The organism is Micromonospora sp. NPDC051141 (assembly GCF_044455765.1).
GTDB lineage: Bacteria > Actinomycetota > Actinomycetes > Mycobacteriales > Micromonosporaceae > Micromonospora.
In genome coordinates this window covers 193,124-305,265 of sequence record NZ_JBITFD010000009.1, presented here as the reverse complement: position 1 = coordinate 305,265, position 112,142 = coordinate 193,124, and the positions used below count along the sequence as shown (strand labels likewise).

The following is a 112,142-nucleotide window of genomic DNA, read 5'->3' as shown; positions in this document are numbered from 1 at the left end:
CCCCCCCCCCCCCCCCCCCCCCCCCCCCCCCCCCCCCCCCCCCCCCCCCCCCCCCCCCCCCCCCCCCCCCCCCCCCCCCCCCCCCCCCCCCCCCCGGCCGCGTCCATGCCCCAGCTCACGAGTGACCCGTGCGTTCCGCACGGTTTCCCGATGACGGACGCGCCTGTCCCGGTGCGTCCCGCGCGGGCAGGGTCGGGGCATGACGGAGATGACGGTGGGCGTACCCCGGCGGTGGGCCGGCTGGGCGCGGACCCGGCACCTGGCCGGGATGGTCGTGGCGATGGTGGCCGGCATGGTGGTGCTCGGCCCGCTGTGGCGGCTCGGCGGGGACCTGCTGGGCGGCGCGGGCGTGCTCGCCCGGCCGGACGTGGACGCGCTGCTGATGGCCACGAACATGACAGCGGGCATGGTCGCCTGGATGTGGTACCGGGGCGACGGGTGGCCCGCCGCCGGGGAGATGAGCGCGGCCATGTACGTGCCGTTCCTGCTCCTCCTCCCGGCCTGGTGGGCGGGGTGGGTCGGGGACGACGTGCTGCTGCTCGGCGGCCACCTGCTGATGCTGCCGGCGATGGCGCTGGTGGCGCTGCGGCACCGGCACCCGGCGGTCGCGCCGGCCCGCCGGCGCCCGGTGGCGACGGCGGTGGCGCGTCGCTGGCCGGTCGGCCTGGCGCTGCTGATGACCGTCGACATGTGGTTCGCCCCGGGCGTGGTGTCGCCGTGGTCGCTGCTCGTGCTGCCGGCCGGCTACCTGGCCGTCGGCGCGTGGCGACGGCAACTCGGCGACCGGTGGCAGCTCACGGTCCAACTCGTCGGGCTGGCCGTCTGGGGCGGCCTGGCGGCGGTGGCGCTGGCCGCCCCGGCCCACGTCGCCGGCACGCTTGTCGGCCTGGGCTGGCTCGGACACGCCGGCTGGGACCTGTGGCACCACCGCGCCGACCGGGTGGTGCCGCGCGGGTACGCACAGTGGTGCGGAGCGCTCGACGTGGTGGTGGGGGTGACCACCCTGCTGGCCGTCGCGTCGGGGTGAGCCGGCCGGCGCACCGGGCCGGTCGGGGTCGCGCGTGGCGCGGCGAACGTTTGCGCCGGTCGCCGCGACCCGCGCCCGGCGGTGATGAAAGGCTTGCCGGATGAGCGCCGCACCGACCCCGACCGAGCCCACCACCCCCGCCGTCGCCGAGGACACCGCCGCCTTCGCGGATCTCGGGCTGCGCGCCGAACTACTGGGCGCGCTGTCCGCCCTCGGCTACGAGGAGCCCACGCCGATCCAGAGTGAGGCCATCCCGCCGCTGTTGGCCGGCCGGGACCTGCTGGGGCAGGCGGCGACCGGCACCGGCAAGACCGCCGCGTTCGCGCTGCCGCTGCTCCAGCGGATGCCCACGCCGCGCCCGGACGGCGACCCGGTGTCGCTGGTGCTGGTGCCGACGCGGGAGCTGGCGGTGCAGGTCTCCGAGGCGTTCCACCGATACGGCAAGGACCTGGGCGCCCGGGTGCTGCCGATCTACGGCGGCCAGCCGATCGGCCGGCAGCTCCGCGCGCTCGACCACGGGGTGGACGTGGTGGTCGCCACGCCCGGACGCGCGCTCGACCACATCGCCCGGGGCACGCTGCGGCTCGGCTCGCTGGCCACCGTGGTGCTGGACGAGGCGGACGAGATGCTCGACATGGGCTTCGCCGAGGACATCGAGGCGATCCTGGAGCACGCCCCCGAGGGTCGGCAGACCGTGCTCTTCTCGGCCACCATGCCGGCCCGCATCGACGGGCTGGCCCGGCAGCACCTGACCGACCCGGTGCGGATCCGGATCGAACGCGAACGCCAGGTGGCCGGTGAGGCCCCGCGGGTGCGGCAGAGCGCCTACATCGTGGCGCGGGCGCACAAGCCGGCCGCGCTGGGCCGGGTGCTGGACGTCGAGTCGCCCACCGCGGCGATCGTGTTCTGCCGCAGCCGGGAGGAGGTGGACCGGCTCACCGAGACGATGAACGGCCGGGGGTACCGGGCCGAGGCGCTGCACGGCGGGATGAGCCAGGAGCAGCGGGACCGGGTGATGGGCCGGCTGCGCTCCGGCACCGCGGACCTGCTGGTCGCCACCGACGTGGCGGCCCGCGGGCTGGACGTCGAGCAGCTCACCCACGTGGTGAACTACGACGTCCCGTCCGCGCCGGAGTCGTACGTGCACCGGATCGGCCGGGTGGGCCGGGCCGGTCGGGAGGGCGTGGCGATCACGCTCGCCGAGCCGCGCGAGCACCGGATGCTGAAGACGATCGAGCGGGTCACCGGCCAGCGGATCACGGTGGACAAGATCCCGACGGTGGCCGACCTGCGGACCCGGCGGTTCGAGCTGACCCAGGCCGCGGTGCGCGAGGCGGTGCTCGAGGACGACCTGGAGCCGTTCCGGGCGGTCGTGGAGTCGCTGACCGACGAGTTCGACCTGATGGAGGTCGCGCTCGCCGCGGTGCGGTTGGCGCACGAGGCCACGCTGCCCGGCACCGCCGACGAGGAGGAGATCCCCCAGGTCGCGGTCCGCCCGAACCGGGAGGGCCGGCCCGGCTCCGAGGGTCGGGACCGGCGCGGTGGCGGCCGGTCCCGCGCCGCCGGCACGACCCAGGTCTTCATCGGGTTGGGCCGCCGGGCCGGGGTACGACCGCAGGACCTGGTCGGCGCGATCACCGGGGAGACCGGGGTGAGCGGGCGGGACATCGGCTCGATCGAGATCGCCGACCGGTTCTCCCTGGTGGAGGTGCCGCAGGGCATGGCCGACGAGGTGATCCACGGCCTGCGGGGCAGCACCATCAAGGGTCGCAAGGCCACCGTCCGGCGGGATCGGGACGGTGAGGGCGACGGCGGCGGTGAGCGTCGCTTCGATCCCCGGGACCGGCGCGACCGCCGGTAGCCGGCCGCGCCGGCTCGGCCCCGGTCGGTCCGGCACGGTGGCGTGCCCCGGAGCTCGCGTTCCGGGCCACGAACCCCCGTCGCCCGGCGGGCGACGGGGGTTCGACGGGACCGGTCAGGCCGCGGTGAGCGGCTGGCCGCCGAGGCTCTGGGCGTCCACCTCGGCCGGACGCAGCGCCAGCGCGAGCACGTCCGCCACGTCGGCGAGGGTGTGCACGGTCAGCGCCTCGCGCACCTCGGCCGGCAGGTCGTCCAGGTCCGGCTCGTTGCGCTTCGGGATGATCACCTCGGTGAGACCGGCCCGGTGCGCGGCGAGCAGCTTCTGCTTCACGCCGCCGATGGGCAGCACCCGACCGGAGAGCGTCACCTCGCCGGTCATCCCGAACTCGGGCCGCACCGGCCGACCGGTGACCAGGGACGCCAGCGCGGTGACCATGGTGATGCCGGCGCTGGGACCGTCCTTCGGCACCGCGCCCGCCGGGAAGTGCACGTGGATCCGCCGCCCGGCGAGGGCGTTCGGGTCGATGCCGAGGCGTCGTCCGTTCGAGCGCAGGTAGGACAGCGCGATGTGCGCCGACTCCTTCATCACGTCCCCGAGCTGACCGGTGAGGGTCAGGCCCGGCTCGCCCTCCATGCCGGTCGCCTCGATGAAGAGCACGTCCCCGCCGGCACCGGTGACCGCCAGGCCGGTGGCCACGCCGGGCACCGCCGTCCGTTCGGCGGACTCCGGGGTGAACTTGGGCCGACCCAGGTAGCGGGCCAGGTTGGCGGTGTCGACGCGGACCGGCGCCGGGTCGGACGCCAACGCCACGGTCACCTTGCGCAGGATCTTCGCCAGGGCCCGTTCGAGCTGCCGGACGCCGGCCTCCCGGGTGTACTCCCCGGCGATCAGCGCCAGCGCCTCGTCGGCGACGGTCACCTCGTCGGCGGTCAGCCCGGCCCGCTCCTGCTGCCGGGGCAGCAGGTGGTCCCGGGCGATGGCCATCTTCTCGTCCTCGGTGTAGCCGTCCAGCGTGACCAGCTCCATCCGGTCCAGCAGCGGGCCGGGGATGTTCTCCACCACGTTGGCGGTGGCCAGGAAGAGCACGTCGGACAGGTCGAGGTCGACCTCGAGGTAGTGGTCACGGAAGGTGTGGTTCTGCGCCGGGTCGAGCACCTCCAGCAGGGCCGCCGCCGGGTCGCCGGAGTAGCCGACGGCCAGCTTGTCGACCTCGTCGAGCAGCACGACCGGGTTCATCGAGCCGGCCTCACGCAGCGCCCGCACGATGCGGCCGGGCAGCGCGCCGACGTAGGTGCGCCGGTGGCCGCGGATCTCGGCCTCGTCCCGCACCCCGCCGAGCGAGACCCGGACGAAGGTGCGACCCAGCGCCCGGGCCACCGACTCGCCCAGGCTGGTCTTGCCGACGCCGGGCGGGCCGGCCAGCGCGAGCACCGCGCCGGAGCCGCGTCCGCCGACCACGCCGAGGTTGCGCTCCGCGCGGCGGTTGCGCACCGCGAGGTACTCCAGGATGCGGTCCTTCACGTCGGCCAGGCCGGCGTGGTCCGCGTCGAGCACCGCCCGGGCCGCGGCCAGGTCGGTGTTGTCCTCGGTACGCGTGCTCCACGGCATCTCCAGCACCGTGTCCAGCCAGGTACGGATCCAGCCCGCCTCGGGCGAGGCGTCGCTGGCCCGCTCCAGCTTGCCGACCTCGCGCAGGGCCGCCTCGCGGACCTTGTCCGGCAGGTCGGCGGACTCGACCCGGGTCCGGTAGTCGGCGGAGCCGTCCGGCTCGTCCTCGCCGAGTTCCTTGCGGATCGCGGCGAGCTGCTGCCGGAGCAGGAACTCCCGCTGGGACTTCTCCAGCCCCTCCCGGACGTCGGTGTTGATCTGCTCGGTGACCTCCTGCTCGGCCAGGTGCTCCTTCACCCAGCCGACCAGCAGCTCCAGCCGGGCGGTGACGTCCGGCGCGGCGAGCAGCTCGGTCTTCTGCGCCAGGCTGAGCCAGGGCGCGTAGCCGGCCGAGTCGGCCAGCTCGGAGAGGTCGGTCATCCGCTCCATGGCGTCGATGACCTGCCAGGCGCCGCGCTGCTGGAGCACCGAGGTCATCAGCGCGCGGTACTCGCGGGCCAGTTCCCGGGCCCGGCCGGCCGGCGCGGGTTCGTCGAGGGTCGTCGCCTCGACCCAGAGCGCCGCGCCCGGGCCGGGCACGCCGGAGCCGATGCGGGCGCGGGCGGTGCCGCGCACCACGGCCGCCGGTTCGCCGCTGGGCAGTCGGCCCACCTTCTCGAGGGTGGCGACCACACCGACCGAGCCGTACTCGCCGTCGATGCGGGGCACCGCCAGCAGCGTCTTGTCGCCGGTGGCGCGGGCCGCGTCGACAGCGGCCTGGGTGGTCGGGTCGAGGGTCACCGGGACGACCATCCCGGGCAGCAGGACGGCGTCGGTCAGGGGAAGTACCGGAAGAGTTGCCATCGAACACCTGCCATCAGTTGGTTGAGCGTGTCTGACTCAAGTAACAAACCGTGCACCTTGTTCCGGCTTGTGACCCAGGCCACGTCCACCCGCTCCGGCCCTATTGGCGGTCCATCGTTTACCACGACCCGCCGAATGGAAAGTGTCGGGTATTGTTGCGGAATTACCGCCAGGTAGGTCAAACTCTTAGCCACACCCCGCCCGACACAGGGAGTAATGGCGATGGCAAGGAAAGTAATCACCGTTCTGACGGACGACCTCGACGGCGGAAAGGCCGATCGCACCGTCGAGTTCAGCCTGGACGGCGTGGCCTACACGATCGACGTCTCCGACGAGAACGCGGGCGTCCTGCGTAAAGCGCTGGACCCGTACATCAACGCTGGCCGGCGCATCGGCCGCGGACCAGTCGACGCGGGCCGCGCGGCCCGGCGCGCCACCCGGCCGAGCACCTCGGGAATGGACCGCGAGCAGAACCGCGCCATCCGCGAATGGGCTGCCAAGAACGGCTACGAGATTTCCGAGCGCGGACGCATCCCGGTCTCCGTCGTGGAGGCGTACAAGAGCCGCTGAGGCTCCCGGTTCACGGTCGGGCGCCACGGGGTCACGCTGGGAATCAGCGGGGCCCCGACCGGCTTTTTTTGGTCGACAATTTTCATCCGGCTCGATCGACTCGGCAGCAACTTTCTCGGCGCGCGCACCGTGCGGCGCGTGACCTGCCGCACCCAGCCTTTCGCGCTGATCGCAGCGACGACGCGGCCGGCGCGTCGGCCGCACCCCGGGTCCCGTCACGGCGCCCGGGGCCGCCGGGCGGACAGCCCCGCCGCGTGCTTCCGCGACGGGCGGCGAGCCACCGCCCGCACACCGGAGCGACCGCACCGACGACTCGGCCCGGAAGACCCACCGGCGACTCCACCGCGACCGACCCACCTACGAAGCGGCCGGAGCCGCCCGGGCGTACCCGGGCAACTCCGGCCGTCGGCGTGCGGGTCAGTTGACCTGGATGCGCACCACGTCGATGGCGGGGGTCTGGTTCGCCCGCTCCATCATCGGGATCCGGTGCGAGCCGTCGCCGGCCCAGACCGAGCACTGGGCCAGGCCCGAATCCGGCAGACCCGGAATCTGGATCAGCACGTCGTCCGGCTGGGACCCGCCCCGGCCGTCCTCGGTGGCGACGAAGAAGGCCGGCACGTCCTGCGGGTTCGGGGGCTGGCGGGTGCTGCCGAGCATCCGGCACGCGGTGTGGAAGTGACCGCGGACCAGGCCCTGGTCGTTGAGCAGCGAGCTCTCCAGGTAGTAGCCACCCTGCCCGGCGGCGAGGAAGCGGTCCCGCACCAGGTTCCTCGTGGTGACCCGGAGCGTGAACGGCTGGTTGCGCTGCACCTGGTCGGGGAACTGCGTGATGAGCAGCGACGGGTTGTTCGCCGCGGCGCCGACCTCACCGAACGCGGTGCTCACGCAACGGTTGCCGTTCTGGAAGCCGTTGTGCGCCTCCAACTTGCTGTTGGCGCAGTCCTTGGCCAGCACGTTCAGCCCGTTGTTCTGGCCGCCGCCGTTGTTGTTCCCGCCGTTCTGGCCACCGTTGTTGCCGCCGTTCTGACCGCCGGTGTTGCCGCCGTTCTGGCCACCGTTGTTGGCCCCGCCGGTGTTGCCGCCGTTCTGCGCGTTGTCGGCCAGCGCGCACGGGGCCAGATTGTCCAGACCCTGCGGACGCTGGCCGCCCCGCCCGATGGCGGTGGCGATCCGGTTCAACGTCGCGGTCCGCTTGTCGGCGAGCGGCCGGAGGATCGCGTTGTTGATGAAGTCGCCGCCGTTGCGGCCGTCCGCCGCGAGGCGTCGGTTCGCCTCGGCGATCTGGCTGTCCAGCAGAGCCAGGTTGCGGTCCACCTCGGCGCGCGCCCGGGCGGGCACCTGCGGGAGCTTGCTCTTCACGTCCGGGCAGGTCACGGTCGGGGTGCCGGCGCCCGCACCACCCCCCTTGGTCTGCTGGCACTCGGCCGCCGACATCTGGCCGTCACCCCAGTGGTTCCGGACCCAGCGGCCGTTCTGCCAGGTCCGGGTGGTGCTGCCCTGGCCGCCCGGCGCGGTCGCGCCCGCACTCGGGGCCACGCAGGACGCCGAGGCCGCGCGGGTGGTCGTCCGCCGGTCCTGGGCGGACGAGATCTGGGTGACGGCGACCACGCCGCCGAAGACCGCGAGCGTGCCGACCACGGCCAGCATCCGCTTGCTCCGCGCGTTACCGGATGACCGGCGCGCCCGTGTGGACCTGCGCATCGAATTGTTCTCCTTCTCGATCCGGTAGTTGACTGGTGATCCCGGCGGAATTCTTCGGGGTGAGATCACCGCGACGTCGGAGTCGCGCGTCAATGGCCGACGGTGCCCTTTCCGCACCGTCTCCGCGCCAGCCGGGCGCGGCGGAAGATCTGCATCCATTCCCGCTTAGGTACGGAGCGCCCACGACGAAGGTTCAACCGGGGATCAGAAAAAAATCGGCGGGCCGGCCGGTGGCCGGAGCGAGCCGGTCAGTCGACGCAGAGATGGTCGAAGGCGAAGCCGCCGTCGAAGGACTCCCGCCGGTCGGCGAGGCGCCGCACCTGCTCGCGCAGTTCGGTCCGGTCCATCAGGGACGCCTCGTCGGCGGCCGGGTCACGCAGCTTCTCCCCCAACGCCGTGGCGGCCAGGTCCTCGGCGAGCCGGCCCGGATCCACCCCGCAGGAGAAGTCGCGGGACGTCAGTCGCACCCGCTCCACCCGGCAGCGGCCGGGCCGCACCTCGACCCAGCTCCAGCCCTCGGCCGGGCCACCGGTCCACCGCACGTGCAGGCCGCGCACGATCGGGTCGGCCAGCCGGCCCGCCACGTACGCCTCGACCGCGGCGGCGCGGGCCACCGCGCCGAGGTCGTTGACCGGGCCGCGTCGGCCGTCCGGCAACCGGCCCACGATGTCGCGGAACCCGACCGTCTCCCCGGCGTCCGGCCCGGTGCCGGCCGCGTAGGCGCGGGCGTCGAGCACGTACTCGACGAACCGGCGAACCTGTTCGCCGCCGAGCGTCGGTGACTCTACGCGCAGCAGCGGCAGGCCCACGGCGTCGCAGACCGCGTCGGTCAGCCGCTCGGCCCGGCGGGCCGGCGAACCGTCCGGCGCGGGCGCGGCGAACCGGACGGCGAACCGCGGCCGACCGGTGTCGGCGGCGCACACCACCAGGTCGAGGACGGCCCGGCCGGCGGTGCTCCACTGGCTGCCGGTCACGCCGGGCGGCCGGCCCTGGACAAGTTCACCGAGACGCCGGTCGGCGTACCCGACGTGGCCGGCGCGGGCCAGCCGCGCCGGCGTGGCGGTCGGGATCGGCCGCAGCCAGGAGGCGGCCACGCTGCCGGTGCTGGTCATCTCGCACAATCCGTCCGTCGCTCGGTCGACGCCCGAGTGTATGGCGTCGATCATGGCGCTCGCCTCGGCGGTGCGGCGGAATCCGGGTATCCGTCGGGCGGTGCGCCGTCGGGGCGAGCCCTCTAGGCTCGGCGGGTGCACAGCGGACGGACCCCGGAGCGATTCACCAAACGCAGCCTCGTCGCCGTATCCCACGCCATCGAACGAGCGGCGCTGGCCGAGGCGGAGGACGGCCCGCTCGTCGTGTTCGCGCTGTTCCAGCGGCTGCCGTACTTCGCCCGGGAACAGGAGATCTACCGGCGGATCGCCGACCGGGCCGCCGCGACGGTGGTGGCCATGGTCGGCGGCCCGCCGCCGGACCTGCCCGACCGGGTGTACGGGGTGGCGCTGGACGAGGCGGAGGAGCTGGCGCGGGAGTGGAGCGTGGTGGCGCTGACCCCACGCTTCGGCGGCACGCTGGTGGCGTACGACCGGGCCGAGGTCGCGCCCGCGCCGACGCTGGAGGCCGGCCGGCTCTTCGACGGTCGCTGGGGGTTCCGCCGCGACGCGGCGCTGCACGAGGTCATCCGGCTGCGCGGACAGCTCGCCGAGCGGCTGCCCGGCCCGGCCCGAACCGCGCTGGACGAGGCGGTCGCCCGGGTCCGGGACATCCCGGCCGGGCCGGGCGAGTCCCGGGCCGAGGCGGCGCTACGGCTGCTGGCCCGGCGCGGCGACCGCAACGCGCGACCGGTCGAGCCGACGGACGGGATGCTCGACGAGCCGGCCCTGCGCCGGTGGACCGGCGCGGACGGGGTGACCGCCGCCGGCACGCTGCCGGTGGCGCTGGTCGGCCTGCGGGTCGACGAGCCGGCCGGCGCACCGGAACGCTTCGGCCGACGCAGCACCGCCCGGGAGGGCCAGGCCGTGCTCGGCGCGGTCACCGGCGTGCTGCGGCCGGTGGACCGGGCGGTACGCGTCGCCGACAACGAGTTCCACCTCGTCCTGCCCGCGCTCTCCGAAGCGGAGGCGTTGGCCGTGGTGGGCCGGCTGCACGAGGCGATCTCGGCGCTGGCGCGGTCGTACCCGTTCGTCGCGTACACGATGCACGCCGCGGTCGCGGTGACCACCCGACGGCCGCTGCCGACGGACGACCTGCGGGCCGCCGTGGAGTGGGCGGTGCGGGAGGGGGTGCCGGTGGCGGGTCTGCCGCCGGAGCCCGCCCCGGCCGGCGCGCGCTGACCGGTCGTCCGCCCAGCACGGTCACGCCACGGGCGCCGGAACGAGGGGAGCACGTCGTGCGGGTGGTGTCGCTGGTGCCGTCGCTGACCGAGGCGGTCGCGGCGACCCGGCCGGAGGTGCTTGTCGGCGCCACGGACTGGTGCACGCACCCGGCCGGGCTGGACGTCCCCCGCGTCGGGGGGACGAAGTATCCCGACCTGGCTCGCGTCCTCGCCCTCACGCCCGATCTGGTGCTGCTGAACGAGGAGGAGAACCGGCTGGCCGACGCGGAGGCGCTGCGCGCGGCCGGGGTGCCGGTGCGGGTCACCTTCCCGCGTACCGTGCCGGAGGCGCTCGACCAGCTCGGCGCGCTGGTCGAGGCGCTCGGCGTGCCGGTGGAGCCGTCCTGGCTGCGGGCGGCCCGCCGGGCCTGGGCCGCGCCGCCCGTCCCCGAGCACGTCCGGACCGCGGTGGTGCCGGTGTGGCGCCGCCCGTGGGTGGTGCTGGGCCGGGACACGTTCGCCGGGGACGTGCTGCGCCGGCTCGGCGTCGCCAACGCCTGGGCCGACGACCCCGAACGCTATCCCCGCCCGGCGCTCGACGCGCTGCGTGCCCGGTCGCCGGAGCTGGTGGTGCTGCCGGACGAGCCGTACCGGTTCACCGCCGACGACGGGCCGGAGGCGTTCCCCGGGGCGCCGGCGGCGCTGGTGTCCGGCCGGCACCTCACCTGGTACGGCCCGTCGCTGGCCGAGGCGCCGGCACTGCTCGCCGCGCAGCTCGCCACGCCGGTCTGAGACGGCGGCCCGGTCAGGCGATCGGGGTGGCGTGCACCGGGTCCAGTTCCCTCAGCGTGGTGTCGTCCACGTCGTACCCGACGGCGTTGTGCACCGCGACCACACCGGCGACCTGACCGGCCAGCCGGCCGGCGAGTTCGACGGCGCTGCGCCGGTCCAGCCGTCCGTCGAGGGCGACCTCACCGCCGCGGACCTGGACCGTGACCAGGCCGTCCCGGACGGCGAGCACCCGACGCAGCACCTCCTGGACCACGTCCTCGCGGATCTCCGCGTCGGAGCGCAGGTGCACCCGGAGCAGGTCGCCGCGGGTCACGATGCCGGCCAGCCGGCCGAGGTCGTCGAGGACCGGCAGCCGCTTGACCGCCTCCCGGTCCATCAGCCGGGCCGTGGCCGGCAGGGACGCCCGCTCGTGGGTGGTGACCGCCGGCGCGGTCATCAGGTCCCGGGCCACCAGCGCGCCCGCCTTCTCCCGCGCGGCCCGCCGGCGCCGCCCCTCGAACACCCGGCGTTCCTCGACGCGGCCGGACCACTCCACCTTGTGCAGCAGATCCGCCTCGGAGATCACGCCGAGCACCCGGTGGAACGAGTCCACCACCGGCACCCCGCTGACCCGCTCCCGCACCAGCACGTCCACCACGTCCCGGTACGGCGTCTCCGCGTCCACCGTCGCGACGTCCCTGGTCATCACGTCGGCCACCTGCCATGTCCTCATCACGACCTCCTCGCACGCGTCCTCACCGGCGACGCTAGGCGGCCCACGGGCGGCGCGGCAGGGGCGGCGGACCGGTCACGGACGGGTCGACCGGACCGGGCCGGGACGGGACCAACGGCCCGGTCCCGAGGGCCCCGACGGCCCTGCTCCCGGGCACCGCGCGCCGGTGGAATGGAACTGCCACCTCCGAAGCGCGGTGCGAGGCACAGAAGGGACGTGGACACCATGACCGCGACAATCGAGCGGACCCCCGCTGACACCATCGCTCCGGCGGTCGAGACCCCCCGCCAGAAGGCCACCCGGTACGTCTGGGCCGGGCTGCGGATCGCCCTGGGCTGGATCTTCCTCTGGGCGTTCCTGGACAAGATGTTCGGCCTGGGCCACGAGACCCCGGCGAAGAACGCCTGGATCAACGGTGGCAGCCCGACCAAGGGCTTCCTCGGCTTCGGCGTGGCCGGCCCGTTCGAGGGCGTCTACCACGACATCGCCGGCGCGGCCTGGGCGGACTGGCTGTTCATGCTCGGCCTGCTCGGCATCGGCGTGGCCCTGCTGCTCGGCATCGGCATCCGGATCGCCGCCGTCGCCGGTGGGCTGCTCCTGGTGCTGATGTGGACGGCGGTGCTGCCCCCGGAGAACAACCCCGTCATGGACGACCACCTCATCTACGCGGGCCTGCTCGCCGGCCTGGCCCTGGTCGGCGCCGGCAACACCCTCGGCCTCGGCCGGGCCTGGGCGAAGCTCCCCCTGGTCCAGCGCCTTCCCTGGCTGAAGTGAGCGCAGGTCGCCCCCGGGGCGGGCGTCGCCGGCAGGCGGCGCCCGCCCCGTCGTGCGCCCGGCTCCGCCCCGCCGACGCGGCCCGGGTGGGGGACCGGCGCGTATCGGCCGGTCGCGATCCGGCAGGATCGACGGTGACCACACCGTCAGCACCGAGGAGACCCGCTCATGGAGAAGCCCGAGGTTGGCCCGATCGAGGGCGCGCCGCCCGCCGATCTCGTCGTCGAGGACATCACGGTCGGCGACGGCCCGGAGGCGCACGCCGGCCAGCTCGCCAGCGTGCACTACGTGGGCGTGGCCCACTCCACCGGCCGCGAGTTCGACGCGTCGTGGAACCGGGGCGAGACGTTCGAGTTCCCGCTCGGCGGTGGCCAGGTCATCGCCGGCTGGGACCAGGGCGTGATCGGCATGAAGGTGGGCGGCCGGCGGCGGCTCACCATCCCGCCGCACCTGGGCTACGGCGCCCGGGGCGCCGGCGGCGTCATCAAGCCGAACGAGACGCTGGTCTTCGTGGTGGACCTGCTCGGCGTGCGCTGAGCCCCTCCACCGGCTGCCGGGCCGTCGGCGCGATGCCGGCGGCCCGGTCCCGTGGTCAGGCCGCGGCGCAGGTCAGCAGCTCCCGTGCGGGGCCCGACTCGCGCACCGGCACGACCCGGTGCAGGCCGGTCACCCGCAGCACCCGGGCGACCACCGGCGCGGGATCGACGAGCACCAGCTCGCCACCGCGCGCCCGGACCCGTAGGTGCGCGGCGGCCAGCGTGCGCACCCCGGCGGCGGAGAGCAGCCGCACGCCGGACAGGTCGACCCGCACCACCGGGCGCGCCGGCGCGGCCCACAACGCGGCCCGGAACGCCGCCACGGTGGCGATGTCGATCTCGCCGACCGGACGCAGCTCGACCACGTGGTCGAGCACCTCCGTCGCCACCTCGAAACGGTCGTCTGCCATGCCCCAAACCTACCCCCGCCCACCGACAGTTTCCGCTGCTCGGCCCCGGGGTTCCGGGTCGCGCCCGGGTGCCGACCCCGAGCCGTCTCAGGGTCATCCCGCAGCCGCCCGCCGGCCCGGGTCTGGCCGCCCGCGGGCAGCGTCCCCGACCACCCGGGGGCGGACCGGCGAGGACACGCCGCGGCGGACTCCCCCACGCCGCGCCGGCCGGGTCACAATGAGCCGATGGCCGTTCCCCGCCCGCGCGTCCCCCTGCTGATCCGCCCGGTCCGTGAGCCGGCCACCGTGCCGCCCCCGCTGGCCGGGGCCTGGGCCGCCACCGACACCCGGCTGGACCGGGCCGACCTGCTGCCGCTGCCCGAGGGCGGGCACGGCCCGGAGGACGTGGTGATCGACGCCGAGGGGCGGGCGGTCAGCGGCGACGAGGACGGCCGGCTCTGGTGGTGGCCGGCGGACGCGCCGGCCGGCACCCGCCCGACGCTGCTCGCCGAGACCGGTGGCCGGCCGCTCGGCATCGAACTCGACCCGGTCGACGGCGGGCTGCTGGTCTGCGACGCGTACCGGGGGCTGCTGCGGGTCGACCCGGCCGGGGCGGTGCACGAGCTGACCGGCACCGCGCCGCCGGTGCACCTGGCCGACAACGCCGCGGTCGCCCGGGACGGCACCGTCTTCTTCACCGACTCGTCCGACCGCTTCCCGCTCTCGCACTGGAGGCGGGACCTGCTGGAGCACCGGCCCAACGGGCGGGTGCTGGCGTACGACAGGCGCACCGGGCGCACCGACGTGGTGGCCGCCGGGCTCTACTTCCCGAACGGGCTGGCGCTCACCCCGGACGAGTCGGCGCTGATGCTGGTCGAGACCGCCACCCACCGGTTGCTGCGGGTGGACCTGCCGACCGGGCGGGCCACCGTGCTGACCGACCTGCCGGCGTATCCGGACAACGTCTCCGCCGTCGGCGACGGGACGTACTGGATCGCGCTGCCCAGCCCCCGACTGCCGATCATGGAACGGTTGCTGCCCCACCCCCGGGTCCGGCAGTTCGTCGCGCTGCTGCCCGGGGCGGTGCAGCCGCAGCCGCGCCGCTACGGCCTGGTCGCGCTGGTCGACGGCGCCGGGCGGGTGCTGCGGACGCTGCACGGCCCCGGCGGCGCGTACCCGATGGTGACCGGCGTCCGGCAGCACGGCCGGCAGCTCTGGCTGGGGAGCCTGACCGCGACCGGCGTGGCCCGCGTCGACCTGGACTGAGGCCGGCGTGGGCCGGCCCGCGCGGACGCGGGCCGGCCCGTGGCCGTTCCTCCCCGGTTCAGCCGCCGCTGTTGCTCGCCGACGGGGTGGGCGCGGGCGACGACCCGCCGGCCACCGCGCCCGGGTGCGGCGTCGGGCTCCGCGTGGGCTTCAGCCCCGCCGGTACGGGCAGCGCGCTGCCCTTGGCGAACTCGTCCCAGCTCACGTTCCAGGCGGTGAAGCCGTTGCCCTGCTGGAGCTGCACCTCGGTGCCCTTGACGGTCACCAGGTCGCCGACCTGCGTGACGCCCATCAGCCAGTCCGCTCCGGCGGCGGACACGTTGGTGCAGCCGTGTGAGGTGTTGTTGGAGCCCTGCTCCCCCTCCGACCACGGCGCCGAGTGGATGAACTCGCCGCCCCAGGTCAGCCGCTGGGCGTCGTCCACGTCGACCACGTAGCCGCCGTCCGGCTCGCCGCGGGTGTCGAACGTGGTGTGCTCGTGCTTCTCCATGATCACCATGGTGCCGCTGGAACTCGGCGTGCTCGGCTTGCCGAGGCTGACCGGCAACTTCCTGAGCACCTTGCCGTCCTGGTAGACGGTCATCTGCTTGGTGGTGTTGTCGATGTCGAGCGACACCTGCCGGCCCACCCTGGCGGTGGCCACCCGGTCGGTGTCACCCACCGCGTCCGTCCCGATCGGCAACCCCTCCAGCGCGCTGCGCACGCTGATCCGGGTGCCGGGCTGCCAGCGGTCCGGCGCCCGGTACTCGGCCTGCTTGCCGTCCGCCATCCACGACCAGGTGCCCGGCTGCGGCGGGTCCGTCTTGACGAACAGCCGGCGCTGCACGTCCGCCCGTGCCTGTTCCGGAATGGGCGGATCAAAACCGAGCACCACCGGCATCGCCGTGCCGTACGTCTGCTTGTCCTGGAGATACAATTCGCTGGTGACGGCCGGTTTGGTGGATTTGGCCATCGTCGTGAACGTCGTCTTCCGCGTCGTGGTCTTCCCGGAATCGCCGCTCACGGTCACCTCGGCCGTGTACGTCCGGGAATTCGCCAGCGGGCGGTCCGGCACCCAACCGGATCCGTCCTCCCGGGCCTGGGCCGGCACCGGGCGGCCCTTGTCGTCGGTCAGCTTGACGCCGGTCACCTTGCCATTGCTGACCCTCGTGCCCACCTCCGCGCTGATCGGCACGTCGCGGGCCCGGTCGGCCGGTGTCACCGTGACCGACGGCGGGGCCGCCTCGGCCCGCTTCGCCACCGACTTCGGACCGGCGGTGCACGCGCCGACCGCGAGTGGCGCGACCGCGACGGTCATCGCGAAAAGCGTCAGTCGCCGCCTCACAAACATATTCCGTCCCCCATTTCGGCACCCCCTCGCCCACATTCTGTAGGCCCGTCGTCACGGTGTGGCGCCTTCGGCGGAATTGCTCGGAACCGGCTGCGTGAAATGGGTCGGTGGCGGCCGGATCGGGAGTCGGCGGGCCCCGGTGCCCGATATCGCCCGTCCCGGGTGTGGCGCTCCCCCGGTGGGCGGGCCGCAGCCCCGGACCGGGGCTGCGGCCGTCGGGGTCAGACGTTGGCGATCAGCAGGGCGGGGCGTTCGACACAGTCGGCCACGTGGCGCAGGAACCCGCCGGCCACGCCGCCGTCGCAGACCCGGTGGTCGAAGGTGAGGCTGAGCTGGGTCACCTTCCGGACCGCGAGCTGCCCGTCGACCACCCAGGGCTTGTCCACGATCCGGCCGACGCCGAGCAGCGCCGCCTCCGGGTGGTTGATGATCGGCGTCGAGCCGTCGACCCCGAACACGCCGTAGTTGTTCAGCGTGAACGTCCCGCCGGTGAGCCGGGCCGGGGGCAGCGTGCCGGCGCGCGCCGCCGCCGTGGTCTCGGCCAGCGCGGCGGCCAGCTCGCCGGTGGTCAGCCGCTGGGCGTCGCGCAGCACCGGCACGACCAGGCCCCGGTCGGTCTGCGCGGCGATGCCCAGGTGCACGCCGGCGGACTGCACGATCCGCTGCCCCTCGGTGTCGACACGCGCGTTGAGCTGCGGATACCTCCGCAGGCCGCTCAGGCAGACGCGGGCCAGCAGAGCCAGGATGCTCACCGGCGCGTCCGGGGTGGCGGCGTTGATCGCGGCCCGGGTCTCCAGCAGCCCGGTGGCGTCCACGTCGACCCAGATGGTCACCTCGGGGATCTCCCGGCGGCTGCGGGAGAGCTTGTCGGCGATCACCTTACGGATGCCGGTGAGCGGGACGACCACGTCGCCGTCGCCGGCCGGGACGAGCCCGACGTGCGCGTCCGGCGCGTCCGGCACGGCCGCCAGCCGGGCGGTCGGCGCGGCCAGCGCCGCCTCCACGTCCGCCCGACGGATCACGCCGCCCGGCCCGGTGCCGCGCACCGACGCCAGATCGATCCCCTGTTCCCTGGCCAGTCGCCGCACGATCGGCGAGATGACCAGCGGCGCCGGGGCCGGGTCACCGGCCCGCGCCGGATCGGGCGTCCGGTCCGCCGCCCCGGACGAGCCGGCCGGGACCGACGAGCCGGCCACCGTCCCCGGGTCGGTCCGGGCCGGCGAGCCGGCCGCGAGCGCGGGGCCGGGCTCCGCCGGGGCGGGTGCGCCGGGTTCGGGGGCGAGCGCCAGGCGGGGTCGACGACGCCGCCGACCCGCGCCGCCGTGCCCGGTGCCGTACCCGATCAGGACGTTGCCGGAACCGGCCCGCTCCTCCTCGCGGTAGGTGGCGTGCGGGTCGGGGGCGTCGCCGCCGTCGAGCGGCGCGATGGTGATCAGCGGCTGGCCGACCGGGCGGACCTCACCCGCCGCGCCGTGCAGCGCGACGACCCGGCCGGCGTACGGGCAGGGCACGTCGACGACGGCCTTTGCGGTCTCCACCTCGACCACGCTCTGGTCCACGGTGACCACGTCGCCGACCGCGACCCGCCACTCGACGATCTCCGCCTCGCTGAGCCCCTCCCCCAGGTCGGGCAGGAGGAAGTCCCGGGTCCGCACGGCGGCGCGTTCGCTCATGTGGCTCACGCGGCTGCCCACCGGGTGTCGGGCTGGTCGTCCCACTGAAGGCGGGCCACGGTGTCCAGCACCCGGTCCACCGAGGGCAGGTGGGTGTGCTCCAGCATCGGCGCCGGGTAGGGGATGTCCAGGCCGGACACCCGCAGCACCGGCGCGTGCAACGCGTGGAAGCAGCGCTCCTGCACCCGGGCGGCGATCTCGGCGCCGACCCCGGCGAAGCCCTGCGCCTCCTGGATGACCACGCAGCGGCCGGTGCGGCGCACCGACGCGGTCACCGTGGCGTCGTCGAACGGCACGATGCTGCGCACGTCGACCACCTCCAGGTCCCAGCCCTCCTCGCGGGCCGCCTCGGCGGCGGCCAGCGCCACCGGCACCGCCGGCCCGTACGCGACGAGCGTCGCGTCGGTGCCCGGCCGGCGCACCAGGGCGGTGCCGATCGGCGCGGTACGCGCCGGCAGCTCCGCCTCGCCGCTGGAGAAGTAGAGCTTCTTCGGCTCCAGGAACACCACCGGGTCCGGGTCGTCGATCGCGGCGCGCAACAGCGAGTACGCGTCGTCGACGGTGGCCGGGGTGACCACCTTCAGCCCGGGGGTGTGCGCGTAGTACGCCTCGGACGAGTCGCAGTGGTGTTCCACGCCGCCGATGCCGCCGGCGTACGGGACCCGGATGACGATCGGCACGCTGAGCGCGCCCCGGGTGCGGTTGCGCAGCTTCGCCACGTGCGAGGCGATCTGCTCGAACGCCGGGTACGCGAACGCGTCGAACTGCATCTCGACCACCGGCCGTAGCCCGGACATGGCCAGCCCGACCGCGAAGCCGACGATGCCGGCCTCGGCGAGCGGGGTGTCGAAGCAGCGCTTGTCGCCGAAGCGGGCCTGCAACCCGTCGGTGATCCGGAAGACGCCGCCGAGCTGGCCGACGTCCTCGCCGAAGACGAGCACCCGCTCGTCGTCGAGCAGCGCGTCGGCGAGCGCGGCGTTGAGCGCCTTCGCCATGGTCACGGTGGCCATCAGGCGTCCCCCTCCTCGTCGCGGGCCGCGGCCAGCTCGGCCCGGACCAGTTCCCGCTGCTCGACGAGCTGCGGCGTGGGCTCGGCGTAGACGTGCTCGAAGAGGCTGAGCGGGTCCACCGTCGGCTGCTCGTCCATCCGGCGGCGCAGCGTGGCGGCGTACGCCTCGGCCTCCTCGGCGACCGCCGCGACCGCGGCGTCGTCGAGCACGCCCCGGGCCCGCAGGTACGCCTCCAGCCGGGCGATCGGGTCGCGGTCGCGCCACGCCTCGATCTCGTCGGCGTCCCGGTAGCGGGTCTGGTCGTCGGCGTTGGTGTGCGGCTCCATCCGGTAGGTGTGCGCCTCGATCAGGTACGGGCCCTTGCCGGCGCGGGCGTGCGCGACGGCGCGGTTCAGCACCGCCAGCACGGCCACCGGGTCGTTGCCGTCGACCTGCTCGCTGGGCACGCCGTAGCCGACGCCCTTGTACGCCAGGCTCGGCGCGGCGGTCTGCCGGGACAACGGCACGCTGATCGCGTACTTGTTGTTCTGTACCAGGAACACGACCGGGGCCTTGAACACGGCGGCGAAGTTGATCCCCTCGTGGAAGTCGCCCTCGCTGGTGGCGCCGTCGCCGATGAACGTCAGCGCCACGGTGTCCCGGCCCTGGTACGACTCGCCGTAGGCGAGACCGGCGGCGTGCACGCACTGGGTGGCCAGCGGCGTGCACTGCGGGGCGGTGCGGGTGACCGCCGGGTCGTAGCCGCAGTGCCAGTCGCCGCGCAGCAGGGTGAGCACCTCGACCGGGTCGAGGCCGCGCGCGGTCAGCGCCATCGACTCCCGGTAGGTGGGGAAGACCCAGTCGGAGTCGCGCAGCGCGAGCACGCCGCCGACCTGGCAGGCCTCCTGGCCACGGGCGGACGGGTAGACGGCGAGCCGTCCCTGCTTGGTCAGCGCGGTGGCCTGGGTGTCGAAGCGGCGGCCGACGACCATCCGCCGGTACATCTCGCGCAGCGTCTCGACCGGCGGCTCCGGATAGTCGTCGCGGGCCGGCAGCGCGGTGCCGTCCGGGTTCAGCAGCCGAACCGGCTCGGGCTGCGGCAGCAGGCCGGCCGACGGGTCGGGGGCGGCCGGGGTGGCCGGCCGGCGGGTGCGCGGGGATGCCCTGCGGACCGCCTGGGGTGTGGTCGTCACGGCGGGGACCTCCTGGACGTGTGGTGGACCTATGCTCCTGCCCATGGATGATTGACTCAACATCCGCGCTGAACGCGGGACGAATGGCACGGGAGGATGAGCGAAGTGAGCCAGGAGACCGGCCCCACAGCGGGCGCGACGGGCGGAACAGGACGTTCGGCCGGCCCGCTCGACGAGGTCGACCGGCGGATCCTGCGCGAACTGGTCGCGGACGCCCGGCTCTCCATCCGGACGCTCGCCGACCGCGTGCACGTCTCGCGCACCAACGCGTACGCCCGGGTGGAGCGGCTGCTGCGCGACGGCGTGCTGGCCGGCTTCACCGCGCGGGTCGCGCCCGAGCCGGCCGGGCTGGGCACCTCGGCGTACATCGCGCTCACCATCGAGCAGAACACCTGGCGGGAGGTCTCCGCCGAGCTGGCCCAGGTGCGCTACATCGAGCACGCGGCGCTGCTCAGCGGCGAGCACGACGTGCTGGCGCTGGTCCGCGCGCCGGACAACGCCACGCTGCGCGACGTGGTGCTGGACCGGGTGCAGAGCATCGCCGGGGTGCTCTCCACCCGCACCTGGCTGGTCTTCGAGGAGTTCGACGGGACACTGAGCCCCTGGGCCTGACGGCTCACCGCTCCGGCGGCGACTCCAGGCCCTCGCGGTCGGCCAGCTCCAGCAGCGGCGCCAACGAGTGCCGCCGACCGTCCAGGCCGGCGTGCGGGTCCCCGCGGTCGGCGAAGCGGGCCGGCATGCTGAGCACGTCGAAGTCCTCCGGCCGGGCGTCGTCCAGCTCGGCCCAGTCCAGCGGCGCCGACACCAGCGCCCGGGGCGTGGGCCGGATGGAGTACGCCGACGTCATGGTGTGGTCGCGGGCCATCTGGTTGTAGTCGACGAAGACCGGCCGGTCACGTTGGTCCCGCCACCAGGTGGTGGTGACCAGGTCCGGTCGCCGGCGTTGCATCTCCCGGCCGAGCGCCAGCACCGCCCGCCGGCACTCGCCGAAGCTCCACCGCGGCTCGATCGACAGGTAGACGTGCAGGCCCCGGCCGCCGGTGGTCTTCGGGTACCCCTCCAGGCCCAGCTCGGCGAGGAACGCGCGCACCTCGTGGGCCACCGGCACCACCTGGGCGAACTCCACGCCCGGCATCGGATCCAGGTCGATGCGCAGTTGGTCGGGGTGCTCCACGTCGGCCGCCGACACCGGCCACGGGTGGAACCGCAGCGTGCCCAGGTTCGCCGCCCAGATCACCACCGCCAGTTCGCTGGGCGCCACCTCGTCGGCGGTCCGTCCGCTGGGGAACGTGATGTGCGCGGTACGCACCCAGTCGGGCGCCCCGGCCGGCAGCCGCTTCTGGTAGAACGCGTCGCCCCGGTTGGTCTGCCGGGTGGCGATCGTCGCGCCCTCGAACACGCCGCGCGGCCAGCGTTCCAGCATGGTGGGCCGGTCCCGCAGCGCACGCAGGACGCCGTCGCCGACGGAGAGGAAATAGCGCACCACGTCCAGCTTGGTCAGCCCGCGCTCGGGAAAGTAGGGCTTGTCCGGGCTGGAGACGCGGACCAGCCGCTCCCCCACCCGGATCTCCTCGGCCGCCGTGGTCGCCATCCCACCCACCGTAGGGCACCGACCGCCGGCGCGCGGGCATCCGTCAGGTGATCAGCAGGATTCCGACCACGATCAGCGGCACCGAGACGAACAGGAAGATGCCGACGCCGGTGAGCACCCGGCCGCCGCCGCCGTCCTCCCGCTCCGGCGCCAGCCCGAACGTGGACCGGGCCGGCAGCATGCCGATCCGGCTCAGCGTCAGGTCACCGGTCATCCCGATCACGGCCCCGACCAGCATGAACGCCACACCGACCCGGTGCACGAAGTCGCCGCCGCTGAGCGCCACCCAGACGCCGACCGCCACCGTGATCGCCACCACCGCGACCACGAAGAGCACAAGGGCCTCCCGCAGCCCCTGAACCACCGTCGACATGCGCACCTCCCCCGGCCGGGCCGCCCGACCCGGCGACATCTTGCCGGATCGACGCGCACCGCGCTGCCCCGTCCGGCCGGCGGCCGGCGGATGGCGGAGGGCGGATGGCGGATGGCGGCCGGCGGCCGGCGGATGGCGGCACAGGCCACCGCCGACTGGGCGGCCGACCAGGCACCGGGCGTCGTCCCGCACTTCTGCTCGGCAGAGCTGGCGCGGTTACCCGCGCCGGGCGTCGGGTACGGGGAGCCGCATGGCGGAGTTGGCAACGCTCTGGATCGTCCGGCACGGTGAGAGCACCGCGAATGTCGCGGCCACCGCGGCCGAGACGTCCGGCGTCGAACTGATCGACCTCACCCACCGGGACGCGGACGTGCCGCTGTCGCCCACCGGCGAGGAGCAGGCCCGGGCCACCGGCCGGTGGCTGGCCGGCCTGCCCGCGGAGCGCCGGCCCGAGGTGGCGGTGGTGTCGCCGTACCTGCGCGCGGTGCGCACCGCCGAGCTGGCGCTGGCCGGCACCGGGGTGCCGATGAGCCGCGACGAGCGCTTGCGCGACCGGGAGCTGGGCATCCTCGACGGGCTCACCGGCCACGGCGTGCGTCGACGCCACCCGGAGGAGGCACGGCGGCGGGACCGGCTCGGCAAGTTCTACTACCGTCCGCCCGGCGGCGAGTCCTGGACCGACGTGGCGTTGCGGTTGCGGGCCCTCCTCGGTGACCTGCGCCGCGACCACGAGGGCGGCCGGGTGCTGCTGTTCGGCCACGACGCGCTGGTCTTCCTGCTCCGCTACCTGGTGGAGGAGCTCACCGAGGCGGAACTGATGGCGCTCACCCGCGAACACGTGATCGCGAACTGCTCGGTGACCGGCTGGCGGGCCGACGACGCCGGCCGGCTCGCGCCGGAGATGTTCAACGACGTGACCCACCTGCACCGGCAGGGGGCACGGCCCACCCGGGAGGACGAGGTCCATGCCGAGCCGGTCTGACGTGATCACCCCCGCGCTGCTGCGGGACTGGGCGCTGCCGGTGCCCTCCGGCGGGAAGGAGGCGCGCGGCACGGTGCTGGTGGTCGGCGGTTCCCGGTTCACGCCCGGGGCGGTGCTGCTGGCCGGTGTCGCCGCGCTGCGCGCCGGCGCCGGCGTGCTCCAGCTCGCCGCCCCCGAGTCCACTGCCACGGCGCTGAGCATCCAGGTCCCGGAGGCGCTGGTGGTCGGCCTGCCGGAGACCGGCGAGGGCGCGGTCCGGGGCGACCCCGGCGACCTGCTGGGCGGCCTGGTCGCCGACGCGGACGTGGTGGCGGTCGGCCCCGGACTGACCGACATCGACGCCACCCGGGAACTGCTGCGCCTGGTGCTGGACACGGCCGACCGGGAGACCGCCCTGGTGCTCGACGCGTACGCGCTCGGCGCGCTCAGCCACGAGCCGGACCTGCTGGCCGGCTCCGGCCGCCGGGTGGTGCTCACGCCGAACCTCACCGAGGCCCGCCACCTGCTCGGCCGGGACCCCGGCGACGACCTCGACGCCGAGGCGGTGGAGCTGGCCGGCCGGTACGACGCGGTGGTCTCGCTGTACGGCCACATCGCCACCCCGGACGGCCGGGCGTGGCGGGAGGAGAGCGGCGACGCCGGGCTGGGCACCTCCGGCAGCGGCGACGTGCGGGCCGGGCTCCTCGCCGGGCTGCTCTCCCGCGGCGCCGATCCGGCGCAGGCGGCGTGCTGGGCGGCGTTCGCGCACGCGGTCAGCGGGCAGCGGCTGGTGCCCCGCTACGGCCGGATCGGCTTCCTGGCCCGTGAGCTGCTCGACGAGATCCCGTACACGATCGCGACGGTCTGACGGCCGACACGCGGCGACGAGGGTGTGTGTAACACCACACGACTCCCGCGCGCCGATCCGGTGAAGGGCGTGCAGTCTGCGCGTCCTCCACCGGATCGGCCCCCTGGGAGTACGTGTGAACAACCTTCGTCGCAAGACACTGGCCGCCGCGTCCGCCGTGACGCTCGGCGCCGGCCTCGCCGTCACCGGCGGCCTGGCCCCGGCGGCAGCCGCCGGACCGGAGACCTCGTACCTGGTCCTCGCCCCGCAGGGCGCCACCACCGGCAAGGCCGCCGCCCGGGTGGCCGCCGCCGACGGCACCGTGGTGGCCGCCTACGACCAGATCGGCGTGCTCGTCGCCCGCTCGACCAACCCGGACTTCGCCGCCCGGGTGGCCGGCGCGGGCGTCGAGTCGGTCGCCTCCACCGCCGGCCTGGGCACCGCCCTCGACGAGGGCGAGACCGTAGAGGTCTCGGCGGCGCAGGCCGCCGACGCCACCGGCGACCCCACCAAGGAGCCCCTCTACGGCCAGCAGTGGGACATGGACATGATCCACGTCCCGCAGGCCCACGCGGTGACCACCGGCCGCCCGGACGTCGTCGTCGGCGTCCTGGACAGCGGCATCTCCAGCACCCACCCGGACCTGGCGACCCAGATCGCCAAGGACAAGAGCACCTCCTGCGTCGGCGGCGTCACCGACACCACCGAGGCGGCCTGGAACCCGACCAACAGCGACCACGGCACCCACGTGGCCGGCACCATCGCCGCGGCGATCAACGGGGTCGGTGTCACCGGCGTCGCGCCGGGGGTCAAGGTCGCCGCCGTCAAGGTGGTCAACGACGACGGCTACATCTTCCCGGAGGCCGCGGTGTGCGGGTTCCTCTGGGCGGCCGACCACGGGATGCGGCTGACCAACAACAGCTACTACATCGACCCGTGGGAGCTGAACTGCCGTAACGACGCGCGGCAGCGCCCGGTGTGGCAGGCCGTGCAGCGGGCGATCCGCTACTCGCAGTCCAAGGGCGTGCTCAACGTGGCGTCCGCCGGCAACTCGAACTACGACCTCGCCCACAAGATCACCGACACCGGCAGCCCGAACAACGGGACGCCGGAGGACCGCGAGAACCTGACCAACGCCTGCCTCGACCTGCCGGCCGAGGCGCCCGGCGTGGTGACCGTGGCCGCGGTGGGCCCGACCGGCGCGAAGAGCTACTACTCCTCGTACGGGCAGGGCGTGATCGACGTGACGGCGCCGGGTGGCGACACCCGGTTCCGGACCCAGGGCGCGCGTTCCACGTCGACCGACGGCATCCTGTCGACCACCTTCAACACCGTCACCCGCACCAACGGGTGGGGCTACAAGCAGGGCACGTCGATGTCCGGCCCGCACGCGACCGGCGTCGCGGCGCTGGCCCTGTCGGCGCACCCGGGCATGACCCCGGGCCAGCTGTCGTCGTTCCTGGAGCGCACGGCCACCGCCCAGCCCTGCCTGGTGGGCGTCTACAACCCGGTCCCGCTGATCCCGACGGGCCCGAACGCGTACGACGCGACCTGCTCCGGTGGGGCGCGTAACGGGTTCTACGGCGCCGGCGTCGTGGACGCGTACACCGCGGTGAAGTAACCCGGCACACCTCGCGGACCGGGCCCGGCACGATTGCCGGGCCCGGTCTGTTTGTCCTGGTCGGACGCCGGGTAGGGGGCAGATCAGTCGACCTAGGAGGTAACCCCGTGTCCACCGACGCGATCGTCCTGCTCAAGGAGGACCACAAGGAGATCCGCCGTCTGTTCAAGGCGTTCCAGGACGCCGAGGACGGGCCGGCGAGCCGGCGCGGGAAGCTCGTCACGCAGATCCTCGAGGCGCTGACGGTGCACACCTACCTGGAGAACGAGGTGATGTACCCGGAGGTCCGCAAGCTGGTCCCGGACGTCGAGGACGACATCCTCGAGTCGTACGAGGAACACCACGTGGCGGACGTGCTCTGCCTCGAACTGCACGCCATGGACGCCGACGACGAGCGGTTCGTGGCCAAGACGACGGTGCTGATCGAGAACGTGCTGCACCACGTCGAGGAGGAGGAGCAGGAATGGTTCCCGAAGGTGCGCGAGGCGCTCGGCCGTAACCAACTCCAGGAGATCGGCCAGCGCATGCTGGACCTGCGGCCGACGGCGCCGAAGACGCCGACCGCCCCGAAGGCGCTGAAGAAGGCACGCGACGCCGTGGACGCCTGAGCCCTGGTGTGTGTCAGGCGGGGCCCCCTCTCAACGCGGATGTTAGGAGGGGGCCCCGCCTATGCAGAATGCGTTGACAAGGGGCCCCTCCTTACACCTCAGGTGCCGGAGCCGGGCTCGGCCATCTTGCGGTGCTGCTCGGCCTTCAGACGGTCCGGGACGATCTTGCCGGCGGCGGTCTGGATCTTGTTGATCAGCGAGCCGGCCGCGACCTTGTGCTCGCCCTTCATCAGCGCCTCGAACGCGTCCTCGGCCACCGTGCGGGGGTCGTCCTTCTTCCCCTGGCCGACCCGGGTGTCCTGCATGTCGGCCCGCTCGAAGAACTCGGTGTCGGTCGGGCCGGGCATCAGCGCGGTCACCGTGACGCCGCTGTCCTTCAACTCGTTGCGGATCCCCTCGGCGAAGGACTGCACGAACGACTTCGAGGCGTTGTAGACCGCCTGGAAGGCCCCCGGCATGGTGGCGGCGATCGACGAGGTGAACAACACCCGTCCCTCGCCCCGCCGGACCATCCCCGGCAGCAGCAGCTTCGCCAGGTGCACGGTCGACCGGACGTTCAGGTCGACGACGGTCAGCTCGTCGGCCAGATCGGTGCCGCCGACGAAGTCCCCGCCCGCGCCCCGGCCGGCGTTGAGCGCCAGCGCGTCGACCGGACGGCCCAACGCGGTCACCGTCCCGGCCAGCTTCTCCACGCCCTCCGGCGTGGCCAGGTCCACCCGCACCGGGTGCACCTCCGGGCCGCCGTCGCGGCGCAGGTCACGCGCCGAGGACTCGATCGCCGCGTCCTCGGCGGCGACCACCACGTCGTACCCGTGCTCGACGAACTGGACGGCCAACTCGTACCCGATGCCGCTGGACGCGCCGGTCACCACAGCGAGCGGCCGTCCGGTGGTCGGTGTGGTCATGGTGGTGCCTCCCTCTCGGTGTGGCCGGCGGACCGGCCCTCCCCACCGTGTGCCCCACGGGAGGCCGGCCAACCCCGCAGGTCCGGTCCGGCGCCGAGCGCTAGGATCTTCCACGGGCCGTGACTGGCGCGTGGAGATGGAGCACCATCGGGGAGCGGCCTCGTCATGAGGACGCATGCCGAGCGCCTGGGCCTTCCGCACGTCACCAGGAGGTCGCATGTCGCACAACGCCGAGTCCACCGCCTTCCGCAACGCGCTGGAGGTGATCCGCGCCGTCGAGCCGCGGGTGGCGGACGCCATCGGGGCGGAGTTGACCGACCAGCGCGAGTCGCTGAAGTTGATCGCCAGTGAGAACTACGCCTCCCCCGCGACGCTGCTGGCCATGGGCAACTGGTTCAGCGACAAGTACGCCGAGGGCACCGTCGGTCGTCGCTTCTACGCCGGCTGCCAGAACGTGGACACCGTCGAGGCGCTCGCCGCCGAGCACGCCCGGGAGTTGTTCGGGGCCGCCCACGCGTACGTGCAGCCGCACTCCGGCATCGACGCCAACCTGGTCGCGTTCTGGGCGATCCTGGCCGACCGGGTCGAGTCCCCCGCGCTGAAGAAGGCACAGAAGCGCCAGGTCAACGACCTGACCGAGGCGGAGTGGTTCGCGCTGCGCCGGGAGCTGGGCGACCAGCGGATGCTGGGCATGTCGCTCGATGCCGGGGGCCACCTCACCCACGGTTTCCGGCCGAACATCTCCGGCAAGATGTTCGACCAGCGCAGCTACGGCACCGATCCGGCGACCGGTCTGATCGACTACGACCGGGTGGCCGAGGCGGCCCGGGAGTTCAAGCCACTGATCCTGGTCGCCGGCTACTCCGCGTACCCCCGGAAGGTCAACTTCCGGATCATGCGGGAGATCGCCGACTCCGTCGGCGCGACGTTCATGGTCGACATGGCGCACTTCGCCGGCCTGGTCGCCGGCAAGGTCTTCACCGGCGACTTCGACCCGGTGCCGCACGCGCACATCGTCACCACCACCACGCACAAGTCGCTGCGCGGCCCGCGTGGCGGCATGGTGCTCTGCGGGCCGGAGCTGGCCGACCAGGTCGACCGGGGCTGCCCGATGGTGCTCGGCGGTCCGCTGCCGCACGTCATGGCCGCCAAGGCGGTGGCGCTGGCCGAGGCGCGGCGCCCCGACTTCGCCGACTACGCGCAGCGGATCGTGGACAACGCGCAGGCGCTCGCCGACGGGCTGCTGCGCCGGGGCGCGACGCTTGTCACCGGCGGCACCGACAACCACCTGGTGCTCATCGACGTGTCCGGCTACGGCCTGACCGGCCGGCAGGCCGAGCAGGCGCTGCTGGACTCCGGCATCGTGACGAACCGCAACGCGGTGCCGCAGGACCCGAACGGCGCGTGGTACACCTCCGGCATCCGGATCGGCACGCCGGCGCTGACCACCCGGGGGCTGGGCGCCGCTGAGATGGACGCGACCGCCGAGCTGATGCACACCGTGCTCGACCGCACCAGCCCCGGCACCGGCCCCGACGGCGCCCCGTCCAAGGCGAAGTACGTCCTGGACCCGGCGGTCGCCGAGCAGGTCGGCAAGCAGGCCGCCGACCTGCTCACCCCGTTCCCCCTCTACCCCGAGGTGACCCTGACCTGAGCCACCCGCCCACCCCCACCCGCCCGCCCGCCCGCAAAGTTGATCAAGGAGTTTGCGTCGGCCGGTACGCCGGAGCCGACGCAAACTCCTTGATCAACGAAGGGATGGGTGGGTGGATGGGTGGATGGGTGGGGTTAGCGGAGGGGGCGCTTGAGGTGGTAGCGGTGGACCTCGGTGCTGCCCTGCACGTTGTTCACGTCCTCGGCGGCGGTGACCAGCTCCCAGCCCTCCCGGCCGACGCGGTTGAGGTGCGCGACCGCGGTGTCCCCGTACGCGGTCACGTCGGTGCGGGACCCGTCCGGGCCGTACCAGACGAACGAGACGTGGAAATTCCGGCCCTGCCCCTGATAGCGGCGGACCAGCAACGCGTACTCCCAGGCAACCATCCGTCCATTATCAACGGACACCGGGTCGCCGGGGAACACGGGTGGTGCCGGAACCACGACCCTGCGGCGTCAGGCCGGCGCGCCCACCGCGGCCGTGGTGTCCGCGACCAGCGCCGCGAGCCGGTCCAGCCCCACGTCGATCTGCGCCGGGGTGACCGCGCTCACCGACAGTCGCAACGCGTTCACCGGCGTGCCGGCGTCGTAGAAGTGCGCCATCGGGGTCCAGAGCACGCCGTACTCCCGGGCCGAGCGGTGCAGCAACGCGTCGTCGACCGGGAACGGCACGGTGACCACCACGAAGAAACCGCCGGCCGGCACGGTCCAGCCCACCGGCCCGCCGGCCGGGAAGCGGCGGGCCAGGCCGTCGACCAGGTGGCGCAGGTTGCGGGCGTACGCGGCCCGCTCCCGGACGTTCGCGGCGACAAGTGAACAGTCGTGCGCCAGCAGCGCGCCGCCGATCACCGCCTGGCTGATCGGCGACGTGTTCACCGTGACCATGCTCTTGATCTTGGCGAGCTGGTCGGCGAGCGGGCCGACCGTGCCGTCCGGGCCGCCCACCCGCTGGTCGGCGACCACGTAGCCGACCCGCGCGCCGGGCAGCACGGTCTTGGCGAAGGAGCCGAGGTAGACCACCCGGCGCGCGGTGTCCAGCGCCTTGAGCGTGGGACGGCGGTCCACGCCGGCGGCCGGGAACAGGCCGTACGGGTTGTCCTCGATCAGCAGCAGCTCCTCCTCGGCGGCCAGGTCGAGCAGCCGGCGGCGCTGGGCGGTGTCCATGCTGACCCCGGACGGGTTCGCGAAGTCCGGCATCACGTAGCAGGCGCGTGGGCGCAACCCCTCGGCGCGGGCCCGGCGCACCCCGGCCCGCAGGTCGGCCAGGTCGACGCCGTCCGGGCCGCCGGCCACCGGACGCACCGGCAGGTCGACCAGGCGGGCCGCGCCGGTCAGCCCGACGTACGTGGGCGCCACCGCGAACAGCACGTCGGCCGGGTCGGCCCGCAGCGCGCGCAGCACCAGGAACATCGCCTCCTGGCAGCCGACCGTCACCACGATCGTCTCCGGGTCGACGGTGAGCCCCTCGTCGACGGCGAGGTGGCGGGCGATGAGGTGGTGCACGATGCCCTTGGTCCGGCCGTACTGCAACAGCGTCCGGTCCACCTGGGCCGGGCTCAGCCCCAGGTCGTCGGCGAGGTGCGCGCGGAACCGGTCCAGGTGGCCGGGCAGCAGCGCCGAGTCGAAGAACTCCTCGTACGGCCGACCGGCGGCCAGCGACACCGCGTCGGGATAGTGCTGTGCCACCTCGTTGAGGAAGTTCATCGAGTTCAACGCCGGGTCACCGACGCTGCCGTGCAGCGCCTCGACGGTCAGGTCCACCGGTTCCACGTCAGGCTCCGATCCGGGTGCGCAGCCGCCGGGCCGAGGCCGGGTCGGGGCAGCCGCTGAGGATGAGCGCGTCCCGCAGCTCGGCGGCGAGCAGCGCCAGCGCGGCATCGGCGCCGGCCCGGCCGCCGGCCGCGAGCGCCCAGAGCAGCGGCCGGCCGACAAGCACGCCGGCCGCGCCGAGCGCGAGCGCGCGCAGCACGTCGACGCCACCGCGGATGCCGCTGTCCAGCAGCACCGCGCACCGCTCCGCCACCGCGTCGACCACCTCCGGCAGCACGCTCACGCTGGCCGGGGCGGCGTCGAGCTGCCGGCCGCCGTGGTTGGAGACCACCACCGCGTCCACGCCGGCGTCCGCCGCGCGGACCGCGTCACGCGCGTCCAGGATGCCCTTGACCAGCAACGGCACCGGGGTACGCGCACGCAGCCAGGCCAGGTCCGCCCAGCTCACCGCCGGGGCGAAGACCGCGCCGGTGTGCACCGCCACCGCCGAGACGCCGGGTGTGCCCTGGTGGACCAGGTCGTCCCGGCCGCCGGGCAGGTTGGCGGCGGTGACGTGCGCCGGCAGCGTGAAGCCGTTGCGCACGTCGCGCAGGCGCCGGCCGAGCACCGGCACGTCCACGGTGAGCATCACCGCCGCGCAGCCCGCGCCCAGCGCCCGGTCCAGCAGCTCCGCCACCAGGCCCCGGTCGCGCAGCCAGTAGAGCTGGAACCACACCGTTGCGCCGGCCGCGGCGATCTCCTCGATCGGCGTGCTGGACAGCGTGCTGGCCACGTAGGGCACGCCCGCCGCGCCGGCCGCCGCCGCGAGCGCCGGCTCACCGTCGGCGTGCAGCAGCCGCTGGTACGCCATCGGCGCGACCGCCACCGGCAGCGCGGCCCGGCCCCCGGGCAGCGTCGCCTCGGTGCTCGGGACGTCCACGCCGGCCAGCATCCGGGGCAGCACGGCCACCCGGTCCAGCGCGGCCCGGTTGGCGGCCAGCGCGGTCTCCGTGCCGCTGCCGCCGTCGACGAAGTCCCACACGTCGGCCGGGAGCACCGCCCGGGCCAGCCCGGCGAAGTCGGCCAGGCTGGCCGGAGGCACGAAGCCCGGCCCGGCCGCCGGGGCCGGCGGGTCGGCGTCCCGCTCAGCCATGGCCGCCGGCGCCCGTCGCGCCCACGGCCGGATCAGCGCCGGCCGGTGTCGAACCCGCCGGCCCGCCGGCCGCCGACCCCGGACCGGCCGGCCCGCCGACCGCCGGGGCCCGACCGGTCGACTCCCCCGCCGCCGACGCCGGACCGGCCGGGTCGCCGACCGCCGAGGCCCGACCGGTCGACTCCCCCGCCGCCGACGCGGGACCGGCCGGGTCGAGGCCGAGGCGTCGGCGCAGGAACGCGGCCACCCGGTCCTGGGCGTCGCGGCCGGCGTCGAACACGCCGGGCATGGCGAAGAAGCCGTGGATCATGCCGGGGTAGTCGGCCGTCTCGGTCGGCACGCCGGCCCCGCCCAGCCGCTCGGCGTACCGCTCGCCCTCGGCGCGCAACGGATCGTGGCCGGCGGTGACGACGAGCGCCGGCGGCAGGCCGGACAGGTCCTCGGCGAGCAGCGGCGAGGCCAGCGGATGGGACGCGTCCGCCGGGTCGGCGAGGTAGTGGCCGCGGTACCAGTCCACCGAGTGCCGGTTGAACAGCAGCGGGTCCTCGTCGTCGGCCGGGCGACGGCCGGGGCGCTGGTCGGTGTTCGGGTAGACCAGCACCTGGGCGGCGAGCCGGGGCCCGCCGTCGGCACGGGCCAGCAGCGTCACCGCGGCGGCCAGGTTGCCGCCGGCGCTGTCCCCGCCGACCGCCAGCCGGCCCGCGTCGATCCGGAACTCGTCGGGGTGCGTGGCCAGGTGGCGCAGCGCGGCGTGGCAGTCTTGGACCGCGGCCGGGAACGGGTGCTCGGGGGCGAGCCGGTAGCCGACCGTCACGGTCTGACAGCCGGCGAGGTTGACCAGCCGGCGGCAGATCCCGTCGGCGGTGTCCACACTGCCGAGCGTCCAGCCACCGCCGAAGAACCAGACCAGCGTGGGCAGCGGACCGTCGCCGGCCGGCCGGTGCACCCGCACCGGCAGCGGCCCGGCCGGGCCGGGCACCTGGCTGTCGCGTACCTCGGCGACCGGCTCGACCGCGCCGCCGCCGGCGCGGATCGCGGCGAGGTCGGCGGCGCGGGCCTCGGCGAGGGTCTGGGTGTAGAGCGGTACGGCGCCCGCCGTCGCCCGGGCGGCCCGCCACGCGACCACCTGTGGATCGAGCGTCATCCGGCCTCCCCGGTGGTGACGAAGAGCTTGTCGATGCCGCGCAGGAAGAGGCTGCCGCTGTAGGTGTACGGCTGGGTGACCGCGAGCCGGGGGAAGCGGGCGAACAACCGGGGCAGCGCGATCCGGCCCTCCAGTTTCGACACCGCCGAGCCCAGGCAGAAGTGCAGTCCGACGCCGAAGGCCAGCGACGGTGGGCCGTCCCGGTGCGGGTCGAAGCGGTCCGGGTCGGGAAAGCGGGCCGGGTCCCGGTTCGCGGCGGCGATCAGCAACAGCACGTTGTCGTCGCGGGCCACCGGCACGCCGTCCAGGTCGGCGTCGGCCGGCGCGGAACGGGCCAGGAAGTGCACCGGGCTCTCCATCCGCAGCACCTCGTCCACACAGCCCCGGGCGAGCGCGTCGTCGCCGGGTAGCGCGGCGGTCACCTCCGGATGGTCGAGCAGCAGCGGCAGGCCGTTGCTGAACATGTAGACGGTGGTGACGAAGCTGGCGTTGAAGAGCACGATCAGGTTGCTGATCAGCTCGTCCTCGGTGAGGTCGACACCGCCCGCGTCGAGCACCTCGACCAGCCCGCTGATCAGGTCCTCGCCGGGGGCCCGGCGGCGGTGGCCGATCAGGTCCCGGTAGTAGGCCCGCAGCTCCTCGGCGGCCTGGTTGGCCCGGGTCAGCCGCTCCGGCGTCTTGCCGGCGACGTCCATGTACTCGTCGATCCAGTCGACCCGCTGCCGGTACCAGGCCAGGTCGGCGGCGGGCAGGCCGATGAACTCGGCCATCACCAGCGCCGGGACCGGGTACGCGAAGTCGGCGACGAAGTCCACCTCGGTGCCGTCCGCGCCGGCCTCGGCCATCGCGTCCAGGCGTTCGGTGACGATCCGCGCCACCACCGGCTCCAGCGCGCCCAGCCGGCGCGGGGTGAACGTCTTGGCGAACACCGCGCGCATCCGGGTGTGGTCCGGGGGGTTGACGAACATCATCGAGGTGAGGAACGTGCGCAGGATCTCCTGCTCCTCCCAGCCGGGCGGGAAGCCCTTGTACCACTCCGGATCGCGCAGGATCCGGTCCACCACGTCGTAGCCGCCGGCGACGGCGGTGACGGTGCTGTGCTCGGCGCGGGTGGGAATGGCGTTGATCGGCCCGTGCGCGTGCAGGGCCGCGTAGTAGGGATAGGGGTTCTGCCGGCCCTGCTCGCTGTACAGGCCGGTCAGGATCTCACTGACGTCCACGGCGTTCTTCCTCCCCAGGAAAAGGCGGCGGGGGCGGCCGCCGTGTCGACGCCGCCCCCGCCCGGTGTCACAGCCCGAGCAGCCGCAGTGGGACGGCGTTCGCCATCGCCTGCGCGCCCGCGTCGTTCGGGTGGATGTGGTCCCCGGCGTCGTACGCCGGCAGCAGCCGGCTGGGCTGCGCCGGGTCGCGCAGCACGGCGTCGAAGTCGAGCACGCCGTCGAACTCGGCCCGGCCGGCCCCGCGCAGCCAGGCGTTGACGGCGTTGCGGGTGGCGTCCTTCTCCTCGGTCCACACGCCCGGCCCGCCGTTGCCCTCGTACGGCGTGATGGTGCCGACCAGGCTGGTCAGCCCGCGCGCCTTGACCTGCTGGTTGAGCTGGCGCAGCGAGGCGATGATCGCCTCGGCGCTGTCGCCGTTCATCCAGATGTCGTTGATGCCCAGGTGGGTGATGACGGTCCGGACCCCGGTCTGCGGGAACACGTCCTCGTTCAGTCGGGCCAGCGCGTTCGGGCCCAGCTCGTAGTAGCCGGGGAAGCCGCCCGCGCCGGGCTCCGGGCCCTCGTGGTTGAGCCGGTTGCCGGCCAGGCTGAGGTTGAGCACGCCCGGCGTACGGACCTCCGGACGGGCCTCGATCAGCCGCGCGGCGAGCAGGTCCGGCCAGCGCTTGTCGGCGTTGACCGTGCTGCCGTTGCCGTCGCCGATGGAGTCGCCGAGCACCACCACCGAGCCCGGCGCGACCTTGCGCTCCACGTCGATGCCGGAGAGGAACATCCAGCAGCAGTTCGGCTTGATGGTGAAGCCGGCGCCGCCGGCCGCGGTGGTCAGGTCGGTGGCGCCGATGAAGTTGGTGACCCGGGACTGGCCGTGGAACGTGACCGGTCCGGTGAGCACCGGGAAGTACAGGGTGACCACCAGGTCCTCCTGCTCGGCCACCGGGTAGGCGAGCGGGTCGCTGAGCAGTTCGGCGCCCTTGTTGATGGTGGCCGACGTGCCGCCGGAGAACGTCAGTTCCCGGACGCTGGCCGGGTCGACGTCGGACAGGTCGTCGGCGGTGGCGGTGTTCGGCCGGGCGACCGTGGCGTGCCCGACCTTGACGGCCTGCTCGCCGTAGAGGTTGGTGAGGCGGACCCGCAGGCGCGGACCACCCACCGTGGTCTGCACCGTCATCCGGATGCTCTGGTCGTTGAGGCCGGTGTTGGTCAGCCCCACGGTGTTCCCGCGGGTCACCGCGGCGGCCCAGCTCCCCGCCCACTCGGCGCGCCCGTGCCCGGCGCGGTCGGTGTCGGTGGGGCCGGCGCTCGCGGTGACCGCCGGGGTGCCGGCGATCAGCAGCGTTGCGGCGGAAGCTATGACGTGCCATCTCTTCGGGGTCGGCATCGATCCTCCATGTTCGCCCAACCCCGGGCGCGGCGCGGTCGGCGCCATCTGCCCGGGCGATGGACCGGAAACTAGCCGCCGCTGGTGACGAGCGTCAATCAACCTGATCGACATGATCAAATGCCCGCGGGATGCCGGGCCCCGACGTTCGGCTCTGTCCGCCGTGGACCGCGGCTGCCTAGGCTCGGAACCGGCGGCGGTGCGGTCGCCGACCCGGCACCCGCCGTCCGAGTACCGGCCCTGACCTGGGCCGGGCGCCGCTCGCGGACAACGATGGGGGCTGCCCGATGACAGACCGGCCGAACTACGTGCACGAGGCGCTGGAGCTGTTCGCCGGGTTCGGCGACCGGGAGGCGCTGGTCGGCGGTGACCGCCGGCTCACCTACCGGCAGGTCGCCGCCGAGGTGCGCGGCCTGACCACCGCGCTGCGCCGGCACGGCGTACGACCCGGCGCGGCGGTGCTGGTGATGCTCGGCAACACGGTCGAGGGTCCCCTGCTGCACCTCGCGTTGCACCTGCTCGGCTGTCGCGCCATGTGGGTCGCCCCGGTCACCTCCCGCCGCGAGATCGACGAGTTCGTCGCGCTGGCCGCGCCGGAGGTGTTCGTGCACGATCCCCGCGATCCGGAGTCCGGGCAGGTCGCGGCCGGCCTGGTCGGCGTACCGGTGCTGTGTCTCGGCCCCGGTGGCGCCGGCCCGGACCTCACCGCGGGCGGCGCCGACGACCCGACCGACCTGCCGGCCTCCGGGCCGGCGCCGGAGTCGTTCCTCCAGACCAGCGGCACCACCGGCACGCCGAAGCTGGTGCACCACCGGGAGAGCTTCTACCGGCAGGTGCTGGTGCTCGCCGCCGGCATCCGGGACGCCGGGATCCCGCTGCTGCGGCACCTGTCGCACTCCCCGATGTGGCTGGCCAGCGGCCAGATCACCACGCTCGTCAACCTGTTCACCGGCGGGGTGCTGTTCCTGCGCGAGCGGTGGGACCCGGCGGCGTTCATCGCGACCGTGGACGCCGAGCGGCTGACCTCCACGTTCGTCACCCCGCCGATGCTCTACGAGGTGCTCGACCATCCCGACCTGCCGGGCGCCGACTTCTCCGCCATGTTCATGTTCAACGTGGGCGCCGGGCCGGCCGCGCCGGCCCGGCTGCGCCAGGCGATCGCCCGGTTCGGCCCGTGCCTGCGCATCGTCTACGGGCTCAGCGAGGCGGTGGTGATCTGCGCGCTGCCCGGGCTCACCGACGATCCGGAGCACCCGGAGCGGCTGCGCTCCTGCGGCCGGCCGTACGGGGACGTGACGGTCGAGATCCGCGACGCCGACGGGCGGGTGCTGCCGGCCGGCGTCGACGGCGAGGTGTGGGCCCGGACGAAGCTGAGCTTCGCCGGCTACCACGGCCAGCCGGAGCTGACCGCCGAGACGCTCGTCGACGGCTGGGTGCGCACCCGCGACATCGGGCACCTCGACGACGACGGTTTCCTCTACCTGGTCGACCGGTTGCAGGACCGGATCCTCACCCGGCAGCGGAGCTGGCCGATCTACTCCCGCCCGATCGAGGACGTGCTCGCCGGTCACCCCGAGGTGCGGGCCGCCGCGGTGATCGGGGTGCCGGACCCGGTGGCCGGGGAGCTGCCGCACGCGTACGTGGTGCCGGCGCCGGGCGCGGCGGTCACCGGCGACGACCTGATCGCGCTGGTCGTCCGGGAACTCAGCGAGACCTGGGCGCCCGGCGCGGTGGAGTTCGTCGACGCGCTGCCGCTGAACCGGTCCGCGAAGGTCGACAAACGGGCGCTGCGGGTCCGGTACGCACAGGAGCACCCGGCCGGCGCGGACCCGATCGGCAGTCCGGCGTGAACCCGCGCCGGGAGTTGTACACCCTGGTCGGCGCCGACCTGCTGTCCAACCTCGGCACCCGGATCTCGGTGGTGGCCATTCCCTGGCTGGTGCTGCAGACCACCGGCAGCCCGACCCGGATGGGCCTGGTGGCCGCCGCGGAGACGCTGCCGTACATGCTCTCCAGCGCGTTGGCCACGCCGTGGGCGGACCGGTTCGGCGTCCGCCGTACCTCGATCTTCGTGGATGCGGCCAGCGCGGTCGCGATGGCGGTGGTGGCGCTCGCGCCCTGGCTCGGCTTCGGCACGCTGCTGGTGCTGGTGGCGATCGCCGGCGGGCTGCGCGGCATCGGCGACCGGGTGAAGCACGTGCTGTTCAAGCCGGCCGCCGAGCGGGCCGGGGTGCCGCTGATCCGGCTCACCTCCGCCTACGACGGGCTGGCGCGGGGCATGACGCTGTTCGGCGCGGTGCTGGGTGGGCTGCTCATCGACTGGGTGGGGCTGACGCCGGCGATCTGGATCGACGCGGCCACGTTCGCGGTCTGCGCGCTGCTGATCGGGGTGCTGGTCCGGCCGCCCGCGCCGACGCAGCCGGCGCCCCGGGAGCCGTACCTGCGGGCGCTGCGCGGCGGCTTCGCCTACCTGCGTACCGACCGGACGCTGCTGGTCATGCTGATCGTGGTCTCGGCGTCCAACATGTTCGCCAACGCCAGCGTCGCGGTCTGGATCCCGCTCTGGGTCAGCCAGGTGCTCGGCGACCCGGCCGGGTTCGGGCTGCTGCTGGGCGTCTTCTCGGCCGGCGCGTTGCTGGGCAACCTGCTCTTCACGCTGGTCGGCACGCGGCTGCCCGGCCAGGCGGTGTTCGCGCTCGGGTTGGCGCTCAGCGGCGCGCCCCGGCTGCTGGCGCTGGCGCTCAGCGACGACCTGGTGGTGGTGCTGGTGGTGACGTTCCTGTCCGGGATCGGGATCGCGGCGGTGAACCCGCTGCTCGGCGCCGCGCTCTACCAACGGGTGCCTGCGGCGTTGCAGACCCGGGTGCTGGGCATCTCCGGCTCGGTGGCGTTCCTCGGCCTGCCGGTGGGCGCGCTGCTCGGCGGCTGGTCGGTGGCGCTGTTCGACCTGGGCCCGGCGTTGCTGGCGATGTCGGTGGCCTGCCTGGTGCTCACCGTGGCGCCGCTGCTGTTCCTGCGCTCCGGCGCCGGCCGGCCGGCGCCGGAGCCGGTCGCCCCCACCCCGGCCTGACCGCGGTGTCGGAGCGACCGCTGCGCCGCGGCGCGCACCGCCACTCTCCCGACGGGCCGGTGGTCACCAGCCAGTCCGTGGCGAACTTCGCCGCCGGCCAGATCGCACGCACCACGATGGTGATGGTCAGGGTGAACGACGCCGGCCCGCGCTACGCGACCAGGAACATCCGGCTCCTGAACGTCAGCGGCGGCACGACGCATGTCATCGTCACGCTGCACGGCTGGTTCAACCGGCCGCCGACCGCCTGAGCCCGGCCGCCGCCCGCCTGAGCCCGGCCGTCCGAGCGGTCGGGGCGGCGGACCGCTTCCCCCGTCCCGACCGCTCGGCTAGCCTCCCGGTCATGTCATCGACGTTGACCGAGGCCACGGATCCCTGGTGCCTGCGCCCCGGCGAGGCCGCCGACCTGCTGCGCGACCATCCGTGGCACCGGTTCGTGGTGCTCGGCGACAGCGTCGCGGAGGGCCTGTGCGAGCCGCTCGACGGCTACCCCGACGTGCAGTGGGCCGACCGGATCGCTGCCGAGCTGCGGGCGGCGCGGCCGGAGCTGGCGTACGTCAACCTGGGGCGGCGCGGTCTGCGGGCGCACGAGGTGCGGGCCACGCAACTGGCCGACGCGCTGGCGTTCCGGCCGGACCTGGCGCTTGTGGTGTGCGGTGGCAACGACGCGTTCCGGCCCGGGTACGATCCCGACGCGGTCGACGGGGAACTGGTCGCGATCATCACCGCGCTGCGTGACGCCGGGGCGGACGTGATCACGGTGGGCATGTTCGACGTCTCGCACAGCCCGGCGGTGCGGGACACGCTGCGGGCCGGGCTGGGCGCGCGGATACGTCGGCTGGCCCGGCACACCCGCGCGGTGGCCGAGCGCCTCGGCACGCTGCACGTGCACCTCACCGACCACCCGCTGGTCGCCGACCCCTCGCTCTACAGCGGCGACGGCCGCCACGGCAGCGCCCGCAGCGACGCCGTCGCCACCGCGGAAACGCTCCGGGTCCTCGCCGCCCACCGCACCCGTCGCCGGCCCGCCGCGACCCGGCCGGTCACCGGCGTCTGACCGGCCGGGCCGACCGGTCGACCACCCGGTGACGGCCGCCGCCCCTGACCGGTGCTGGCCGGTCCGGCGTCGGCCTTCGGGCGACCGGGCGGAGAGCGACGCTCACCAGGCCGCCCCCGAACGGGCGCCGATTCGGGCGGACGCGCGGACCGTGCCGGGAAAGGGGGCCGTCGCCGTCGGCGAGGGTACGGGTGCGAGTGCCTTTCGCGTTGATGGCGTAAACGACTCACCACCTCGCGACCCCGGCACCGCGGCGGCCTGGCCGGTGGCCACGCCACCACCCGCACGGACGTGCTCTCGCGACGTCGGGATCGGAAGCCGGGTCGGTGAGTCGTTTCTGCGCTCAGGTCGGAAGGCAGCCCGACCGACCTCGTCCCCGCCGCCACCACCGCACACCGCCAGTTGATCAAGGAGTTGGCGTCGGTCCGGCGATGCACCGGGGCGCGAACTCCTCGGTCACCTCATCGCCATGGGCTCGGCGGCGGATCGGAGGGATCGGGGGGAAGAACGGGCGGTCCGGGACGGTCGGGCGTCAGGAGGCCGGTGAGAAGGGCACGGAGGGTGCGGGCGAAGAGGTCGCCGTCGGGCGGGGGCGCGGCGTCGGCGAACGCGGCGGCCAGATGGGGGTACGCCGCCAGGTCGACGTGGTCGAACGTGACCGTGCCGGTGGCCGCCGCGCTGCGGGCGAAGAGCGTGACCACGCCGGTGACCATGGCGACCGCCTCGAACTTGGCGGCGACGCCGGCCGGCACCGGTTGCAGGATGCGCAGGCAGGCGTCGAAGTAGGCGAGCGTGTTCGGCCCGGGCGACGCGGGCCGGCCGAGCGCGTCGGCCAGCCACGGGTGCCGCCGGTGCAGCGCGAGCTGGCGGCGGGCCAGCCGCAGGAACTGCTCGACCCAATCGCCGTCGTCGTCCGGATAGGGCCGCAGCTCCCCCACACACCTGTCGACCATCAGGTCGAGCAGGTCGTCGCGGGACGACAGGTGCCGGTAGAGCGAGCCGGCGGCCATGTCCAGCGCGCCGGCCACCGCCCGCATCGACACGGCGTCCAGCCCGCCGGCGTCGGCGAGTGTGACCGCGGCGGCGGCGATCTCGTCCCGGCCGTGGGTCGGGGTCGGCCCGCGGCTGCCGCGTGGCGGCCGGCTCCAGATCGACGGGCCGGGAGTTCCGCCGCCGGCCGGATTCGTGGATGCGCCGCTCACCATCCCACTGTAAACTGCAAACGACGTTCGCAGTTTTATGGGGTCGGAGGGAGCGGTCATGCAACGGATCACGGCCACGGACGGCGCGGGCATCGTCCTGCACTCCACGGGCAGCGGGCCGGGGCTCGTGGTGGTGCACGGCGGCGGGGTGACGATCGCGGAGTACCGCCGGCTGGCCGCACGGCTCGCCGAGCGGTTCACCGTGCACCTCTACAACCGGCGGGGCCGGGCGGACGCCCCACCCCGCCGCGAGCCGTACACGGTGGAGCAGGAGATCGACGACCTCGGCGCGGTGCTCGCGCACACCGGCGCCCGGTGGGCGGTCGGGCACAGCTACGGCGCGTTCGTGGTGCTGCGGGCCGCGCTGCGGCTGCCGCTGGAGCGGATCGCGGTCTACGACGTCCCGCTGCGGCTGGCCGGACGCGGCATGCCGATGGCGTTCCTCGAACCGGCCGAGGCGGCCGTCCGGGCCGGGCAGACCGCCCGGGCCCTGGCGATCGTGGGCGCCGCCGTCGACCCGCAGAACCCGGCGTCGCGGCTGCCGCTGCCGGTCCGGGCCGCGATCACCCGGCTCTTCCTGCGCACCGAGATCGGGCGCACCATGGGCGCGCTGGTCGGGATGACGCTCGCCGAGTCACGGCAGATCCTGGTGCACGACGGGCCCGCCGAGCAGTACGCCGGCATCACCGCCGACACGCTCCTGATCAGCGGCGCCCGGGCCGCGCCGTTCTTCACCGAGACCAACGAGCTGCTGGCCACCGTCCTCCCGCACGCCCGCACGCTGCGCGTGCCCGGCAGCCCGCACAACGGCATCGCCGTGGCGCCGCCCGCCCTGATCACCCCCCTGACCGCCTTCTTCACCACCCCGGCCCAGGGCGGGATCAGTCGGTGAGCAGGATGCCGGACATCAGCACGCCGCGGGCCAGGTTGAGGACGCCCTCGCAGCCCGGGTAGCCGACCCGCGCCAACGCGCCGGAGGCGGTGCGGTCGAACAGGTACGGCGCGAGGCTGTACGGGACGTCGGCGGTGACCGTCTCGCCGGTCTCGATCCGCACGAAGTCCATCGCCACCCGGTCCGCCTCGTGGTAACGCTGGAGGATGTGGCCGCCCGCGTCGATCGCGGCGCGTACCCCGTCCTCCCACGCCACCGCGCTCAGCTCCGGCCCGATCAGCACGCCGTGTCCGGCCGACCCGCCGGCCGGCTTGGCGACCAGCTCGGCCTGCTCGGCCAGCGCCCGGTCGAGCTGGTCGGCGGTGAGCGCGACGGTGTGCGGGACGTACCGGCGGACCAGCACCCGGTCGGGCTCCGGCAGCAGGTCCAGGTCGGCCCAGAGCCAGGCGTAGTTCAGCTTGTTGCTGAGCAGCCAGGCGGCGCTGCTGACGAACATCGGCAGCGTGCCGGCCGCCAGCGCGCCGGCCACCGCGTCCAGGCCGGCGCCGGGCGTGACCCGGTTCGGCACGAACAGCCGGAACAGCGCGTCCACCGGGGCGCCGTCGACCACCAGCCGACGTTCGGCGTCCAGCGTGGCGGTGGCGACCGGCGCGATCACCAGGTCGATGCCGAACGGCCGGGCCTGGTCGACGAGCGGCGAGAGGATCCGGATGAACGTCTCCGGGTCGTCCAGCCCCGGATACTCCGCCTCGAAGTCCATCAGCAGCGCCACCCGTGCGCCGTCGGGCAGGCCGAGCGTGTCCCGGATGGCGACGAACCGCTGGTCCAGCAGGGACGGCGCGGGCCGCACCCGGTCCAGCAGGCCGGCGTCGCGGTACAGCTCCGCGTACCGCTGGATCACGGTGTCGGCGTCGAAGCCGCCGCCGAGGCTGCTGTCGATGTTGTACTCCACGATGCACGGCACGCCACCGGAGAACAGCACGTCCGGCCGGTACGCGGCCAGCAGCCCGTCGTGCAGCTCCTCGTCCGGGTCGAGCAGCCGGGTCTCCCCGTCCGGCACGTCGAGCAGCCGGCGCAGCTCACCGGCGGTGCGGGCGCGCCGCTGGCACGCCTCCAGGATGAGCTGGGCGATCCGGTCGCAGACCTCGTTCAGCTCACGGAACGCGTCCGCGGTGAGCACCGGCGGGCGGGCCAGCCGCCACCGCGTGTTGTAGGTGGCCCGGCCGTGGAAGATCTTCTCCCAGGCGCCGGCGCCGGCCGTCACCATGGCCGACCGGGTGGACTCGGGCAGGTCGGTCCACGCCGCGCCGAGCGGCGGCCACGGGTAGTTCGGGTCCATCGTTCATCCGTCCTTGAGGGTCAGTTGGATGGCGGCGGTGAGCTGGTCCCGGCCGGGTTGCACGGCCCGGTCCAGGGCCGGCGCGAACGGCAGCACCGCACCGTCGGGCCGGGTGACCCGCCGCGGCGGGACGGCCAGCCGGACCCGCTCCACCACGGTCGCGATGATCTCCCCGGCGATGCCGCAGGACCGGTTGCCGTCGTCGACCACGACGAGGCGTCCGGTGCGGCTCACCGAGTCGACGAGTCCGTCCCAGTCGAACGGGTACAGCGTGCGGGGGTCGAAGACCTCCACCGACGCCTGACCGGCCAGCTCCTCGGCGACCGCGAGCGCCTCGTGCACCAGGTGCCCGACCGCGACCACGGTGACGTCGTCGCCGGCCCGGCGGACCACGCCCCGACCCAGCGGCACCGGCGCCGGGTCGGCCACGTCCTCCCGCAGATCCAGCGCGCCGGCCGGGGCGAAGACCACCACCGGGTCGTCGCAGCGGATCGCGGAGACCAGCAGCCCGTACGCGTCGGCCGGGGTGGCCGGCACCACGGTGGTCACCCCGACGTGGGCGAACAACGCGTACGGGTGGTCGGAGTGCTGCCCGGCCCAGCCGGTACGGGAGCCGGAGCCGGGCACCAGGTAGGTGACCGGCACCGCGCACTGGCCGCCGGTCATCAGCGGGAACTTGTGCGCGTGGTTGACGATCTGCTCGAAGACCAGGAACAGCAGCGACGGGATCTGGAACTCCACCACCGGCCGGGCCCCGGCCAGCGCCGCGCCGGTGGCGAAGCTGGTGAACGCCTGCTCGGACAGCGGTGTGTCGCGCACCCGCTCCGGGCCGAACTTCTTCACCAGCCCGGTGGTGACGTTGGCGGCGGCCACCCGGATGTCCTCGCCGAGAACCACCACCGACTCGTCGCGGGTCATCTCGTCGGCGAGCGCCCGGGTGAGCGCCCTACGGTAGGAGAGCCGGGGCATCAGCCACCTCCGGTCCGGGCGGTCAGCCCACTGGCGTACAGGTGGTCCAGGGCGGTTGCCGGGTCCGGGTGCGGGCCGGCCAGCGCGAAGTCGACGGCGGCGGCCAGCACCGCCTCGACGGCGGCGTCGATCCCGGCCCGCGTCGCCGGGTCCAGCCGCGCGCCGGCGATCTCGACCGGGTCGCGGGAGCGGCCGTCGGCCACCTCCTGCGGCGGCCGGTAGTCGAGGCGTACCCGGTGTTCGAAGGTGTGGTGGGCGTCGAACCGGTAGGTGTGCGCCTCGATCAGCTCGGGCCCGCCGCCGGCGCGCATCCGCGCGACGGCGGCGGCTGCCGCCGCGCGTACCGTCTCCGGGTCCTGGCCGTCGACGGCGGTCGCCGGCATGCCGAACGCCTCGGCCCGCCCGGCGATCGTGCCGGCCACCGCGCCGGCGACCGGCATGGTGGTGGCGTAGCCGTTGTTCTCGCAGACGAACAGCACCGGCACCCGCCAGAGCGCGGCCAGGTTGAACGCCTCCAGCAGCATCCCCTCGTTGACCGCGCCGTCGCCGAAGAACGTGGCGCCGACCAGGTCGGCGCCGCGCCGGCGGCGCTCCCACACCGCGCCGGTGAGGATCGCGCCGGCGGCCCCGACGATGGCGTTGGCGCCGAGCACGCCGACGCCGAAGTCGGCGGCGTGCATCGACCCGCCGCGGCCCCGGTTGAGCCCGGTGACCCGGCCGCACAGCTCGGCCAGCATCCGGGCCGGGTCGGCGCCCTTGGCCAGCACGTGTCCGTGCCCGCGGTGGGTGCCGGTCACCAGGTCACCGGTGGTCAGCGCCGCGCAGACCCCGGCGGCGATCCCCTCCTGACCCAGGTACGGGTGGATGCCGCCGACGATCTCCCCGGCGTCGACCAGCTCGATCGCGCGCTCCTCGAAGCGCCGGATCAGCCGGACCGTCCGGTAGAGCGCGGCCGGGTCGGGGCCGGTCACGCCGGACGGCCCTCCTTGATGGCGGCGAGGATGTCGTCCCAGAGGCGGGCCCGGGCGGCCAGCGCGTCGTTGACCGTGTCCGCGCACTCCTGCCACTTGGTGTCGTCGTCGCCGCACAGGTCGGCGAGCATCTGCATGGCCATCGGGGTGTGCTGCTCGCCGTCGACCTCGATGTGCCGCTCCAGGTAGTCGACGAACGTGTTCAGCCGGTTGCTGCGCTCGTTGACGGCGACGACCTGGGTGAACATCTCCGGGATGAGGTCCTCCCGGCCGAACGCGAACGCCGCCGCCTGGCAGTGCACCGGGGTGGTCTCGATGATCCGCCAGGTGGTGCCCGCGAACGCCGCCGACGGCGCCGGCACCCCGGCCGCGCCGAACGACTCGGTCACCGGCCGACCGGCGCGCAGCAGGTCCACCAGCTTGTCGACGGGGGTGGTGTCCGCGCCGGCCTCGGTCATGCCGCGCACGTAGAGCTCGAAGTGGCTGATGTAGCCCTCGCCCAGCTCGTCGCTCTCCTCGACCATGACGATGTCGTTGATCAGGCGGCGGCTGCCGGTCGGGCCGGTCGGGATCCACGGGACCGTGACACAGGTGAGCTGGCGCTGCAACGACTTCAGCAGGGACATGAAGTCCCAGACCGCGAAGACGTGGTGCTCCATGAACGTCACCAGCGCCTCGTGGGTGTCCAGGTTGGCGTAGAGCGGGTGGTTGACCACCACGTCGCGGCGTTCGGTCACCGCCCGCTCCAGCCGCTCGATGCCCGGGTGCGTCTTTCCCCAGTCGTACCGTGACATGTGTCAGCCTCCCTGCTGGGCGCGGTCGCGCCAGATGACCGGGCAGTAATCGGGGTCCGCGTAGTCCGGCCGGCCCTCGTGGGTGCGGCGGACCAGCACGTCGTGGTTGTACGCGGCGAGTGAGCCGTCGGAGAGCGGATACTCCCGCCAGGCGTTCTCGCCGTCCTGCAGATGCAGCGAGATCGCCCGCCGGGGGCGCCCGCTGACGTTCGCACCGCTGCCGTGGTAGGTACGGCAGTGGTGGAAGCTCATGTGCCCCTTGGGGATCACCATGGGGATCTTGCGGATCTCGGCGTGGTTGTACGCCGCGTTCTCGGCCAGCATCGTTTCGAGCTGGCCACGGTCCCGGTCGGCGAAGTGCCGCACCACCGTGTCGTCCGCGCCGATCTCCCGCCACCGGTGCGAGCCGTCGACCATGGTGATGGTGCCCATCTCCACGCCGCAGTCGTGGAACGGGATGAACGCGGTGAGCATCTCCTCCGACGACGAGGACGCCCAGTAGTGCTTGTCGAAGTGCCAGGGCACGATGTTGGACGGCTCGCCGGCGATCGGCGGCTTCCAGATCAGCGTGGACTGGAAGATCCGGATCTCGGTGGCCCGGGCCAGCCGGGCCGCGACCGCCCCGATCAGCGGCTTGCGCAGGATGCGGGCGATCCCGTCGTGCTCGTGGTGGACGTAGTCGTTGTGTCGCTGCACGTCGCCGCGCGACGGCTCCCAGTAGGCCAGCTTCGGCGGGCGTACCGGCAGCCGCCGGTCCCGTTCCCCGGCGTAGTAGCCGTCGGTCGCCGCCACGAGTTCGTCCACCTCGTCGTCGGTGAGCAGCTTCTTCGACAGGTACCAGCCGTGCTCGACGTAGTGCCGGACGTCGTCGTCGGAGGGCAGCAGCGCCTCCTCCTCGGCGGTCAGCCCGGGATCGATCGTGGTCATGCCGAGCCGGCCGGGCATGGCCTCACGGCCCTCGCTTCGCTCGGTGCGTTCACTCATGCTGTCACCCCTCCGGCCGCGACGACGGGGGTCGCCCCCGCCGCGGCCAGTTCACGTTCCTTCGCCTCGTAGAGCGCCTTGATGTTGCCGCTGCCGAAGGTGCGTGCCCCGCGCCGCTCGATGACCTCCAGGAAGAGCGTGCGACGCACGTGCATCGACTCGGTGAAAATCTGCAGGAGCTGGCCGTCGTGGTCGGAGTCGACCAGGATGCTCAGCTCACGCAGCCGGTCCACCGGCGCGTCCAGCCGGCCGACCCGTTGTTCCAGGTCGTCGTAGTAGGCGCCGGGCGTGCGGGCGAAACGCACGCCCCGCCCGGCGAGCGCGCCGACGGTGGCGACGATGTCGTCGGTGCGCAGCCCCAGGTGCTGCACGCCGGCCCCGGCGTGCCAGCGCAGGAAGTCCTCGATCTGCCCGGGTCGGGCACCCGTGTCCGGCTCCAGCAGCACCAGGGTGACCTGCCCGGACGGGCTCTGCACCACCTTGGAGTTCATCGCCTGCCCGCCGACCTCGACGTGCTCGGTGAAGATGTGCGCGAAGCCGAACACCTTCTCGTAGTGGGCCACCGTCTCGTCGAGCTGCCCGGGCGGCACGCAGACCGCCAGGTGGTCGACCTCGGCCAGCAGCGCGTCGCCGTCCGGCGCGGCGACCGGCTCGATCGCGCCGGGCAGGAACACGCTCCGGTCCCCGCGCCGCTCCACGAGCCGGTGCAGCACGTCGCCGAAGCCGCCGACCTCGGCGATCACCACCTCGGCGTCCGCGCCGGTGTAGGCGCGCGGCGGCGTCACCCCGGTCGCGCCGCGGGCCACCAGCTCCGCGTACGCCCCGGCGGCGTCGTCGACCGCGAGCGCGACCACGGCGATGCCGTCGCCGTGCCGGTGCACGTAGGTGGCGGCCGGGTGTTCCGCGGACAGGCCGGTGGTCAGCAGCAGCCGGATGCCGGCCTGGGCCAGCAGCAGGGACCGCTGCCCGGCCAGCCCGGTCTCCGGTCCGCCCTGGCCGTGCAGCCGGAACCCGACCGCGGTGTCGAAGTAGAAGGCCGCCTGCCGGGCGTCCCCCACGTAAAGCTCCAGATGGTCTATGCCGTTGATGTGCATGGGCTTCCCCCTGTTCCCCCCGTGGTGGCGACCCGGGCTCGTCGCCCGGGCATGGAGTCGGGTCAGGCCGCGGCCGGGGTGGCGACCCGGCGCAGCAGCAGGCTGACGTTCTGGCCGCCGAACCCGAACGAGTTCGACAGCGCGTGGTCGGTGCCGGTGGACCGGGGCACGTTACGGACGTGGTCCGCCTCGCACTCCGGGTCCGGGTCGTCCAGGTGGTAGGTGGGCGGGAGCAGGCCGCGCCGCAGCGCGAGCGCGGTGGCCGCGGCCTCCAGCACGCCGGACGCGCCGAGCAGGTGCCCGGTGAGCGCCTTGGTGGAGCTGACCGGCACGCCGCCGACGCCGAACACGCCGGCAAGCGCGGTCGTCTCCGCGATGTCGCCCAGTTTGGTGCCGGTGCCGTGCGCGTTGACGTAGCCGACGTCCGCCGGCCCGATCCCACCGGCCGCGAGCGCCCGGCGCATGCACGCGGCTGCCCCGGCGCCGTCCGGCCGCGGCGCGGTCGGGTGGTACGCGTCGGTGTTGGTGCCGTAGCCGGCGACCTCGGCGTAGCCGGTGACGCCCCGGGCGGCGGCGTGCCCGGCCCGTTCCAGCACCAGCAGCGCCGCGCCCTCGGCGAGCACGAAACCGTTGCGCCGCTTGTCGAACGGCCGGCTCGCCTCGGTGGGCTCGTCCCAGCCGCGGGCCAGCGCCCGGGCGTTGCCGAACGTGTCGGCGAACGTGCCGAACAGCGGCGCCTCGCTCGCCCCGCAGACCACCACGTCGGCCTCGCCGGCGCGGATCAGGCGTACCCCGTCGGCGACGGCCTGGGCGCCGGAGGCGCAGGCCGTGCCCACCGACGAGCTGTAGCCGCGGATGCCGTGCGCGATGGCGATCCGGGCCGACGGCATGTTCGGCAGGATGCCGGTCAGCAGGTACGGGCTGACCGCCGCCCGGCCGCGTTCGGCACGGGCCACGACCTGACGTTCCAGCGTGGCCATCCCGCCGACGCCGCCGACGATCACCGCGATCCGCTCCGGGTCGACGTCGCGCCCCACCTCGATGCCGGCGTCGGCGAGCGCCTCGGCGGCGGTGAGCAGGGCGAGCAGCACGACCCGGTCGAGCACCTTCGTCTCCGGTCCGGAGGCGACGCTGCGCGGGTCGATGTCGGGCAGCACGCCGGCCACCTCCAGGCTGTCCCGCGCGGGGTGCCCCTCGGGGGGCCGGCGCAGACCGGAGCGGCCGGTGAGCAGCGCGTCGAACGTCTCCGCGACGCCGCGACCGGCCGGCGTGAACAGCCCCATGCCGGTGATCACGGCGGTCATGACGGCGCCTCGGTCAGGTAGCGCTCGCGCAGCGCCACCTTGCGCACCTTGCCGGTCACGGTGACCGGGATGTCCTCGGCGCGTACCGGCACCACCCGGCGCAGCGTGGCGGCCACGTCCGGGTCGAGCGCCGCGCGGATCGCGGCGGTGCGGTCCTGGGCCGGGTCGGCGCCGGCCGCCAGCTCCAGCAGCACGTCGGTGGTGACCGTGCCGTCGGCCTCCTTGACGATCACCACGGTGCAGTCGGTGACGTCGGCGCAGGCGGCGAGGATCCGCTCCTCGGACAGCGCGGTGAAGAACCGCTTCCCGCCCGCCACCTCGACCGAGTCGACCGCCCGGTCCAGGTGGTAGTAGCGGCCGTCGTCGTCGGCGTACACCAGGTCGCCGGTGAGGTACCAGCCGCGCAGCCGGAACCGGTAGGTGGTGACCGAGTCGTTCCAGTAGCCCCGGAACAGCGACGGCGAGTCGATGCCCAGCCAGCCGACCTGCCCGGCCGGCAGCTCGTTGCCGTCGGCGTCGAGCACGGCCACCCGCGCGAACCGGTACGGGCGGCCGACGCAGCGACCGTAGCGGTCGGTGTCCACGGTGTGCGTGATGTGGAACATCGAGTGTCCCATCTCGCTGGAGCCGAGCCCGTCGATGAACACCGAGCCGGGCACCCGGGTCACCCCGGCGCGGGTCACCACGTCCCGCGAGCCCACCGCAACCAGCCGGCGCACGTGCGGCTCGTGCGAGCAGTCACCGGTGTTGAACCACAGCCGCACCGAGTCCAGGTCGTAGCCGGACAGGTCGAAGCGGGCCAGCTCGGCCCAGGTCATCGAGAAGCCGAAGACGCCGTCCGGCCGCCACCGCTGGATCGCGTCGAGCACCCGTTCGCCGCCCTGCTCGGAGAGCAGGTACATCGGGGCCCGGTTGCCCAACGCCTGGTTGACCATGAGCACGGTGGCGGTGTGCGGGGCGGGCAGCGCGTTGAGGATCCGGGTGGTGCCCTGCGCCTGCGGCATGGACAGCAGGTGCCGGGTGGCGGCGAAGAGGCTGGCGTGCGAGTGCAGCACCGCCTTCGGCACGCCGGTGGTGCCGGACGTGTGCGTGATGACGATCGGGTCGTCGGGGTGGTGCCGGTAGTGCGCGGGCGCGGCGGCCGGATCGCCGGCGCCGGCGTGCGCCGGCTCACCGAGCAGCGGGGCGCCCAGGTCGTGCCCGGCCAGCGCGGCGGCGTGGTCGGCGTCGGCGAGCACACCGGCGGCGCGCAGCCGGCGGATGTACTCGGCGGCGATCTCCGGGCGCAGCCGGCCGTTCATCAGCGCCGGGATGGCGCCGAGGCGGGTCAGCGCCAGGAACGACAGCACCATGTCGGCGGCGGTGCCGGCCCAGACCGCGACCGGATCGCGTGGCTGCACGCCGCGTTCGTGCAGCCAGGCCGCCCGGGCGGTGACCATCCGGTCGAGTTCGCCCAGGGTCAGCGGGGTCTCGGCCGGGTGGCCGTCGACAGCGGTGTCGAAGGTGAGCCCCGGCCCGTCCGGGTCGGCGCCGTGGGCCAGCACCCGGGCCAGCACGTTGCCCGCGCCCAGTTCGGTGTCGGCGGCAAGCGCGCCGCGTAGACCTTTCGTCCTCATTGACGTGTCTCCTCCCCCAGCAGCACCGCGGTCGCCTCGCCCGGCGCTCCGTCCGGTGCCGGTTCGATCAGGATCAGCAACGCCTGCGCGGCGTCGCCGTCGTGGCACAGCAGGTCCACCTCGGCCTCGCCCTCGGTCCGGGGGTCCCCGGTCGGGCTCAGGCACACCACCGGCCCGTCCAGTCCCCAGCGCGCCGCCACGTGCCCGGCCACGCTGTTCGGCACCGACTGGAAGAAGAACAGCGGCCCGATCCGCCCGCCGCCGGCCACCGTCTCCCGCACGTGCGCCGCCCCGGCCGCGTCGCCGCCGGCGCTGACCAGCACCACCGCCGTCCGGTTGCCGGCCGGCAACGGCCCGGCGCCGTACCGCCGGGTGAGGCACCGCTCGGCGACGGCCACCACCAGCGGGTGGAACGCCGAGAACACGAACCCCGGCACCCCCGGCGGCACCCCGTCCCCGTCCTCCGGCCAGCGCGCCTCGGCCAGCACCCTCCACCTCGTTGATCTTGCAGTTGGTGCCTCCTGGCCGGGCGTTGTGCCCGTCTTGTCGGGGCGGGAAGTGCAAGATCGCGGGGTGGGGTGGGTCGGCGCGGTCACGGGGCACCCACCAGGAGTGCGGTGTTGGCGCCGCCGAAGGCGGCGTTGAGGGTCAGCGCGTAGGGGGTCGGGGCGGGTCGGGGGGCGTCGCGGATGACGTCGAGCGGGCAGTCCGGGTCCGGGCCCAGCCAGCCGGCGGTGGGCGGCAGCTTGCCGCGCCCCAGCGTCAGCACGGTGACCACCAGTTCGAGCAGCCCGGACGCCTCCAACGCGTGCCCGTGCACCGACTTGGTGGCGCTGACCGGCAGCCGCCCGGCCAGGTCGCCGAAGACCCGGACCAACGCCGCCGCCTCCGAGGCGTCGCTGAACGGGGTGCCGGTGGCGTTGGCGTTGACGTAGCCGACCTCGGCCGCGGGCAGCCCGGCCCGGCGCAGCGCCGACTCGACCGCCCGGGCCAGCCCGAGCCCGCCCGGGTGCGGCTGGCAGGCGTGGTAGGCGTCCCCGGCGCGGCCCCAGCCGGCCACCGTGGCCAGCGTCGGCGCGCCCCGTCGGGCGGCGGCGTCGGCCGACTCCAGCACCACGGCGACCACCCCGTCACCGAGCAGCAGTCCTTTTCGGCCGGCGCTGAACGGGCGTACCGCCCCGTCGGCGGCGAGCGCCCGGCCGGCGTCGAAGAGCGCGTACTGGTCGGGTTCGACCAGGTAGCCGGCCGCGACCACGACCCGTTGCAGATCGCCGCGCCGGATCAGCGCGGCGGCGTCGGCGACCGCGGTGCTCGCCGAGACGCAGGCGCTGGTGTAGACCCGGGTGGGTCCGCCGAGGCCGCAGCGCTCGGCCAGGTGACCGACGAGCGCCGGCACCGGCGGCCCGAGCCGACCGCCGACCGCCGCGCCCGGCACGTCCGACGGTTCCGCCGGTCGCTCGGGTACGGGCAGCGAGTGCGGCCCGCCGTGGGTGGCCAGGAACAGCGCCGTGCCCGCCCGGTCGGCCCGGTCCAGCCCGGCGGCCCGGCCGGCGCGGTCGACCGCGTCGGCCAGCTCGTCGGCGAGCGTGCCGACGTCGGGCAGCGTGGCCGCCACGGTGACGCGTCGGCCGGTGGTGTCGAAGCGGCGCACCGGGCGGAACGCCGGGGCGCCGGTGAGCACCCCGGACAGCAGCGCGTCGGCGCCCCTGCCGAGGGCGCTGACCGCGTGCATGCCGATGATCCGTACGGGGCCCCGCTCAGCCATCTGCGGGAGCGGTCAGCGAGGCGCGGAACACGGTCAACGCGTCGTCGACGGTGCGGACGCCGGCGACCTGGTCGTCGGTGAGGTCCAGGCGGCGGTCGAACCGCTGCTCGACGAGGTGCACCAGCCAGGCCAGTTCCATCGAGCCGAGCCGGTCCGGGACCTGGTCGGTGGGCTTCGCGGTCAGTTCGGCGAGCATCTGCACCAGGTCAGCTCGCCCCAGGTCGGGCTGACCGGACATCAGGAGTTGTCGCTGTTCGCAGCCGCCCGGTCGGCGACCATGGTGGTGAACTCGCCGACCGTCATCAGGGCCAGCTTCTCCGACTCGTCGTCGGCGAACTTCAACCCGTACCGGTCCTCGACCCGGACGGCGAGGTCGGCCAGCGCCAGCGACTCCAGGTCGACGCCGGAGGGGCCGAGGGTGGTGGCGTCGTCGAGGTCTTCGACGTCGTAGTTCATGTCGGCGAGCTGGTCGATGACGAAGGTGCGGACCTCGTCGCGCATGGGTGGGACCTCATTTCGGGGTAACCAGTTTCCGGTGCCCGGTCGGGACACCGTGTCCGGATGGGCCGGCCGGGCCACCGGCGTCCAGCGGGAGCTGACGCGGCGACTGCTCCGGCGCACGGGTGGCGCGCCGGCCGGTCGGGGGCGGGGATCGGGGTGGGCCGGGCGGCCGGAGGACGCCCGGTGGTGCTCGCGCAGCGGGCCGGTCACGTGGCCGCGTCCCGCAGCGCCGGGGCGGAGCGGACCAGCTTGCCGGTGGTGGTGCGGGGCAACTGGTCGAGCAGGTGCAGCGTGCGGGGCCGTTTGAAGCCGGCCAGCCGCTCGGCGATCAGGTGGTCCAGCGTCTCCTCGGTCGTCGCGCCGTCGGTCTGCACGTAGGCGCTGATCCCGTCGTCCCAGACCACCACCGCGGCGGTCACCCCGGGCAGGCCGGCGACGGTGGCCTCCACCTCGGTCAGGTCGACCTTCAGGCCACCCACCGACACCTGCGAGTCGAGCCGGCCCCGGATCGTCACCAGCCCGGTCTCCGGGTCGACCACGCCGGCGTCGCGGGTGTGCAGCCAGCCGTCGGCCCAGCGGGTCGGGTCGGCGAGCCCGACGTACGGGTTCGCCGGGCAGCTCACCCACAGCTCGCCGTCCTGCTCCCGGACCCGGATGCCCGGGGCCGGCGCGATGGCGGGACGGTTGCGCCCGTACAGGTCGGTGCCGATGACACCGACCTCGGTCATCCCGTACATGTTGCCCAGCGGGACGCCGTAACGGTCGGTGAAGGCGCGGGCCACCGCGGCGGGCACCAGCTCACCGCCGGTGGTCATGCGCGCGAACTGGGGCAGCGGGCCGGAGGGCACGGTGGAGGCGAGCAGCCCGATGTGGAACGGCACGCCGAGCACGGTGGCCGGGGTGTCCTGGGCGGCGATCGCGGCGAGCACGGCGTCGCCGCTGAGCCGTTCCGGCGGGCACAGCTCGACGCCGGCGTGCAGGCCGTAGAGCAGGCCGCCGACCAGGCCGAGCACGTGCACCATGCTGGGCAGCAGGACGATGCGCTCGCCGGGCCGCGCCACCCCGTCGATCTCGGTGTAGCGACGCACCTCGGCGACCAGGTCGGCGGCGGTGCGGCCGATCACCTTGGACGGGCCGGTGGAGCCGGAGCTGAGCTGGATGACCGCGTGCGGGCTGCCGGCCGGACGGTCGGCGTACGCGGTGACGCCGGCGTCGACGTCGACGAAGACGCGCAGCGCGCCGCCGCCGGAGCGTACCGGCGCGACCACCACCTGCGGGGTGAGCCGGCGCAGCGCCCGGTCGACCTCGTGGTCGGTGAGCCGGTGGTCGAGCAGCACCGCCTGGGCGCCGCTGCGCCAGGTGGCCAGCAGGTGCGCCACGTACGCCAGCGACGGGGGCAGGCGCAGCGCCGCCGCGCCGCCGGCACGCAGCCCGGCCCCGGTCAGCCGGGCCTGCGCCTCGCCGACCAGTCGGCGCAACGTGCCCCGGTCGACCGGGTCGGGCAGGCGGAGACAGACGTCACTGTCGCGCCCGGCGAGCAGGATGTCGTCCACCCAGCCCGCCGTCGATACGGCATCTTGCGCCCCGGTCACGACCCGCCACCGCCCAGCCTTAAAGTGGGCGGGAACCCGCCCGAGAAGAATGCCCTTCGCGTTCGCTGCCCGGAACACTACGAGGGCCTTCTCGGCATCACCAGATGCAAATGGCTAGATCCAAAACAGCGGCTGGGTGGATTGCTCAGGCTCGATCGGACAGGCAGGATCGGGCGCACGCCGGCACAGTGGCCCGCCGGCCGCGTCGCCGTGCGCGACCGCCGGTGCCCCGGGCAGGGCGGGTCAGCGGTCGACGGCGGGCGGCGGCGCGGCGCCGCGCAGCACCAGCGCGCTGTTGAACCCGTCGAAGCCGCGCGCCCCGACCAGCGCGATCCGGCTGCGCGGCCGGCGCGGCTCCCGCAGGTACGTCAGCTCGCACCCGGGCGCGGGCTCGTCCGGCCCGGCGGAGGCGGGCAGCACGCCACGGGAGAACGCCAGCAGCGCGGTGGCCGCGTCCAACGCCGACCCGCCCTGGTGGGCCCGGCCGGTCAGCGGCTTCTGCGTGGTCACCGGCGGGGTCCGGTCGCCGAACACGGCACGCAGCGCGCTCGCCTCGGCCCGGTCGTACGCCGGCACCCCGAGCGCGTCCGGCCAGATCACGTCCACGTCGTGCGGCCGGACCGCGGCCCGCTCCAGGGCCAGCCGCAGCGCGCGGGCGTAGTGGGTCGGGTCGGGGCCGGCCGCCACGTCGGTCGGGGTGGCGTCGTGGGTGGCCGCCCAGCCGGTGATCTCCCCGTAGATCCGGGCGCCCCGGTCCAGCGCGTGCCCCAGTTCCTCCACCACGAACACCGCGCCGCCCTCGGCCGGCACGTACCCGCTCGCCGCGGCGTCGAACGGCCGGTACGCCCGCGCCGGGTCGGCGACGTCGCTGAGCAGGCCGGAACGGAGCTGGCAGGCCAGCGCGTACGGGCTCAGCGGGCACTCGGTCGCGCCGGCGATCACCACCGGCGTGCCGCGCCGGACGGTGCGTACCGCGTGCGCCAGGCTGTCCAGCCCACCGGCCGACTCGGAGACGGTGACGCCGGACGGCCCCTTGAACTGGTGACGGATGGACAGTTGCCCCACGCTGGCGGCGTAGAACCAGGCGATCGACTGGTACGCCCCGACGGTGCGGGTCGACCCGCCCCAGAGCCGTTGCAGCTCCCGCTGCCCGAACAGGTTGCCGCCGGACGAACTGGCCAGCGTCACCGCCCAGCGGTACGGGTCGGGCGAGACCTCCGGCAGCCCGGCGTCGGCCAGCGCCAGCCCGGTGGCGGCGAACCCGAGGTGCGTCCACCTGTCGGTCTGCACCCGCGCCCGGGTCCCGACGAACCCGGCCGGGTCGAAGTCGGCCACCTCGCCGGCCAGCCGGGTCGGATAGCCGGCCGGGTCGAACAGCGTGATCGGGCCGGTGCGCCGGGTGCCGGCGAGCACGGTGGCCCAGTGCGCGTCCGCGCCGACCCCGCTGGGCGCGACCACGCCGATGCCGGTCACCACCGCCCGGGCCGTCATGCCGGTGCCACGGCGAGCCGGCGGAACACCATCGCGGACTGGAAACCGCCGAAGCCGCTGCCCACCGAGAGCGCCACGTCCACCGGCACCTCGCGGGCCTCGTTCGGCACGTAGTCCAGGTCGCACTCCGGGTCCCGGGTGGTCCAGTTGGCGGTGGGCGGGACGACGCCGTACTCGATGGCCATGGCGCAGGCGGCCATCTCGATCGAGCCGATCGCGCCGAGCGAGTGCCCCACCATCGACTTGATCGAGCTGATCGGCACCCGGTACGCGGCCGGGCCGAGCGCCCGCTTGAACGCCGCGGTCTCGTGCCTGTCGTTCTGCCGGGTGCCGGAGCCGTGCGCGCTGACGTACGACACGGCCGACGGGGCGAGCCGGGCCTGGCGCAGCGCGTCGGTGATGGCGACCGCCATCTCCGCGCCGTCCGGGCGCAGGCCGGTCATGTGGAAACCGTTGCTGCGGCTGGCGTAGCCGGCCACCTCGCAGTAGACGTGCGCGCCCCGGCGGCGGGCGTGTCCGGCCTCCTCCAGCACCAGCACGGCCGCGCCCTCGGCCAGCACGAAGCCGTGCCGGTCGGCGTCGAACGGCCGGGACGCGTGCTCCGGGTCGTCGTTGTCCGGGCTGGTCGCGCCGATCGCGTCGAACGAGGCCACGGTGACCGGGGAGATCGGCGAGTCGGCGGCGCCGGCCAGCACGATGTCGGCCTCGCCGTCGGCGACGAGCTGGTGGGCGTACCCGATCGCGTCGATGCCGGAGGTGCAGCCGGTGGAGACCACCTGGGCCGGGCCGTGCAGGCCGTGCCGGCAGGCCACGTCCGCGGCCAGGCTGCTGGGCACCAGCGCCTGGTAGAGGTACGGGCCGCCGAGCGCGTGGTCGACCAGCCAGTGCCGGCCGGAGTCGCTGACCCGGACGTACTCCTGCTCCAGCGCCATGGTCCCGCCGACGGCGGTGCCGAGCACCACGCCGGCCCGCTCCCGCTCGGCGTCGGTGAGCGTCAGTCCGCTGTCCGCGAGCGCCTCGGCGGAGCAGGCGAGCGCGAACTGCACGTACCGGTCGGCGCGTTGCCGCTCGGCGAGCGTGATGCCGGCCGCGTCGGGGTCGAAGTCGCACTCGGCGGCGATCTGCGAGCGGAACGGTGACGGGTCGAAGAAGCTGATCCGCCGGGTGGCGGTGCGCCCCTCGGTGATGGCCTTCCAGAACCGGTCCCGGGTGGCGCCGCCGGGGGCCACCACGCCGACGCCGGTGACCACGGTGCGCCGGCCGGTCACGACGGATCCCGTGGCGGTGGGGCGGCGCTCTCGGTGTCGACGTGCCCGAGTTCCGGGCGGGGCGCGAGCGGACCGAGGTGGAAGACCACCTCGGCCGGCTCGTCGCCGGTGTTGCGCAGCCGGTGCCGGACGTCCTTCGGCACGTACAGCGCCTCCCCGGCGGCCACCGGGACCGGCTGGTCGTCCAGGTCGACGGTGATCGCGCCGCGCGCCACGTAGAGGAACTCCTCGCTGTACGGGTGGTAGTGCTCGGCGATCCGCTCCCCCGGGGCGAGCACGGCCACCCCCATGAACCCGGAGGTGCTGCCGACGGTCTTCGGGCCGAGCAGCACCCGCAGCTCACCGCCGCGCCGCCGGTCGGCGGGGACGTCGTGGACGGAGACCCGGGCGGTGGTGGTGTCGGTCATCGCGCGCCTCCCGCGTACGCCCGCTCGATCCTGTCCTTGATCACGGCGAGCTGGATCGCGCTGTTGGTGTTGATCCGCGCGGTCATGCCGGCGTTGTCGACCGGCGCGGTGGGCTTCATGGCGAAGTCCTGCGTCCAGGTCATCCGGGTGCCGCCGGGGATCTCCTCGTAGCGCCAGTGGATGCGCATGTACTCGAACGGACCGGTCTCCACCCGCCGGGCGTGCACCTCGCGGGTGGCCGGGTCGGCGGTGCGTTCGCTGACCCAGCTCCACGCCACGCCGTTCTCGTCCGGGTGCATGGTGAGCCGGAAGCGGACCGTGTCGCCGTCGCGGTGCAGGATCTCGGCCACCGCGTACTCGGTGAACAGCTCGGTCCACCGGGCCACGTCGTTGGTGATGTCCCAGACCAGCGGCAGCGGCGCGAGGATGTCCACCGCGTTCTCGGTGTGCCCCGGCGGGTCCGCGCGGCGGGCCACCAGGTCGGCGACGCCGGCGATGCTGAGTTCGCCGGCCTGCTCGGGGATCTTCACCCGCCACCGGTCGGCCACCACCGCGGCGAGTTCGAGCAGCGCCAGCGAGTCCATGCCCAGCTCCTCCAGGCTCGCCGCCGGGGTGGTGGCGGCGACGTCGGGGTCCAGGCCGCAGTGGGTCACCAGGATGTCGGTGATCTCGCTGGCGAGCGGTCGGTCGGGGGCGACGGTCATGGGTTCCTCCAGGTGGTCGGGCCGGTGGCGGGAACGGCGGGAACGGGGGTACGGCCGGTCGGGTCGGCCCCGGCGCGCGGGTCGGGCACGGCGGCGCGGTCGGTGTCGCTGGTGGCCGTGCCGGCGTCGCCCGGGGTGAGCAGGCGCTCGACCAGCGCGGTGGTGTGCCGGGCGGCCCGGAACGCCGGGTCGCGCAGCACCCGCCGGGCGAACGGGATGGTGGTCCGCACGCCGGGCCCGGCCACGTCGAACTCGGCCAGCGCGCGGTCGAGCCGGTCCAGCGCGGCGGCCCGGTCCGGCGCCCAGACCGCCACCTTGGCCAGCAGCGAGTCGTAGTGCGGGCTGACCAGGTAGCCGACGTGGCCGTGCGTGTCGACCCGGGTGAACGGGCCGCCCGGCGGGCGGAACCGCTCCAGGCGGCCGGGGGCGGGCGCGAAGTCGCGGTCCGGGTCCTCCACGTTGACCCGGCACTCGATGGCCACCCCGTGCAGGCGCACGTCGGACTGCCGCAGTCGCAGCGGCGTGCCGGCGGCCACGTGCAACTGCTCCTGCACCAGGTCGACGCCGGTGACCATCTCGGTGACCGGGTGCTCCACCTGGATCCGGCAGTTGATCTCCAGGAAGTGCGCGCGTTCCGCGTCGTCCACCAGGAACTCGACGGTGCCCGCGCCGGTGAAGCCGACCGACAGCGCGCCGCGCAGCGCGACCTCGGCGAGCGTGTCCAGGGTGGCCGGCCGCAGCGCGGGCGCCGGCGCCTCCTCGACGAGCTTCTGGTGCCGGCGCTGCACCGAGCAGTCCCGGGTGCCCAGGTGCACGCCGTTGCCGTGGTTGTCGCAGAGCACCTGCACCTCGACGTGGCGGGCGTCGGCGAGGTAGCGCTCGACGTACACCCGGTCGTCGCCGAAGGCGACCTGCGCGGCGGCGCGGGTGCGGGCGTACGCCCGGGGCAGCTCGGCGGCGGAGCGCACCACGGTCATGCCGCGTCCGCCGCCACCGGCCGCGGCCTTCACGATCACCGGGTAGCCGACCTCGGCGGCCACCGCCTGCGCCTCGGCGACGGTCGGCAGCGTCCGCACACTGCCCGGCGGCAGCGGCAGGCCGGCCCGGCTCATCAGCGCGCGGGCGGTGGACTTGTCCGCCAGCGCGGCCATCACCTGTGGTGGCGGACCGACGAAGACCAGCCCGTTCTCCGCGCAGATCTCGGCGAAGTCGGCGTCCTCGGAGAGGAAACCGTAACCGGGGTGGACGGCCTGCGCGCCGGTCTGCCGGGCCGCCTCGACGATCGCCGCGGCGTTGAGGTAGCTGCGACGGCTGGCCGCCGGCCCGATCCGGACCGCCTCGTCGGCCAGCCGCACCGGCAGCGAGTCGGCGTCCGCGCTGGAGTGCGCCACCACCGTGCGCACGCCCAGTTCCCGGCAGGCCCGCAGCACCCGTAGCGCGATCTCACCGCGGTTGGCGATCAGCACCTTGTCGAACATCAGGCGTCCCCACCGGGACCCGGGTCGAGCACGATCAGCGGCTGGTCGTACTCGACCGGCTTGCCGTCGGGGACGAGCACCTCGACCACCCGGCCGGCCTGACCGGCGGTCACCTCGTTCATCAGCTTCATCGCCTCCACGATGCCGATCACCTGACCCGGCCGGACCAGGTCACCGACCGCGACGAACGGCGCCGCGCCGGGCTCGGGGGCGCGGTAGAACGTGCCCACCACGGGCGCCCGCACGGTCGTCCGGTCGGCGTCGGGCGTCACCTGCGCGACGGGCCGCGACACCGGCTCACCGGCCGGGTCCCCGCCGGTACGCGGCGTCGGCGGCACCGGGTCGTGCCACTCCACCTCCAGCGCGGCGTCGCCGCTGCGCAGCCGTACCCGGCGGACCGGCCCGGCCAGGTCGTCGACGAGTTTGCGGGCCTGCCGGCGCAGCCCGTCCAGCACCTGCTCGGCCCCGGCGTCCGCCATCACGCCACCTCCGGCCGGTCGTCGACGGCGGCGCGCCGCGGCAGCGCCGTGGCACGGGCCGACGGGGACACGGATCGCGCCGCGCCGAAGCGGCGGAACCGCTGCCGGCGGCGGCGCACCAACGTGGCCGGCGGCACCGTGAGCAGCGGGGCCAGGTTCGCCGCGACCGCCCGGCGCAGCAGGTCGGCCGCGCCCGCCGGGTCGCCGTGCGCGGCCGGGTACGGCTCCGGCACCAGTTCGTCGACCACGCCGAGCCGGCACAGGTCGGCGCCGGTGAGCCGCAGCGCCCGGGCGGCCTGCGGGGCGGCGGCGCTGTCCGGCCAGAGGATCGCGGCGCAGCCCTCGGGACTGATCACCGAGTAGACGGCGTGCTCCAGCATGAGCACCCGGTCGGCGACGGCGAGGGCCAGCGCGCCGCCGCTGCCGCCCTCACCGGTGACCACCGCGACGACCGGGGTGGGCAGCACGCTCAGCGCGAGGATGTTCTCCGCGATCGCCGCGGCCTGACCCTGCTGCTCGGCGGCCACCCCCGGGTCCGCGCCGGGCGTGTCCACGAGCGTCACCACGGGCAGCCGCAGCCGGGCCGCGAGGCGCATCAGCCGCAGCGCCTTGCGGTGCCCGGCCGGGCTGGCCATGCCGAAGTTCCGGGCCACCAGCTCGGCGGTCGTGTGTCCCTTCTGGTGGCCGATCACCATCACCGGCCGGCCGTCGAGCCGGGCGACGCCGCCGACGACCGCCGGACAGTCCGCGCCCAGCCGGTCGCCGTGCAGCTCGACGAAGCCGTCGAACGCCGTCTCCAGGTAGTCCAGCGTGGTCGGCCGGCCGGGGTGCCGGGCGGTGCGTACCGTCTCCCAGGGGTCGTGGGCCGGCCGGGCGACGGCGGGCGCCCCGGCGGCGGCCGGTCGCGGTGCCGGCGGGGCGGGCCGGCGGGCGGCCCCGGCGGCGGCGAGCAACGCGGCCAGCCGCCCCCGCAGCGCGTGCCGGGGCACCACCATGTCGACCTGTCCGTGCTTGAGCAGGTACTCCGCGGTCTGGAAACCCTCGGGCAGCACGGCGCCGGTGACCTGGCGGATCACCCGGGGGCCGGCGAAGCCCAGCCGGGCGCCGCTCTCCGCGAGCACCACGTCGGTGTTGGTGGCGAACGACGCGGCCACCCCGCCGTACGTGGGATCGGTGACCACGCTGACCGTCAGCAGACCCGCCTCACGCAGCCCGGCGAGGGCCTGGCTGACGGTGGCCATCTGCATCAGCGACAGCGCGCCCTCCTGCATCCGCGCCCCGCCGGACGCGGTGACCAGCACCAGCGGGACGCCGTCGGCGAGCGCCCGCTCGGCGGACCGGGTGATCAGCTCACCGACCGCGCAGCCGAGGCTGCCGCCGAGGAAGCGGAAGTCCATCACGGCCAGCGCCACCGGATGCCCGCCCAGCCGGGCGGTGCCGCAGAGCACGGCCTCGTCCAGGCCGGTGCCGGCGCGGGCCGCGCCGAGCCGGTGCGGGTACGGCAGCGCGTCGACGAAGTCGATCGGGTCGACCCGGACCGCCCGGTCCGGCAGCGGGACGAACGACTCCGGGTCGACGAGCTGCGCCACCCGGTCCGGGGCGTCCAGCCGCGTGTGCGTGCCACACTCCGGGCAGACGTCCAGGTTGCGGCGCAGCCGCTTGCGGTAGAGCAGCGAGGCGCAACCGTCGCAGCGGGACCAGAGCTGCTCGTCGCGGGGCGCGGTGGTGGTCACGGCCGCCGCCCGGCGTCGTACCGGTAGAAGCAGTGCGCCATGGCGTCGCGGGGCGAACGCCAGGTCGGCAGGTACGGCGAGATGTACGGCCGCAGCCGCTCGCTGATCCGGACGAACTCGGGATGTCCGCGGGCGTCCTCCACCGCGCTGTGCGCCGGTGTCTCCGTCTCCAGCAGGTGCACGTAGAGGTCGTGCAGCCGGTAGAGGGACCGGTGCCGCACGCCGACCAGGCCGGGCAGCTCGGTCGCGTCGGACTCGGCGAAGATCTCGGCGACCCGGTCCTCGGCGGTGGGCACCACCTTCGCGACGATGAGCGAGCGGTCCATTCGCGGCCTCCCTGGGTGGGTCCCGGTGCGCGGCGGACCGGTCACGCCGCACGGATGGCCCACGGTGCCGCCAGGGCCGTCAACCGGGCGTCAACCGGGCTCGATCGGACCGCAAAAATGGTGACGCTGCGTTGACGCAACCTGTGCGTCAGCTATGCGTAGATCAACTGAGCGCCGTCCATTGACGACACTTATTCGCAGATCACGGGCCACTTACGAATACGTTACGGAGGGTCAACGAAGTCACCGGCCGTTGACTCAGAGTAACAGACGTTGATATTCTCCGTACCGGTCGACCCGGCCACGGCACACGTCCGGCGACCGCGGCGGAGACGTTCCGACAACGGCGTCGCGGGCGGGAAGATCCGGGCAGACAGGACGGTCGGGACTCAGGGTTCCGGTGCTGGGGGGTGTGCCGTGTCCGGTGGATCGAGGATGCCGACGGCGGGGGACCCCGCCCCCCGCGTGGCGTTGCACCTGCTCGGCGGTTTCCAACTGCTGCACGACGGCGTGCCGGTGGTGGTGCCCCGCGGCCTGCAACGGGTCATCGCCCTGATCGGGCTGCGTCCGGCCGCGACCCGAAGCCACCTCGCCGGACTGCTCTGGCCCGAGACCCCCGAGGAGCGGGCGCTCTCGTCGCTGCGTACCGCGCTGTGGCGCCTCCGCCAGGACCCGTGCTGCCCGCTGCGCACCGACGGTGACACGGTCCGCCTCGACGCCACCGTCCACCTCGACGTGGACGAGCTGGTCGAGGCCGCCGCCCGGGTCCGCGACGGCAGGACGCCCCGCGGCGCCGCCGGCACCGGCCGGCACGACCTGCTCCCCGGCTGGTACGACGACTGGGTGCTGCTGGAACGCGAACGGCTGCGCCAGCTACGCCTGCACATGCTGGAGGAACTCGCCGGCAACCACCTCGCCGCCGGCCGGCACGGCGAGGCGCTCGAGGCGGCGCTGGAGGCGATGGCCGCCGAGCCGCTGCGCGAGACCCCACACCGCCTGGTCGTCCGCATCCACCTGGCCGAGGGCAACGCGTTCGAGGCCGTGCACGCGTTCTACGTCTACCGGGACCTGCTCCTGCGCGAGCTGCGCCTGGAACCCTCCCCGGCCATGACGGCGCTGCTCGACGACACGCTCGCCCCGATCCGCCGGGCCAGCCGGCCGGAGCCGCCGCAGCGGCCTGCCGGCCGCCCCGCCAACGCCGCGCCGCGCGGCCCGGCGCCGCACCCGCGCGGCGCGACGTCGCCACCCCCATCAATGCCCAGGGGTACGCCGTGACGGCGAGGTGACACCCGCCCCGGCATCGTGGGACCCGCGACCGCCGCCGTCCGGCCGGTGGTCGACGCGGCAGCAGCGCGGCGGAAGGGGTCTGCGATGAGTCGACTGTTGGTGGTCAGCCGGATCGTGCCCGGAGCGCAGGGCCGGGTGGCCCAGATCTTCGCCGAGTCCGACGCGACCGAACTGCCCCGGCTCACCGGGATCCGGCACCGGTCGCTGTACTACCTCCACGACCTGTGCGTCCATCTGATGGAGACCGTCGACGTCGCCCCGGACCCGACCGCCGACCTGCGCGAACACCCGCTCTACCAGCGCGTCAACGAACGGCTCTCCGCGCACACCTCGCCGTACCTGCCGACCTGGCACTCGCCCCGCGACGCCGTGGCAGGTTGTTTCTACAGCTGGGACACCGCCGACGCCCCCATGCCCGACCGGATCCGCTGACCGGACCGGGCCACGGACGAGGCACCCCGGGACCGCGCACGGCACCAGGTCCCGGGGTGTCTCCCGCACCCACCGTCATCCTCCGGCCACCGGCCGACAGGATCGGTCCCACCGTCGCACCCCGGCCCCGACCTGCCTGTCGTGCCGCGCGCACGTGTGCAAAGCTGCCCCGAGCTTTTGCGACCGTCGTGCACGTACATACAAGGAGGTTGGCCATGCCGTCGAGCTTCGGGCAGTGGCTGCTCGTGATCCTGGCCCTGCTCATCGGACTTGGCGTCGGCTGGGTGGTGAGCGGCCGCCGGGCCGGCGCCGGCGCCGCCACGCCCACCGTGGACGGTGCCGCCGGCCCGGCCACGGTGACCGCCACCGTCGACGAACCGCAGCCGGCCGCCGTGGTCGACGAGACGCCGGTCCCCGCCGCGGTGACCGACCGGCCCGCCCCGGCCGACACGGACGCCCCCGCCACCCACGCCGCCGATGCCGACACCTCCGCGGACGGCGCGACCGGCGAGCCCGAGCCGGTCGTGGTCACCGCCGCCGAGCCGGTGACCGCCTCGACGCCCGCCACCTCGGTCACTTCCGACTCGGTCACCTCCGACTCGGTCACCTCCGACTCGGTCACCTCCGACTCGGTCACCTCCGACTCGGTCACCTCCGACTCGGTCACCTCCGACTCGGTGTCCTCCGACTCGCTGCGGGCCGACTCGACGGAGCCGGCGAACGCGGCCGAGCCGACGCCCGCCACCACCGAAGCCGAGCGCCCCGAGACCGACGCGACCGGGCCGGAGCTGGAGCCGGTAGTCGCTTCTCCCGCGCCCACCACCGAGCCCGAGCCGGCCGACGCTCCTTCCGCGCCCGTCGCCGACTCCGAGCCGGCCGCCGCGCCCATTGCGACCGGGCCGGAGGCAGAGCCCGTAGCCGCTTCTCCCGCGCCCGAGCCCGTCACCGCCACGCCGGCGCCCGTCGGGTCGACCGGATCCGGGACGGTCGCCACCACGGGCGCGCCCGTGACCGCGCCCGAGACCGAGGCCGCGCCCGAGACCGGGGCCGCGCCCGTCACCGCCACGCCCGTCACCGCCGCAGCCGAGCCGGAGCCCGCGAACGAGCCCGCGAACGAGCCCGCGAACGAGCCGGCGCCGGTGGCCGACGAGCCGGCGGTCGCGCCGGTCGTGCCGATGCCCCGGACCTCGGTGGAGAACGACGCGCCGCCGCAGTCCGACACCGAGGCGCCGGACGACTTCCGCCGCATCCAGGGCATCGGGCCGAAGCTGGCTGCCGCCCTCCAGGACGCCGGCATCCGCACCTACCGTCAGCTGGCCGGGCTGGACGAGGCCGCGCTGCGCGAGACCGTGAAGGCCGCCGGTCTGCGCGCCGCCCCCGGCCTGGCGACCTGGCCCCAGCAGGCCAAGGTGCTGGCCGGTGCCCGCGCCGAGGCCGACAAGGTGCTGCCGGCCAGCGCCGAGTAGTCCGTACCCGTTGCGGGCCGGTGGTGACCGAGCGTCGCCACCGGCCCGACGCGTGTGCCCACCGCGGCGCCCACGGCCGGGCCCGGGCCGGCACCGCCGGACCAGGGCGACCGCACCGGACCGGCGGCCCGACCCGCCACCTCCCTGCCGGGCCGACGCATTCCGTCGGAGCGGGGCGCGGGCTCGACGGAGCGGCGGGCCCTGGCGGAATGCCGGAAATCCGACGAACGGCGACGGCGTCTCGCTACGGTCTGTGCAGGGGCGGAACGGTCGACGCCGAGCCCGCCACCGCAGGAGCTGATCGTGCCCACCCGGACGCCGGAGCCCGCCGGTCGGCCACCGCCGGTCCGCGACCCCGAGGCGCCCCGCCGGGTGACGCTGCTGGAACTCTTCTTCGATCTGGTCTACGTGGTGGCGCTCGCGCTGATCTCGCGGTACCTGGTCGGCGGCGTCGGCTGGGAACGGGCCGCCGAGTCGCTGATCATGTTGATGGCGATCTGGTGGACGTGGGCGATCACCACCCTGGTCACCGACCTCTACGATCCGCAGCGCGCGGAGATCAAGCTGCTGGTGGTGTCCGTGATGTTCGGCGCGCTGCTGATGACCACCGCCATTCCGGAGGCGTTCGGCCCCCGGGGGCTGGTCTTCGCCGGCACGTACGTGGCGATCCATCTCGGACGCGGCCTGTTCCTCATGCCGGCGGTCCGCCGGCACCCGCAGACCCGCCGCCGGGCCATCCGGATCTTCGTCTGGTTCGCGGTGTCGGCGGTGCCCTGGCTGATCGGCGCGATCGCGGCGCACGGCACCGCCCGGATGTGGTTCTGGGCCTCGGCGCTGGCGGTCGACTACCTCGGGTTCCGGCTGGCCTATCCGGTGCCCGGTCTGGGCGCCGTGCCGAACGAGCAGCGCAACGTGACCGCCGAGCACCTCTCCGAGCGCTACCAGCAGTTCTTCATCATCGCGTTGGGTGACGCGGTGCTGGTCTCCGGCACCGTGTTCAGCCTGCACCACTCCGAGGTGGAGAACATCGCGGCGTTCACCACCGCGTTCGTCACCACGCTGCTGCTCTGGCGTGTCTACGTGCACCGCTCCGGTGAGCTGCTGCCGGATGCCATCGCCCGGTCGAGCCAACCGAGCCGGTTCCTCAACACCGCCCCGTACACCCATCTGTTGATGGTGGCCGGGGTGGTGACCACCGCGGCCGGCTTCGACCTGGTGCTCCTGGAGCCGACCGGACGCACGCCGCCGGCCTGGTTGGCGGTCATCCTCGGCGGCCCGGCGCTGTTCCTGACCGGTCGGGCCGCCTTCGAGTACGAGGTGTTCAGCCGGGTGTCGCTGTCCCGCCCCGGTGGTGTCCTGGCGCTGCTCTGCATCGCGCCGGCGCTGCTGTTCCTCGCGCCGGTGTACGCCGCCGTCGGCGCCATGCTGGTGCTGGCCGGGGTGGCCGCGGCCGACCACCGGCGCAGCCGGGGCCGCCCGCCGGAGGAGCCGGCGCCGCCGCACTGAGTTCCCGGCCGGTAATCGGAATCGGCCGTACCGGGGCCGACACGCCGTTTGGCGGATCACCCGCGCGGGGTACATGCCCTCCACCTCGAACTCACCACAACCCGTGGAGGCAACTGATGCGCGGCACCTCGATAGTCGGCGTCCTGGTCGTCATCTGGCTCATCATCGGCGCGATCGCCGCCGGGCAGCGCGGCTACTACGGCAACGACGACACCAACTGCGCGGAGGCGGGCACGATCCTGGTCACCATCGTCGCCGGCCCGCTGAACTACATCGGCGCCAACCCGAAGATCGACTGCAAGCTTCCGGAGCCGTCCAAGTAGGTCCGCCGCCCGCCGTACCCCGCACTCCCCCGGCCCGCGCCCGCCCAGCGAGCGCGGGCCGTTCCGTGCCCCGCCCCGCCGCCGTCATCACCGCCTGCCGACGCCGCCGCCACCGCCCGCTGACACCGTCATCACCGCCTGCCGACATCGTCACCATCGCCACGGCATCCTAGGAGGCTGGATTGAGGAGTATGCAGCCGCCCTCGGCGCGTGGTAAGCGGGGCACCCACCTCTACCGCAGGCGTTAAGCAGGCCCCCTCCTTACCCCTCAACCGCCGACGTGGATGCCGGGGCGGCGGGTGGGGTCGGGCTCGGACTTGCGGATGATCTCGCGGACCACCGGCGGCGTGTCGCCGCGCCCCAGGATCAGGTAGCGCAGCAGGTGGGCGATCGGATTCCCCTCCGACCACTCGAAGTGGCAGTGCGGGCGGACCCCGGTGGCGTCGCGCAGCGCGAGCAGGATAGCCGCGATGGCGTTCGGCGCGGCCGGGCTGCGGGCCCGCAGGATCCGGTACCCGCCGGACTCCACCCCGTGCACCCGCAGCACCTGACTGAACTGCGACGGGTCGCTGACGTCGATCTCCAGGAAGAGCACGTCGGCGGCGCCGGGAACCGGGTTCATCGACCGCTGCGCCCGCTCCTTGACCCGGTACTCCTTCACCGACCCGCTCTGCCGCTTGTTGGCGATGACGTGCAGCCGCCCGTCCCGGGCGACCGACTCGTCGACGAACCGGCGGGCCGGGCCGTCGAACTCGATCCGCTCGGCGCGCAGCTCGGTGGTCCGGGTGACCCGGGAGATCAACGAGACCGCGATGATCCCGGCGATGAAGAAGCCGGAGATGGTGATGCCGTCGGGCTTCGCCACCACGTTCTCCGCGAGCGCGTACAACAGCACGGCGGTGAGCAGCGCGAACCCGGCCGCGGCGAGCCGGTGCCGGGCCCGCGCCGCCGAGATGGTCACCGCGATCGCGCCGGAGACCATCATCGCCAGGATGCCGGTGGCGTACGCGCCGGCCTGGGCGTTGACGTCGGCGGAGAAGGCAACCGTGATGGCGATGCTGATCGCGGTGTAGACCAGCACCACCGGGCGGACCGCCCGGCCCCACTCCGGCGCCATCCCGTACGACGGCAGGTAGCGGGGCACGATGTTGATCAGCCCGGCCATCGCCGAGGCGCCCGCGAACCAGAGGATGAGCACGCTGCTGATGTCGTAGACGGTGCCGAACGCCTCGCCGAGGCGCTCGTGGGCGAGGAACGCCAGCGCCCGCCCGTTCGCCGCCCCGCCGGGGGCGAACGCCGCCGGCGGGATCAGCACCGTGGTGACGAACGTGGTGGCGACCAGGTAGACCGACATGATCAGCGCGGCGGTGGTGAGCAGTCGACGGGTGCTGCGGATCCGGGCGGCGAGCCGGCGCTCCGGGTCGGCCCCGTCGCCGCGGACCAGCGGCATCATGCTCACCCCGGTCTCGAAGCCGGACAGTCCCAGCACCAGCAGCGGGAACGCGAGCACGCTGGTGGCCAGCACGTCGCCGGCGCCGCCGACCCGGGTCAGCCGGCCGGTCCAGTCGGTGAGCAGCCCGGGATCGGCGGCGACCTGGGCCAGCCCGGCGACCACCACCACCGCGTTCAACGCCAGGAAGACCGCCACCAGCGGAATGGCGACCTGCACCGCCTCGCTGAACCCGAGCAGGAAGACGCCGCCGAGCACCAGCAGCAGCACCACCGTCACCAGCACCGCGGCGGTGGCGCCGTGCGGGAACGACGCGGGCAGCACCGGGTTCTCCAGCAGGTGCACGCTGGCGTCGGCGGCGGAGAGCGTGATCGTGATGATCCAGGAGGTGGCCACGAAGCCGAGCAGCACCAGCACGAAGAGCTTGCCGCGCCAGAACGGCAGCAGCCGCTCCAGCATCGCCACCGAGCCCTGCCCGTGCGGGCTCTCCCGGGCCACCCGCCGGTACATCGGCAGCATGCCCAGCAGCGTGAGCGCCACGATGAGCAGCGTGGCCAGCGGGCTCAGCGCGCCGGCCGCGACCGCGGCGATGCCGGGCAGGTAGGACAGGGTGGAGAAGTAGTCGACGCCGGTCAGGCACATCACCTGCCACCACGGGTGGGCCCGTGCCTGGTGCTCCCCGACCTCCGGGCCGACCGGCTCGACCCGGTGCTGGAACAGCCACCGGTGCAGCCGGTCGGCCGGGGCCGTCGGACGGGCCGGCGCGGCCACCCGCTCCGGCAGCGTGCCCGGGGCGCGGGTGGCCCGGTCGCCGGGCTCGGTGTGCCGGCCGGCCCGGGCCGCGGCGGCGGCGTGCGCCTCGCGGCGGCGGTCCCGCGTACGCCGGGGCTGCTGCTCCCCGTCCCGTGCCTGCGCCATGCCCCGACGGTAGGCGGTACCCGGGTCGCGTCCCGGCGGAATGCCGGATCGGGGGAACTGACGGAACCGGACGGCGTCCCCGCGTCCCGCGCCCGGACGGCGGGACGCGGGGACCCCCCGTCCCGACTACTGGAGGAACGCCCCGAGGGGCGACAGCAGCAGCCGGCCGAGCAGCGCGGCGTTGTCGTCCAGCCGCGTACGCTCACACTCACGGGCGTCCGGGTCGTGGCGGCAGTGCCAGATCTTCTGCGCGTTGCGCCACGCCACGTTGCGGGTGTACTCCACCAGCTCGCCCTGGTACCAGTCGTCGATGTCGCCGTTCACCATGTCGATCATGAGCTGCCAGTGGTCCAGGTAGCCCCGGCGCAGCTCCGGGATCCGCTCCGCGAAGATCTTGTTGATCTCCAGGTAGTCGCGGTGCTGGTCGCTGCCGTCGACCGGCTCGGACTCCAGGCTCTCCAGCGTCGTCACCAGCGCGAACGGCAGGTCGTAGTTGATGTGCGCGTTGACCCCGGCGGCGGCCGACGGCAGTGGCCGGGCGTCCGGGCCACGCATCCGCTTGAACAGGCACGACCAGGCGCGCGGCGTGCTCGGGCTGGAGTCGGTCCAGAACCGCAGCGCCTCGAAGTAGCGGGCGGCGAACTCCACGTCGAGCCGGGCCAGGAACGCCGGATCGACGAACCGGTCCTCGTAGAGACCGTCGAGCACGGTGCTGGTGATGACCAGGTAGAGCCGGTTGAAGTCGGCGAGCGGGCAGCTCGCCTCCAGCGGCGGGAGCCGGACCAGCAGGTCCTGCAACTTGGTGAGGTGGTCGACCACCGCCGGCACGTCGGCGGGATGGTCGGCGAGCAACCCGACGATGTCCTGGTGCACGGGACCCCAGACCGGTTCGGTCATCTCTCCTCCACGATGGTCGGCGCCCCCCACGACGCCATCCGACTCCGCCGGACAGCCTGCCAGCCGCCGGGCGTGGGTCGGATCAGTAGAACGACGTATTCGGCGTACGTCTATTCCGGACGGTTGCGCAGGAAGATGGCGCTGGCCTGCACCCGGGTCCGGACCTGGAGCTTGTCGAAGATGTGCGACACGTGCACGCCGATGGTCCGCTCGCTGATGAACAGCCGCTGGCCGATCTCCTTGTTCGTCAGCCCCTCGGCGACCGCGGCGAGCACCTCCCGCTCGCGTGCGGTCAGCACCGCCAGCTCGTCCACCGCCGGCACCGCGGGCGCCGCGCGCGGCCGGGGCGCCGGCGCCGGCGCGTCGTCCAGGGTCACCCGGGCCCGACCCGCCAGGGTACGGATCTCCGCGCTGAGCGGCACCGCGCCGAGCGCCTGCGCCGTCGCGTGCGCCTGGCGCAGCAGCTTGCCGGCGGTCGCCATCCGGCTGCGGCGGGACAGCAGCGCCTCGGCCTGCCGCAGCCGGGAGTACGCCGCCGGGTAGGGGTGGTGCCGCCGGTCCCACTCGGTGGCCGAGCGGCCCCACAGCTCGGGGTCGCCCCGGCCGTCGTCGAGCCGGCTCAGCTCGGCGTCGCAGAGCGCCAGGAAACCGTCCGCGACGTACCGCACCGGCGCGCCCGCCTGGGCGCTCTTACGGGTCACCCGGTCGACCACCTCGCGCAGCCGGCGTACCGCGTTCGGGTCCACCTCCACCGTCCGGCTGGCCGCCGCCTCGGCCTCGGCCCGCAGCCCGTGCCAGGCCAGCGTGGCCAGCACGATGACGTCGTCGGAGCGGCTCTCGGTCAGGCCCCGCTGGACGGCCTGCCGGGCCAGGTCGTGCCGGCCCTGCCACATGGCCAGCCCGGCGCGCAGGATGAGCATCGGCAGCACGTGCCGCGCGCCGCCCCCGGCCAGCACCGTGGCGACCGCCTCCAGGTCGCGGTCGGAGGCCTCGACGTCGCCGTACCCGACGGAGAGCCGGCACCGGGCCAGCAGCAGCTCGACCGCGTCCGCGCCGGACGGCCGGTGCCGCAGCGCGGCGGCGACGACCTTCTCCGCCTCCGCCCACTGCCCGACCCGGAACAGCCCGTTCGTCGCCACCGCCAGCAGCCGGGTCTCCCAGGTGCGGCCCAGGCCCAGCTCGGCGACGCGCTCGGCGCCGCGGCGGGCCACCACGACACCCTCCTCGAGGATGTTGAGCGGCCCGGTGAGCAGCTCCGCCAGGTGCAGGTACGCGCAGGCCACGTCCTCCGGCCGGCCGGAGGACTCGGCGGTCTCCAGCGCCCGGCGCATCACCGTCAGCCCGTCCGCCGGGTCGCCCAGGAACGCCTCGCTGAAGCCGAGCGCGGAGCTGGCCAGCACCACCTCGGAGGTGCAACCGGGCACCCCGGCGGCCAGGTCGAGCGCCTCCCGGGCCTGCTCGCCGGCCTCGGCGTAACGCCCCAGGTGCAGCAGCAGCTCGGCCCGGCGGGCGGCGGCGGTGCACCGCTCGTGCGGCGAGCAGTCGGCCGCGGCGAGCACCCGCCGGTACTCCTCCTCGGCCGGCGCGGACCGGCCGGCGGCGGCCAGGTAACGGGCCCGTCGGATGTGCAACGCGCAGGTCGGCGGGCCGGCCGGGTCGGCGCACAGCTCCGCCAGCAGGGTCAGCGCCCGGGCGTGCTCGCCGCTGTGGTGCGCGGCCTCCGCGGCATGGCTGAGCAGCTCGGCGCGGTCCACCTCGACGGGTGCCGGCCGCCCGCCGTCGGGCGGCACCGCGGCCGGCGTGGCCGCCAGCGTCAACGCGGTCGACCAGTGGCGGTGCGCCTCGGCGTACCCGTGCAAGCGTTCCGCCTCGCGGGCCGCGGCCATCGCCGCCGGCAGCGCCCGGGCCGGCTCGCCGGCCTGCCGCCAGTGGTGGGCCAGCCGGGCCTGGTGCAGCTCCGCCGGGGCGGCGGTGAGCGCCTCGGCGTAGCGGCGGTGCAACGCGGCCCGCTCGGCGGGCAGCAGCTCGCCGGCCAGGATCTCGGCGACCAGCCGGTGCCGGAGCCGGTAGCCGTCGTCGGCGCCGACCAGCAGGCGGTGCGCCACCGCCTCGCGCACCGCGTCGAGCAGCTCGTCCTCGGGCAGCCGCACCACCTGCGCCAGCAGCCAGTGCTCGACCGGCTCGACGCCGGCGGCGACCGCCTGGACCACGGCGTGCGCCGGCTGGGGCAGCGCGTCGACCCGGCCCAGGAAGACCTCGCGCAGCGTGTCGGAGAGGCCGTCGCGACCGTCCCGCCGGTCGCGGGCCAGCTCCTCCACCACGAACGGGTTGCCGCCGCTGCGCTGCCACAGCTGGTCGGCGGCCTCCGGCGGCAGCGGCGCGCCGACGATCGCGGCGGCCAGCTCGTCCGTGCCGGCCCGGTCCAGCGGGAGCAGGTCGACCACCTGGACGGAACGCAACCGGCGCAGCTCGGCGAGCACCCGGCGCAGCGGGTGCGCGCCCCGCAGCGACTCGGCGCGGATCGCGGCCAGCACGGACAGTTGCAGGTCGCCCAGGCCGGCGAGCAGGTACAACAGGAGCTGACGGGTGCTCCGGTCGACCCACTGGAGGTCGTCGAGCACGAGCACCAGCGGCCGGCCACCGGCCACCAGGTGCAGCCCCTGAGCGACCCGTTCCAGCAGTGCGCCCGCGCCGTCCGGGCCGGGGGTCTCCTCGTCGAACACCTGCAACAGGCCCCGGACCGCCGAGGTGGTGCGCGCCTCGGCCAGATCGGCGTCGAGCCGCCGCAGCGCCTGGCGCACCGGGTGCAGCGGCGAGGCGTCGCCGATGTCGAGGCAGGCGCCGGTGAGCACCAGCGCGCCGGCCTGCCGCACCTGTTCGCCGACCTCGCTCAGCAGCCGGGTCTTGCCCACGCCGCTCTCGCCGGTGAGGAAGACCGCCGCGGTGTGCCCCGGGGCGACGTCGTCGAGCAGCGCCGAGCGCAGCGTCGCCACGGTCCCGGCGCGGCCGACGAGCGGTGCGGAGTCCACGTCGCTGGCCATGGGACGCAGCCTAGTCACAGGTCCCCGCACCGTTCTACGGCGTTCGGGGCCCTGTGGTACCTCCCGCGTCGACAACACGACTAACGGTTGCGCGTGGCCGACATACGTCGTCCTACCGATCCCCCGAGGGCCCGGTGGTGAAAGTGTCCGGAGGTCGTCGGGCACCGGACCAGGGAAAGGGTGGGTGCGATGGTGATCACCACGCCCGTGGCGAGTCGGGAAGCCGCCCGTGCGGCGCTCTGGCCGGTACCGGAGGAACGCCGCACCGTCACGGTGCTCTTCGTCGACATCGTCGGCTCGACCGGCCTGGTGGAACGGCTCGACCCGGAGGACGTGCGGACGCTGCAACGGGTCTACTTCGGCACCGTCTCCGGCGTGCTGCGCCGGTGGCGGGGCGTGGTGGAGAAGTACGTCGGCGACGCCGTGATGGCGCTGTTCGGCGCGCCCGGCTGCGACGGCTTCGACGCGTACCGGGCGGTGCGGGCCGGGCTGGAGATCCAGGCGGCGCTGGACCGGCGGTCGCCGGGCGACGCCCGGCTGCGGGTGCGGGTCGGTGTGGCGACGGGCGAGGTGCTGGTGGACCTGACCGGCGCCCGCGACGGCGGCCACGGCGCGGCCAGCGGCGCGGTGATCACCACCGCTGCCCGGCTCCAGGAGTACGCGCCGCCGGGCGGCGTGGTCGTCTGCCCGGTCACCCGGCGGGCGGTCGCCGGCCTCGTGGAGCAGCGTCCACTCGCGACGGCGACGATGGCCGGCAAGACGCTGCCGCTGGACGTCTGGCGGGTGACCGGGGTGTCCCCGTACCGGCCGGCCCGGCACCGTGGCCCGCTGGTGGGCCGCCGTCGTGAACTGGCCGGCGCGGCCGACGCGGTGACCCGGGCGCTGCGCGAACGCCGGCCACGGTGGATCTCGGTGACCGGGCCGCCCGGCAGCGGTCGCAGCCGACTGCTGCACGAGCTGACCCGCGCCGTGACGCGCGTGGACGGCACGGCGGTGCGCTGGTGCGTGGCGCACTGCCCGCCGTACCCGGAGGGGGACCTGGCGCCGCTGGCCGACCTGGTCCGCGCGCTGCTCGCCCCGGACGCGACCGACCGGCCGGCCACCGTACGCCCGTTGCCCGGCTCGGCCCCGGACGCGACCGGATGGGCCGCGACCAGCCCGGCGCTGGCCGCCTTCCTCGCCGCGCCGCGCGACGCCGCGGCGGCGGCGCGGGCCGCGGTGGCCGCCCGCGAGCTGCTGCTCGACCGGGCCGCCGGGAGCCCGGTGGTGGTGGCGGTGGACGACCTGGACCGGGCCGCGCCGGCACTGCACCGGTTCCTGGGCCAGCTGTACGCCGCGGCCGGCGACCGCGGGCTGGCGCTCGCGGTGGTCACCACCCACGGCGCCGGCCACGCCGACCCGCGGCCCGCGCCGGTCGCCCGGCGGCTGCGGATCTGGCTGCCGCCGCTGGGCGCGCGGGACACCGGCCGCCTGCTGCGGCACCTGCTGGACCGGACCGGCCGGCCCGCCGCGCTGGCCGCCGCGCTACTGCCGCTGGTCGGCGGCAACCCGGCCGTCGCGAGCGTGTACGCGGCGACCGGCGCGGCGGAGGATCAGCCGGCCGGGGTGCCCGCACCGGTGCGCCGGCTGGTGGACGCCCGGCTGGACCGACTGGACGGCGCGCAGCGCGCGGTGCTGATGGCGGGCGCGGTGGTCGGCGGCCCGGTCACCACGGCGACCGTCGAGCGGATGCTCGCCTGGCCGGCCGGCCAGGCCGGGCCGGTGCTGCGCGCCCTGGCCGCGGCCGGCCTGCTCCGCCGCACCGGCGCCGGTGCCGTCCCCGGAGCCGGCGGAAACGCGGGCGCGGACGGGACCGCGCCGGACGGTGCGCGCGAGTGGGCCGATTCGGACACCGGAGCGGGCGTGGGCGTCCGGCGCACCGGTGTCGGCTCGCGCAGCGCCGCCGCCTCGGGCGGCTCCGGCGGCTCGCGTATCTCGGGCGGCTCCGGCGGCTCGGGCGGCTCCGGCGGCTCGGGCGGCTCCGGCGGCTCGGGCGGCTCCGGCGGCTCGCGTATCCCGGGCGGCTCGGGCGGCTGGACGATCGTCGAGCCGGTGGTGGCCCGGGTGGCCGCGCACCGGCTGCCGCGTGCGGTGCGGGCGGACTTCGTCCGCCGGCTGACCAGCGGTGGGCCGGTGCCGGCGATCCACGCCGACCGCATCGGCGTACCCGTCGACGTCCGGTCCGGGGCCACCCCCGGGCCGGCGACCGACGCGCGCTCCGGCGCGGTCGTCGGGGCGCGCGTCGACGCCGAGCCCGGAATCGGGGCGGGAACCGATGTCGGGTGGGGAGCCCGGACCCGGACGGGAGCCGGCGTCGGGCGGGGAGCCGGCACGGGGGCCGGCATCGCTGACCGAGGGACCAGCGGCCGTCCGGTTATCGGCACGGGGGCCGGCGTCGCTGACCGGGGGATCAGCGGCCGGCCCGGTGTCGGCGTGGTGCGCCAGGTGGCCGATCGGCCGGGTGAGGCTCCCCCCGCGCGCCTGCCGGCGCCGGTGGAGAGCGGCGTCCCCGGGTGGGACGCCGAGGAGCGGGTGACCTGCCCGCTCGGGGCGGGGCGGTCGCGCCGGTCGGGTGGAGGGGCCCGACCGGCGCCCGTCCCGCCGGCCGGGCCGGACGGGGCCGGCGCACGCCGGTCGGTGACGGAGCGATCGGGGTACGCCGACGCGGCCGGCACCCGGGCCGGCCCGTCCCGGGGGGAGATCGGGCCGCGGAACTTGCCGGCCGACCTCCGGCAACGGGACGCTCCGACCGGCGACGGGCGACGGAACGGCGTCGTCAGCGTCGGGCAACCGGACGCTCCGGTCGGTGGCGACGGGCGGACCCGACCGGGTTCCCCGGCCCCCCACCGGCCGGTCGCTCCGGCACAGCTCGCACCCGACGGCCCGGCACGGGTCGCACCTGGCGGCCCCGTGTGGTTCACCCCGGTCGGCTCGGCACGGGTCGCACCAGGCGACCCCGTGTGGTTCACCCCGGGCGGCCCGGCACAGGTCGCACCAGGCGGCTCGGCACGGGTCGCACCTGGTGGCTCGGCACGGGTCGGCCGGGTGACCGGTCCGCCCGAACGAGCGGACCGGGGCCGGCGAACACCGACGCCGCCCGACGCGGCGCTCGGGCTGGCCGCCTGACGGTCGCGTCCGGGTCGGAGCGGGCACGGGGCCACTCCGGCCCGGGTAGCGGCCGAAAACAGTCGCGCCCGGCAAGCGGCCGTTGGCGCCACGCGCGCCGTTTCATCGATCTTGGAGTGGTGGCATCTCCGATACCAGGCGTAAACCGACATCCGTTGGCACCACCAGTCCAAGATCGGCGAAGTGGTCGGGGCGGACGCGGACAGGGGGGCGGGGCGGGCCGGGTCAGTCGCGGGCGATGACCCGGCTGCGTCCCCGGAACTCGGCCACCACCTCGTCGCCGCGTCGCACGGTGACGTCGTAGATGCCGCTGCGGCCGTGCCGGACCCGCTCGGTGGCGTACGCGTCCAGCACGTCGCCCGCGCGCACCGGGCGCAGGAAGGTGATCTCGCCCCCTGCGGCCACGGTGGCCGGGCCGTGGCTGTTGCAGGCCAGCGCGAACGCGGTGTCGGCGAGCAGGAACACGAAACCGCCGTGGCCGATCGCATGCCCGTTGAGCATCGCCGGGGTGACCCGCATTCGGGCCACCGCCGCGCCGTCGCCGGCCGAGACGAGCTCGATGCCGAGCCCGGTCGAGGCGACGTCGGCGTCGAACATGTCGTGGGCCGCGGTACGCGGGCCGTCGTCCGTCATCTCAGCGCTCCCGCCGCTGGTCGACGATGCGGCGCATCTTGCCCATCGAGCGTTCCACCCCGTCCGGCTCGATCACCCGGACCGCCACGGAGACGCCGATGGTGTTCTTGACCTGCTCGACCAGGGCCGCCCCGGCCCGCTCCGCGTCGGCCACGGCGGCGTCGGCGCGGCGCTCGACGTGGACGGTGAGGGTGTCCAGCCGTCCCTGTCGGTCGAGTACGCACTGGAAGTGCGGCGACAGCGCCGGCGCCCGCAGGATCAGCTCCTCGATCTGGGTCGGGAAGACGTTCACCCCCCGCACGATCATCATGTCGTCGGTGCGGCCGGCGATCTTCTCGATCCGCCGCATGGGGCGGGCCGTGCCGGGCAGCAGCCGGGTGAGATCACGGGTGCGGTAGCGGACCACCGGCATCGCCTCCTTGGTCAGCGATGTCAGCACCAGCTCGCCGCGTTCGCCGTCGGGCAGCACCGCGCCGGTCACCGGGTCGATGATCTCGGGGTAGAAGTGGTCCTCCCACAGGTGCAGGCCGTCCTTGGTCTCCACGCACTCGACCGCCACGCCGGGGCCCATCACCTCGGACAGGCCGTAGATGTCCAGCGCGTGCAGGTCCAGCCGCTGCTCCAACTCCCGGCGCATGTCCTCGGTCCACGGCTCGGCCCCGAAGATGCCCACCCGCAGCGAGGTGGCGCGCGGGTCGACGCCCTGGCGTTCCATCTCGTCGACGATGGCCAGCATGTAGCTGGGGGTGACCATGACGACCTCCGGTTCGAGGTCACGGATCAGCATGACCTGCCGCTCGGTCATGCCGCCGGAGACCGGGATGACCGTGCAACCCAACTCCTCGGCGCCGTAGTGCGCGCCCAGGCCGCCGGTGAACAGGCCGTACCCGTACGCGACGTGCACCCGGTCGCCGCGCCGGCCGCCGGCGGCCCGGATCGAGCGCGCCATCAGGGTGGCCCAGGCGTCCAGGTCGGCGCGGGTGTAGCCGACCACGGTGGGGCGTCCGGTGGTGCCGGAGGAGGCGTGCAGCCGGGCGATCCGCTCCCGGGGCACGGCGAACATGCCGAACGGGTAGTTCTCCCGCAGCTCGGCCTTGGCGGTGAACGGGAAGCGCGCCAGGTCGGCCAGGTCACGGACGTCGTCGGGGTGGGCGCCGGCGGCGTCGAACGCGCGCCGGTAGTGCGGCACGTGCGCGTACGCGTGCCGCAGCGAGTGGCGCAACCGGTCCAGTTGGAGCGCCCGCAGCTCGTCGACGCCGATCCGCTCGGCGGGATCCAGCTCGTCCGGACGAGGGGTGCGGTCCTGCACGGTTGCCTCCTGCGCGACGGGCCCGACGCCGCCGCGCCGGGCGGGAACCCGCTCACCGTACGCCCGTACGGCCCACCCTGCCAGGTCAACGCCATCTCCGCGCCGATCTTGCGGGTACCGCCCTTCGCACGGGCGGTTCGCGCCCGTTGTCGGGGCCGGCATCGCAAGATCGACGAGGAGGCGCGGGGGTCAGGGCAGGGCGCGGCAGGGCGGGTTATGCTCGGCGGGCCGGCGGTGGGGCCCGCCGTCCCGGGAGGCGCCGGGAGAACCGCGACCACGCCAACGGTCCCTGCCAGTGATGCCCGTCCTGGTGGGAGGCACCGTGAGACGACCGCCCGAGTCCCGCGTCGATCCGGACGTCGATCTCCGCGTACCCGCCGACCGGACGGAGCTGACCGCGCACCCGGCGGCGGTGCTCGGCGTGATCGCCGGCGGCGGCGTGCTCGGCGCACTGGCCCGCGCCGGCGCGCAGGCCGCCGCGCCGCACCCGCCCACCGGTCTCCCCTGGGCCACGTTCGGCGTCAACGTCACCGGCTGCCTGCTGATCGGCGTGCTGATGGCGGTCCTCACCGCCCGGCCGGCCGGGCCGCTGGTCCGGCCGTTCCTCGGCGTCGGCGTGCTCGGCGGGTTCACCACGTTCTCCGCGTACGCGGTCGACGCGCAACGTCTGGTGACCGCCGGCGCGCCGGGCACGGCGCTAGTCTACCTGGCCATGACCGTGCTCGCCGCGCTGCTGGCGGTCGCCGCCGGGGACGTGGTGACCGGACGGCTGCTGGCCACCCGGCACGGGGAGGCCCGGTGACCGTCCTCTGGATCGCGCTCGGCGCGGCGCTCGGCGCTCCGCTGCGCTACCTCACCGACCGGGCGGTGCAGGCCCGGCACGACTCCGCGTTCCCATGGGGCACGCTGACCGTCAACGTGGCCGGCTCACTGCTGCTCGGCGCGGTGCTGGCGGTGCCGGCCGATCCCGCCGTGACCGCGCTGGTCGGCACCGGTTTCTGCGGCGCGCTGACCACCTGGTCCACGCTCAGCTACGAGACGCTGCGGCTGGCCCGCACCGGCGCGCGTCTCCACGCGTACGCGAATGTGCTGGTCAGTGTGGCCGCCGGGCTCGGCGCGGCCTTCCTCGGGTACGCGGTGGCCGTCGCGTTCACCGGCTGACGGGGCAGCCGGTGAGGGCTTGGCGGCGATAGCATCCCGCCATGGAGCTGCGCCACCTGGCCGACCGGGTCTGGCTGTTCCCCGGCGACCCCGACCCCGGCGCGGTGCGGCCCACCGTGGCGGTGGTCGCCGACGATCGCGGCAGCGTGCTCGTCGACGCCGGCCACAGTCCGGCGCACGCCCGGGAGATCCGAGCGGGGATCGCCGCCGCCCGGCTGCCGGAGCCACGCTGGCTGGTCTACACCCATCACCACTGGGACCATGTCTGGGGCGCCTGCGCCTGGCCGGGCGTGGAGATCGTCGGGCACGAGGCCGGGGTGGCCCCGTTGCGTGCCGAGGCGGCCCGCCCGTGGAGTCACCGTCACCTGCGGGAGCGGGTCCGCGCCGAGCCACGGCTCGGGCCCAGCTACCGGGCGCGGGCGCTCGCCGTGGACGACTGGGGCGGCTTCGCGGTGCTGCCGCCGACCCGCACGTTCACCGACGAGCTGATGCTGCCCACCGGCGTGGTGCTGCGGCACGTCGGTGGCCGGCACGCTCCCGACTCGACGGTGGTGCTGGTGCCGGACTCCCGGGTGCTGCTGCTCGGCGACTGCTGGTACCCGCCGCCGCTGCACGAGCGCGGCCCCACCGACGGGCCGGATCTGGCGCTGGCCCGGAGCCTGCTCTCCGAGCACGTCGAGTGGTACGTCTCCGCGCACGACGAGCCGCTGGGCCGCGATCAGGCCCGGGCCGCGCTCGGCGAGTGAGGGGCCGCCGGCACACCCCACGACCGCGATGACCCGGCGCGGACCGGACCGGAGCGCACCGCCCCTGGCCTGGAACCCGTCCGGGGCGGACCGGACCGCACCGGGCCGGGCCGCACCGGGCCGCACCGGGCCGGACCGGGCCGCACCGGGCCGGACCGGGCCGCACCGGGCCGGACCGGGCCCGGCCGCAGGTCAGCGTGCGTGGCGCTCCGGGTGCGCCCGGTTCCAGACCCGCATCCGCTCCGGGTAGCCGGTGCGGGCCGCCTCGTAGAGCGGCACCGCGTGCCGTTGGGCGATCTTGCCGGCGACCCGGGGCGAGCCGGTGCGGCGGCGGATCCACTCGCCGTCGTGGGCGATGGCGACCACCGTGGTGTCGGTGGCGGTGGTCTCCGGTTCCAGGTAGAACTCGACCCCGCGCCGGCTGGCCACGAACGCCTCCAGCTGCGCCAGGTCCTCCCGGTTCGCCTCGCGGTCGAGCTTCGTCGGCGTTGTCGGCTCGGCGGCCCGTCGGCTGAACCAGCCCATGCCCGCCTCCTCTCCTCGACGTCGGAGTCCAGTGCAGCACGCGTGCCTGGCAGGGGCCTGGGAGCGCAGTGGGAGTCGGCTGAGCCGCTCAGCGGGCCGGCCGGTCCGCTCCGGCCGGCGCGCGCAGCACCGGCACCAGCGCCAGCGTGGGCAGCAGGAGCAGCGGCACCAGGCCGAGCGCGTTCAGCACGCCGAGGTGGTCGCCGAGGAAGCCGAGCAGCGGCGGCCCGGCCAGGAACGCGGTGTAGCCGATCACCGCGACCACGCTGACCCGGGCCGGGGCCTTCTCCTCGTCGTCGGCGGCGGCGCTCATCCCGACCGGGAAGCCGAGCGACGCGCCGATCCCCCACAACGCCACGCCGACCACGGCCAGCGGACCGGAGCCCGCCAGTACGGCCAGAGCGGCGCCGACGGCGGCCAGCCCGATGGTGCCGAACAGCACCGGCACCCGTCCCCAGCGGTCGATGGCGATCGTGCCGAGGGTCCGCCCCAGCGTCATACCGACCACGAACACGCCGAACACCGCGGCGCCGACCGCCTCGTCGACGCCGTACCCGTCGACGAACGCCACCGCCAGCCAGTCGTTGGCGCTGCCCTCGGTGAACGCCATGACCAGCACCAGCAGGCCGACCAGCAGGGTGCGCGGCTCCCGCCAGGCGGTCAGCAGCGCCCGCCGCCGGGCCGCCGGCTCGCCCGCGCCCGTCGTCTCGGCCGGCGCGGACAGGAACGCCCGCGCCCCGAGCAGCGTGCCGGTCAGGATCAGCACCGCCAGGACCGGCAGGTGCACCTCGATCGGCACGCCGAGGCGGGCCGCCCCCGCGCCGAGCCCGGCCCCGGCCACCGAGCCGAGACTCCAGGCGGCGTGGAAGCGGGGCATGATCGTCCGGCCGATCCGCCTCTCCACGGCCGCGCCCTCGACGTTCATCGCCACGTCGCACAGGCCCGAGCCGAAGCCGAACGCGGCGATCCCGAGCCCGACGCCGACCGCCAAGCCGGCCAGGCCGGTGGCGAGACCGGCCACCGTCATGCCGAGCGCGACCAGCACGGTCGCCACGACCACCGTGCGGGCCGGGCCGATCCGCTGGGTGACCAGACCGGCGGCGGGCATGGCCAGCAGCGCGCCCACCGACATGCAGAGCAGCAGCAGGCCGAGCCGGCTCGGGCTGAGGCCGAGCGCCTCCCGGACCGCCGGCACCCGGGAGAACCAGCTGGCCATCGCGAGCCCGTTGAGGGCGAAGACGACGGCGACGCCGTTGCGGGCGGCCAGCACCGGCCGGGAGGCCGGTGGCCGTGACACGGCCGGCGCGTCGGTGGCGTTACTCACGGTGCGGTAGTCCCTTCCCCGAATGGTTCCCGACGACCATCGCACACCTGAGAGCGCTACCACCACAAGCGCTCCCACCCCTTACCGTGCCCGGCCCGGACCGGGCATGATGCGCACATGGGTACGCCGACCGCACGACCCGCCACGCTCGACGACGTGGCCCGGGCCGCCGGGGTGTCCCGGGCCACCGCCTCGCGGGTGCTCGGTGGCTACGGGTTCGCCTCGGCGCAGGCCCGGGCCCGGGTGGGCGCCGCCGCCGACCATCTCGGCTATGTGCCGGACGTCACCGCCCGGGCGCTGGTACGCGGCGCCGGCGTCCGGCTGGTGGTGGCCGTGGTGGGCCGGACCGACGCGGTCTTCGACGACCCGTACGTGCACCGGGTGGTGAGCGCCACGTCACGGGTGTGCGCGCCGCACGGGATCGGGGTGGCGCTGGAGTGGCTGCCGCTCGACGATCCGTCCGGCCTGGGCCGGCTCGGCGCGGACCGGGGCGTCTGCGGGGTGATCCTGGTCAACACCACACGGGCGGCGCTGGACGCGGTACCGCCCCGGCTGCGCGGCCGGGTCGTCTCGATCGGCCAGGGCTCGGCGACCGTGCCGTCGTTCGACGTGGACAACGCGGCCGGCGCCGGCGCGGTGCTGCGCCACCTGTACGCCACCGGCCGCCGCCGCATCGCCATGGTGACCGGCCCGCGCTGGTTGGCCTGCGCGGAGCGGTCGGTGACCGAGTACCGGGAGCTGATGCGGGCGGCGGGGTCGCCGGAGCGGCTGGTGACCGGCGACTTCACCGCGGCGCGGGGCGGCGCGGCGGCGCTGGCGGCGCTGCGCCGGTGGCCGGACCTGGACGCGGTCTTCGCGGCCAGCGACGCCACCGCGTTCGGGGTGATCGCCGCATTGCGTGGGCACGGGTTGGGGGTGCCGCACGACGTGGCGGTCGGCGGTTTCGACGACCTGCCGTACGCGGCGATGAGCAGTCCGGCGCTGACCACCGCGACCCACCCGGTCGACCGGATCGCCACCGCCGCGGCCACCGCCGTGCTGACCCGGGCGCCGGTCGCGCCGAGCACCGCTTTCGCGTCCACGCTGGTGACCCGGGAGAGCGCCTGAGCGGCGACGGTCGGCGGCCGGTCCCGCCGTTCCGGGCCACCCGCCGCCGGCGGCACCCTCAGCGCTCCGGCCCGGTGACCGCCGCGTCGACCCGGCTGAGCACCGTCGCGTCGTCGTCCACGCCCACGCCGCGCAGCAGGTCGATGGCGGTGGCCCGGACCGGCCCGATGACCAGCGCGAGCGGCAGCGTCGGACCGGCGGCGAAGAGCCGGCCGACCGACCGTACCGCCGCCAGCGCCGCCGCGTCCGCCCGGGCGGCGTGCCCGTCGGCGGTCTCCTCCTGTCCGTTGAGGTCGGCCGCGAGCGCGTCGCCGGCCGCGCGGACGGCGTCGGCCAGCGTGCGTACGGCGGCGCCCAGGTCGGTCGGGACGGGCGTGTCGCCGCGGGTGACCGTGACCGCGGCCCGGGCCAGCACGCGCACGTTGCGCACCGCGTAGTCGATCTGCCGGATCGAACCGGTCACGGAGCGCAGCCGGCCGAGGTGCCGGCGACGCCGGACGTTGAGCCGGAGCGCCTCGCCGGCGGCCTGGACCGCGTCGCGCAGTCGTTCCACCCCGGCGTCGGCGTGCCGGGCCCGCTCCAGCGCGGCGAGGGCGGCCTCGTCGTCGGCGTGGTCGAGCGCGTCGGCGATCTCGTCGAGCACGCCGGCCAGCTCCGCGAACGTGTGCCGGAACTCGGCCGCCAGCGGGGCGAGCGGCCGGCGGGCGTCGACGAGCTGGCTGGCGACCACCGCCACCGCGCCGCCGATCAGCGCGTCGACGAACCGGAACGGGATCAGCGACTCGGTCGGGGGCGAGACCACCACCAGGTAGAGCGCGGAGACCGCGGCCTGCACCACGGTGACCGAACTGGCGCCGACCGCCACCGCCAGCGCGACGGTGAGCAGGATGACGGTGAACACGGTCCAGGTGGTGCGCGGGCCCAGCGCCTGGACCACCAGGTCGGCCACGAGCACGCCGGCCGCCACGCCGAGCACCACCTCGACCGCCCGGCGGATCCGCTGGCCCCGCGCCTGACCGAGCACGATCAGCGCGGCGGCGGGCGCGAAGAACGGCTGGGGGTGCCCGACCAGCCGGGTGGCGAGCATCCAGGCGACGGTGGCGGCGAGCGTCGCCTCGACCACCGGCAGCCAGCCCCGCCGCAGCCGCCCGGCCGCCGCCCGTACGGCCGGGCCGACCCGTCGCCGTTCCTCGCGTACCCCGCTCATCCCCGCCTCCCCGTTCCGCCCGGCCCTATCCTGCGGGACCGGCCCGCATCCCGCGCCGCGATCTTGCAGTTCCGGCCCGCGCTTCGGGTCGTTCACCCCCTTTGTCGGGGCGGGAACCGCAAGATCGACGCGTCGGGTGCCGATCGCCCCTGGTCGTCGCCGTCCGCGGCGGCTCTGAATGGAGGTGGACGGAGAGGAAGGGGAACAGCTCATGCGTACGGGACTGTGGCGACGACACGTGCGGTGGATGTACCGGGGCGGCCGGCCGAACCGGCTCGCCCGGGTGTGGAACCGGCTCGCCGCCCGGCAGCACGCCGCCGGGCTCGGCCCCCGGAACTGGGTGACGCTGGAGGTGCCCGGCCGACGCACCGGCCGGATCGTCGCCGTGCCGCTGGTGGTCGCGGACCACGAGGGCGCGCGGTACCTGGTGTCGATGCTCGGCGACGGGGTCAACTGGGTGGCCAACGTCCGGGCCGCCGGCGGACGGGCGGTGCTGCGGCACGGCGGCCGGGAGCCGGTCCGGCTGGTCGAGGTGGCCGTGGCGGACCGGCCGCCGGTCCTGCGTCGCCACCTCGCGCTCGCGCCCGGGGCGCGCCCGCACGTGCCGGTGGACCGGCACGCCCCGCTCGCCGACTTCGCGCGGGTGGCCGCCGGCATTCCGGTCTTCCGGATCACGTCGGCGGAGCCGGCGCCGGGAAAGGCCGGGTGACAACCTTTCAGGATATCGATCGCGCACGTTCCCGGGGTCGTCCGAATGGGAGAGGCGGCCGGTAAGATCGGCGACAAAGCGGCGGCTGATCGCTGACTGCCGGCCCCGGCGCGACCGCGCACACTGAGACCATGAATACGAGACTCCGCCGCAGCCGGGCATTCCGCCTCGCGGTGTGTCTCGCCCTTGTGGCGACGCTGAGCGGCTGCATGCAGCTCAACCTCGGGCTGACCGTGAACACCGACGACACGGTCTCCGGCCAGCTCCTGCTGACCGCCCAGAAGTCCGTGCTCAAGCAGCGCAACCCGGACGTCGCGGCGGCCTTCGCCGAACTCCGGCAGAACATTCCCACGCTCCCCGCCGGCACCGAGAGCCGGTACGAGGACGGCACCTCCTACGGCATTCAGATCGCCTACCGAAAAACGCCGCTGTCACAATTCACCAGCGAGAGTGTGAATCTTGTCCGGGATGGCGATCTCTATCGCTTCTCCCTTCCGCTGGACCCGAAGAAATACGGCGGAAAGGTGGCCGAACAAGATCCCCGGAATCAGCAGGCGTTCATGACCCTGATGGCGTTCGAGATCTCCGTGACGTTCCCCGGCCGGGTGCTCGACAGCAACGGGACGGTCAACGGGCGCTCGGTGAGCTGGCAGGTCGTCGCCAACCAGCCGAAGCCGGCCGAGTTGCGGGCCGTCGCCGAGGCGCCGCCGACGCCATCCGCGAGCGCGGTCGCCGCCGTGACCGGGGGCGGCGCCGTCCCCTGGCTGCCGGTCGTCGGCGGGGCGGTCGGGCTGTTGGTGGTCGTCGCGGTGGTGGTGGTCGTCCTGCTGCGGCGCCGCTCCCGGAGCGGCCCGGCCGGGGTGCCGCCCGCGTCCCCGACGACCCCCGCGCCCACCGCGCCCACCGCGCCCACCGCGTCGACGGACCGGACCGCGTCGACGCCCCCGGCCGACCGGCCGATCTGAGCCCCACCGACCGCACCGGCCAGGTCCTTGACCAGGCTCTGCGCGCCGAAGCCGACACCGACACCGACCTTCCGACCCCGGACCACCCGGCCACCGACGCTCCGACCCCGGCCACCCGGCCTCTGCCCGCCCCGGCCTCTGCCCGCCCCGGCCTCTGCCCGCCCCGGCCTCTGCCCGCCCCGGCCTCTGCCCGCCCCGGCCTCTGCCCGCCCCGGCCTCTGCCCCGACCCGACCCGACCCGGCCCCGGCCCCTGCCCCTGCCCCGGCCTCTGCCCCGACCCGGCCACCGGCCCCGGCCCGGCCACAGCCACAGCCACAGCCACAGCCACAGCCACAGCCACAGCTTTCCCGCCGTACCGGCGGCGACCCGCCGGTCCCCACCGCGCACCGGGCGCCACCCGTGGACGCCATCCTCGGGCCGCCGCACCACCGAACCCCGACCGCACCACCGCACCGTCGAAAAGGGGGATCGCCGTGAACGATCTCTTCACCTGGGCCGCACTGGGCAGCCTGACCGGCGCCAGCGCCGCCACCCTGCTCGCCACCAACGTCATCGGCGGCCTGATCGGGCCGAGCGGCGACAAGGCGCGTAAGTGGATCGCGCTGGGCGTCGCGCTCCTGCTGTCGTACCTGACCGCGGCGTTCGCCGACGACGCCGGTCCGGAAAAGTGGATCATCGCGTTCTTCAATGGGCTGGTCATCTTCTCCGCCGCGCTCGGTGTCAACCAGTTGCCCCCGGGCAACCGGCAGGCGACGCAGGCGTCGCCGACCCAGCTCGCCCAGGGGCACGAGCCCCGCTTCGTCCGCTCCTGGGTCTGAGGAGGCGCCCGCCATGGTCTTCGGCATTCTCAGCGCCGCCGCGCAGATCGTCTTCGGCGCGGTGCTCGGGCAGGCCGCCGCCGGCGCCGTCGGCCTGCTGGTCGGCGCCGTCGTCGGGCTGCTCGTCGGTGCGCCGTTCGGCTGGGCGACCGCCTCGGCCGGCACCTACGGCGCCGACGCGAGGGGCATCTTCCGCTTCGTGGTCGACCACACGTGGAGCCTGCTCAACACGTTCGCCGGCGCGCTCTACCTGGCCCTGCACCTGGTCGTCGGCCACCAGCTCGACCGGGTCGCCTCGGCCGGCAGCGGCCGGGTCAACGTGGTCGAGGGCGTCTCACCCCGGTACGCCACCACCATCGGCACGGTCTGCGCCGGGTCCAGCCCCGGCATCCAACGGCACGAGGACGTGCACGTGTTCCAGGCCCGGCTGCTCGGTCCGCTCTACCTGCCGCTGGTCGCGCTCAACTACGTGCTGTTCACCGTCGCCCCGGTGTGGCTGCTCTGGCACGACCACACCAACGCGCCGATCAACAGGTTCACCCGCTACTTCGAGATCGGCGTCTACCCGCACGTCTGGAACGAGGCCATCGCGTACCGGATCCAGGGGACGCCGCCGCGATGACCGGCGCCATCGAGGCGGCCGTCGCGGACGTCGCGGCCTGGCTGACCGGGACGGCGGGTGAGCCCGTCCCGGTCGGCCCGCCCCGTGACGACCCGGCCGGCGGGCTCACGGTCTGGCCGCTGGAGCTGCGGCCGGCCCGGCAGACCGCGGCCGGCGGCGCGGCGCGCGAGCCGTACCGCTTCGTGGTCCGGCTCCTGGTCAGCGGCGGCGGACCGGCGGCGGTGCCGGCGCTGGACCGGGTGCTCGCCGCCGCCACCGACGGGGGCGGCCGGGCGGAGCTGGTGCTGGCCGCCGGCGACCCGGCGCTGTGGCGGGCGTTCGGCGTGCCGCCCCGGCCGGCGCTGCTGCTCGACGTGCCGGCCCGGATCGACCGGGCGGCGCCCACCGCGCCGCCGGTGCGCCAGCCGCTGCGGCTGCGGCAGCTCGGCATGCGCACGCTCGACGGTCGGGTGGTCGGGCCGCAGGACCAGCCGCTCGCCGCGATGCGGGTGGAGCTGGTCGGCGCCGCGCAGGCCACCGAGACCGACGCCGCCGGCCGGTTCCGGCTGGTCGGCGTGCCGCACGACCCCGACGCCCCGGAGCGTCCGGTACGGATCCGGCTGGTCGGTCGGGGGCGTGTGCACACCGCCGAGTTCGACCCGGCCGCCGACGGCCTGATCGTCGTGCCCGCCCCCGACTGACTTCCCGAGGAGGACCGATGCCCACCTACTTCTCCCCCGGCATCTACGTCGAGGAGGTGCCCTCCGGGGCCCGCCCGATCGGCCCGGTCGGCACCAGCACGGCCGCTTTCGTCGGGGTCGCGCCGGACCGCACCGCCCACGTCGACCGGCCGATGGCGGTCAACAGCTGGACCGAGTTCCTGCGCCTCTACGCCGACGGCGAGCACCTGGAGAGCACCCCGCTGGCCCGGGCCGTCTTCGGCTTCCTGGACAACGGCGGCACCCGGTGCTGGGTGGTCAACGTCGGCGAGGGCGGCCCACTCACCGGCACCGGTGGGCGGCGCGGCGGCCTGCAACTGCTGGAGGCGATCGACGAGATCGCCATCCTGGCCGCGCCCGGCTACCACGACCCGGTGTCGCACGAGGCGTTGATCAGCACCGCCGAGCGACTGCGCACCATGGTGGCGATCTGCGACCCGCCGCCCGAGGTCACCGACGTCTCCCGGCTCACCCGGGTCGCCACGCCCGGCAAACCCACCACCGGCAAACCCGCCGAGGGTACGCCGAAGGACAGCGACGACGACGCGCCCGGCACCGGCGGCGACCGGCCCCGGCAGTCCGACTTCGCCACCTTCTACTTCCCCTGGATCCGGGTCCGCGACCCGCTCGGCGGCGACCTGGTGCTCACCCCGCCGAGCGGGCACGTGGCCGGCATCTGGGCCCGCACCGACGCGTTGCGCGGCGTGCACAAGGCGCCGGCCAACGAGCCGGTACGCGGCGCGGTCGACCTGGCGTACCGGGTCACCCGGCCGGAGCACGACGTGCTCAACCCCAAGGGCGTCAACGTGATCCGGTTCTTCGCCGGCGAGGGCATCCGGCTCTGGGGCGCCCGGACGCTCGCCGCCGAGGCCAGCGAGTGGCGCTACCTGAACGTACGGCGCCTCGCCATCTCCATCGAGCAGGCCATCGCCAACGGCACCCGCTGGATGGTGTTCGAGCCGAACGACTTCACGCTGTGGCGCTCCATCCGGCGCGACATCGGCGCGTTCCTGACCCGGGTGTGGCGCGACGGCGCGCTGCTCGGCCGCACGCCGGAGGAGGCGTTCTTCGTCAAGTGCGACGAGGAGACCAACCCGGCCGACGTGCGCGACGCCGGGATGGTGGTGGCGCACATCGGCATCGCGGTGGTCAAGCCCGCGGAGTTCGTGGTGTTCAAGCTGAGCCAGTGGGCCGGCGGCACCGAGACCGAGACGATCGGAGGCTGACATGCCGACCACGGCCACCCCGCAGCCGGGCGCGCCCGTCGACCCGTACCGGGCGTACCACTTCAAGCTGCTCATCAACGGCATCACCAACGGGCACTTCACCGAGGTCAGCGGCTTCGAGGTGGCGATCCCGTCGCTGGCGTACCGGGAGGCCGGCAACGAGCGCATCCGCGCCGTGCCGGGGCAGGTCGAGTACGCGCCGGTGACGCTCCACTTCGGCCTGACCAACGCCCGGGAGTTGTGGGACTGGGTGAACGCGGCGGCGAAGGGCACGGTCAACCGGCGCAACGTCTCGGTGGTGCTGCTCGACCCGGCCGGCACCGCCGAGGTGCTGCGCTGGAACATGATCAACGCCTGGCCGACCCGGTGGCGGGGCGCCCACCTGAACACCCTCTCCCAGGAGATCGCCATCGAGGCGCTGACCCTGGCGTACGAGGGGCTGGAGCTGGAGTCCGGCAGTGCGAGCGCCCCGGCGACCGCGTGACCGGCTGGCCCGCGCGTTGCGGGCCACCGCCGACCGCCTCACGGACCCGCCGCCCACCACCCGCCGGCCTCCCGGCGTGCCGGCGGCGGCCCTGCCGTCGCGCCGCCCCGGCGAGCCCCCCGAGCACTGGCTCCGCCTGGTGGCCGCCCACGCCCCCGGCCTCCTCCGCGACCTCCCCAACCCCGCACCCACCGGAGTTGATCAAGGAGTTCGCGTCGATTCCGACCTCATTCCCGACGCAAACTCCTTGATCACCGAGCGGCCCGCGAGTGCCGGCGTGGGGTGGGGCTGGGTGGAACGGTTGAGGCGGGCGTGGCGGACACGCCCGACAGGTGTCGGCTCCCGGCGGATCGGCTCGCCGAGATCTTGGTATGAAACGGCCTCTCTGAGGGCCGCTTCGTACCAAGATCTTCAGGGCCCCTCGATGGTGGGGACGAGTGTCCCGCGCCGTGGCATCACGGGGAGCGATGGGCGGTGGCCCTACGGCTTCCCTTTCCCGGCGGCGGTCCTCGACTCCGACCCGAACGGCGAGACGGCGTGGACCGACGGGGAGTCGTACCCCGCTCCGAGTGACGCGGGCGCGGAACCGGGCCGGGTGTCGACGGGCCGGGTGCCGACGGGCCGGGTGCCGACGGGCCGGGATCTGACCGGTACGGAACCGGCGTGGCGGGGCTTGCCGGCGGCCTGGGCCGATCCGACATGGGCCGCGCCTCAGGGCGCGTCTCAGGGCGCGTCTCAGGGCGCGTCTCAGGGCGCGTCTCAGGGCGCGTCTCAGGGCGCGTCTCAGGGCGCGTCTCAGGCGGTGTCCTCCGGCCTCGCGGCGGATGCCGGATCCCGCCCTGCCGGATCCCGCCCTGCCCGATCCTGGGCTGCCAGATCCTGGGCTGCCGGGTACCGGGCTGCCGGGTCAGCCGCACCTGACGCGGCGGCTTCCGGAGCCTCAGCGGCAACCGGCGGCGGCGCACCGATACGTCCCGGCACACCGGGGCGCGACGACGGCGCGTACTCGGCCGCCACCGGATGGCCGGGTGGCACCGCAGGCTCGGTCGGCGCACCGGAACGGAGCAGCAGACCGGGACACGCCCCATCGAGTAACGACGGCACGCCCGGCCACGACGGCATCCCCGGGTCGAGCGCCGTAGCCGGCGCGGCCCGCGCGGCCGGGTTGGCCGGGGCCGACCGATCAGGGTGGCGAGCACGGCGTGCGGGATGGTCCGACCGGGTCACGGACGGGGTGGACGTACCCGGTGGGGCCGGGCCGGACTGGTCGCGTGCGCCGGGCCGACACGCGGCGGCTGACTCCCGTCGTGGCGGCCGGGAGCCGGCCGGCGTCACCGCCGGGCCCACGGAGGCGGCGCGTCCGCTCCCTCTCCGGCCGCAGAGATCGGTCGACGGGGCCGGCGCGGAGCGCGGCGGCGAGTTCCCGGTGCCGTTGTCGTGGCGACGACCGTACCCGTCGACGCCTCCGGCGTCGCACGACGTGGGCCGGCGCCGTCCGGTCGGCCCATGGCCGGCCCTGCCCGACGAGACCGGCGCGGACCGGGCCGGCGGCGTCGGGCGACCGGGCGAGGTGGGACAGCCGAGCGGGGCGGCGGAGGCCGGCACGGCGTACCGGGACCCGTGGCCGGCGCTACCTGACGAGCCGTCGCCCCGGGCGTCGGCCGCGCGGGTCGCCCGGTTCCGGGACGCCCTGCTGGACCGGGAACAGGCGGGTGGCTGATGGAACGCGTCGCCTTCCTCGTGGACGAGTCGGGCACCCGGATCGACTGCCTGCTCAATCCGGAGACCGTGCAGGTCACCCGGCTGGCCGGGATACGCCCGCGCGGCGGACCGGACGGGTCGCTCACCGGCGCCGGCCTCGCCGACGACCCGTTGGTCTTCACCGGCGGCGGGCGCACCGAACTGGTGCTGGACCTGCTCTTCGACATCGACTTCGTGGAGTCCCCGGCCCGCCCCGACGACGTCCGCGCGCTGACCCGTCCGCTGTGGATGCTCGCCGAGAACTCGGCCGTCGAGCACGGCTGGCCCCGTCCGCCGCTGGTCCGGCTGGTCTGGGGCAAGACCTGGAACGTGCCGGGTGTGATCGCGGCGATCGCGGAACGCTTCGACGCGTTCACGCTCACCGGCACGCCCCGACGTTCCTGGCTGCGGCTACGGCTGGTCCGGGTGGCGGAGAGCGCCGAGGCGGCCCAGGCCGGCTTCGAGGCGGAACTGGCCGCGGCGAGCACCCCGACCGTGACGCCCGGCTCGGCGGTGGTGGCCGCCGCGGACGGCGCGGCCGAGCCGGGCTGGTCGGGTGTGCGCTTCGACCTGCTCGCCCACGACGCGTTGGGGTCCCCGCTGCGCTGGCGGCTGCTCGCCGAGCACAACCGGATCACCGACCCGCTCACGGTGCCGGCCGGCACCGCGCTGGCGGTGCCGGCGTCCGTCCTCGCCACGCCTCCGCTCGACGCCACCACCACGACGGGAGGTACGCCGTGACCGCGCCCGCGCCGGTGGCGCGCGATTGCCACGACGATCCCGGCCACGGCCGGCCGGGGGCGGGCCACGCGACGACCGGAGGCGTGCGGTGAACCGGGCGGCGGCGGTACGCGTGGACGGCCGGCCGCTGGCCGACCCGACGCGGCTGCGCGGGATCCGGGTCGCCGCCCGGCTGGACCGGCCGACGCAGTGCGAGCTGGCGCTGGCCACCGCGCCCGGCCCGGCTGCCCTCGACCCACCGGTACGCCCCGGCGCGGCGCTCGACGTCCGCCTCGACGGCCACCCGGACGCGTTGTTCACCGGCGAGGTGACCGCCGTCGAGGTGGAGTACGCCGGCGACGGCGCCGCGCTGCTGCGGATCCGGGCGTACGACCCGCTGCACCGGCTGCGCAAGCGGCAGGAGCTGCGGGTGTTCGAGTCGGTCACCGCCGCCGAGCTGGCCGCGGAGCTGTGCGCCGGGCTGGGGCTGGCGGTGGTCGCCGAGGTCGACGGGCCGCGCCTGGACCGGCTGCTCCAGCACCGGCACACCGACCTGGAGCTGCTGTGCGAGGTGGCCGGCCGGGCCGGGCTGCACCTGGGCGTGGACGGGGACCGGCTGCGGCTGCTCACCCTCGACGGGCACGGCGAGCCGGTGCCGTTGACGCTCGGCGGGACCGTGCACACGCTGCGGATCACCGAGAACCTGGACCGGGCCGGCGCGGAGTGCGCGGCGCTGGGCTGGCACCCGCAGCGCGCCGAGCCGCTCGGGCAGCGGGCCGACGAGGCGCGCAGCGGACGGCGGATCCCGCTGCGCCCGGAGCCGGGCGACGTCGGCGCGGACGGGGTGCGTACCGCGGTGGACCAGCCGGGGCGCAGCGACGACGAGCTGGCCGCGCTGGCCCAGGCCGGGCTGGACGCGCGGGTCGCCGCGCTGGTCACGGTCGAGGGCACGGCCGGGGGCGACCCGGCGTTGCGGCCGGGCCGGCGGATCGCGCTGGCCGGCGTCCCGGATCCGGTGGCCGGCGTGTACGTGCTGACCGAGGTGGTGCACACGGTGGACGCGGACGGCCACCTGACCCGGTTCTCCACCGCCCCGCCCGAGCCGCCGCCGGTCACGGCGCCGCCGGCGGCGACCGTCACGCTCGGCACGGTCACCGCCGTCGACGACCCGGACGGGCTGGGCCGGGCCCGGGTGACGCTGCCGGCGTACGGGGACCTGGACGCCGGCTGGCTCGCCGTGCTGTGTCCGGGCGCGGGCCGGGGCAAGGGGATCGTCGCGCTGCCCGACCCGGAGGACACCGTGCTGGTGGCGTTGCCCGGCGGCGAGCCGACCTCGGGCGTGGTGCTCGGTTCGCTGTTCGGCGCCGTCGAGCCGTACGACGCGGGGATCGTCTCCGGCCGGTCCCGCCGCTGGTCGATACGGACCGGCACCGGCCAGTCCATCGTGATCGACGACGACGGGCGCACGCTGCGGCTGGCCACCGACGCGGGCAGCTTCGTCGAGCTGCGCCCCGAACTGACCACCGTGCACGCCGCCGGTGACCTGGTGCTCTCCGCGCCCGGCCGGGCCATGGTGGTGCGCGCGAAGACCGTCGACTTCCTGCACGCCCCGGCGGCCGAGGACGCGCAGACCGCCGCCGCCCAGGCCCGTACGCTCGCTCGTTCCTCCGGAGGTGGCTGATGCGCTGGATCCACCGCGACTCGTTGATCACTTGTGGCCATGACGGGCGGGTGACGAACCGCCCGTCGCAGCACTGGGTCACCGTGCGGGGCGTGCCGGCGCTGGTGCGGCCCGACCCGGTGGGACGGGACGTCACCGCCTGCCCGAACTACGGCCCGACGGTCAAACCCTGCCTGCACACGATGACCGTGACGGTCGGCTACAGCGCCTGGGTCCGGGTGGACCGGCAGCCGGTGGTGCTGTCGCACCTGGACGGCCTCACCGACGGCACACCGCCGGGCACCGTGCACCACCAGGTCCGCGACCCGCGGCAGATGTTCCTGGGGGCGGACCGATGAGGGCGTTCCGGTTCGTCGGCGCCGGCTTCGACGCCGGCCGCGCCGGCGGCCTGGCGTTGACCGCGGCCGGCGGGCTCGCCATGACCGAGGGCGACGAGACGGTACGCCAGGCGCTGTGCCTGCTGCTGTCCACCACGCCGGGCGAGCGGTTGATGCGTCCCGGGTACGGGTCGCGGCTGCACCGGTTGGTCTTCGCGCCCAACGACGACACCACCGCCGGGCTGGCCATCCACTACGTGCGGCAGGCGATCCGGCGCTGGGAGCCGCGGGTGGAGGTGCTCGACGTGGACGCCGGCCCGGACCCGGACGCCCCGTGGCGCCTGGTGATCCGGCTGGACTACCGGGTGCGGGCCAGCCTCTCCCCCGGCCAGCTCGTCTTCTCCGTCGACCTGCTGCCGCCCGACGACGAGCCCGGCGGCCCGGGCGACGACCCGGGCGACCGACCCGGCGGCGGGGTCGCCGGCCGGCCCGGTGAGGAGGCCAGGCCATGACGCTGCCGGTGCCGCACCTGGACGACCGCGCCTTCCTCGACCTGGTCACCGAGGCCCGGGAACGGATCCGCCGCTCCTGCCCGGACTGGACGGACCTGTCCGCGCACGACCCGGGGATGGCGTTGCTGGAGGCGTTCGCCTACCTGACCGAGGTGATGATCTACCGGCTGAACCAGTTGCCGGAGAAGGCGTACGTGGCGTTCCTGAACCTGCTCGGCGCGACCCGGCACCCGCCGGCGGCGGCCTGGGCGGACGTGCGCCTGACCCGCACCGGCCCCGACCGCGGCCCGGTGCGGGTGCCGGCCGGCACCCGGATCGCCGCGGCCCGCGGCGCCGACCCCCGGCCGGTGGTCTTCGTGACCACCGAACCGGCCCTGCTGCCGGCCGGCGAGACCGAGACGACGGTACGCGTGCACCACTGCGAGCCGGTCGACGCGGAGCTGCTGGGCACCGGCACCGGCCAGCCCGGCCAGACGTTCCGGGCCGCCCGCGCGCCGTTGACCCGCACCACCGAGGCGCTGGACCTGCTGCTCGGCGTGGAGGTGCCGGCCGGCTCGGTGGAGCTGGGCGCCGCGGCCCGCGAGCACGAGGGCCGCACGTACGAGATCTGGCGGCCGGTGGACAGCTTCGCCGGCGTCGGCCCGCAGGCCAGGGTCTACCTGGTCGACCGCTCCTCCGGGGTGGTCACGTTCGCGCCCGCGCTGGACCTGCGCCCGGCCGCCGGCGACGGGAGCGGGCCGGACGCCGGGAGCGCCCCGACCGACGAGGGGACGGCCGGGGCGCCGACGGCGGCCGGGGTGACCACGGTGGCGGCGGTGCCGCCGGCCGGGCGGCAGGTGCGGCTCTGGTACCGGTGCGGCGGCGGGCCGGCCGGGAACGTGGCCGCCGGCGTGCTGACCAGCCTGCGCGACCCGCTGCCGGGGCTGCGGGCGGTGAACCCGCTGCCGGCCACCGGCGGCCGGGACCTGGAGTCGCTGGAGTCGGTGCTGGCCCGCGGGCCGTACGAGTTCTTCGCCCAGCAGCGGGCGGTCACCGCCCGCGACTTCGAGGTCCTCGCCACCGGCTCCGGCGCGGTGGCGCGGGCACGGGCGTTCACCCGGGCCGCCGTCTACAGCTTCGCCCGGCCGGGCGAGGTGGAGGTGGTGCTGGTGCCGTACGTGCCGGAGGCGGCCCGCCCCGGCGGCCGACTGCCGATGGCGGTGCTGCGTGAGCACGAGGTCGAGGAGGCGCGCCGCCGGGTCGAGGCCGACCTGGAACGCCGCCGCGCGCTGGGCACGGCGGTGCGGGCCGGCTGGGCCCGATACAAGGCGGTCTCGGTCCGGGCCCGGGTGGTGGTGCGCCGCGAGGAGGACGTGGACGCGGTCCGTCGGCGCATCCACGACCGGCTGCACCAGACGCTCAGCCCGCTGCCCACGACGCTCAACCCGACCGGCTGGGCGTTCGGCGAGCCGCTGCGCGCGTCGAACGTCTACCGGATGCTGGAGCACGCCGAGCCGGGCGTGCGGTACGTCGAGTCGGTGCGGTTCGTGGTCGACGAGGCGCCGGACGCGCAGGTGCGGACCGTCGCGGTGGACCAGTACCAGCCGGACACCTGGTACGCCGGGCGCGGGCCGGTGCTGTTCCGCTCGACCGACGCGGGCGCGGGCTGGGAGCCGGCCGGCCGGTTCGACGACGAGACGGTCGTCCGGGTGGCGCCCGCGCCCGCCCCGACCCGCCCCGGCGTGGTGCCCCGGGCCGGTTCGGTGGCGGTGGTGACCGCCCGCGATGCCGGCGGCTCCCGGGTGCGGCTGAGCACCGACCTGGGCGAGACGTGGACGCTGCTCACCGACCTCGACTCCGGCGTGCGGGACCTGGCCTGGATCGACCGGGACGGCACCGGCGCGCTGCTGCTGGCCACCGACGCGGGCCTGTACGAGGTGCCGCTGCTGCCCGGCGCGGTGCCGTTGCAGATCCTGGTCGACCCGGCCGACGCCGACCGCGGCTTCTACGCGGTGCGGTCGTTCGTCTCCGAGCGCGGCGCGCCCGGCGTGGCGGTCGCCGCGCAGGCCGGCTTCGGCGTCTACCTGTCCGTCGCGGCCGGCCGCCCCGGCACGTTCAGTCACGTCGGCCTGGCCAACGTGGACAACCGGGTCCTCGCGGTGCAGTACGACGGGCCGGCCACGCTGCTGTGGTGCGGCGCGGGCGAGCCGGACCCGAAGAAGCCCGGCCAGGGCGCGCACCGCACCCGGCTGTTCGAGTCCGACGTGCAGTGGCAGTCGATGGCCGCCGGCTGGATCGGCGGCACCTGCCGGGACCTGGCGTTCAGCGGGCCGCTGGCGCTGGCGGCCACGCAGAGCGGCGGCGTGGTCCGGCTGGACACCCTCGCCGGGCAGCCGCAGTGGCGGCCGGTGATGGTCAACTGCGGGCTGCCGCTGCGGGACCGGACCCGGTTCTCGCCTGTCGACGCCATCGCCGCCACCGCGCCGACCGACCCGTCCGGCGCCGGTCGGCTGGTGCTGGCCGGCGGCGAGCGCGGCGTGTACCGCAGCGGTGACGGCGAGGACTGGGCGGCCAGCGCGAACCAGGCCACCGCCGACGTGGTCACCGTCCCCGGCACCTGGCTGCTCTGCTCCGGCGAGCACGACATCGAGGTGGTGCGGCAGGATGCGCCGGACCGCGATTGAACGGCTGCTGCCGGCCGCGTACCAGCGGGCCGCCGGGCCGGGCAGCGTGCTGGGCGCGCTGCTGGACGTGATGGAGACGCTGCACGCCCCGGACGAGGCGGTGCTCGCCGACGTCGACGCGCTGTTCGGGCCGTACCGGACGCCGGACGGGTTCGTCGCGTACCTGACCCGCTGGGTGGCGATGGACCACGTGGTCGCCACGCCGCGCGCCGACGCGCCGCCGCCGCTGCCACTGGGCCGGCTGCGGGACCTGGTCGCGCACGGCGCGCTGCTGGCCCGCTGGCGCGGCACCCCGTACGGGATGCGCACCGCGCTGGAACTGGCCACCGGGGTGACCGGGTTCGTGCTGGACGAACCGGCCGACCGGCCGTTCCACCTGGTGGTGCGCGTGCCACCGGCCGCCGTGGACCGGCTGGCGCTGATCGGCCGGATCGTCGAGGCGGAGAAGCCGGCGGCGGTCACCGTCGAGGTGGTCGCCGCCCCGGCCGACGCGCCCCACGACCCACCCACCGCTCCGGCCGACGACCCGTCCCCACCCGGACCGGTACGCGCGGTCGGCCGGGCGTCCGTGCCCCCACCCCCGCCCCACGAGCCGCCGGAGGAGCCGTCATGACCACCGAATGGACCGTCGTCGCCGCCGCCGAACAGTTCACCCTGGACGCCCGCAACACCGGGGAGTTGACCTTCACGGTGTCCAACCCGGGTCCGGCGCCGGACACGGTGGTGTTCGACGTGGCACCGGGCGAGGGCAGCCAGCGGGCCTGGTTCACGGTCACCGAGCCGCAGCGGGTGGTGGCCGGCCAGGGCTCGGTGTCGGTGCTGGTCCGCCTCGCCGTGCCGGCCGGCACCCCGCCCCGGCGGTACGACATGACCGGGTTCGCGTACTCGGCGAACACCGCCCCGGAGGAGAGTTCCCGGTCCAGCGGCCGGGTGACGTACGACGTGCGGGCGGTCGCGCCGCCGAAGCGTACGCCGTGGCCGTGGCTGGCCGCCGCGGCGGTGCTGCTGCTGGTGGTGACCGGCGTGGCGGTCTGGCTGGTGACCCGCCCGGAACAGCCGCCCCCGCCCCGGCCGGCGGCGGTGACCGTGGAGGCGGAGACGCTGGTGGCCGCCGCCGAGGTCCGGTCCACCACGGCCGCGAAGGCCGAGGTGGTGGCGCAGGACAACTGCTGCGACGTGACGTGGTCCGGCGACGCGCAACTGTTCTTCCTGGGCCGGGCGGTCGGCGACCGGGTGACCGTGCCGGTGGACCTGCCGGCGGACGGCGCCTGGCGGTTCTCCACCGTGCGTACCACCTCGTACGACTACGCGAACACCATCTGGCTGGTCGACGGCCGGCAGGTCGGCGACACGTTCCTCGGCTTCACGCCGACCGTGGTGCGCACCGACGACGTGGAGGTGGGCACGCTGGAGCTGACCCGGGGCACACACCGGCTGACGCTGGTGGTGGTGAGCCGGACCCAGGGCACCGACCGCTACTTCGCCGGCGTCGACCAGATCCGGTTCACCCCCGTCGGCCAACCATGAGTGGTCGGCAGAAGCTGCTGGTGGTCGCGCTGGCCGGGCTGCTGGTGGTGCTCTACGTGGTGGCGGTGGCCGGGCGGCACGACGGCCCCGGCGACCCGGCCGCCGGGCCGGGACCGCTGGCCCGGCTGGGACGCGGCGTCGGCGCGGTGGACCCGGCGACGGTGGGCGTGGCGTGCGTGCCGCCGGCCACCGCCCCGACCGCCACCGCCGACGGGGTGGTGGTCGCATTCGGCGCCACCTGCCGGCTGCGCGTCGCCGACCCGGGCGCGCTGCGCACGCTGGTGCTGCGCGGCGTGACGCCGTTCGAGGTGACCGCCCGCGCGCCCGGGGACGCGGACGTCACGGTCACCGACGAGGTCACGCCGGGGCCGGACGGGGCGACGCTGGCGAAGGTGGCGGTGGACCGGGAGACCGAGGTGCTCCTGCGGTGCCCGGGAGGTGGCGGGTGCACGGTCACGCTCGCCCGGTCCTGACCGGGCCCGACTGCGCGGAGGCGCGCCATGGGTGAGCTGCGGAAGCCGTTCCTGCTGCTGGCGCTGCTGGCGGTGGCGCTGGTGGTGGGCGTGGAGCTGGGCGCGGCGGCGTTGACCGGCGGCGGGGACGCGGGCGCCGCGCTGCGGGACAGCGCCGGTGGGCTCGGCGTCGAGCTGGGCGACGTCGGCGCGGTGGCCGAGCCGTCCGGTCGGGGCACCGGCTACCTGGCGCTGATCGACGTGGTGGCGCTCTGGACGACCGGGCTGTTCGCGCTGAGCCTGGTGCTGCCCGACCGGGTCCAGGGCCGGGTGCAGGGCGCGGCCACGCTGGTCTTCTCGGTGGTGCTGCTGCTGGTGTCGCTGGTGCTGCTGGTCGTCGCGTTCGTCGAGCTGACGGTGATGGTCTCGCTGTTCCTGGCGGTCCCGTTCGGCACGCTGGCGTACCTCGCGGTGTGGGGGTTCTTCCCGGTCGGCGACGCGGCCGTGCTGCTCGGGCTGGCGCTGCTGCTCAAGCTGGTCTGGGCCGGGCTGCTGCTGGCCGCGCAGCCGCGCTTCCTGCGCAACAAGGGGCTGGTGCTGCTGGCGTCGACCACGCTGCTGTGCACCCTGGTGTTGCAGTTCCTGCACGGCCTGGTGCCGGTGATCCTGGTCAGCGTCGTCGACGACCTGGGCGCGGTGGTCTTCGCGGTGGTGGCGATCATCTGGGCGCTGGTGCTGTTGGTCGGCTCGATCCCGGCGATCGTCAAGGCGGTGCGGACCACCGCGACGACGTCCGGCCGCACCGTCAGCTGACCGGGTCGCCGGTGGCGAGCGCCGCCAGGCGCGGGAGCTGCGCCGGGTCGGTGAGCGCCGAACCGACCGCCACCACGCGTACGCCGGCGGCCAGGAAGTCGCCCGCGTTGCCGGCGTCGATGCCGCCGGTGGCCACGAACCGTGCCTCCGGCAGCGGCCCGGCGACCGCCCGGAACCAGGCCGGGCCGAGACTGACCGCCGGGAACGCCTTGAGCCAGACCAGGCCGTGGTCGAGCGCCCGCTGCGCCTCGGTCGGGGTGGCCACGCCGGGCAGGTGCGGAATGCCGTAGCCGCGCGCCGTGTCCGAGACGGCCAGGTCCAGGCCGGGGGCGACGGTGAACGCCGCGCCGGCGCTCATCGCCTGACGGACCTGCGCCGGGGTGCGGACCGTGCCGGCGCCGACGAGCCGGTCCCGGCGCCGTCCGGCGGTGACCGCAGCGCTCAGCGCGGGCACCGCCGCGGGGGTGCGGATCGGGACCTCCACCACGCCGATGCCGAGATCCCAGGCCAGTTCCGCGAGCCGGACCGTCTCCTCCGGCGGCAGGTCGCGCAGGATCACCATGACCCGCCCGTCGCCGAACAGCGGTGCGAAGTCGTGCTCGGTCATGTGCCGCTCCCTTCGTCGCGGCGCCTCGGCGGCGCCGCCCATTCCCGGTCCGTCAGCGCCAGCGCCCGGGCGATCCCGGCCGGATCGGGCGGCGGCGCGGTGTCGCCCGGCGTGGCCAGCACCGGCGCGGCGGTGAGATGACCCATCCGCAGGCAGGCGCGCAGGTCGAGGTCGTGCAGCAGCCCGGCGAGGAAGCCGGCGGCGAACGCGTCCCCGGCGCCGACCGGCTCCACCACGTCCACCGGGGGCGTCGGCACGAAGACCGCCGGCCCGGTACGCGGCAGCGCGGTCGCGCCGACCGGCCCGTCCTTGACCACCACCAACTCCGGCCCGGACAGCAGGTCGCGGACGGCGGCCGGGTCGGCGCTGCCCCACAGTGTCGCCGCCTCGTCCAGCCCGACGAGCACCACGTCGGCGCGGTCGGCCAGGTCGCGCAGCGCCGGCGCGGCCCGGTCGGCGGGCCAGAGCGCCGGACGGTGGTTCACGTCGAACGTGGTCCGGGCACCGGGCAGCGCCCGCCCGGTCAGCGCGGACGCGAGCAACTCCCGGCAGGAGTCGGAGAGCGCGGCGGTGATCCCGGACAGGTGCAGCAGCCGCACCCCGGCCAGCCGCGGGTCGGCCAGGTCCGACGCGTCGAGCCGGCTCGCCGCGGACCCGGCGCGGTGGTAGTGCACGCGGGTGCCGGCCGGGCCGGGATCCTTGAGGTAGACGCCGGTCGGCGCGGCCGGGTCGACCGTGACCGTGCGGACGTCCACCCCGGCGGCGGCGATCTCGGCGACCACCCGGCGGCCGAACGGGTCGTCGCCGACCCGGCTGACCCAGGCGGCGCGGTGACCGAGCCGGGCCAGGCTCATGGCCACGTTGGACTCCGCGCCCCCGACGCCGACCACCAGCCGGTCGGCGTGCTCCAGCGGCCCGCCGTCGTCGGGCGCGAGCACCACCATGGTCTCCCCCACGCAGGCGACCTCCGGGCCGGTCAAGGTGTGCCCCTTGTGCGCGACTGCGGGGCTCGCGACCCCGGCTCACTCCTCGCGCTCACGGTGCCCACCTTTGTGCGCGACTGCGGGGCTCGCAACCCCGGCTCACTCCTCGCGCTCACGGTGCCCACCTTTGTGCGCGACTGCGGGGCTCGCAACCCCGGCTCACTCCTCGCGCTCACGGGAGCCGCCATCCGTTCCGCGACCTCGGCCCGGTCCAGGTGGCCGTCGACGACGAGCACCCGGTGCCGGTTGTGGCGCGGCCGGTCGGCGGCGACCACCGCCGGGCGGTCGAACGCGTACGCGACACAGACGCCCGGGTACATCGCGGTGCGGACGAACCACCTGTCGCCCGGCCCGAGTCCGCTGAACACCAGCGTGTACGCGGCGCCGCCGGGCCCGGCGCCGGACAGCGCCAGCCAGGGCGCGGCCGAGCCGTTGACCGCCTCCTCGCCGGCCGCGTCCACGGTGCACACCCGGGGTTCCGGGCCGGCAACGGCCCGCCAGAAGAAACCGCCGTAGCCGGCGCCGCCGGGGCGGCCGTTGGTGGCCGGGCTGCCCAGGTGGACGTCGGCGCCGGTGGCCGACGTGAACGTGGCGGACAGGTCGAGCCGCCAGGCGTCGTCGCCGGCCGGCGCGGCGGTGAGCCGACGGTGCTCGCGCAGCAGCGTCCGGCCGTCGGCGTCCCGCCAGTCGAGGTCGTGGTCGAGCCGGTCGGCGGTCCGCTCCCGCCAGCCGGTGTGGGCGATGACGCCGTGGTCGTCCCGCCAGGTGTAGCCGGTGCCGCGCACGTACGTCCGGCCGCCCCAGAAGTTGGCGCCGGCCACGTCCGGCACGGTGAGGGACGCGCCGAGGTGCCAGACGTGGTCGGCCGGGATCGCGTCGGTGACCGGGGTGCCGGCGCGGGTACGCACCGGATGCAGGTAGGGCCGCGGGCCGTGGCGCGGGTCGAGGTCGGGGCGGACCAGGTAACGGGCCACCTCGACCCCGGCCACGACCAGCCGCTCCTCGCCGGAGTCGGCGTCGGCGACGAATCCCGGCGCGACGGCGGCACGGGAATCGGCGGCGGCACGGGAATCGCCGGCGGCACGGGAATCGGCGGCGGTACGGGGATCGGCGGTCACGACGGCTCCGGTCCGAGCGCGGCGGGGTGGGCGTCCGCCGGTTCCGCGGCGCGCGCCCGGCGTCGGGCGTCGACCGCGTGCAGCGCGGCGAGGGCGTACCCGCCGAGGATCGGCACCGCCACCGGAGTGACGAGCGCGGCGAGCAGCGCGGCGAGCCCGCCGATCCCGGCCGCGGCGGCCCAGCCGCCGGGGTGTCGGGCGCAGACGCGGGCCACCTCGCGGGCGGCCCGGCGCCACCCCCGGCCGCCGATGCGCCCGACCGCGACGGCGACCAGGCCGGCGTACCCGAGCAGGGCCGTGACCACGACGGCGGTGACCGCCAGGGCGGGCCCGCCGCCGGGCGCCCGGCCGGTGGCCAGCGCCCACATGTCGACGGTGAGGAGCGCGGCGACCGCGAGCACGACGGCGCTGACCGCCGTGCCGGCGGGCACCGCGCGGCCGAACCGGGTCAGGCTGGTCCGGGCCGGCGGCCAACTCCCGGTGGCGGACCGGTCGTGCAGCGCGGCGGAGGCGGTGGCGACGGCCGGGGCGAGCGTGAGCACCGGCAGCGACACCGCCGCCACGGCGAGCCCGAGCAGCGCCAGGTCGGCCGCCTCGGCCACGGTGTCCCGCCAGTCCCGGCGGGGGGCCTCGGCGCTCATCCCTTCAGCCCGCTGGTGTTGATGCCCTCGACCAGCATCCGCTGGAAGGCGAGGAAGAACAGGAACACCGGCAGCAGCGACAGCACCGACATGGCGAACATCGGGCCGACCGCGCTCTGGCTGGTCGAGTCGATGAACAGGGTCAGCGCCACCGGGACGGTGTAGTCCTCCAGCGTGGACAGGAAGACCAGTTGGCGGAAGAAGTCGTTCCAGGTCCAGATGAACGAGAAGATCGCGGTGGTGACCAGCGCGGGGCGGCTCAGCGGCAGGATCACGTGCCGGAAGACGCCGTACGGCGACGCGCCGTCGATCTTGGCGGCCTCGTCCAGCTCGCGGGGGATGCCGCGCATGAACTGCACCATGAGGAAGACGAAGAACGCCTCGGTGGCCAGGAAGTGCGGGATGAGCAGGGGTAGGTACGGCCAGTCGCCGCCGACCAGGCCGAGGCTGCGGAACAGGATGTACTGCGGCACGATCAGCACGTGCCCGGGTAGCAGCAGGGTGCCGATCATGACGGTGAACCACGCCTTGCGGAACCGGAACCGCAACCGCCCCAGGGCGTACGCGGCCAGCAGGCAGGACAGCGCGTTGCCGACCACGGTGAGCAGGCTGACCATGGCGCTGTTGAGGAAGAACCGGCCGAAGCCGACGTCGAAGTTCGTCCAGCCCTCGGCGTAGTTGCCGGGGGTGAACTCCGTTGGCAGCAGGCCGATGTTGTTGACGATCTCGGCCGGCGACTTGACCGAGGTGCCGAGCATCCAGATCAGCGGGTAGAGCACCACCGCCACGATCGCCACGAGCACCACCAGGCGCAGCGCCTGCCGGTTGCGCGGGCGGCGGCGGCCGGCGACGGCGGTCACCGCGGTCATGAGTCGTCCCCTCCGTCCGAGTAGTGCACCCAGAACCGGCCGGTGCTGAAGAACACGGCCGTGATGAGCGCGATGGCCAGCAGGAACACCCAGGCCATCGCCGAGGCGTAGCCCATCTCCAGGTCGGTGAAGCCGGAGATGTAGAGCTTGAGCGTGTACATCAGGGTGGAGTCGACCGGGCCGCCGGTGCCGTTGCTGAGCACGAACGCGGCGGTGAAGCCCTGGAAGCCGTGGATGGTCTCCAGCACCAGGTTGAAGAAGATCACCGGGGACAGCATGGGCAGGGTGACCGCGCGGAACCGTCGCCAGGTGCCGGCGCCGTCCACGGCCGCCGCCTCGTACAGCTCGACCGGGACCTGCTTGAGCCCGGCCAGGAAGATCACCATGGGCGCGCCGAACTGCCAGATCGCCAGCACCATCAGTGTCTGGAGCGCCCAGTCCGGGTCGGCGACCCAGGGCAGCCCCTCGATGCCGAAGAGCGCGAGGAACGAGTTGAACGCGCCGTCGCGGTTGAACATGTTGACCCAGACGATGGCGAGCGCGACGCTGCCGCCGAGCAACGACGGCAGGTAGAACAGGCCGCGGAACAGCCCGACGCTACGCCAGGTGCGGTTGAGCAGCAGCGCCACGCCGAGCGCGGCGGCCAGCTTCAGCGGCACGGCGACGAGCGCGAACGTCAGCGTGACCCGCACCGCGTGCCAGTACGACGGGTCGGCGGTGAACATCCGCTCGTAGTTGTCCAGCCCGACCCAGCGCACCTCGGACAGCGGGGTGAGGATGTCGTAGTCGGTGAAGCTCAGCCAGAGTGAGAGCAGCATGGGGATCGCCGTGACGCCCATCAGTCCGATGAGCCAGGGCGAGAGGAAGACGTACCCTGCCAGGCCCTCGCCGAGCCGGGCCCGGCCGGCCCCGCGCCGCGTGGGGCGGGGGCCGACCGGTCCGGTTCGCGGGCTCCGGCCGGGCGCCGTGGTGAGGGCCACGGGTCCGGTTCCTTTCCGTCGAGGGGTCAGGCGATCGCGGCTTTGCAGGCGGTGACGAACTGCTCCGCCGCCTGGGCCGGGGTGGCGCGGCCGTACTGGGCGTTCTCGGCGGCCTTGGTCAGCTCCGACTTGACCTTGCTGTGTCCCTTGATCGGAACCTGGGGGGACGGCCCGAACTTCTGCGCCAGCTCGGACTCGACCTGGATGGACTGCTTCATGGCCGGGTCGGTGGCGGTCTCGCTGACCTTGGCCCGCAGGTCCATGTTGGAGGGCAGGCCGCGGTCGGTGCCGAGCAGCGCGACCGCCTCCGGGTCGTTGTTCAGGAAGTTGATCACGTCGACCGCGACGTCGCGGTGCTTGCTGCCCTTGAACACCGACCAGTACATCGAGGCGCGGGCCCACTGGGCGCTCGGGTCACCCGGGTAGGCGACCACGCCCAGCTCGTCCTTGGTGTTCTTCTTCAGGTCCGGCATCTGGTTGGCCCAGACCCAGGAGGTGGCGGCCTTGCCGGTGACGACGAGCTGCTTGGTGATGTCGGTGGCGTTGCCCTGGTGGATGACGTCCGCGGTCGGGGTGGCACCGGAGTCCCGCGCGCCCTTCCACAGCTCGAACCACCTCGTCACGTCCTCGACCGTGAAGCCGAGTTCCTTGCCCCGGTAGAGGTCCTTGCCCTGCTGGCGCAGCCAGACCCAGAGCGCCTTGTAGTCGGCGCTCGGGTCCTGGGTGCCGGGCACCTTCGTCTTCTTCGCCACCTGCTCCGCCCAGGCGATGTGCTCCTCCCAGCTCATCCCGGTGGTCGGCTCCGGCAGCCCGTTCTTCGTCAGCAGCGTCCTGTTGTAGACCAGGCCCTGGGTGTTCTCCCCGGCGGCCACCCCGGCGAGCTTGCCGTCGACGACGCCGTACTCCAGCAGGCTCTTCGGGAACTTCGACACGTCGAGCTTGCCGGAGTCGCGGTAGCTGCCCAGGTCGAGCGTGGTGCTGCGGCCGGCGTACTCGGCCAGGTAGTTGTCGTCGATCTGGAACAGGTCGGGCGGGTTGCCGCCGGCGGTCAGCGTGGCGAGCTTGTCGAAGTAGCCCTGGTTGGCCTGCCAGGTCTTCTCGAACGTCACGTCGGGGTGCTTCTTCGTGTAGAGGGCCAGGGCGTCCTCGGTGAGCTTGGCCCGGGCCTCGCCGCCCCACCAGAAGACGGAGAGCTTGACCGGGCCGCCGTCGCCGGCGGCGTCGTCGTCGCCGCAACCGGCCGCGCCCAGGGCGAGCGGCGCGGCCAACGCGACGACGGCCAGGCCGCGGACGAATCGACGTCGGGACAGGGGGGTACGGTGATCCCGCCCGGCGGGTGCGCCGGCGGTGGGGGGCGTTGCGGGGTGCATCTGCGCTCACTCCTCGGCTGTGGGAGGCGACGACGTCACCGGCGGCCGTCCACGGGTCGCCCGGGTCCGCACCGCTATGCGGGCCCGGGCCACCTGCTCAGGCCCCGGTGCCGTCCCGACCGGGCTCGGGAACGGGCCCGGTCGAGTCGCGGACGACCAGTACGGTCTGGAGCATTACCTGTGCGGTGGTGCGACGGTCGCCGGCCGACGCGCCCCGGCCCCGCGCGCCACGTGGCGCGTCGGAGTCGAGTTGCAGCAGCATGTCGACGGCCGTCCGGCCGGCGGCCGCGGTCGGCGTGGCCACCGTCGTCAACTTGGGGCGGGTGAGCCGGCTCAGCGCGATGTCGTCGACGCCGACCACGCTGACGTCCTGCGGCACCCGCAGCCCCAGCGCGTCCAGCCCTTCGATCAGGCCGATCGCCATCAGGTCGTTGTAGGCGAGCACGGCGGTGACGCCGCTGCGGCGTACCTGGTCGGCGAGCGCGCCGCCGCCGGTCTCGGTGGGTTGGTTGGGCCCGAGCAGGGTCAGCTCGGCGCCGCCGCCCCGGGCCGCCGCCGAGGCGGCCCGGCGCATCTCCCGGGCGGTCCAGGAGCCGCGCGGGCCGCCGAGCAGCGCGATCCGCCGGTGACCGAGGCCGAGCAGGTGCTCGATCGCGGAGCGGGCGCCCTGCCCGACGTCCATCATCACGCAGGGCAGACCGGCGATCTGGCGGTTTATCACCACCACCGGGACCTCCCGGCTGACCTGCTCGATCAGACTGTTGCTCATCCGGGGGCTGCACAACAGCACGCCGTCGACCTGCTTGGCGAGCGCGTGGACCAGGTCCTCCTCGGCGGCCACGTCCTCGTTGGTGTCGGCCACGAACACGTGGTAGTCGCGGTGCCGGGCCTGCCCCTCCGCGGCCTTGATCAGCGGCGGGAAGAACGGGTTGGCGATGTCGGCCACGATCAGGCCGATGTTGTGCGTCCGGCCGGTGATCAGGGCCCGGGCGGCCCGGTTGGGCCGGTAACCGAGGTCCTCCGCGCAGGCCAGCACCCGGACCCGGGTCTCCGGGTTGACCAGGTGCGGGGCCGAGAACGTGCGGGAGACGGTGGAGATGTGCACGCCGGAGGCCCGGGCGACGTCCCGGATGGTGGCTGGCACGGCGGGCTCCCTCGTCCGATGTGGTGGGGGTCACGGGGTGCCGCCAATTAATGCAAACGGTTGCGCCGGTGTCAACGGTCCATTGTTACGCCTCGATTGCGGTACCGCTCCCGGTGGGCGCACAAAAACGCACCAATGCGGATTCACCGGGCGGGATGTCCATCGACCGTTGACGACGTCTCGCTCGACGTGGTTTCTTCGGCTGCAAACCTTTGCATAACCGCGGGAGGCCGACGTCATGTCACCACCGGCCCGGAAACGGGTCCGCCACGCCCTGGTCGGCGCCGGGGCGCGCGCCGAGATGTTCGTCCGCGCGCTCGCGCTCGACCACGCCGACACCGCCGAGCTGGTCGCCCTGGCCGACGTCAACCAGCGGAGAATGGACGCGCACAACCGCTGGCTCGCCGACCTCGGCCACCCGCCGGTGCCCACGTACGCCGCCGCCGACTTCGCCACCATGCTGGCGAGGGAGCGGGTCGACGTGGTGCTGGTGACAAGCGTCGACGTCACCCACGACGAGTACGTGACGGCCGCGCTGCGGGCCGGCTGCGACGTGGTCACCGAGAAGCCGATGACTGTCGACGCGCCGCGCTGCCGGCGCGTCCTGGACGCGGTCGCGGAGACCGGCCGGCAGGTCACCGTCGCGTTCAACTACCGCTACAACCCGCTGCACGAGCAGTTCCGGCGGCTGCTCGCCGACGGCGCGGTGGGCGAGATCGGCTCGGTGCACTTCGAGTGGCTGCTGGACGTGCGGCACGGCGCCGACTACTTCCGCCGCTGGCACCGGGACAAGGCCACCTCCGGCGGCCTGCTCGTGCACAAGGCCAGCCACCACTTCGACCTGGTCAACTGGTGGCTGGACGCCCGACCGGTCGAGGTGTACGCGGCCGGCCGGCTGTTCTTCTACGGCGAGACCGGCCGCCGGCACGGCTACGCCCGCGACTACGACCGGGCGCACGGCGCCCCCGCCGCCGCCGACGACCCGTTCGCGCTGCGACTGGCCGAGCACCCCCGGCTGCGCGAGCTGTACCTCGACGCCGAGGCCGAGGACGGCTACCACCGGGACCGCAACGTGTTCGCCCCCGGCGTGACCATCGAGGACGACCTCGCGGTGCTGGCCCGCTACTCCACCGGCGCGACCATGACCTACCACCTCACCGCGTACGCGCCCTGGGAGGGCTACCGGGTGATGGTCAACGGCAGCCGGGGCCGCCTCGAACTGGAGGTGACCGAGAGCGACCACGTCAGCCCCGGCGGCGCGTCCGCGCTCAAGGGGGCCGCGCTGCACGGCGACGAGGCCGCGGTGGAACGCGGCGCGGCCCGGCTCACGCTGCGCCCGTTCTGGGCGCCTCCCGTGGAGATCGACGTGGAGGGCTGGACCCGGCGCGGGCACGGCGGCGCGGACGCCCGGATGCTCCGGGTGCTGCTCGGCGGCGAACCCGACCCGCTCGGCCGCGCCGCCACCGCGTACGACGGCGCGCTCGCGCTGCTCACCGGCCTGGCCGCCAACCGCTCGCTGGAGACCGGCGCGCCCGTCCGGGTCGCCGACCTGCTCACCCTGCCCTGACCGAGGAGCCCGCTTCCGTGCCGATCATCTCCCCCAGTGATCTGCTGCTGCCCGCCGAGCCCGGCCAACGCGCGCTGGCCCGCGAGCTGTACGCCCTGGCGGCCACGCAGCCGATCATCTCCCCGCACGGGCACGTCGACCCGGCGCTGCTGGCCGAGGACCGCCCGTTCCCCGACCCGGCCCGGCTGCTGATCGTGCCCGACCACTACCTGACCCGGATGCTGCTGAGCCAGGGCGTGCCGCCGGCCGACCTGGGCGTGCCGAGCGTCGACGGCAGCCCGGTCGAGACCGACGGGCGGACCATCTGGCGGCGCTTCGCCGCGCACTGGCACCTGTTCCGGGGCACGCCGTCGCGGCTGTGGCTGGAGCAGACGTTCCGGAACGTGTTCGACGTGGACACGCCGCTCTCCCCGGCCACCGCCGACACGGTCTACGACGCGCTCGCCGCCCGCCTCGCCGAGCCGGCATTCCGGCCCCGGGAGCTGTTCACCCGCTTCGGCATCGAGGTGCTCGCCACCACCGAGTCGCCCCTGGACGACCTGGGCCGGCACGCCAAGCTCGCCGCCGACGGCTGGGGCGGGCCGGGCGGGCGGGTGGTCACCACGTTCCGCCCGGACGACGTGGTGGACATGGAGTTCGACGGCTGGGCGGCCAACGTGGACCGGCTCGCCGACGTGTCCGGCGAGGACACCGGCACGTACGCCGGTTACCTGGCCGCGCTGCGGCAGCGCCGGGCCGCGTTCGTCGCGGCCGGCGCGACCTCCACCGACCACGGGCACCCGACCGCCCGTACCCTCGATCTCGGGCCGGCGGAGGCCGCCGCGCTCTACGACAAGGGCCGGCGCGGCGTGGCCGACGCCGCCGACGCGGAGGCGTTCCGGGCGCACATGCTGCTGGAGTTCGCCCGGATGTCGCTCGACGACGGCCTGGTGATGCAGCTGCACCCGGGCGCGGTGCGCAACCACAACCGCTGGCTGCACGCCCGGCACGGCCGCGACGTCGGCGGCGACGTGCCGCAGGCCACCGACTACGTGCACGGCCTGGCCCCGCTGCTGGACGCGCACGGCAACGACCCGCGGCTGACCGTGGTGCTCTACACGCTCGACGAGGACACCTTCACCCGGGAACTGGCGCCCCTCGCGGGCGGCTACGCGGCGCTGCGGCTCGGCGCCCCCTGGTGGTTCCTCGACTCGCCGGAGGTGCTGCGCCGGTTCCGGGAGGCGGTCACCGAGACCGCCGGCTTCTACAACACCGCCGGGTTCGTCGACGACACCCGCGCGTTCTGCTCCATCCCGGTCCGCCACGACGTGGCCCGCCGGGTCGACGCCGGCTTCCTGGCCCGCCTGGTCGCCGAGCACCGCCTCGACGCCGACGAGGCCGCCGAGACCATCGTCGACCTGGCGTACCGGCTGCCCAAGCAGGTCTTCAAGTTCTCCGGAGGGCACTCATGACCAGGATCGTCGACGTCGAGGTGCACGACGTGCGCTTCCCCACCGCCGCCAGCGGCGACGGCTCGGACGCGATCAACCGGGGCGACTACTCGGCCACCTACGTGGAGCTGACCACCGACGGCGGACCGACCGGCACCGGGTTCACGTTCACCAACGGCCGGGGCAACGAGATCACCTGCGCGGCGGTCCGCGCGCTCGCCCACCACGTACGCGGGCGCACGGTCGCCGAGATCGCCGCCGAGCCGGTGGCGTTCTGGCGGTCGCTCACCGCCGACGTGCAGCTGCGCTGGCTCGGCCCGGAGAAGGGAGTGATCCACATGGCCACCGGCGCGCTGGTCAACGCGGTCTGGGACCTGCGCGCCAAGCTGGCCGGCAAGCCGATGTGGCGGTTCCTCGCCGAGCTGCCCACCGACGAACTGGTGGCCACCGTCGACTTCCACCACATCACCGACGCGCTTGCCCCGGACGAGGCGGCGGCCATCCTGGACAAGGGCCGCGACGGGCTCGGCGAGCGGCTGGCCGGGCTGGAACGCGACGGCTTCCCGTCGTACACCACGTCGGTGGGCTGGCTCGGCTACCCGGACGAGCAGGTGCGCGCGCTGACCCGCGACGCGTACGCGGCGGGGTGGCGGGCGATGAAGATGAAGGTCGGCGGGCGGCTCGACGACGACCTGCGGCGGGCCCGGATCATCCGGGCCGAGATCGGCCCGGACGCGTTGCTGATGATGGACGCCAACCAGGTCTGGGACGTGGACGAGGCGATCGCCGCGATGAGCGTGCTGGTCGAGGTCGACCCGTACTGGATCGAGGAGCCCACCCACGCCGACGACGTGCTCGGGCACGCCCGGATCGCCCGCGCGGTGACCGAGCTGTCCGGCGGCCGGTGCCGGGTCGCCACCGGCGAGGTCGCGGCCAACCGGGTCATCTTCAAACAGTTGCTCCAGGCCGAGGCGATCGGCGTGATGCAGGTCGACGCGTGCCGGGTCGGCGGCGTCGACGAGGTGCTCGCCGAGCTGCTGCTGGCCGCGAAGTTCGGGGTGCCGGTCTGCCCGCACGCCGGCGGCGTCGGGCTGTGTGAATACGTCCAGCACCTCGCGGTCTTCGACCACCTGCGGGTGAGCACCGGACTGGACGGCCGGATGGTCGAGTACGT

At 74.9% G+C, this 112,142-nt stretch carries 104 protein-coding genes, 1 pseudogene and 1 riboswitch (1 of these 106 cut by a window edge); of the genes and pseudogenes, 49 read left to right on the top strand and 56 right to left on the bottom strand.

From position 1 onward, the window contains the following. Positions 1–199 precede the first annotated feature (199 nt). Both ACIA6B_RS19420 and ACIA6B_RS19415 read left to right on the top strand, forming a co-directional pair. Entirely contained in the window at positions 200–1,027 is an 828-nt protein-coding gene (locus ACIA6B_RS19420) for a hypothetical protein (RefSeq protein WP_396775053.1), read from the top strand. A gap of 100 nt (positions 1,028–1,127) precedes the next feature. Further along, a complete protein-coding gene (locus ACIA6B_RS19415) occupies positions 1,128–2,888 on the top strand; it encodes a DEAD/DEAH box helicase (RefSeq protein ID WP_396775051.1) in 1,761 nt (586 codons plus the stop codon). A gap of 114 nt (positions 2,889–3,002) precedes the next feature. Here ACIA6B_RS19415 and lon read toward each other — a convergent pair whose 3' ends face one another. Then, complete coding sequence (gene lon / locus ACIA6B_RS19410; RefSeq protein ID WP_396775049.1) at positions 3,003–5,339, bottom strand: endopeptidase La; 2,337 nt, start codon at positions 5,337–5,339, stop codon at positions 3,003–3,005. A gap of 222 nt (positions 5,340–5,561) precedes the next feature. Here lon and ACIA6B_RS19405 point away from each other — a divergent pair, with 222 nt between their 5' ends. Continuing rightward, entirely contained in the window at positions 5,562–5,909 is a 348-nt protein-coding gene (locus ACIA6B_RS19405) for an Lsr2 family protein (RefSeq protein ID WP_357297122.1), read from the top strand. A gap of 417 nt (positions 5,910–6,326) precedes the next feature. Here the strand turns inward: ACIA6B_RS19405 and ACIA6B_RS19400 are convergent, their stop codons facing one another. Then, positions 6,327–7,610 (bottom strand): hypothetical protein, encoded by a 1,284-nt coding sequence (locus ACIA6B_RS19400; RefSeq protein WP_396775047.1) that lies wholly within the window; start codon positions 7,608–7,610, stop codon positions 6,327–6,329. A gap of 248 nt (positions 7,611–7,858) precedes the next feature. Further along, positions 7,859–8,722, bottom strand: coding sequence for a hypothetical protein (locus tag ACIA6B_RS19395; RefSeq protein WP_396775045.1), 864 nt, complete (start codon positions 8,720–8,722; stop codon positions 7,859–7,861). 135 nt (positions 8,723–8,857) lie between these two features. Here ACIA6B_RS19395 and ACIA6B_RS19390 point away from each other — a divergent pair, with 135 nt between their 5' ends. Then, positions 8,858–9,940, top strand: a complete 1,083-nt coding sequence (locus ACIA6B_RS19390; RefSeq protein ID WP_396775043.1) for a DICT sensory domain-containing protein — start codon at positions 8,858–8,860, stop codon at positions 9,938–9,940. A 56-nt stretch (positions 9,941–9,996) separates the two neighbouring features. After that, on the top strand, positions 9,997–10,713 hold the full coding sequence (locus tag ACIA6B_RS19385; RefSeq protein WP_396775041.1) for a helical backbone metal receptor: 717 nt from the start codon (positions 9,997–9,999) through the stop codon (positions 10,711–10,713). A gap of 13 nt (positions 10,714–10,726) precedes the next feature. Here ACIA6B_RS19385 and ACIA6B_RS19380 read toward each other — a convergent pair whose 3' ends face one another. Continuing rightward, on the bottom strand, positions 10,727–11,425 hold the full coding sequence (locus ACIA6B_RS19380; RefSeq protein WP_396775039.1) for a CBS domain-containing protein: 699 nt from the start codon (positions 11,423–11,425) through the stop codon (positions 10,727–10,729). Between the two features lie 216 nt (positions 11,426–11,641). Between ACIA6B_RS19380 and ACIA6B_RS19375 the strand changes: the two genes are divergently transcribed. Both ACIA6B_RS19375 and ACIA6B_RS19370 read left to right on the top strand, forming a co-directional pair. Next, positions 11,642–12,199: a hypothetical protein gene (locus ACIA6B_RS19375; RefSeq protein ID WP_396775037.1), complete on the top strand. Its 558-nt coding sequence runs from the start codon at positions 11,642–11,644 to the stop codon at positions 12,197–12,199. Positions 12,200–12,367: 168 nt separating this feature from the next. Next, the gene (locus tag ACIA6B_RS19370; protein ID WP_107160247.1) at positions 12,368–12,736 is read left to right on the top strand and encodes an FKBP-type peptidyl-prolyl cis-trans isomerase; all 369 of its coding nucleotides are present in this window, start codon (positions 12,368–12,370) and stop codon (positions 12,734–12,736) included. A 55-nt stretch (positions 12,737–12,791) separates the two neighbouring features. On the opposite strand, the gene ACIA6B_RS19365 is transcribed toward ACIA6B_RS19370, so the two are convergent. After that, the gene (locus ACIA6B_RS19365) at positions 12,792–13,145 is read right to left on the bottom strand and encodes an anti-sigma factor antagonist (protein WP_396775035.1); all 354 of its coding nucleotides are present in this window, start codon (positions 13,143–13,145) and stop codon (positions 12,792–12,794) included. A 225-nt stretch (positions 13,146–13,370) separates the two neighbouring features. Here ACIA6B_RS19365 and ACIA6B_RS19360 point away from each other — a divergent pair, with 225 nt between their 5' ends. Then, a complete protein-coding gene (locus tag ACIA6B_RS19360; protein ID WP_396775033.1) occupies positions 13,371–14,390 on the top strand; it encodes an SMP-30/gluconolactonase/LRE family protein in 1,020 nt (339 codons plus the stop codon). A gap of 58 nt (positions 14,391–14,448) precedes the next feature. On the opposite strand, the gene ACIA6B_RS19355 is transcribed toward ACIA6B_RS19360, so the two are convergent. From ACIA6B_RS19355 to pdhA, 4 genes are all read right to left on the bottom strand, one after another. Beyond that, on the bottom strand, positions 14,449–15,720 hold the full coding sequence (locus ACIA6B_RS19355; RefSeq protein WP_396775031.1) for an Ig-like domain-containing protein: 1,272 nt from the start codon (positions 15,718–15,720) through the stop codon (positions 14,449–14,451). 221 nt (positions 15,721–15,941) lie between these two features. Further along, the gene (locus ACIA6B_RS19350; protein ID WP_396775030.1) at positions 15,942–17,393 is read right to left on the bottom strand and encodes a dihydrolipoamide acetyltransferase family protein; all 1,452 of its coding nucleotides are present in this window, start codon (positions 17,391–17,393) and stop codon (positions 15,942–15,944) included. Between the two features lie 5 nt (positions 17,394–17,398). Next, positions 17,399–18,403, bottom strand: a complete 1,005-nt coding sequence (locus ACIA6B_RS19345; RefSeq protein ID WP_396775028.1) for an alpha-ketoacid dehydrogenase subunit beta — start codon at positions 18,401–18,403, stop codon at positions 17,399–17,401. Further along, positions 18,403–19,608: a pyruvate dehydrogenase (acetyl-transferring) E1 component subunit alpha gene (gene pdhA, locus ACIA6B_RS19340; protein ID WP_396775077.1), complete on the bottom strand. Its 1,206-nt coding sequence runs from the start codon at positions 19,606–19,608 to the stop codon at positions 18,403–18,405. Before pdhA ends, ACIA6B_RS19345 begins: the two co-directional genes overlap by 1 nt. 63 nt (positions 19,609–19,671) lie before the next feature. On the opposite strand from pdhA, the gene ACIA6B_RS19335 reads away from it, so the two are divergent. Beyond that, on the top strand, positions 19,672–20,187 hold the full coding sequence (locus ACIA6B_RS19335; protein ID WP_396775026.1) for an Lrp/AsnC family transcriptional regulator: 516 nt from the start codon (positions 19,672–19,674) through the stop codon (positions 20,185–20,187). A gap of 4 nt (positions 20,188–20,191) precedes the next feature. Here the strand turns inward: ACIA6B_RS19335 and ACIA6B_RS19330 are convergent, their stop codons facing one another. Next, a complete protein-coding gene (locus tag ACIA6B_RS19330) occupies positions 20,192–21,166 on the bottom strand; it encodes a DNA polymerase domain-containing protein (RefSeq protein ID WP_396775024.1) in 975 nt (324 codons plus the stop codon). 43 nt (positions 21,167–21,209) lie between these two features. Then, positions 21,210–21,539: a hypothetical protein gene (locus ACIA6B_RS19325; protein WP_281941712.1), complete on the bottom strand. Its 330-nt coding sequence runs from the start codon at positions 21,537–21,539 to the stop codon at positions 21,210–21,212. A 250-nt stretch (positions 21,540–21,789) separates the two neighbouring features. Between ACIA6B_RS19325 and ACIA6B_RS19320 the strand changes: the two genes are divergently transcribed. The 4 genes from ACIA6B_RS19320 (at position 21,790) to ACIA6B_RS19305 (ending at position 25,576) form a co-directional block, all read left to right on the top strand. Continuing rightward, on the top strand, positions 21,790–22,521 hold the full coding sequence (locus ACIA6B_RS19320) for a histidine phosphatase family protein (RefSeq protein ID WP_396775022.1): 732 nt from the start codon (positions 21,790–21,792) through the stop codon (positions 22,519–22,521). Continuing rightward, positions 22,505–23,368, top strand: a complete 864-nt coding sequence (locus tag ACIA6B_RS19315; RefSeq protein ID WP_396775020.1) for an NAD(P)H-hydrate dehydratase — start codon at positions 22,505–22,507, stop codon at positions 23,366–23,368. Before ACIA6B_RS19320 ends, ACIA6B_RS19315 begins: the two co-directional genes overlap by 17 nt. 115 nt (positions 23,369–23,483) lie before the next feature. Next, on the top strand, positions 23,484–24,968 hold the full coding sequence (locus tag ACIA6B_RS19310) for a S8 family peptidase (protein ID WP_396775018.1): 1,485 nt from the start codon (positions 23,484–23,486) through the stop codon (positions 24,966–24,968). Positions 24,969–25,075: 107 nt separating this feature from the next. Further along, the gene (locus ACIA6B_RS19305; RefSeq protein WP_396775016.1) at positions 25,076–25,576 is read left to right on the top strand and encodes a hemerythrin domain-containing protein; all 501 of its coding nucleotides are present in this window, start codon (positions 25,076–25,078) and stop codon (positions 25,574–25,576) included. Between the two features lie 98 nt (positions 25,577–25,674). Here the strand turns inward: ACIA6B_RS19305 and ACIA6B_RS19300 are convergent, their stop codons facing one another. Beyond that, on the bottom strand, positions 25,675–26,481 hold the full coding sequence (locus ACIA6B_RS19300) for an SDR family NAD(P)-dependent oxidoreductase (protein WP_396775014.1): 807 nt from the start codon (positions 26,479–26,481) through the stop codon (positions 25,675–25,677). A gap of 109 nt (positions 26,482–26,590) precedes the next feature. Next, a riboswitch (ZMP/ZTP riboswitch) is annotated at positions 26,591–26,680 on the top strand. A gap of 18 nt (positions 26,681–26,698) precedes the next feature. Here ACIA6B_RS19300 and ACIA6B_RS19295 point away from each other — a divergent pair. Further along, positions 26,699–28,135: a glycine hydroxymethyltransferase gene (locus tag ACIA6B_RS19295; RefSeq protein ID WP_396775012.1), complete on the top strand. Its 1,437-nt coding sequence runs from the start codon at positions 26,699–26,701 to the stop codon at positions 28,133–28,135. 134 nt (positions 28,136–28,269) lie between these two features. Here ACIA6B_RS19295 and ACIA6B_RS19290 read toward each other — a convergent pair whose 3' ends face one another. The 6 genes and pseudogenes from ACIA6B_RS19290 to ACIA6B_RS19265 form a co-directional block, all read right to left on the bottom strand. Next, the gene (locus tag ACIA6B_RS19290; RefSeq protein ID WP_107160278.1) at positions 28,270–28,521 is read right to left on the bottom strand and encodes a hypothetical protein; all 252 of its coding nucleotides are present in this window, start codon (positions 28,519–28,521) and stop codon (positions 28,270–28,272) included. A gap of 69 nt (positions 28,522–28,590) precedes the next feature. Further along, positions 28,591–29,904 (bottom strand): PLP-dependent aminotransferase family protein, encoded by a 1,314-nt coding sequence (locus tag ACIA6B_RS19285; RefSeq protein WP_396775010.1) that lies wholly within the window; start codon positions 29,902–29,904, stop codon positions 28,591–28,593. A gap of 1 nt (position 29,905) precedes the next feature. After that, positions 29,906–31,036: an alpha-hydroxy acid oxidase gene (locus tag ACIA6B_RS19280; protein WP_396775008.1), complete on the bottom strand. Its 1,131-nt coding sequence runs from the start codon at positions 31,034–31,036 to the stop codon at positions 29,906–29,908. A gap of 220 nt (positions 31,037–31,256) precedes the next feature. Beyond that, a pseudogene (locus ACIA6B_RS19275) lies at positions 31,257–32,180 on the bottom strand (alpha/beta hydrolase); the annotation flags it as partial. Further along, positions 32,177–33,400 (bottom strand): cytochrome P450, encoded by a 1,224-nt coding sequence (locus tag ACIA6B_RS19270; RefSeq protein WP_396775006.1) that lies wholly within the window; start codon positions 33,398–33,400, stop codon positions 32,177–32,179. The gene ACIA6B_RS19270 and the pseudogene ACIA6B_RS19275, both read right to left, overlap by 4 nt. Before the next feature lie 67 nt (positions 33,401–33,467). Continuing rightward, entirely contained in the window at positions 33,468–34,751 is a 1,284-nt protein-coding gene (locus ACIA6B_RS19265) for an SGNH/GDSL hydrolase family protein (RefSeq protein WP_396775075.1), read from the bottom strand. A 314-nt stretch (positions 34,752–35,065) separates the two neighbouring features. On the opposite strand from ACIA6B_RS19265, the gene ACIA6B_RS19260 reads away from it, so the two are divergent. From ACIA6B_RS19260 to ACIA6B_RS19245, 4 genes are all read left to right on the top strand, one after another. Beyond that, on the top strand, positions 35,066–36,628 hold the full coding sequence (locus tag ACIA6B_RS19260; RefSeq protein WP_396775004.1) for a class I adenylate-forming enzyme family protein: 1,563 nt from the start codon (positions 35,066–35,068) through the stop codon (positions 36,626–36,628). Further along, positions 36,625–37,848 carry an MFS transporter gene (locus tag ACIA6B_RS19255; protein ID WP_396775002.1) on the top strand — a complete coding sequence of 408 codons (1,224 nt, stop codon included), beginning with the start codon at positions 36,625–36,627 and terminating at the stop codon, positions 37,846–37,848. Before ACIA6B_RS19260 ends, ACIA6B_RS19255 begins: the two co-directional genes overlap by 4 nt. A 5-nt stretch (positions 37,849–37,853) precedes the next feature. Continuing rightward, positions 37,854–38,099: a hypothetical protein gene (locus tag ACIA6B_RS19250; protein WP_396775000.1), complete on the top strand. Its 246-nt coding sequence runs from the start codon at positions 37,854–37,856 to the stop codon at positions 38,097–38,099. Between the two features lie 92 nt (positions 38,100–38,191). Next, the gene (locus ACIA6B_RS19245) at positions 38,192–38,905 is read left to right on the top strand and encodes an SGNH/GDSL hydrolase family protein (RefSeq protein WP_396774998.1); all 714 of its coding nucleotides are present in this window, start codon (positions 38,192–38,194) and stop codon (positions 38,903–38,905) included. 461 nt (positions 38,906–39,366) lie between these two features. On the opposite strand, the gene ACIA6B_RS19240 is transcribed toward ACIA6B_RS19245, so the two are convergent. After that, a complete protein-coding gene (locus ACIA6B_RS19240; protein WP_396774996.1) occupies positions 39,367–40,107 on the bottom strand; it encodes a TetR/AcrR family transcriptional regulator in 741 nt (246 codons plus the stop codon). Positions 40,108–40,165: 58 nt separating this feature from the next. Between ACIA6B_RS19240 and ACIA6B_RS19235 the strand changes: the two genes are divergently transcribed. Beyond that, positions 40,166–40,999, top strand: coding sequence for an alpha/beta fold hydrolase (locus tag ACIA6B_RS19235; RefSeq protein WP_396774994.1), 834 nt, complete (start codon positions 40,166–40,168; stop codon positions 40,997–40,999). On the opposite strand, the gene ACIA6B_RS19230 is transcribed toward ACIA6B_RS19235, so the two are convergent. The 21 genes from ACIA6B_RS19230 to ACIA6B_RS19130 form a co-directional block, all read right to left on the bottom strand. After that, entirely contained in the window at positions 40,989–42,338 is a 1,350-nt protein-coding gene (locus ACIA6B_RS19230; protein WP_396774992.1) for a hypothetical protein, read from the bottom strand. The two genes, ACIA6B_RS19235 and ACIA6B_RS19230, sit on opposite strands and share 11 nt — an antisense overlap. A gap of 3 nt (positions 42,339–42,341) precedes the next feature. Beyond that, the gene (locus ACIA6B_RS19225) at positions 42,342–43,307 is read right to left on the bottom strand and encodes an alpha-ketoacid dehydrogenase subunit beta (protein WP_396774990.1); all 966 of its coding nucleotides are present in this window, start codon (positions 43,305–43,307) and stop codon (positions 42,342–42,344) included. After that, a complete protein-coding gene (locus ACIA6B_RS19220; protein WP_396774988.1) occupies positions 43,307–44,278 on the bottom strand; it encodes a thiamine pyrophosphate-dependent dehydrogenase E1 component subunit alpha in 972 nt (323 codons plus the stop codon). Before ACIA6B_RS19220 ends, ACIA6B_RS19225 begins: the two co-directional genes overlap by 1 nt. After that, the gene (locus tag ACIA6B_RS19215) at positions 44,275–45,072 is read right to left on the bottom strand and encodes a DUF3050 domain-containing protein (RefSeq protein ID WP_396774986.1); all 798 of its coding nucleotides are present in this window, start codon (positions 45,070–45,072) and stop codon (positions 44,275–44,277) included. The genes ACIA6B_RS19220 and ACIA6B_RS19215 overlap by 4 nt, the downstream gene beginning before the upstream one ends. Before the next feature lie 3 nt (positions 45,073–45,075). Then, complete coding sequence (locus ACIA6B_RS19210) at positions 45,076–45,999, bottom strand: phytanoyl-CoA dioxygenase family protein (RefSeq protein ID WP_396775073.1); 924 nt, start codon at positions 45,997–45,999, stop codon at positions 45,076–45,078. 53 nt (positions 46,000–46,052) lie between these two features. Further along, positions 46,053–47,150, bottom strand: a complete 1,098-nt coding sequence (hppD, locus tag ACIA6B_RS19205; protein ID WP_396774985.1) for a 4-hydroxyphenylpyruvate dioxygenase — start codon at positions 47,148–47,150, stop codon at positions 46,053–46,055. A gap of 62 nt (positions 47,151–47,212) precedes the next feature. Beyond that, a complete protein-coding gene (locus tag ACIA6B_RS19200) occupies positions 47,213–48,454 on the bottom strand; it encodes a beta-ketoacyl-[acyl-carrier-protein] synthase family protein (protein WP_396774983.1) in 1,242 nt (413 codons plus the stop codon). After that, positions 48,451–50,070 carry a class I adenylate-forming enzyme family protein gene (locus ACIA6B_RS19195; RefSeq protein WP_396774981.1) on the bottom strand — a complete coding sequence of 540 codons (1,620 nt, stop codon included), beginning with the start codon at positions 50,068–50,070 and terminating at the stop codon, positions 48,451–48,453. The genes ACIA6B_RS19200 and ACIA6B_RS19195 overlap by 4 nt, the downstream gene beginning before the upstream one ends. Continuing rightward, positions 50,067–50,558, bottom strand: a complete 492-nt coding sequence (locus ACIA6B_RS19190) for a hypothetical protein (protein WP_396774979.1) — start codon at positions 50,556–50,558, stop codon at positions 50,067–50,069. Before ACIA6B_RS19190 ends, ACIA6B_RS19195 begins: the two co-directional genes overlap by 4 nt. Positions 50,559–50,662: 104 nt before the next feature. Then, positions 50,663–51,835: a beta-ketoacyl-[acyl-carrier-protein] synthase family protein gene (locus ACIA6B_RS19185; RefSeq protein WP_396774977.1), complete on the bottom strand. Its 1,173-nt coding sequence runs from the start codon at positions 51,833–51,835 to the stop codon at positions 50,663–50,665. Beyond that, the gene (locus tag ACIA6B_RS19180) at positions 51,828–52,073 is read right to left on the bottom strand and encodes a hypothetical protein (protein ID WP_107160333.1); all 246 of its coding nucleotides are present in this window, start codon (positions 52,071–52,073) and stop codon (positions 51,828–51,830) included. The genes ACIA6B_RS19185 and ACIA6B_RS19180 overlap by 8 nt, the downstream gene beginning before the upstream one ends. Beyond that, positions 52,073–52,336 carry an acyl carrier protein gene (locus ACIA6B_RS19175; protein WP_396774975.1) on the bottom strand — a complete coding sequence of 88 codons (264 nt, stop codon included), beginning with the start codon at positions 52,334–52,336 and terminating at the stop codon, positions 52,073–52,075. The genes ACIA6B_RS19180 and ACIA6B_RS19175 overlap by 1 nt, the downstream gene beginning before the upstream one ends. A 206-nt stretch (positions 52,337–52,542) precedes the next feature. Further along, complete coding sequence (locus ACIA6B_RS19170) at positions 52,543–53,889, bottom strand: class I adenylate-forming enzyme family protein (protein WP_396774973.1); 1,347 nt, start codon at positions 53,887–53,889, stop codon at positions 52,543–52,545. 282 nt (positions 53,890–54,171) lie between these two features. Next, entirely contained in the window at positions 54,172–55,419 is a 1,248-nt protein-coding gene (locus ACIA6B_RS19165; protein ID WP_396774971.1) for a beta-ketoacyl synthase N-terminal-like domain-containing protein, read from the bottom strand. After that, positions 55,416–56,687 (bottom strand): beta-ketoacyl-[acyl-carrier-protein] synthase family protein, encoded by a 1,272-nt coding sequence (locus tag ACIA6B_RS19160; RefSeq protein WP_396774969.1) that lies wholly within the window; start codon positions 56,685–56,687, stop codon positions 55,416–55,418. Before ACIA6B_RS19160 ends, ACIA6B_RS19165 begins: the two co-directional genes overlap by 4 nt. After that, positions 56,684–57,094: a cupin domain-containing protein gene (locus ACIA6B_RS19155; RefSeq protein WP_396774967.1), complete on the bottom strand. Its 411-nt coding sequence runs from the start codon at positions 57,092–57,094 to the stop codon at positions 56,684–56,686. The genes ACIA6B_RS19160 and ACIA6B_RS19155 overlap by 4 nt, the downstream gene beginning before the upstream one ends. Beyond that, on the bottom strand, positions 57,091–57,798 hold the full coding sequence (locus ACIA6B_RS19150; protein WP_396774965.1) for an SRPBCC family protein: 708 nt from the start codon (positions 57,796–57,798) through the stop codon (positions 57,091–57,093). Before ACIA6B_RS19150 ends, ACIA6B_RS19155 begins: the two co-directional genes overlap by 4 nt. Continuing rightward, entirely contained in the window at positions 57,795–59,276 is a 1,482-nt protein-coding gene (locus ACIA6B_RS19145) for an acetyl/propionyl/methylcrotonyl-CoA carboxylase subunit alpha (protein WP_396774964.1), read from the bottom strand. Before ACIA6B_RS19145 ends, ACIA6B_RS19150 begins: the two co-directional genes overlap by 4 nt. Further along, positions 59,276–59,830, bottom strand: coding sequence for an acetyl-CoA carboxylase biotin carboxyl carrier protein (gene accB / locus ACIA6B_RS19140; RefSeq protein ID WP_396775071.1), 555 nt, complete (start codon positions 59,828–59,830; stop codon positions 59,276–59,278). Before accB ends, ACIA6B_RS19145 begins: the two co-directional genes overlap by 1 nt. Continuing rightward, positions 59,755–61,488, bottom strand: a complete 1,734-nt coding sequence (locus tag ACIA6B_RS19135) for an acetyl-CoA carboxylase carboxyltransferase subunit alpha (RefSeq protein WP_396774962.1) — start codon at positions 61,486–61,488, stop codon at positions 59,755–59,757. The genes accB and ACIA6B_RS19135 overlap by 76 nt, the downstream gene beginning before the upstream one ends. Then, positions 61,485–61,814 (bottom strand): TcmI family type II polyketide cyclase, encoded by a 330-nt coding sequence (locus ACIA6B_RS19130; protein WP_107160353.1) that lies wholly within the window; start codon positions 61,812–61,814, stop codon positions 61,485–61,487. Before ACIA6B_RS19130 ends, ACIA6B_RS19135 begins: the two co-directional genes overlap by 4 nt. A gap of 435 nt (positions 61,815–62,249) precedes the next feature. Here ACIA6B_RS19130 and ACIA6B_RS19125 point away from each other — a divergent pair, with 435 nt between their 5' ends. The 5 genes from ACIA6B_RS19125 to ACIA6B_RS19105 all read left to right on the top strand — a co-directional run bounded on the left by ACIA6B_RS19125 (position 62,250) and on the right by ACIA6B_RS19105 (position 66,828). Continuing rightward, positions 62,250–63,089 (top strand): BTAD domain-containing putative transcriptional regulator, encoded by an 840-nt coding sequence (locus tag ACIA6B_RS19125; protein WP_396774960.1) that lies wholly within the window; start codon positions 62,250–62,252, stop codon positions 63,087–63,089. A gap of 96 nt (positions 63,090–63,185) precedes the next feature. Continuing rightward, the gene (locus ACIA6B_RS19120; protein WP_396774958.1) at positions 63,186–63,533 is read left to right on the top strand and encodes a TcmI family type II polyketide cyclase; all 348 of its coding nucleotides are present in this window, start codon (positions 63,186–63,188) and stop codon (positions 63,531–63,533) included. A gap of 215 nt (positions 63,534–63,748) precedes the next feature. Further along, the gene (locus tag ACIA6B_RS19115) at positions 63,749–64,999 is read left to right on the top strand and encodes a hypothetical protein (RefSeq protein ID WP_396774956.1); all 1,251 of its coding nucleotides are present in this window, start codon (positions 63,749–63,751) and stop codon (positions 64,997–64,999) included. 303 nt (positions 65,000–65,302) lie between these two features. Beyond that, on the top strand, positions 65,303–66,505 hold the full coding sequence (locus tag ACIA6B_RS19110; RefSeq protein WP_396774954.1) for a low temperature requirement protein A: 1,203 nt from the start codon (positions 65,303–65,305) through the stop codon (positions 66,503–66,505). Positions 66,506–66,621: 116 nt separating this feature from the next. Then, the gene (locus ACIA6B_RS19105) at positions 66,622–66,828 is read left to right on the top strand and encodes a hypothetical protein (protein ID WP_091574126.1); all 207 of its coding nucleotides are present in this window, start codon (positions 66,622–66,624) and stop codon (positions 66,826–66,828) included. Between the two features lie 268 nt (positions 66,829–67,096). On the opposite strand, the gene ACIA6B_RS19100 is transcribed toward ACIA6B_RS19105, so the two are convergent. The 3 genes from ACIA6B_RS19100 to ACIA6B_RS19090 all read right to left on the bottom strand — a co-directional run bounded on the left by ACIA6B_RS19100 (position 67,097) and on the right by ACIA6B_RS19090 (position 73,134). After that, positions 67,097–69,196, bottom strand: coding sequence for an amino acid transporter (locus ACIA6B_RS19100; RefSeq protein ID WP_396774952.1), 2,100 nt, complete (start codon positions 69,194–69,196; stop codon positions 67,097–67,099). Between the two features lie 126 nt (positions 69,197–69,322). Further along, positions 69,323–70,093 carry a DUF5995 family protein gene (locus tag ACIA6B_RS19095; protein WP_107160365.1) on the bottom strand — a complete coding sequence of 257 codons (771 nt, stop codon included), beginning with the start codon at positions 70,091–70,093 and terminating at the stop codon, positions 69,323–69,325. A gap of 110 nt (positions 70,094–70,203) precedes the next feature. Continuing rightward, positions 70,204–73,134: a helix-turn-helix transcriptional regulator gene (locus ACIA6B_RS19090; protein ID WP_396774950.1), complete on the bottom strand. Its 2,931-nt coding sequence runs from the start codon at positions 73,132–73,134 to the stop codon at positions 70,204–70,206. Between the two features lie 189 nt (positions 73,135–73,323). Between ACIA6B_RS19090 and ACIA6B_RS19085 the strand changes: the two genes are divergently transcribed. Continuing rightward, a complete protein-coding gene (locus ACIA6B_RS19085) occupies positions 73,324–76,299 on the top strand; it encodes an AAA family ATPase (protein ID WP_396774948.1) in 2,976 nt (991 codons plus the stop codon). Between the two features lie 225 nt (positions 76,300–76,524). On the opposite strand, the gene paaI is transcribed toward ACIA6B_RS19085, so the two are convergent. Both paaI and paaK read right to left on the bottom strand, forming a co-directional pair. Beyond that, positions 76,525–76,932 (bottom strand): hydroxyphenylacetyl-CoA thioesterase PaaI, encoded by a 408-nt coding sequence (gene paaI, locus ACIA6B_RS19080; protein ID WP_396774946.1) that lies wholly within the window; start codon positions 76,930–76,932, stop codon positions 76,525–76,527. 1 nt (position 76,933) lies between these two features. After that, entirely contained in the window at positions 76,934–78,241 is a 1,308-nt protein-coding gene (paaK, locus tag ACIA6B_RS19075; protein ID WP_396774944.1) for a phenylacetate--CoA ligase PaaK, read from the bottom strand. Positions 78,242–78,539: 298 nt separating this feature from the next. On the opposite strand from paaK, the gene ACIA6B_RS19070 reads away from it, so the two are divergent. The 3 genes from ACIA6B_RS19070 to ACIA6B_RS19060 are packed head-to-tail and all read left to right on the top strand — an operon-like array spanning position 78,540 to position 80,148. Beyond that, positions 78,540–79,043 carry a CrcB family protein gene (locus tag ACIA6B_RS19070; protein ID WP_396774942.1) on the top strand — a complete coding sequence of 168 codons (504 nt, stop codon included), beginning with the start codon at positions 78,540–78,542 and terminating at the stop codon, positions 79,041–79,043. Further along, the gene (gene crcB / locus ACIA6B_RS19065; RefSeq protein ID WP_396774940.1) at positions 79,040–79,402 is read left to right on the top strand and encodes a fluoride efflux transporter CrcB; all 363 of its coding nucleotides are present in this window, start codon (positions 79,040–79,042) and stop codon (positions 79,400–79,402) included. Before ACIA6B_RS19070 ends, crcB begins: the two co-directional genes overlap by 4 nt. Positions 79,403–79,443: 41 nt before the next feature. Continuing rightward, complete coding sequence (locus tag ACIA6B_RS19060; protein WP_396774938.1) at positions 79,444–80,148, top strand: MBL fold metallo-hydrolase; 705 nt, start codon at positions 79,444–79,446, stop codon at positions 80,146–80,148. Positions 80,149–80,340: 192 nt separating this feature from the next. Here ACIA6B_RS19060 and ACIA6B_RS19055 read toward each other — a convergent pair whose 3' ends face one another. Together ACIA6B_RS19055 and ACIA6B_RS19050 are read right to left on the bottom strand one after the other, a co-directional pair. Then, positions 80,341–80,673 carry a hypothetical protein gene (locus tag ACIA6B_RS19055; RefSeq protein WP_396774936.1) on the bottom strand — a complete coding sequence of 111 codons (333 nt, stop codon included), beginning with the start codon at positions 80,671–80,673 and terminating at the stop codon, positions 80,341–80,343. Between the two features lie 88 nt (positions 80,674–80,761). Continuing rightward, a complete protein-coding gene (locus ACIA6B_RS19050; protein ID WP_396774934.1) occupies positions 80,762–81,997 on the bottom strand; it encodes an MFS transporter in 1,236 nt (411 codons plus the stop codon). 117 nt (positions 81,998–82,114) lie between these two features. Here ACIA6B_RS19050 and ACIA6B_RS19045 point away from each other — a divergent pair, with 117 nt between their 5' ends. Next, complete coding sequence (locus tag ACIA6B_RS19045) at positions 82,115–83,104, top strand: LacI family DNA-binding transcriptional regulator (RefSeq protein ID WP_396774932.1); 990 nt, start codon at positions 82,115–82,117, stop codon at positions 83,102–83,104. A 58-nt stretch (positions 83,105–83,162) separates the two neighbouring features. Here the strand turns inward: ACIA6B_RS19045 and ACIA6B_RS19040 are convergent, their stop codons facing one another. Beyond that, the gene (locus tag ACIA6B_RS19040; protein WP_396774931.1) at positions 83,163–84,311 is read right to left on the bottom strand and encodes an aromatic acid exporter family protein; all 1,149 of its coding nucleotides are present in this window, start codon (positions 84,309–84,311) and stop codon (positions 83,163–83,165) included. 211 nt (positions 84,312–84,522) lie between these two features. Here ACIA6B_RS19040 and ACIA6B_RS19035 point away from each other — a divergent pair, with 211 nt between their 5' ends. The 17 genes from ACIA6B_RS19035 (at position 84,523) to ACIA6B_RS18955 (ending at position 100,259) form a co-directional block, all read left to right on the top strand. After that, the gene (locus ACIA6B_RS19035) at positions 84,523–85,020 is read left to right on the top strand and encodes a nitroreductase family deazaflavin-dependent oxidoreductase (RefSeq protein WP_396774929.1); all 498 of its coding nucleotides are present in this window, start codon (positions 84,523–84,525) and stop codon (positions 85,018–85,020) included. Between the two features lie 131 nt (positions 85,021–85,151). Continuing rightward, positions 85,152–85,985 carry an LppM family (lipo)protein gene (locus tag ACIA6B_RS19030; protein WP_396774927.1) on the top strand — a complete coding sequence of 278 codons (834 nt, stop codon included), beginning with the start codon at positions 85,152–85,154 and terminating at the stop codon, positions 85,983–85,985. Between the two features lie 474 nt (positions 85,986–86,459). Next, positions 86,460–86,804: a hypothetical protein gene (locus ACIA6B_RS19025; protein WP_396774925.1), complete on the top strand. Its 345-nt coding sequence runs from the start codon at positions 86,460–86,462 to the stop codon at positions 86,802–86,804. A 13-nt stretch (positions 86,805–86,817) separates the two neighbouring features. After that, positions 86,818–87,426: a glycine zipper family protein gene (locus tag ACIA6B_RS19020; protein WP_396774923.1), complete on the top strand. Its 609-nt coding sequence runs from the start codon at positions 86,818–86,820 to the stop codon at positions 87,424–87,426. Continuing rightward, complete coding sequence (locus tag ACIA6B_RS19015) at positions 87,423–88,106, top strand: carboxypeptidase-like regulatory domain-containing protein (protein ID WP_396774921.1); 684 nt, start codon at positions 87,423–87,425, stop codon at positions 88,104–88,106. Before ACIA6B_RS19020 ends, ACIA6B_RS19015 begins: the two co-directional genes overlap by 4 nt. Before the next feature lie 17 nt (positions 88,107–88,123). Further along, complete coding sequence (locus ACIA6B_RS19010; protein WP_396774920.1) at positions 88,124–89,350, top strand: phage tail sheath family protein; 1,227 nt, start codon at positions 88,124–88,126, stop codon at positions 89,348–89,350. A 1-nt stretch (position 89,351) separates the two neighbouring features. After that, positions 89,352–89,834 (top strand): phage tail protein, encoded by a 483-nt coding sequence (locus ACIA6B_RS19005; RefSeq protein WP_396774918.1) that lies wholly within the window; start codon positions 89,352–89,354, stop codon positions 89,832–89,834. 1,426 nt (positions 89,835–91,260) lie between these two features. Continuing rightward, positions 91,261–91,554, top strand: a complete 294-nt coding sequence (locus ACIA6B_RS19000) for a hypothetical protein (protein ID WP_396774916.1) — start codon at positions 91,261–91,263, stop codon at positions 91,552–91,554. Continuing rightward, on the top strand, positions 91,554–92,315 hold the full coding sequence (locus ACIA6B_RS18995) for a hypothetical protein (RefSeq protein ID WP_396774915.1): 762 nt from the start codon (positions 91,554–91,556) through the stop codon (positions 92,313–92,315). The genes ACIA6B_RS19000 and ACIA6B_RS18995 overlap by 1 nt, the downstream gene beginning before the upstream one ends. Before the next feature lie 88 nt (positions 92,316–92,403). Next, entirely contained in the window at positions 92,404–93,975 is a 1,572-nt protein-coding gene (locus ACIA6B_RS18990; protein WP_396774914.1) for a phage baseplate assembly protein V, read from the top strand. Between the two features lie 50 nt (positions 93,976–94,025). Further along, positions 94,026–94,313, top strand: coding sequence for a hypothetical protein (locus ACIA6B_RS18985; protein WP_396774912.1), 288 nt, complete (start codon positions 94,026–94,028; stop codon positions 94,311–94,313). Next, positions 94,310–94,804, top strand: a complete 495-nt coding sequence (locus ACIA6B_RS18980) for a GPW/gp25 family protein (RefSeq protein ID WP_396774910.1) — start codon at positions 94,310–94,312, stop codon at positions 94,802–94,804. The genes ACIA6B_RS18985 and ACIA6B_RS18980 overlap by 4 nt, the downstream gene beginning before the upstream one ends. Further along, entirely contained in the window at positions 94,801–97,467 is a 2,667-nt protein-coding gene (locus ACIA6B_RS18975; protein WP_396774909.1) for a putative baseplate assembly protein, read from the top strand. The genes ACIA6B_RS18980 and ACIA6B_RS18975 overlap by 4 nt, the downstream gene beginning before the upstream one ends. Then, on the top strand, positions 97,448–98,080 hold the full coding sequence (locus ACIA6B_RS18970; protein WP_396774908.1) for a phage tail protein: 633 nt from the start codon (positions 97,448–97,450) through the stop codon (positions 98,078–98,080). Before ACIA6B_RS18975 ends, ACIA6B_RS18970 begins: the two co-directional genes overlap by 20 nt. Further along, positions 98,077–98,994: a hypothetical protein gene (locus ACIA6B_RS18965; protein ID WP_396774906.1), complete on the top strand. Its 918-nt coding sequence runs from the start codon at positions 98,077–98,079 to the stop codon at positions 98,992–98,994. The genes ACIA6B_RS18970 and ACIA6B_RS18965 overlap by 4 nt, the downstream gene beginning before the upstream one ends. After that, positions 98,991–99,467: a hypothetical protein gene (locus ACIA6B_RS18960; protein ID WP_396774904.1), complete on the top strand. Its 477-nt coding sequence runs from the start codon at positions 98,991–98,993 to the stop codon at positions 99,465–99,467. Before ACIA6B_RS18965 ends, ACIA6B_RS18960 begins: the two co-directional genes overlap by 4 nt. A 27-nt stretch (positions 99,468–99,494) precedes the next feature. Further along, positions 99,495–100,259 (top strand): hypothetical protein, encoded by a 765-nt coding sequence (locus tag ACIA6B_RS18955; RefSeq protein ID WP_396774902.1) that lies wholly within the window; start codon positions 99,495–99,497, stop codon positions 100,257–100,259. Here ACIA6B_RS18955 and ACIA6B_RS18950 read toward each other — a convergent pair. The 8 genes from ACIA6B_RS18950 to ACIA6B_RS18915 form a co-directional block, all read right to left on the bottom strand. After that, positions 100,252–100,866: a bifunctional 4-hydroxy-2-oxoglutarate aldolase/2-dehydro-3-deoxy-phosphogluconate aldolase gene (locus ACIA6B_RS18950; RefSeq protein ID WP_396774900.1), complete on the bottom strand. Its 615-nt coding sequence runs from the start codon at positions 100,864–100,866 to the stop codon at positions 100,252–100,254. The genes ACIA6B_RS18955 and ACIA6B_RS18950 overlap by 8 nt on opposite strands. Further along, entirely contained in the window at positions 100,863–101,846 is a 984-nt protein-coding gene (locus ACIA6B_RS18945) for a sugar kinase (protein ID WP_396774898.1), read from the bottom strand. Before ACIA6B_RS18945 ends, ACIA6B_RS18950 begins: the two co-directional genes overlap by 4 nt. Continuing rightward, entirely contained in the window at positions 101,843–102,967 is a 1,125-nt protein-coding gene (locus ACIA6B_RS18940) for a PmoA family protein (RefSeq protein WP_396774896.1), read from the bottom strand. The genes ACIA6B_RS18945 and ACIA6B_RS18940 overlap by 4 nt, the downstream gene beginning before the upstream one ends. Continuing rightward, positions 102,964–103,608: a hypothetical protein gene (locus ACIA6B_RS18935; RefSeq protein ID WP_396774895.1), complete on the bottom strand. Its 645-nt coding sequence runs from the start codon at positions 103,606–103,608 to the stop codon at positions 102,964–102,966. The genes ACIA6B_RS18940 and ACIA6B_RS18935 overlap by 4 nt, the downstream gene beginning before the upstream one ends. Next, a complete protein-coding gene (locus tag ACIA6B_RS18930; protein WP_396774893.1) occupies positions 103,605–104,477 on the bottom strand; it encodes a carbohydrate ABC transporter permease in 873 nt (290 codons plus the stop codon). The genes ACIA6B_RS18935 and ACIA6B_RS18930 overlap by 4 nt, the downstream gene beginning before the upstream one ends. Beyond that, the gene (locus ACIA6B_RS18925; RefSeq protein ID WP_396774891.1) at positions 104,474–105,457 is read right to left on the bottom strand and encodes a carbohydrate ABC transporter permease; all 984 of its coding nucleotides are present in this window, start codon (positions 105,455–105,457) and stop codon (positions 104,474–104,476) included. Before ACIA6B_RS18925 ends, ACIA6B_RS18930 begins: the two co-directional genes overlap by 4 nt. Before the next feature lie 26 nt (positions 105,458–105,483). Further along, entirely contained in the window at positions 105,484–106,827 is a 1,344-nt protein-coding gene (locus ACIA6B_RS18920) for an ABC transporter substrate-binding protein (protein WP_396774889.1), read from the bottom strand. Between the two features lie 97 nt (positions 106,828–106,924). Then, on the bottom strand, positions 106,925–107,971 hold the full coding sequence (locus ACIA6B_RS18915) for a LacI family DNA-binding transcriptional regulator (protein ID WP_396774887.1): 1,047 nt from the start codon (positions 107,969–107,971) through the stop codon (positions 106,925–106,927). Positions 107,972–108,209: 238 nt separating this feature from the next. Between ACIA6B_RS18915 and ACIA6B_RS18910 the strand changes: the two genes are divergently transcribed. The 3 genes in view from ACIA6B_RS18910 to ACIA6B_RS18900 are tightly spaced (at most 17 nt apart) and all read left to right on the top strand, a layout consistent with a single transcriptional unit that may run on beyond the window. After that, the gene (locus ACIA6B_RS18910; protein ID WP_396774886.1) at positions 108,210–109,538 is read left to right on the top strand and encodes a Gfo/Idh/MocA family protein; all 1,329 of its coding nucleotides are present in this window, start codon (positions 108,210–108,212) and stop codon (positions 109,536–109,538) included. 17 nt (positions 109,539–109,555) lie between these two features. Beyond that, positions 109,556–110,989: a glucuronate isomerase gene (uxaC, locus tag ACIA6B_RS18905; RefSeq protein WP_396774885.1), complete on the top strand. Its 1,434-nt coding sequence runs from the start codon at positions 109,556–109,558 to the stop codon at positions 110,987–110,989. After that, on the top strand, positions 110,986–112,142 hold the 5' portion of the coding sequence (locus ACIA6B_RS18900) for an enolase C-terminal domain-like protein (RefSeq protein ID WP_396774883.1). It continues 145 nt past the right edge of the window; the window shows 1,157 of its 1,302 coding nt (coding positions 1–1,157); it begins with the start codon at positions 110,986–110,988; the stop codon falls past the right edge of the window. Before uxaC ends, ACIA6B_RS18900 begins: the two co-directional genes overlap by 4 nt.

What these genes read in the sequence shown, in the direction of transcription:
- ACIA6B_RS19420 (WP_396775053.1), top strand. Translation starts at nt 200, where the DNA reads ATGACGGAGATGACGGTGGGCGTACCCCGGCGGTGGGCCGGCTGGGCG.
- ACIA6B_RS19415 (WP_396775051.1), top strand. Translation starts at nt 1,128, where the DNA reads ATGAGCGCCGCACCGACCCCGACCGAGCCCACCACCCCCGCCGTCGCC.
- lon (WP_396775049.1), bottom strand. Translation starts at nt 5,339, where the DNA reads ATGGCAACTCTTCCGGTACTTCCCCTGACCGACGCCGTCCTGCTGCCC.
- ACIA6B_RS19405 (WP_357297122.1), top strand. Translation starts at nt 5,562, where the DNA reads ATGGCAAGGAAAGTAATCACCGTTCTGACGGACGACCTCGACGGCGGA.
- ACIA6B_RS19400 (WP_396775047.1), bottom strand. Translation starts at nt 7,610, where the DNA reads ATGCGCAGGTCCACACGGGCGCGCCGGTCATCCGGTAACGCGCGGAGC.
- ACIA6B_RS19395 (WP_396775045.1), bottom strand. Translation starts at nt 8,722, where the DNA reads ATGACCAGCACCGGCAGCGTGGCCGCCTCCTGGCTGCGGCCGATCCCG.
- ACIA6B_RS19380 (WP_396775039.1), bottom strand. Translation starts at nt 11,425, where the DNA reads ATGAGGACATGGCAGGTGGCCGACGTGATGACCAGGGACGTCGCGACG.
- ACIA6B_RS19370 (WP_107160247.1), top strand. Translation starts at nt 12,368, where the DNA reads ATGGAGAAGCCCGAGGTTGGCCCGATCGAGGGCGCGCCGCCCGCCGAT.
- ACIA6B_RS19365 (WP_396775035.1), bottom strand. Translation starts at nt 13,145, where the DNA reads ATGGCAGACGACCGTTTCGAGGTGGCGACGGAGGTGCTCGACCACGTG.
- ACIA6B_RS19360 (WP_396775033.1), top strand. Translation starts at nt 13,371, where the DNA reads ATGGCCGTTCCCCGCCCGCGCGTCCCCCTGCTGATCCGCCCGGTCCGT.
- ACIA6B_RS19355 (WP_396775031.1), bottom strand. Translation starts at nt 15,720, where the DNA reads ATGTTTGTGAGGCGGCGACTGACGCTTTTCGCGATGACCGTCGCGGTC.
- ACIA6B_RS19350 (WP_396775030.1), bottom strand. Translation starts at nt 17,393, where the DNA reads ATGAGCGAACGCGCCGCCGTGCGGACCCGGGACTTCCTCCTGCCCGAC.
- ACIA6B_RS19345 (WP_396775028.1), bottom strand. Translation starts at nt 18,403, where the DNA reads ATGGCCACCGTGACCATGGCGAAGGCGCTCAACGCCGCGCTCGCCGAC.
- ACIA6B_RS19335 (WP_396775026.1), top strand. Translation starts at nt 19,672, where the DNA reads ATGAGCGAAGTGAGCCAGGAGACCGGCCCCACAGCGGGCGCGACGGGC.
- ACIA6B_RS19330 (WP_396775024.1), bottom strand. Translation starts at nt 21,166, where the DNA reads ATGGCGACCACGGCGGCCGAGGAGATCCGGGTGGGGGAGCGGCTGGTC.
- ACIA6B_RS19325 (WP_281941712.1), bottom strand. Translation starts at nt 21,539, where the DNA reads ATGTCGACGGTGGTTCAGGGGCTGCGGGAGGCCCTTGTGCTCTTCGTG.
- ACIA6B_RS19320 (WP_396775022.1), top strand. Translation starts at nt 21,790, where the DNA reads ATGGCGGAGTTGGCAACGCTCTGGATCGTCCGGCACGGTGAGAGCACC.
- ACIA6B_RS19315 (WP_396775020.1), top strand. Translation starts at nt 22,505, where the DNA reads ATGCCGAGCCGGTCTGACGTGATCACCCCCGCGCTGCTGCGGGACTGG.
- ACIA6B_RS19300 (WP_396775014.1), bottom strand. Translation starts at nt 26,481, where the DNA reads ATGACCACACCGACCACCGGACGGCCGCTCGCTGTGGTGACCGGCGCG.
- ACIA6B_RS19295 (WP_396775012.1), top strand. Translation starts at nt 26,699, where the DNA reads ATGTCGCACAACGCCGAGTCCACCGCCTTCCGCAACGCGCTGGAGGTG.
- ACIA6B_RS19290 (WP_107160278.1), bottom strand. Translation starts at nt 28,521, where the DNA reads ATGGTTGCCTGGGAGTACGCGTTGCTGGTCCGCCGCTATCAGGGGCAG.
- ACIA6B_RS19280 (WP_396775008.1), bottom strand. Translation starts at nt 31,036, where the DNA reads ATGGCTGAGCGGGACGCCGACCCGCCGGCCCCGGCGGCCGGGCCGGGC.
- ACIA6B_RS19260 (WP_396775004.1), top strand. Translation starts at nt 35,066, where the DNA reads ATGACAGACCGGCCGAACTACGTGCACGAGGCGCTGGAGCTGTTCGCC.
- ACIA6B_RS19245 (WP_396774998.1), top strand. Translation starts at nt 38,192, where the DNA reads ATGTCATCGACGTTGACCGAGGCCACGGATCCCTGGTGCCTGCGCCCC.
- ACIA6B_RS19235 (WP_396774994.1), top strand. Translation starts at nt 40,166, where the DNA reads ATGCAACGGATCACGGCCACGGACGGCGCGGGCATCGTCCTGCACTCC.
- ACIA6B_RS19230 (WP_396774992.1), bottom strand. Translation starts at nt 42,338, where the DNA reads ATGGACCCGAACTACCCGTGGCCGCCGCTCGGCGCGGCGTGGACCGAC.
- ACIA6B_RS19225 (WP_396774990.1), bottom strand. Translation starts at nt 43,307, where the DNA reads ATGCCCCGGCTCTCCTACCGTAGGGCGCTCACCCGGGCGCTCGCCGAC.
- ACIA6B_RS19215 (WP_396774986.1), bottom strand. Translation starts at nt 45,072, where the DNA reads ATGTCACGGTACGACTGGGGAAAGACGCACCCGGGCATCGAGCGGCTG.
- ACIA6B_RS19210 (WP_396775073.1), bottom strand. Translation starts at nt 45,999, where the DNA reads ATGACCACGATCGATCCCGGGCTGACCGCCGAGGAGGAGGCGCTGCTG.
- hppD (WP_396774985.1), bottom strand. Translation starts at nt 47,150, where the DNA reads ATGCACATCAACGGCATAGACCATCTGGAGCTTTACGTGGGGGACGCC.
- ACIA6B_RS19200 (WP_396774983.1), bottom strand. Translation starts at nt 48,454, where the DNA reads ATGACCGCCGTGATCACCGGCATGGGGCTGTTCACGCCGGCCGGTCGC.
- ACIA6B_RS19195 (WP_396774981.1), bottom strand. Translation starts at nt 50,070, where the DNA reads ATGAGGACGAAAGGTCTACGCGGCGCGCTTGCCGCCGACACCGAACTG.
- ACIA6B_RS19185 (WP_396774977.1), bottom strand. Translation starts at nt 51,835, where the DNA reads ATGGCTGAGCGGGGCCCCGTACGGATCATCGGCATGCACGCGGTCAGC.
- ACIA6B_RS19180 (WP_107160333.1), bottom strand. Translation starts at nt 52,073, where the DNA reads ATGTCCGGTCAGCCCGACCTGGGGCGAGCTGACCTGGTGCAGATGCTC.
- ACIA6B_RS19175 (WP_396774975.1), bottom strand. Translation starts at nt 52,336, where the DNA reads ATGCGCGACGAGGTCCGCACCTTCGTCATCGACCAGCTCGCCGACATG.
- ACIA6B_RS19165 (WP_396774971.1), bottom strand. Translation starts at nt 55,419, where the DNA reads ATGACGGCCCGGGCGGTGGTGACCGGCATCGGCGTGGTCGCGCCCAGC.
- ACIA6B_RS19155 (WP_396774967.1), bottom strand. Translation starts at nt 57,094, where the DNA reads ATGACCGACACCACCACCGCCCGGGTCTCCGTCCACGACGTCCCCGCC.
- ACIA6B_RS19150 (WP_396774965.1), bottom strand. Translation starts at nt 57,798, where the DNA reads ATGACCGTCGCCCCCGACCGACCGCTCGCCAGCGAGATCACCGACATC.
- ACIA6B_RS19145 (WP_396774964.1), bottom strand. Translation starts at nt 59,276, where the DNA reads ATGTTCGACAAGGTGCTGATCGCCAACCGCGGTGAGATCGCGCTACGG.
- ACIA6B_RS19130 (WP_107160353.1), bottom strand. Translation starts at nt 61,814, where the DNA reads ATGGACCGCTCGCTCATCGTCGCGAAGGTGGTGCCCACCGCCGAGGAC.
- ACIA6B_RS19125 (WP_396774960.1), top strand. Translation starts at nt 62,250, where the DNA reads ATGCCGACGGCGGGGGACCCCGCCCCCCGCGTGGCGTTGCACCTGCTC.
- ACIA6B_RS19120 (WP_396774958.1), top strand. Translation starts at nt 63,186, where the DNA reads ATGAGTCGACTGTTGGTGGTCAGCCGGATCGTGCCCGGAGCGCAGGGC.
- ACIA6B_RS19115 (WP_396774956.1), top strand. Translation starts at nt 63,749, where the DNA reads ATGCCGTCGAGCTTCGGGCAGTGGCTGCTCGTGATCCTGGCCCTGCTC.
- ACIA6B_RS19105 (WP_091574126.1), top strand. Translation starts at nt 66,622, where the DNA reads ATGCGCGGCACCTCGATAGTCGGCGTCCTGGTCGTCATCTGGCTCATC.
- ACIA6B_RS19100 (WP_396774952.1), bottom strand. Translation starts at nt 69,196, where the DNA reads ATGGCGCAGGCACGGGACGGGGAGCAGCAGCCCCGGCGTACGCGGGAC.
- ACIA6B_RS19095 (WP_107160365.1), bottom strand. Translation starts at nt 70,093, where the DNA reads ATGACCGAACCGGTCTGGGGTCCCGTGCACCAGGACATCGTCGGGTTG.
- ACIA6B_RS19090 (WP_396774950.1), bottom strand. Translation starts at nt 73,134, where the DNA reads ATGGCCAGCGACGTGGACTCCGCACCGCTCGTCGGCCGCGCCGGGACC.
- ACIA6B_RS19085 (WP_396774948.1), top strand. Translation starts at nt 73,324, where the DNA reads ATGGTGATCACCACGCCCGTGGCGAGTCGGGAAGCCGCCCGTGCGGCG.
- paaI (WP_396774946.1), bottom strand. Translation starts at nt 76,932, where the DNA reads ATGACGGACGACGGCCCGCGTACCGCGGCCCACGACATGTTCGACGCC.
- ACIA6B_RS19070 (WP_396774942.1), top strand. Translation starts at nt 78,540, where the DNA reads ATGCCCGTCCTGGTGGGAGGCACCGTGAGACGACCGCCCGAGTCCCGC.
- ACIA6B_RS19060 (WP_396774938.1), top strand. Translation starts at nt 79,444, where the DNA reads ATGGAGCTGCGCCACCTGGCCGACCGGGTCTGGCTGTTCCCCGGCGAC.
- ACIA6B_RS19055 (WP_396774936.1), bottom strand. Translation starts at nt 80,673, where the DNA reads ATGGGCTGGTTCAGCCGACGGGCCGCCGAGCCGACAACGCCGACGAAG.
- ACIA6B_RS19045 (WP_396774932.1), top strand. Translation starts at nt 82,115, where the DNA reads ATGGGTACGCCGACCGCACGACCCGCCACGCTCGACGACGTGGCCCGG.
- ACIA6B_RS19040 (WP_396774931.1), bottom strand. Translation starts at nt 84,311, where the DNA reads ATGAGCGGGGTACGCGAGGAACGGCGACGGGTCGGCCCGGCCGTACGG.
- ACIA6B_RS19035 (WP_396774929.1), top strand. Translation starts at nt 84,523, where the DNA reads ATGCGTACGGGACTGTGGCGACGACACGTGCGGTGGATGTACCGGGGC.
- ACIA6B_RS19030 (WP_396774927.1), top strand. Translation starts at nt 85,152, where the DNA reads ATGAATACGAGACTCCGCCGCAGCCGGGCATTCCGCCTCGCGGTGTGT.
- ACIA6B_RS19020 (WP_396774923.1), top strand. Translation starts at nt 86,818, where the DNA reads ATGGTCTTCGGCATTCTCAGCGCCGCCGCGCAGATCGTCTTCGGCGCG.
- ACIA6B_RS19015 (WP_396774921.1), top strand. Translation starts at nt 87,423, where the DNA reads ATGACCGGCGCCATCGAGGCGGCCGTCGCGGACGTCGCGGCCTGGCTG.
- ACIA6B_RS19010 (WP_396774920.1), top strand. Translation starts at nt 88,124, where the DNA reads ATGCCCACCTACTTCTCCCCCGGCATCTACGTCGAGGAGGTGCCCTCC.
- ACIA6B_RS19005 (WP_396774918.1), top strand. Translation starts at nt 89,352, where the DNA reads ATGCCGACCACGGCCACCCCGCAGCCGGGCGCGCCCGTCGACCCGTAC.
- ACIA6B_RS18995 (WP_396774915.1), top strand. Translation starts at nt 91,554, where the DNA reads ATGGAACGCGTCGCCTTCCTCGTGGACGAGTCGGGCACCCGGATCGAC.
- ACIA6B_RS18980 (WP_396774910.1), top strand. Translation starts at nt 94,310, where the DNA reads ATGAGGGCGTTCCGGTTCGTCGGCGCCGGCTTCGACGCCGGCCGCGCC.
- ACIA6B_RS18975 (WP_396774909.1), top strand. Translation starts at nt 94,801, where the DNA reads ATGACGCTGCCGGTGCCGCACCTGGACGACCGCGCCTTCCTCGACCTG.
- ACIA6B_RS18970 (WP_396774908.1), top strand. Translation starts at nt 97,448, where the DNA reads ATGCGCCGGACCGCGATTGAACGGCTGCTGCCGGCCGCGTACCAGCGG.
- ACIA6B_RS18965 (WP_396774906.1), top strand. Translation starts at nt 98,077, where the DNA reads ATGACCACCGAATGGACCGTCGTCGCCGCCGCCGAACAGTTCACCCTG.
- ACIA6B_RS18960 (WP_396774904.1), top strand. Translation starts at nt 98,991, where the DNA reads ATGAGTGGTCGGCAGAAGCTGCTGGTGGTCGCGCTGGCCGGGCTGCTG.
- ACIA6B_RS18955 (WP_396774902.1), top strand. Translation starts at nt 99,495, where the DNA reads ATGGGTGAGCTGCGGAAGCCGTTCCTGCTGCTGGCGCTGCTGGCGGTG.
- ACIA6B_RS18950 (WP_396774900.1), bottom strand. Translation starts at nt 100,866, where the DNA reads ATGACCGAGCACGACTTCGCACCGCTGTTCGGCGACGGGCGGGTCATG.
- ACIA6B_RS18935 (WP_396774895.1), bottom strand. Translation starts at nt 103,608, where the DNA reads ATGAGCGCCGAGGCCCCCCGCCGGGACTGGCGGGACACCGTGGCCGAG.
- ACIA6B_RS18930 (WP_396774893.1), bottom strand. Translation starts at nt 104,477, where the DNA reads ATGACCGCGGTGACCGCCGTCGCCGGCCGCCGCCGCCCGCGCAACCGG.
- ACIA6B_RS18920 (WP_396774889.1), bottom strand. Translation starts at nt 106,827, where the DNA reads ATGCACCCCGCAACGCCCCCCACCGCCGGCGCACCCGCCGGGCGGGAT.
- ACIA6B_RS18910 (WP_396774886.1), top strand. Translation starts at nt 108,210, where the DNA reads ATGTCACCACCGGCCCGGAAACGGGTCCGCCACGCCCTGGTCGGCGCC.